Below are 114,985 nucleotides of genomic sequence, written 5' to 3' on the forward strand. Positions count from 1 at the left end.
GATGCGCCTGGCGCTGAACATGGCGTCGACGCGGCTGATCCTCTCCGAAGGGCACGACGGCACCGATGCCGCCGGCAAGGTGATCGAGGCCTTCGGCAACTTCGTGATGAGCGGCAGCTTCGTCATCGGCATGATCATCTTCGGCATCCTGGTGATCGTGAATTTCATCGTGATCACCAAGGGCTCCGGGCGCATCGCCGAAGTGTCGGCGCGCTTCAGCCTGGATGCCATGCCCGGCAAACAGATGGCCATCGACGCCGATCTGTCGGCCGGCCTGATCGACGAGGCAACGGCCCGGACAAGGCGCAAGGAGTTGGAGGACGAGAGTAACTTCTTCGGTTCCATGGACGGCGCCGCCAAGTTCGTCCGTGGCGACGCCATTGCCGGTTTGATGATCACCTTCATCAACGTCATCGGCGGCATGATCATCGGCGTCGCGCAGAAAGACCTCAGCTTCGGGGAAGCTGCAGAAACCTACACACTGCTGACCGTCGGCGATGGCCTGGTAAGCCAGATACCGGCCCTCATCGTGTCCACTGCGGCCGGCCTCCTGATCACCAAGTCGGCCGGCACCGGCTCAATGGACAAGGCGCTGATCGGACAGCTCAGCGGCTATCCGCTGGCGCTCGGCCTCTCGTCCTTCCTGATGATGGCGCTTGCTATGCTCCCCGGCATTCCGGCCCTGCCCTTCCTCGCGCTCTCGGGAATCGCCGGCGCGGGCGCCTGGTTTGCCAGCAGACGAAACGCAAGGGTCGTCGCGGAACAGGCGCAACTGGTCGCCTCGGACGCCGCCGTTCCGGTGGCTGAGGAGCCGATCGCCAGCGCCCTGCAGATCGATCACGTCCGCCTGGAGCTTGGTTACGGCCTCCTGCCGATGATCAACGGCCAGGGCGGGCAGCGCCTGACCGATCAAATCAAATCTCTGCGACGCCAGTTGGCGCAGGAAATCGGCTTCGTCATGCCTTCCGTGCGCATCCAGGACAATCTGCAGTTACCGGCCAACACCTATGTTATCCGGGTAAAGGAGATTGAGGCGGGACGCGGAGAACTGCGCCCCAACATGATGCTGGTCATGGACCCGAGGGGCGAGAAGATACCGCTGCCGGGCGAGGAAACCGTGGAGCCGACCTTTGGCCTGCCGGCGCTCTGGTGCGATGAGAGCAGCCGCGAGGAAGCGCTCTTCCGTGGTTACACGGTGGTCGACCCGCCGACCGTGGTGACGACCCACCTGACCGAGATGATCAAGGACAATATGGCCGAACTACTGTCCTATGCGGAGACCCAGAAGCTTCTGGACGAGCAGGACAGCGAGCAGCAAAAGCTGATCGGCGACCTGATCCCCAGTCAGATCACCGTGGGCGGTCTGCAGCGCGTTCTCCAGAACCTGCTGTCGGAGCGGGTCTCCGTACGCGACCTCCCGACCATTCTGGAAGGCGTGTCGGAGGCTTGCGGCTATACCCGCAACGTCACGGCCATCACCGAGCATGTCCGCGCCCGGCTTGCGCGGCAGATCTCCAACGAGCAGCTGAATCAGCAAGGCTTCATTCCCATGATTACGCTGTCGCCACAGTGGGAACAGTCCTTTGCCGAAGCTATCGTCGGCGACGGCGAGGAACGGCAGCTGTCGATGGCGCCCAGCCGCCTGCAGGAGTTCATCGCCGCCGTCCGCCAGACGTTCGAACGCCACGCCATGCTGGGTGAAAGCCCGGTTTTGCTGACCAGCCCGCCGGTACGCCCTTTCGTCCGCTCGATTGTCGAGCGCTTCCGGCCGGCCACGGTTGTGCTCTCCCAGAATGAGGTCCACGCCAAGGCGAAGATCAAGACGCTGGGTCAGATCTGATGTTGCTGCGTAGCTTTACCGCCAAAACCCTACCCGAGGCGATGGATCAGGTGCGCAGCCTGCTTGGTGACGAGGCAATCATCCTCTCGACCCAGGATGACGGCTTGAAGGGTGTCAAAGTCACCGCGGCCTTGGAAGCAGAAGACGGCACCGGTTTCGAGCCTGAGGTGCTGGAAGGCGGGCTTGAAGTCGCTGACCGTATTTCCACCGTCCTGGATCATCACCGGGTGCCGCAAGGTCTGGCGGATCGCCTGCTCAATGCCGCGAGCAACCTGCTGTCCGACGACTGGATGATGGCAATGGCCGCCGCCCTGGATCATGAGCTTGGCTTCCTGCCGCTTTCCGAAATCGGTCCGGAGCGGCCGATTATGCTGATCGGCCCTTCCGGCGCCGGTAAATCGGTGACCTCCGCCAAGCTTTGCGCCTGCGCCCGCCTCGCCGGTGCGCGCAGTCTGCTAATCACCATGGACTCTGACAAGGCAGGCGGGCGAGCCCAGGCAGAGACCTTTGCCGAGGTCCTCGGCGCCAGACTGGTATGCGCCAACGATCCCGAGTCGGTTGCGGTCGCCGTGCAGCAGCGCGAAGCCGACGAAATGGCCGTGATCGACACGATCGGCAGCAACCCCTTCGATGAATTCGAACTGCGGCGCCTGAGCGAGACCGCAGAGGCCGCCGAGGCCACCCTGGCGCTCGTCCTGCCGGCCGGCGGTGATCCGGCCGAGGCCGCCGATGCAGCCCTCGCCTACGCCAGCACCGGCGCCAGGACAATGATTCCGACGCGCCTGGATGCAGCCCGCCGGTTCGGTGGCCTGCTTGCCGCGGCCCATGTCAGCAGCATGAGTTTTCTTGCCGCCGGCGTCTCACGGCACATCGGCGCCGGTTTGGTGGCCGTCAATCCCGTTTCTCTCGCTCGCCTGCTCAGCACCTGCGAGCCTTTTGAGCCTTCTTCACTTCTCGCGGCGGACTAACAGCATGATTGAATCAACCTTGATCGCCTCAGAAAAGCTGCCGCAGAGCTGTTTGAATATGCTGGCCGTTGCATCCGGCAAGGGCGGCGTCGGCAAAACCTGGCTCTCGGTGACGCTGTCGCAGGCTTTGGCGCGGCAAGGCAAGCGCGTGCTGCTCTTCGACGGCGACCTGGGCCTCGCCAACGTCGACATTCAACTGGGCCTGCAGCCCAGCCGCGACCTTGGGGGCGCCCTGGCCGGCCAGTATGCCCTCGCCAAGGCGGCGACCCGCCACCCCGATGCGGGTTTCGAGGTCATTGCCGGGCGCTCCGGCACCGGCGGCCTGGCCAGTCTGCCGGGGCCGCGCCTGGCGGGCCTGCTGCACGACCTCGCCGACCTCTCCACCGGCTATGACCGCGTCGTTCTGGACCTGGGGGCCGGCTTGGAGCGAACAGTGCGCCAGCTCGCCGCCCTGGCCCAGACGAACCTGATTGTCGCCACGGATGAACCAACATCCCTGACCGACGCCTATGCCTTCATCAAGCTGGCGCACCAGCTGAACCCGAAGAGCGACATCCGCGTCGTGATCAACATGGCCGGCTCCCCGGCAGAAGGGGAACGGACCTACGCTACCCTGTTGAAGGCCTGCGAATCGTTTCTGAAGATCTCACCGCCTCTGGCCGGCGTTATCAGGCGCGACCCCAAGGTCAAGGATGCCATCCGCCATCAGGTTCCGCTCCTGACCCGCCACCCGGCCTGCGAAGCGGCCGACGATGTGGAAAAGCTGGCGGGCCGGCTGATCCAACGGAACTGACCGGATCACCCCGATGCGTGACCTCTTCACCAGTTCAACGGCAGGCTCCGCCAGAACCCCGGGGATCACGACAACCGATTTCACCGCCCGGCTGGTTGACCCGCCGCCCGAAGTCGCCCGCCTTTCCAGCGGTCAATTCCTGCGCGGACAGGTACTTGGTCAGGACGAGGCCGGACTGATGATCGTGCAGACCCGGCTGGCGATCGTAAAGCTGGCCGTCGCGCGCAACCTGGCCGTCGGCAGCGAGGTGATCCTGCAGATCCGTCCCGGTGGCCCGCAATCCGGCGTGACCCTGCTGCCGTTGGACGCTGCCCCGCCACAACAGCCGGCACCGCCCGCGGGCGGCGAAGTCGGCGGACCCAGAGGTGCCGGCCATACGCCGGCCCTGCCCCTGCCACAGGTGAACCTGGCCCAGGCGGTTCAATCAACGGCCCTCTCTGCCGACTTCATCACCCGGGCATCGCTTATCAGGGCAACCCTGCAAACCGCACCGCCCCTGCCACTGCTTGCCGGGCTGCCGTCCGCAGACCGGGGGACCGAGCTGCTTCTGCGCGTTCTCTCGATCGGATCGCCGGGCCAGAGCACCGGGCCCAACGTCGCCAGTGGAAGCCCGGGCGCGCGCGCCTCCGCACCAGGGACAGGCCCTGCCGCCCCGCCGGCAGGCGCCACACCGACAGGCGCCCCGCCGGCAGGCGTCGCGTCGCCGCCGGGCAGCGCGGCGGGCATCGGAAAACCCGCCGCCCAGGTCGCCACAGCCACCCTCAGCGGAACACCCCCCGCCACAACCACTGGCCGGGTCACCGCGTCGCCCGGCGGCCCATCGCTTCAAGGCCCCTCGCCTCAAACCCCGGGCGCCCCGGTTGCGCCGACCGCGGGACGGGCCACGCAAATCCCCACTGCGCCGCCAGTGGGCACCCCGGCGGGCACCCCAGAGGCAGGCCTGCGTCTGGCCCCTCAGGCAACGGTGATCTCCGCCGGGCGCAGCGCCGCGGCTGCACTGCAGAGCCTCACGCCGGCAGGGGTCGCCCAGGCAATTGGCAGCACTGCGGGGCAAAGCGGTGGCGGCGCAGTAGACAGCACCGCGGGCGATGGCAGCGCGGTGCGCCTGACCGGCCTGGTGACCGCCAAAAGCAGCGCCGGTCCGACGATCCTGCATACCCCTTTGGGCACCCTCACCTTAAAGGCTGCTGTCGATCTGCCCGCCGGCACCAGCCTGGCGCTCGAGGTCCTGCTGCCGAGCAGCAGCAAACCACCTCTTATCCCGGCTGGTTTTGCCACCGCCTGGCCCGGATCGCAGATGGTGGAGGAAACCCTTCTGGCCGGCCTTCCCGGCCCTCAAGCGGAGGCGCTGCAGCGCGCCTTGCCCCAGGTTGGCCCGCGCCTTGGCTCCGGCATACTCTTTTTTCTTTCGGCCATCACACAGGGAAATCCATTGGGATGGCTGGCAGGTCCTGCTGCCGCGCTTGAACGCGGTGAACGGGGTGAGTTCCTCGACCGTCTTGGGCGTGAACTCGCCGGTCTGAGCCGCAGCGTGGAAACCAGCAGCGGCGAATGGCGACTGCTTCAACTTCCGATCTGGAGCGATGAGGGTCTGCGGGAACTCCGCCTTTTCCTGCGCCAGCAGGACCAGCACAACGGCGCCGACGGCAACGAGACCGACGACAAGACGACACGTTTTGTCCTGGAACTGGAACTAAGGCAACACGGTGCGCTGCAGTTGGACGGCCTGGTGCGGCCTCAGCACTTCGATCTCATCCTGCGCAGCCGCCGACGCCTTCCGGCGGTAACCCGCGGCGACCTTCTGGCGCTCTTTGAGGAGACCAATGCGATCGCCGGCTATCGCGGACATTTGCTGTTCCAGACGTCACAGGACTGGATGCAGCTGCTGTCCGCTCAACCATCAAAGAAAGAGGCTGCCGGCCTGGAAGTCTGAGCGTCGGCGTCGGTCAGCTTCCGCTGGCCACCTGCCGGCGGTGCAGTTCCAAACCGATCTCGTCGGCAACCGCTTGCTCGCGCTTTGAATGCTTCTGCGCTTCGCGGCGCTGATGGTTGCCATGGGCGGTTTCGTACTTCTTGAACTCCTGAAAGGCGTCGGTGATCTCGTCACGCGCAGCAGCGATCGAGCGGTCGACTTCAGCGACTGATTCCTCGATCTTCTTCCGCCGCTCCAGAGTGGCCCGGATGAAAGCCGGCAAGGCAATGCTGGTCACGTCAGAAACTGCCGCGACCTCCTTCTCACGCTGCAGCTCAGCATCAAGCACGGAGATATTCCCCACCAGACGCTCGCGCAAGCGCTCAAGCTCAGCCAACTTCTGTCGTTTTTCGTCCAGATTCCAACGGTGCACGCGCACCAACTGATCAAGAGCCGTCACAGTTTCTCATCTCCCCGAAAGTACCGTTCACCGAGTCGTCCCTAGTCCGGCATCCGCCGGGGCTACATCAACCGATTGAGGCGGCGGATCCGCCGCCTGCTTCAACTGCCGTAAGCTAAGCGCCTCGGCCATGCGCTGACGCCGTTTTTGAAAGTCCTTTGAATTTTCACGTGGGCTCGGCGCAGCGGCCTCCGCATCAACCGCATTATCCTCTACAACGGAATCAGCTTCGCCGCCGGGCTCCGCTGCCGGCTGCGCGCCCACCTCTTCATCGTGACTTTCAGGAACCGGCAGGCCGAGCAGGTTTGCCAAGTCGGCATAACCCTCGGCCATATCGCTGCGCTCCTCTTTTTTCTGGCTGAGGAAAGCCTCGAGATCTTTGTAGTAGTGAATGGCTTCGTCGATCGCCGGGTCGCTGCCCTGCTTGTAGGCGCCGATGCGGATCAGCTCCGCCATATTCTCGTAGGTCGAGAGCAGCCGGCGCGCACGCTCAACCAGGGTGTTCTCGGCTTCATTGTTACAGGCCGGCAAGGTTCGCGAGACGCTGCGCAGAAGATTGATAGCCGGATAGCGGTTACGCTCGGCAACGGCGCGCTCAAGAACAATGTGACCGTCCAAAATGCCACGTACCGCATCCGCCACCGGTTCGTTGTGATCGTCGCCTTCCACCAGTACCGTAAAGAGCCCGGTAATCGATCCTTTCTCGACCCCCGGCCCGGCGCGTTCAAGAAGCCGCGGCAGTTCTGCGAAAACCGAGGGAGTATAACCCTTGCTGGCCGGCGGCTCACCGGCTGAGAGACCGATTTCGCGCAGCGCCATCGCAAAGCGGGTGACGGAGTCCATAAGACAGAGAACGTCGCTCCCCTGGTCCCGGAAGTATTCACTGAGGGTGGCTGTAAGGTGCGCGGCCTGACGGCGCATCAGCGGCGGCTCGTCAGATGTCGCAACTACCACGATGGAGCGGGCCAATCCTTCGGCGCCCAGGTCGTCTTCAAGCCACTCCTGAACTTCGCGGCCGCGCTCTCCGATCAAGCCGATCACGTTGACATCGGCCTCGGCGTAGCGCGCCAGCATCGACAACAGCACCGATTTACCGACGCCGGAGCCGGCGAAAATGCCCATCCGCTGTCCGCTGCAGCAGGAAAGGAAGGTGTTGATGGCGCGAACGCCCAGATCGATCTTGCCGCCAACCCTTTTGCGGCTGTGCGCCGGCGGCGGCGCCGCGCGCAGTGCATAAGCCAAAGGCCCGTTCGGCAAAGGTCCCTTCCCGTCAATCGGTTTGCCCAAAGCATTCACCACGCGCCCCAGCCAGGCCGGCGACGGGCGAATCACCGGATCGCTTTCGAACACCTCGGCCTTGCAGCCCAGGCCGACCCCTTCAAGGGAACCAAAAGGTAGAAGCAGCGCCCGCTTGTCGCGGAACCCGATGACTTCGCAGGTCACCCGGCGGCCGCCCTGAGCAAGGATGACACAGCGTGAGCCGATCGACAGCGCCTGGTCCAAGCCGGCGACCTCCACCAGCATCCCCAGAACGCCGGCAACACGCCCGTAGAGGCGGTAGTCCGCCACTTGACCAATTTCCTTAACGAAAGCGGAAACCACCATCCCTGATCGACCTTAGAGGGGCCTTGACGCCCATTGATACCAACCTCGACAGACAGTGTCCGGCATCGGGCTTAAGGTTGAGTAAAGTCAGGGTGATCGTTGGCAGGCCGGCGAGGTTTAACGCCCAGGGGCGATCGTTTAGCGCCGCCTATACAAAACAGTGCCTTAGAAGTCACCCCCGGTAAGAATTTATTAACAAAGACTTGGGAAAATGGTTAATAATCAAATCCCAGGCGAATTATACAGGCATTAGGTCAAACATCATGCGAGTTCTGCTTGTCGAGGACGATACAGCTACGGCTCAAGGCATCGAAATGATGCTTCGGTCAGAAGGCTATGTTTGTGACACGACCGATATGGGCGAAGACGGCCTGGAAATCGGAAAACTTTACGACTACGACATCATCATTCTTGATTTGATGTTGCCGGATATGGACGGCTATGAGGTCTTGCGGCGCCTGCGGGCGGCGCGTGTGAAGACGCCGATCCTGATTCTTTCGGGCCTCTCGGGCCTGGACGACAAGATCAAGGGCCTTGGTGTGGGGGCTGACGATTACCTGACCAAGCCGTTCGACAAGCGAGAGCTTGTCGCACGCATCCAGGCTATCGTGCGGCGCTCCAAGGGGCATTCCGACTCAGTGATCTCGACCGGCAAGTTGACGGTCAACCTGGATACCCGCACCGTCGAGGTGGACAGCCAGCCGCTGCACCTGACAGGCAAGGAGTACGGAATCCTGGAGCTGCTGTCGCTGCGCAAGGGCACCACCCTGACCAAGGAGATGTTCCTCAATCATCTCTACGGCGGCATGGATGAGCCGGAGCTTAAGATCATCGACGTTTTCGTTTGCAAGCTGCGTAAGAAGCTGGCGAACGCTACCGGTGGCGACAATTACATTGAGACCGTTTGGGGCCGTGGTTATGTCCTGCGCGATCCGGTCAATACCGAAGGCGCGGAACCCGCCAAGCAAGCGGCCAACGCCTGATCTTACCAGAACCCTGCGGCCTTGATGGCCGCAGGATATGCTCCCCACGATACAAGAAAAATGGCCGGCCTCCTATTGGAAGCCGGCCATTTTTCTTGTGTGTTCCACGGCCGTAGCCGCCTTGGTGTGATCTGTATCTTAGTCGACCGTCAGGCGAAATGCTGCCGGATCGGTCTCGGCACCTTCAAATACTCTAACAAATCCCGCGGTGGTCAACCGACCTTGAGTTCCAAGGCGGCGTCGCTGCCGGTCAGGCGGTAAACACCGCGCTGGCCCGGAATGACCTCAAAAGAATCAGAGATCCCGAGGACGGTTTCGGCACCGCCGAGATAGAGAAACCCGTCACCGGGCATGATCTTGGCAATCCGGTCAAGCACCTGGCCCTTGGTCTCCTGATCAAAGTAGATCAGAACATTGCGGCAGAAAATCACGTCGAAGGTTCCCAGGCCCGCCGGGCTATCCAGCAGATTAAAAGGCCGGTAGGTCACCATCTTCTTGATCTCGTCGTTGATCCGCCATCTGTCGCCGTCCTGGGTGAAGTACTTCATCAACAAGGTAATCGGCAGACCGCGCTGCACTTCGAACTGTGAGTAGAGACCTTCCTGCGCCTTGCTGAGGATCTCCTTGGAGAGATCGGTCGCGAGGATGTCGATGGTCCAGCCCGGCATCTGCGCGGCCAATTCCTTCAGAATCATCGCGATGGTATAAGGCTCCTGGCCACTGGAGCTTGCCGCGCTCCATATACGGAGCTTTTTCTGCGCCTTGCGGGCTTCCAGCAGATGCGGCAGCACAATGTCCCTGAACTGATCGAAGGGCCGGGTATCACGAAAGAAGAAAGACTCGTTCGTCGTCATCGCCTCAGTGACGTCGACGATCATCTGTTCATCTTTCTTGGTCCGCATCGCCGTGATCAGCGCCTCGAACCCATCCAGGTCCCACTTGCGGGCTACCGGGTTGAGGCGACTTTCCAGCAGATAGGCCTTTTCCTGCGTAATGACCAAGCCAGAGCGCTGATACAGCAGTTGGGCAATGTATTCAAAATCATTCACATTCATGCCGCTGACCTCATGACCATCTTGCGGACGCTGGGCCCAATTTCTTTAAGCGGAAGAACCGCCGAACAAAGGCCGCTCGTCGCGACAGCCCCCGGCATCCCCCAGACAACACTGGTCGCTTCGTCCTGCGCTATCACAGAACCTCCAGCTTCGACAACAACAGATGCCCCCTTCTGACCGTCGCTGCCCATTCCGGTCAGGATGACAGTCAGCAGGCCCGCCCCATAAACCGCGGCCATTGACCGCAGCATGGGATCGACCGCAGGTCGGCAAAAATTCTCCTGCGGGTTCTGATTGAGGCGTATGCGTGAAGACGCGCCACTCGCCTCGACAACCATGTGGTAGTTGCCCGGCGCGAGGTAAATATGCCCGGCCTCGACCTGATCGCCGTCGACCGCTTCTCTGGTCGGCACCCCGGACGCGCGGCCGATATGCTCGGCCAGTAGCGTCGTAAAGGTCGCCGGCATATGTTGGGTAATGAGGATCGGCAGCTTTACGGTTGCGGTCATGTCCACAAGGACCTCCAGCAACGCCTGCGGACCGCCGGTCGAACTGCCGATCGCAATCACCCGAGGGCTGATGATCGGCGCCTTACGCAATACGATATCGCGGCCGCCATAAAGGCTGCCGGATTGCCGGGCAACTGCCTTTCCAGTTCCGGTTCCCGCCACCGGCTTGACGGCCGGTTTCGCCTTGGGAGCACTACGGGTGGCCGCCGCAAGGGCCTTGACCTTCTCCGTCAGCTCGCGCTGGAAATTATCGGCGGAAGTCAGCTCGCTTGTCGAACTCGGCTTGGTGACATAATCGGCCGCACCGGCTTGCAGAGCGCGCAGACTGACCTCAGCGTTTTTGCGGGTCAAGGCGGAAGCCATCACGACTTTCACACCCGGTTGCGCAGCCAGCAGCTTGGGCAATGCGGTCAGGCCATCCATAACCGGCATCTCGATATCCAGGATGATGACTTCGATATCGTGGCGCCCCAGAGTCTTGAGAGCAACCTCCCCGTTCCCAACGGAAGCGATCACCTTGATACTATGATCGGCTTCGAGCGAACGGGTCAGAAGGCCGCGGATGACGGCGGAGTCGTCCACCACCATGACCCTGTAGCGGTCATCACTACCTGTATCGCCGCTGCCGGAAGCGGGACTTTCGTCTTGCATTAGATAAGGCCTACCTGGACGAATTTTGATTCGATGATGTCACTGTCGAAGGGCTTCATGATGTACTCATTCGCACCGGCTTCCATGGCCTGGCGAATGTGGCTCATATCGTTCTCCGTTGTGCAGAACACAACGATCGGCTGGGCGTCACCACCCAGCGCCCTTAATTCATGGAGGAACTCCAACCCGTTTTTCACGGGCATGTTCCAATCGAGCAGCACCGCGTCGGGCATCTGACGCTGGCAAGCCTCAATGGCTTTCTGGCCGTCTTCGGCCTCTTCAGTGCTGAAGCTCAGGCCCTCAAGGATCTTACGCGCAACCATGCGTACGACCTTTGAGTCATCTACGATCAAGCAGGATTTCATTTCATAGCTCCAACTTACTCTCCGGTTGCAGGCTACGTCGGACCACCCCAGTGCCAAGCATTCCGGTTTCCCAATCTGCGACTGCCGCCTTAAGCGGCCTGCTCCCGGCTGTAGTCCAGCAAGCGGTTCACATCCAGGACAACCAAAAGCTTGGCGTCCAGGCGATAGATGCCTACGGAGTAGTCACGGAATTTTGGATCCAGGGTCGGAGGGTTACGCTCGTAGTCGCCTGATTTGAGCGCCAGAACTTCACCCACGGAATCGACCATCAGGCTGTAAAGCTCGCCGTCATGCTCGGCCACGATGCTCATCGAATCGCGACCTTCCTTCGGCGGCAGGCCCAGACGCAGCCGCACGTCCATCGCGGTCACGATACGACCGCGCAGGTTCAACGACCCGGCAATCTCCGGCGGCGCCAGCGGAATGCGGGTGATGTTGTAGGCACTGAGGACATCCTGCACCTTCAGGACCGGGATACCGAAAAGCTGATCGGCAATTACAAATGTAACGAAGTCCTCGGCGTCCGAGAAGGCGTTCGCCAGCACACTATGTTCGTCGTGCTCGCCTGAATCCTGGCTCTCATTGCTCATGCCGCACCTCTCAGGTCAGAAAGCGTCTCATGCAAAGTATTCAACAAGGCGTCGCGATCCGTCTTGGCCACATAGTCCGTGAAGCCGGCGTCCCGTCCCCGCTGAAGATCGGCGGGATTTGAGAAGCTGGACAGAGCGACGATCGGCGTATCCGACCAACGCGAATCGGTGGTCACCTTCTTGGCAAACTCGAAGCCGTTCATGCCCGGCATCTCGATATCGGAAATAATGACATCGAAGGCTTCCCCTGCTTCGCAGAGTTCCATCGCAGCATCGGCCGAGTCCACGCAGATCACTTCGTAGCCGGATGCGGAAAGAAGCGGCTGCAGCATGTTTCGGAAGAACGGGCTGTCATCGACCAGCAGAAGGCGGCGACTGGTCGCGTCGTCTACCGTCGAGTTGCGCTCGGCGGCGAACCAGTCATGGAAAGCCTGGGTCAGATAGTAACTTGCGTCAACAACATCCGTCGCCTTCTCGCCGATCACTGCAGTGCCGATATAGCCCGGCCGGTCGGTCGAGAGTTCGATGTTCATGCGGTCCTCGACAATGTCGACGATTTCCTTGACCACCAAACCCATGGTCCGGTTGCGGTCGGAGAAGACCAGCACCGGCTGCCTGCCCTCCTCAGCCAGCTTCTCGCCTTCTTCCATGAGAACCAAGGGCATCAATTGGCCGCGGTACTGAACCACATACTGGCCGTTGGACGATTCGACCCGCGACAGATCAATCTCCTCAAGCCGCGCAACCAGCGCCAGAGGTACTGACTTGGGTGTGTCATCAACCGCATGGAATACCAGCATGGCAACACTGTCGCCGGCGCCGATGCTGGCGTGGTCCTTGACACCATCTTCGTTACCCTCGGCCACCGCGATCTCACCTGTCGTCGCGGCAATACCGTTAGGATCGAGGATCATCACCACGCTACCGTCACCCAGAATGGTGTTGCCTGAGAACAGATGGATATCGCGCAGGATCGGCGCAACCGGCTTGACCACGATTTCCTCGGTATCGAAGACGCGATCGACGATGATGCCCATCGAATAGGTGCCGATCTGGGCAACAACGATGAAAAATTCCTCTTCGTCGGCCTTGTCAACTGCGCTGGCCTCGGTCACAGCAGCTTCGACAGCTTCCTGTTCGGCTTCTGCTGCTTCCGGGGCCGCTGCCTCGGCACTGGTCTCTTCAGACGCCGCAGTCTGGGCCACCGTGCTTTCGATGACCGGGGCGGCCTCAACAACAGGCTCAAGTTTCAGCAGATCGCGCAGATTTACCAGGGGCAGCAACCGGTTGCGCAGGCGCAGCACCGGCGTGCCATTGATCCGCTCGATCGTGTGCTCAGTGTGGGCTGAGGCACGCACCAGCTCAACGACTGAAAGCTGCGGAATGGCAAAGCGCTCGTTGGCGCACTCAACAATAAGGGCCGAGACGATGGCCAGGGTCAGCGGGATCTTGATCACGAACTTTGTACCGCGGCCTTCGACCGAAGTAAGCTCGATCGTGCCGCCGATCTTCTCGATGTTGGTCCGAACAACGTCCATGCCAACGCCGCGACCGGAGACCGAGGTCACTGCAGCGGCGGTCGAGAAGCCGGCCTTGAAGATGAACTGCTGTATCTGCTGTTCAGTCATGGCTTCAAGGTCGGCTTCGCTTGCCAGGCCGTTATCGATGCACTTCTCTTTGATCTTTTCGCTCGACAGTCCCTTACCGTCATCGGCAATCTCGATGATGATATGGCCGCCTTCGTGGTAGGCGTTGAGGATCACGCTACCGGTCTCGGGCTTGCCGGCGGCAAGTCTGTCCGCAGGGATTTCGAGACCATGGTCCGCCGAGTTGCGGACCATGTGGGTCAGCGGGTCCTTGATCAGTTCAAGAACCTGCCGGTCAAGCTCAGTCTCAGCGCCCTTCATCACCAGGTCGATCTTTTTATCGAGCTCGTGGGCCAGATCGCGGATGATGCGGGGCAGCTTGGCCCAGGCATTGCCGATCGGCTGCATTCGGGTGGCCATCACACCTTCCTGCAGCTCCGAAACCACATGGTTCAGACGCTGCAACGGTGCAGCAAACTCACTCTCACTCTGACTTCGCAGGATCTGCAGCAGCTGGTTGCGGGTGAGCACCAGTTCCGAGACCATGGTCATCAGATTCTCAAGCACGTCGACGTTGACACGCAGGGATTGATTGGCGACCGACCCCTCCTTCTTGGGCTCCCCGGCCTTGGCATCCGCAGAAGCTTTCGGTGAAGCTTTCGGCTTGGCCGGCGCGGGGGCCGCGGCAGCTTTGGGCTCTGCCGGAGCGGGAGCGACCTCTACCTCAGCAGCCGGCTCGTCATCAACAGGTTCTGCAGCAGCGGACTCGGCTTCGACGGCCTCTTCTGCCACCGGCTCATCGGGCTTAGCTTCCGCTTCCTTCGCGGCCGCTTCGGCGGCCAGCTCCGCCGGGCCCTTGGCATTGGCGAAGGCCGCCTCCAGTGCGTCGATCTCGGGATTGCCGCTGCCACCCTCGTCCGCAGCTTCTTCAGCCGCCGCTTCCGCCGCTGGCGCTGCGGGTGCGCTGCCACCGTCGGCAAAGGCGTTCAAACGCGCAATAAGATCTGAATCGTCTCCTTCGGGCTCAGCCTCCGTGGCCTCGAGCTGCTCGAGCAGCAAGCGGATCTGATCGATCGATTCCAGAATAACCGTGACCGATTCCGGTGTGACTTCCATTTCGCCGTCACGCACCTTGCCGAGCACGTTCTCTCCGGCGTGCGCCACGCTTTCAAGCCGCGGCAAACCCAGAAAGCCACAGGTGCCCTTGATGGTGTGCATCAGGCGGAAGATGTTCCCAAGAAGCTCCTGGTCGTTTGGATTCTGCTCAAGCTGAACCAGCTCGACATCCAACTCAGCCAGGCTTTCATTGGTTTCGGTCAGAAATTCACTAAGAAGATCGTCCATGCGCCTCTGTCCTACTCTTTGCCCGGCCACCGGGCATCCAACAGGGGCTGATACGGCTGTTAACCTTTGCCCCCAAAATGACGCCGAACTGTGGCAAACAGAAATTAAGATCCTCTTACTTAGGCCGCAGCTAACCGACGAGAACCTTAGGGAAAATCTCTGATAGCCAGCATTTGTGCCAAGACAGAGCGATTATCCAAGATGACGTCAGCCGCACGTTTTGATGAGAAAAGACCTCCGCAGATCGCTCAGAAGCATCCCCAATCATGAGATTGCTTCTCATTGTCAGATTTGTTCGTTAGTCTTCTGACTGCCGGGTGCCCCCCGGGTCCGCCCGCAAGGTCCGGCTTGCCGGACCGCCGCGTTCGGGCTAACAGACCGGCAAACAGTAGCAATCGCGTTTCCCTCGCGCTCTCGTCCGGGCCACAGGGTTGAGTCTGCACATACAGTGAGCAATCTGCCGCCCCCGGCCTCTCCAATCGGTCAACCAGAACAGTCGCTGGGCCCGCTGCGCTTCCTGCCCGCCGTTTCCAGGGCGGCGCGCTCGGTTCTTCGCGGCGGCCCTTTGACCTGGTTATCGGTGGCCGTCGCCGGGCTCTTTCTCATTCCTATTATCGGCGTGCTCATGAGCCTCGCCCAACCGAGCAGCGCAACCTGGACCCATCTGGCATCGACCGTTTTGCCGCGCTATCTGGTCAACACCGCCGTTCTGGTCCTGGGCGTCGGCCTGGGCGTGCCGATCATCGGCACCGGTACCGCCTGGCTGGTGACAATGTGCCGGTTCCCCGGCCGACGCTTCTTTGAGTGGGCGCTCATCCTGCCGCTGGCGGTACCCGCTTACGTCATCGCCTATGCCTACACCGATTTTCTGCAACCCGCAGGATCGGTACAAACGCTGCTGCGCGATATGACCGGGCTTTCCTATCGGGAATACTGGTTCCCGGAGGTGAGATCGCTGGGCGGAGCCGTCGCCATGCTTGTCCTGGTCCTCTATCCCTATGCCTACATGCTCTCGCGCACCGCATTTCTCGACCAGTCGGTCTGCGCCCTGGATGTCAGCCGAACCCTGGGATGCGGGCCCTGGCGCAGCTTCTTTCGCATCGCCCTGCCTTTGGCGCGGCCCGCCATCGTTGCCGGCACCGCCTTGGCGCTCATGGAGACGCTGGCGGATTTCGGGACCGTATCGTTCTTTGGCGTTCCGAACTTCACCACCGGGATCGTCCGCGCCTGGATTGCCTTCGGCGACCGTACGACCGCCGCACAACTTGCCTCCGTGCTTCTGATCTTCGTGTTTCTTGTCCTTCTTCTGGAAGCGCAGAGCCGCGGCAAAGCCCAGTTTCACCAGGCAACCAACCGCTACCAGCAGCTCCCCGGGCACCCGCTCAGGGGGCTGGCGGCGACAGCGGCCTTTACCGCCTGTTTCCTGCCGCTGTTTCTCGGTTTCATCCTGCCGGCGGCCGTTCTCTTCTCGATGGCCCTGGAAGCCGGCGACCAACAGTTCGGCGCCCGTTACTTCGAACTGATGGCCAACAGCATCACCCTGGCATTGGTTGCTGCCGTCCTGGCAGTCGTTCTCGCCACCCTTATGGCTTATGGCCGCCGCCTCCAGAAGAGCGTGCTGGTGCAGGCAGCAAACCGTCTTGCCTCGATGGGCTATGCCCTTCCCGGAACGATCATAGCCGTCGGTGTCCTGATCCCCTTCGCCGCTTTCGACAATGCGCTGGACGGCTGGCTGCGTAACATCCTGGGTGTTTCCAGCGGCTTGCTCCTGACCGGCGGTATCGCCGCCCTGGTCTTTGCCTATCTCGTCCGCTTCCTGGCAGTGTCCCTGAACACCATTGACAGCGGCCTGTCGAAAATCCGGCCATCAATGGACGATGCCGCCCGTACCCTGGGGGCAAGACCTCTGGCCGCTCTGCTGCGCGTGCATGCGCCGATTATGTGGCCGAGCCTGCTGACGGCGGGGCTGATCGTCTTCGTCGATGTCATGAAGGAACTGCCGGCGACTTTGGTCATGCGTCCCTTCAACTTCGATACCCTGGCGGTCCAGGCGCACAACTTCGCGGCCGACGAGCGCCTGACCGAAGCGGCCACCCCGGCGCTGACCATCGTTATGGTCGGTATCCCGCCGGTGATCCTGCTGAGCCGCGCCATTGCCCGAGGACGCCCCGGCGACCGAAACGACGCCCGATAGCCACAGCGGATTAGCCATACGGGAATACCGACACCAGGGTGGTGCCGGCGACGGGCATCGCGCCTCAGGGCATCAAGCCCCCCACTCGGCCCCAACAAAAAGGCCCCCACCGATGGTGGGGGCCCGTTGTCGATCCGCTTTGATGCGGACTAAACCCTCTGCCGGAATCAGTTCCAACCGATGCTGTCGAAGATTCTCTGCGCCTTCGGCTGGTTCTCACCGTAGACCGCCACATTCAGCGAGTCCGACTTGAAGTCTCCCAGCGACTTCAGGGCCGGGGTCGGCTCTACATCGGAGACGACCGGATACTCGTTGTTGCCGTCGGCGAAGTAGCGTTGCGCCGCGGGGCTGGCCAGATACTCCAGGAACTTGACGGCCGCTTCCTTGTGCGGCGCGTGCTTCAGCACACCCGCGCCGGAAACGTTCACATGGGTGCCGCGGTCGCCCTGGTTCGGGAATACCCAGCCAATTTTATCGGCCAGGCCTTTGTCCTTGTCCGACGGGTTGATCATCAGGCGCACGAAGTAGTAGGTGTTGGCGACAGCGACATCGCACTCACCGGCGCCGATGGCGCGGATCTGATCCGTGTCGCCACCGACCGGATTACGCGCGAGATTGCCGACAATCGCCTCCGCCCAATCCTGCGCGGCCTCTTCGCCGTGGGCTGCAATAATCGAACTCATCAGCGACTGGTTATAGATGTTGGAACTGCTACGAATGCAAATGCGCCCCTTCCACTTCGGGTCCGCGAGATCTTCGTAAGACGTGATCTCGCCGGCCTGGACCTTTGCTTTGTCATAGTAGATAACCCGTGCGCGGGTTGAGAATCCGAACCAGTGCCCCTCGGGATGGCGCAGACTTGCCGGAACGTTTGCCACCAATGCGGCGCTATCGATGGGCTGGAACAGGCCGGCCTGGTCGGCCCGCCAAAGCCGCCCGGCATCGACCGTCAGGAAAACGTCGGCGGGGCTGTTGGCGCCCTCGCTCTTGATCCGCTCGATCAAGGCATCGCCCTTGCCTTCGATGCGGTTGACCTCAATACCGGTTTCCTTGGTGAAGTTCTCGTAGAGCGCTTCATCAGTCTGATAGTGACGCGACGAATAGAGGTTCAAGACCTCCTGCGCCTGGGCCGACAAGCCAACACCCATAACCGCAACGCAGACCGCGGCCCCCAGGACCGTACGCCGACGAGCTTTCATCTTATTCCTCCGTGCTGTCCGTCCCGGTTCCAACAGGAAACGAGTACGAAATGAAATTAATTCTCAGTTGCGAAGTAAATGCAAATCACTCGCATCTGTCAAGCATTCTCATATCTATGGAATTGCCGCTGAACGCGATTTCCGCAGAAGCCATTTCCCAAAACTCATCATTATGATTATATAAAAATCAACTACTTAAACAGACGATATAACTATTAGGCGAACTGGAAGGCTCTTCTGCACGCTAACGTAAATTTAAGTCAATGCTACTAACTCTGGCGCAATTGAATGTAGGCGTGAGCAGTCGCGAGCGTCTGACTTGGGGAAATCAATTGGAGCCAAGATGATGTCTAAGACCAACCTTTTGCGGGGAATCCTTACCGGTGCCACGGCATCGCTGCTCGCTTCTACCGCCTTTGCCGCGGAACCGCATGTTGCCCCGATGACCGACTTTGCCAACAGCACGGTAAAGCAGTGGATCGCCGATAACATTGTTATCGAGGCCATAAAAGCCCAGAACGCCAAGCACGCCGGTCTGAGCCAGGGCGACATCGATAAGCTGGATCAGGACTGGCGCGCCCAGACTGATGCCGGCAGCAAGCCGATGATCGATGCCGTGCTGGGCAACGCCCTCTCCGCCTATCTGGTGAATCAGAAGAACGGCGCTCAGGGTCTGGTGACGGAAGTCTTCGTCATGGACAACCGCGGCCTGAACGTCGGGCAAAGCGATGTCACCTCGGACTTCTGGCAGGGTGACGAGGCCAAGTGGCAGAAGACCTACTCTGCCGGCCCTGGTGCCATTTTCGTTGATGAAGTGGAAATGGACGAGTCGACCCAGACTTTCCAGTCCCAGCTCAGCATGTCGATCATCGACCCCGCCAGCGGTGATGTGATCGGCGCCATTACCGTCGGCATCAACGTCGACGCGCTGTAACACAAACCGAAACCGAAAAAACCCGACCAAGCAGTTAGTGCTGTAGAGGAACGTGTCCTATGAGTAACGTTGACGCGCCGGCAACGAAGACGCCTAAATCGAAGTCAGCAGGCGGCTTTCCCTTGGTCGGGTTTTCGAGGCTCTCTGTGGTCCGCAAGGTCATTCTGACTGCAGCGGCCATGGCATCCCTGATCCTGATCACCCTCGTGGTGATCGGGATCAGTGAGACAAGACAGGTTCTGCTGCAAACCGGCGAAACCGGCTTCAGCACCATGACGCGCTTGATTGCGAACAACGCCGCCGGCGGTATCCGTTGGAAAAAACCGGAATCGATTGAGACGGCTTACATTGACTTCGCCAATGCCGCGGACACCGCGATCGCCAACGTGGTCGCCCTCGACAAGGAAGGCAACGAACTGATCCGCTTTGATTCAAAAACCCTGCCGCAAACCGACCTGACTGCTTTCATCGGCAAGGCCAAGGGTTTCGAAGAGCGGATGATCGAGAACTCCGCCTCGCATATCCTGATTTCAAGCCCTGCCCTCTCGCCCAAGGACGGTTCCTTCATCGGATCGGTCATCATCGCCTGGTCGATCGAAGAACTGAATTCAGAGATCCAGGCCGCCATGGTGCAGCAAAGCGTCATCGCCCTGGTTGCCCTCGCGCTGCTGGTGGTTCTGCTGAGCTTTGTGACCACGCGGCTTGTCGGCAAACCTTTGAAGGTGATGACCGACACCATGGAGCGGCTCGCGGACGGCGACACCTCCGTCGAGGTGCCGGCCATGAACCGCAAAGACGATATCGGCGACATCGCCCGTATGGTGCAGACCTTCAAGACCAACGCCATTGAGCTCGATCGCTCCACCGCGGCGCGCGAGGCCGAAAAGGCCAAAGCCGAGGAAGAGAAGCGCCGCGCCATGCACAAACTGGCGGACGACTTTGAATCCAGCGTCAAGGCCGTGGTGAGCGGCGTTACCACTGCCTCCGACGAGGTTCAGAACACCGCCCAGTCCATGTCTGAGACCGCAAAGCGTGCAAGCAATCTGACCTCTTCCGCCGCCTCGGCAACTCAGCAGGCGGCCAGCAACGTCCAGACCGTCGCCAGCGCGGCGGAGGAGCTCAGTGCCTCGATTCAGGAAATCAGCCGGCAGGTGACCCAGTCGACGACGATTTCCAATGCCGCCGCCGAACAGGCGCGCACGACCAACAGCGAAGTCGAGGCCCTGGCCGATGCCGCCCAGAAAATCGGCGATGTTGTCACCATGATTCAGGATATCGCCGAGCAGACCAACCTGCTGGCGCTGAACGCGACGATCGAGGCGGCGCGGGCCGGCGAAGCCGGCAAGGGCTTCGCGGTGGTCGCTTCCGAGGTCAAGCAGCTGGCCACCCAGACCGCCAAGGCGACGGAGCAGATCCGTCAGCAGATCAATGACATCCAGGGCGCCACCGGCGGCGCCGTCAGTTCGATCGCCGAAATCACCACGACGATTGAGCAGGTGAACGGGATCGCCGCCAGCATCGCCTCTGCGGTCGAGGAGCAGAGCGCCGCAACGCAAGAGATCTCCCGCAACGTCCAGTCGGCCTCGGCCAGCACGAACGAAGTATCGTCCAACATCGGCGAGGTAACGACCGCCGCCCAGGAATCCGGAAACTCAGCCGCTACGATGCTGGGCGCGGCCAACGATCTGGCCAGTCAGTCATCGAGCCTGAGCAGTCAGGTGGACAGCTTCCTGGCCAGCATCCGCGCCAGCTAGCCGGCCGACGACAGCGTCGCCTATTCAGCCGCCGCGACCACCCTGAGTCGCAGGCTGTCTTCGCCCGGCGTATCGATTTCCAGGTCGCTTCCAAGACGCTTGGCAACCATTCTTGTGAAGTAACTGTGGACCCCACGGGGACTCAATGCGCCGACGTCGACCTCGCTGTCCAGACCGGCCAGGGTCTCCGGGCGTAGATGGGCATCCTGGCCGGCAGCGGTGACAACCATCTCGCATTTGCCCTGCCCGCCGGAAACGGCAACCGAAAGCTTGCCGCCGCGTGGCAGGGCTTCATGGGCCAGGGCGACCATGTTCAAGATCATCTTGCCGGCGCCGTCAGGGGTCCCCTCGGGGGCCTGCACCGTCGGCCAATCAAGCTCCGACTTCGAACTGGTCAGCAGGGCCGCGGTCAGGTTGCGGAGCTCGCTGAGGTCCGATCCCACCCGAGCGCCCGCCATGCCATAAGCCAGGCGAAAGAACTGCAGAATTGCGGAGGCCTGGCGCGCCGAGTTTTCGGTAAGTTGCATGGCGTCGTCGGCCATGCCGAACTCGTCGTCAGCCAACAGTTCCAACCCGTTGCCGACAGCGCCGATCGGTCCGACCAGATCGTGGCAAAGACGCGACGCGAGCAGCTCGGCAACGCGCAGATCGATCGATATTTCCATACTCTCTAACCCTCAGTAGCTGGCCTCTGATTTCACTTCCTTATACACTATGCACGAAGGGAAAACAGCGAGGCGGAGCATGGCCTTAGATCTTAGCACCGGACATCTCAGCCCCGGCATGCGTGTGCGCCATCCCGAGCGGCCGGATTGGGGGATCGGACAGATCCAGTCCGTGGTGTCGACGCGGGTCACCGTGAACTTCGAGAACGCCGGCAAGCTTTTGATCATCGCAACAGAGGTCGATCTGGAAGTGGTGGGCGACGATCGTGCCTGACAACCATAATGCCCGGTCTTGGGCGCTGCGGCTGATTGCAGCCTGTTGGATGGTGCTTTTCATGACCTCGGCGGCCCCGGCCCAGACCGTGGCGGACCAGGCCCTCCATCAGGCGGCACGCAGCGACGACGCTGCCCTGGCCGCCTTCGCGCTTGAGCAGGGCGCCGATCCTGAAACCCGGGATCAATTGGGTAACACCGCGCTGCATGTCGCGGCCACGTTCGCCAGCGCAGAGGTTACCGCCTTGCTGCTGGCAGAGGGCGCCAACCCGGCCAGCGCAACGCCCGACGACGGCTGGACCGCCCTCCATTATGCCGCTTACGAAGGCCATGACCGAGTGGCCCGCCTGCTGGTTGAAGCCGCCGCCCCCCTGGAGGCGCGTGAAGGCGACTACGGCAACACCCCCCTGCTGTTGGCGGCCAGACGCAACAAGCGCGCCGTCGTGGCGGTCCTGCTGTCCGCCGGCGCCGACCTCTCGGCCAGGGATCGGCGGGACGGAAACACCGCCCTGATCAACGCCGCCTTCGATCCGCTGGGAACCCCTGTCGTGGCCGAACTGCTGGCCGCGGGTGCCGACCCCAAAGCCGCAGCCGACGACGGAACCACCGCGCTCATGGCGGCCGCACGCTCCGATGCCGAAGGCAGCCTGCAACTGTTGTTATCCAGTGGCGGCGACGCAACGGCGGCCCGGCGCGACGGCTGGACCGCTTTGCACCTGGCCGCCGCCTACGGGCGAACCCGGCTTTTCGCCGTTCTACAACAGGCGGGTGCCGCCATCGACCAACGCGCAGCCCGGGGTGAAACGGCACTCGGCCAGGCTATCCAGACCGGACAGGTTGATAGCGTGATCGCTTTGCTGAAGGCGGGTGCCGATCCGGGTCAACCCGGCCTCAACGGCCGCCCGCCGGTAGCCCTGGCGGCTATGAGCGGCCAGGCCGGGGCCCTTTACGTTCTATTGAACGCCGGCGCCGATGCCGATGCGCGTGAAGCGGAAAGCGGCAATACCGCGCTGATGCTGGCGGCCAACCGTGCCCGCCTGGAGGAAGTGCGCCTGTTGCTGAACGCCGGCGCCGACGTAAACCTGAAAGCCAGGGACGGCTGGACCGCCCTGCAGGCGGCTACCATGATCGGCGATGACGAAATCGCCGCCGCCCTGCGCGCAGCCGGGGCGAAGGAATAACTCCCTGGCGGCTGGAGCCTCCAGTCGCTCTAAGCGTCGCGTCAGAGGCGCACGTTCGACGTCGAGAAGACGTCAGCCGAGTCCAGCCCATACATGCTGAGAATGACGGCGCTCAAGATAGCGATCAGAACAGCGGCAACGCTGCCGATGATAACGGATTTCATGGCTCAAACGATCCTTGCAAAGGCGCGGCCCAAGAGGGCCGGTTTCATAACTGTGAATCTAGGTTGCAACAGGCTCAGCGTCCAGCCCCCTCACCGGCTGTGATCTCCCGCAGATAGGCGATGAGGTCCGCGCGGTCCTGCGCCGAGGGCATTCGTTGCAGCGGCATCTTGCTGCCGGGCGTATAGCGGTCCGGGCCTTCGGCGAACAACCGGTCGATGGTCTCCGCGCTCCAGATCAGGGGGTTGCCGCGCAAAGCCGCCGAATAATTGTATCCCTCAACGGTACCGGCACGCCGGCCAAAAACCCCAAACAGCGTTGGTCCCGCGCGGTTGCCGCCGTCAGCCGTAACCGTATGACAGGCAACGCATGTTCGGAACAGTTTCGCACCGCGGCTGTGGGTTCCCGCTACGGCTGCCTGCTGCTCTTCGGGTGCCGCGCTGTCGCCACCCACTTCGCTGCGGGCTTCGAGATCCCACAGGCGCGTGACGGAATCCGCCCCGCCGGAGAGAAGCTGCTGCCCATCGGGTGTGAAGGCCAGAGCCCAGACGGGCTTTCTATGGCCATTGAGGGAGGTCACGATGCGGCGTCCCTCGATATTCCAGAGGTTCACGGTTCCATCAACCCCTGCCGAGGCGGCAAAGCGGCCATCAGGGGAGACCGTTACCGCAAAGACAGGGCCGTCATGGCCGCGCAGAACGGCAACCTCCTGTCCCGTCGTAAGGTCCCAAAGCCGAACCGTCTCGTCGACCGAGGCCGAAACCGCAAAGCCACCGCCGGGCAGGAAGGCCAGGGCGTTGACGCCAAAGTCATGGCCGTCCATGACCTGCAGCAGCCGCGGCCGGCTGCCGTCGGCCTGCAACGCCCAAAGGCGGATGGAAGAGTCGTAGCTGCCGGTCAGCAGGTATCGCCCGTCCTGGGAAAAGGCGACAGAATTGACGTTGCTGCGATGCTCGTCGAGCACATGGGTCGCCTCACGGCCCTCCAGGTCCCAAAGCCGCACGGTCTGATCCCAGCCGGCTGATGCCGCAAGACGATCGTCGGGCGAGATTGCCACGGCGGCCACCTTGCCGCTGTGGCCCTCAAAAACATGCTCGAGACTTCCGGAGGCCAGATCCCACAAGCGCAGAGTCCCGTCATCGCTCGCCGAGATCGCCTGGCGTCCCTGACCTGTCAACGCAACGGCGTTCACCGCCCCCTCATGGTCGTCAAGCACCTGCAGCGCCCGCTGGCTCTCCAAATCCCAAACGATCAGGCTGTAGTCGAAACTGGCCGTGATCGCCCGGGTCCCGTCGGGCAGCACCGCCACGCCCTTCACAAAGCCACCATGGCCGCGCAGTTCCGCGACAGCCGTCGTGGCAACCATCATCAGGGCCAGGAAGATCGTCGGGCCGCGCAGCAGCAGCGCTGCAACGCGGTACCGGAGCGGCGGAGCGAAACGCCGGTTACTGAGCTTCGAAGGGTTCATTCGCCGCGGATTTGCCCAGATTGTCGACCAGCAACGGCACCATGGACCGGGCGATCCTTTCGGTATCCGGCGTCTGCAGCTCGTAATAGGCGTCGCCCTGCCACAAAACTTCGCCGTTCGACTGATCCCGCAACACGGCGTTCATGTGAAAGACGCTGGCCCCCAGCGCCTGCGCCTCCTGGCGTCCGCCGAGAACGCTGTCCTGGGTGTTGGACCAGACATTCACATTCGCCTCGACCTCAACACTGTCTTCGCTTTCCCGCGTCAGATCCCTCTCGTTGCCGGAACTGGCCCGCACGCTGCCCAGACTGGGTCGGCGCGGTGCCTGTTCAGCCGGAATGACCTTGGTCTCGAACAGCAGCAGCAGACCGGTCTTGGCCTCCGTCACAGTTCGCTCCTGCGCTGCCAAAGCCGACTCGAAGTCCGCTTTCAGCTGAAGATTGAGATCGTTGTCGTCATAGGGTGTGACCGTCACCGTGGCACTGTCGGAGACTTTCTTGAAGGCGCGGGTCGTCAGCATGCCCGGCGCCTGTACCGCGTTCGCCGGGCTCTTTCCCGGCTCGCCGTTGATCGATTGGCCGCCTTGCGGCTGGACCGCCTCCGACTGGGCCAGTTGGGTGACCGCCGGCCCAGCGGCAAAGCTCAGGCCTTCAGGCGAAACGATTGATTTCCCAATCGCCGGCCCCCCTCCGAACAGGGCCAACCCGGCCGTCATCACCAAGGCTGTCGCTTTCATTCCAAAGGCTCCATCTGATCCGGTTCAGCCGAAAGACCGGCGTAACAAGGTATGAAAGTCAAGAATCCTATTTTGGCCAAAGACCCGTTTTCACTCTGTGACCGGGCTTCGGCCTACTCCTCGTCGCAGCCGAGAAACCACCGCCCGCATCAGGGACGCCCGCCACCCGCCGCAGGGGGCGGGCTCTCATAGCCGCTGGAGCGATGCCGGAAGGATGGCAGCAGCCTGCCGCTTTCCTGGTCGACGGCCAGAATGTGCACCTGGAAGGTCGCGTTACTGGAACCCTCAGGCTGCATTACGGTCACAAACCAAACCGGGCGACCGTCCAGATCGCCCGCTCTGATCCGCAAGACCTCCACACCAAACTGCTCGGTGATGAGCTTGGCCGCGGCTTCCTCGCTGACAGCCGCCTGCGAGGGGGTTGCGGCAAAACCCAACGCGAGGGCGCAGAGCCCCGCAAGCCAGAAACTGCGAAACCGGCTGGAGCGCGGCATATCAGGGATTCCTTTCCGGGTGGCTACTCAGCCGCCTGTGATGTGCCACCGCCGGACACCTTGGCGGCCCAGACCGAATGATGCTCGCGTGCCCAGTTGGTGTCGACCTGACCTGTGCCCATCGCATCGAAGGCGCCCTCCATACCCACGGAGCCGATATAGATGTGCCCGACAATGATGGCGATCAGAACCAAGGCAACGATGGTATGCCAGAGCACCGAAAGCTGTGTTTCCTGCAACATCGAAAGTTCGGTCGGAAGGTTGAAGCCAATCAGGTTGAGGGCCGCGAAGGTCTTGCCGAAGAACGCGAACTCGAAGGGGAACAACATCGCCAAGCCGGAAAGGCTGATGGAGATGCCGCCGAGGATGACGGACCAGAAAATCAGCTTCTGGCCGGCGTTGAACTTGGCCGCCGGCGGGTGGACGCCCTTGACGAAAAGGCCGCCTCCCTTGGCCAGCCATATCAGGTCCAGACGGTTCGGGATGTTGTCCTTGATCCAGAGGACAAGCATCATCACCACGCCGACCATGAAGGCGAAGGACAGGAAGTTATGCGCATACTTGCCGGCAATGGTGATCGCCGTGAAAATCTCCGGCCCCAGGATGGGCAGAAGTACGTGGCGGCCGTAAAGCAGGTTCAGGCCGGTCACGGCCAGCACGATGAAGGAGGTTGCTGTGATCCAGTGCGCGACCCGCTCCACCAGGTTGAAGCGCTCAATGGTCGTTCCACTGGGCCCGGCATCGATCTTGATGCGCCCCCGCACGGCAAAGAATAAAGCAACGATCGCAACGATGCCAAGCATCGCCCAGGCGCCGTAGACCGTTATCGGCCCGTTGCGCCAGGCACGCCAGTTGTCGCCCTCTGACTGAATGAGCTGTGCGGCGCGCGGATCGGGAATCGTTACCCTGCCCTGCACACCCTGGCGCACCGCCCGCCACATTTCACTATCTGCCTGGTTTCCCAAGACATTCCCAGGAACCTGACCACCGGTCGGGCTTTCGCTGACCACGGGCTCGCCGGACTGGCCCCAGGCCGTGCCGGCCAGGCTGCTGCCCAGCAGCGCTGCGGCGAGCAGCAGGACGGCCAGTAGAAGCGGGTTGGGCAGGTGTTGGAAGCGCGACACATGGGCTCGCATGGTTGTTCCTTTGAAAGCGGGGTCTCGCATCACAAATACTCGTTTCTATCGGTTTTCCGAAAGCGGCTGATGACGATCTGCTCAGCTACCACCCTGCAGCGTCGCACGGGCGCGCAGCGCATCGCGCGTTTCTTGAGAAAGCTGCGTATCGGTCGGACCGAGATAGGTCCCTTTCTCATAGCGAAGGATGCGCCCCTGTTCGTCTTGGTCGCAAGCAGCAAGACCAAGAACAAGAACCGCACCGGCGGTCAGGTAGATGAATTTCTGCAACACCATGGGATTTCTCAAACCTCCAATCGAGGCGAAAAGCACAACCGGATATGGTTAATTTTTCCTTACCCGGCGATTTGCGGCCGACTCATGCAACCGGATCGGAAGGGGGGCGACGCAAAGCGCCGCCCCCTACCCTAGACAGGATCTCCGGCAAGGAGATCACGCCCTTCTGCCAAAAGCCGGATCAGGATCCTGACTTCTGGTCATAGGCCGTGCCCCAACCCCAGGCACCGGACCCGAAACCACGGGCGACGACGCGCTCGCGATAGATGTCGGACACCATGTCGCCGTCACCGGCGAGCAGAGCCTTGGTCGAACACATCTCCGCACAGAGCGGCAGTTTGCCTTCGGCCAGACGGTTGCGTCCGTACTTGGAGAACTCGTCGGAGGACATGTCCTCCTCCGGTCCGCCAGCACAGAAGGTGCACTTGTCCATCTTACCGCGGCTGCCGAAGTTACCTGCCTGCGGATACTGCGGCGCGCCGAAGGGGCAGGCATAGAAGCAGTAACCACAACCGATGCAAAGATCCTTGGAATGCAACACCACACCGTCTTCGGTCTCGTAGAAGCAATCCACCGGGCAGACCGCCATGCAAGGCGCATCCGAACAATGCATGCAGGCCACGGAGATCGACCGCTCACCGGGTTGGCCATCATTGATGGTCACCACCCGGCGCCGGTTGACGCCCCAAGGAACCTCATGCTCGTTTTTACAAGCTGTGACGCAGGCGTTGCACTCGATACAGCGCTCAGCGTCGCAGAGGAATTTCATACGTGCCATGTTTCAACTCCTCCCTTAAGCCGGCTCGATACGGCAGAGCGTGGCTTTGGTTTCCTGCATATTGGTCACCGAATCGTAGCCATACGTCTGTGCCGTATTACTCGCTTCACCGAGTACATAGGGATCAGCGCCCTTTGGATACTTGTGACGTTGATCCTCACCCTGCCAATGGCCGCCGAAGTGGAAGGGCATGAAGGCCACGCCCTGCCCGACTCTTTCGGTGACCAAGGCCTTCACCTTCACCTTCGCGCCTTCAGGGCCATGCAGCCAGACCATCGCCCCGTCACGCACGCCGGTGTTGTTGGCGTCCACGGGATTGATCTCGACGAACATGTCCTGCTGCAGCTCGGCCAGCCAGGGGTTGGACCTGGTCTCGTCCCCGCCGCCCTCGTATTCGACCAGACGGCCGGAGGTGAGGATGATCGGGAAGTCTACTGAGAAGTCCTTCTCCTGGATCGACTTAAAGAGGATCGGCAAGCGATACATCTTGCGGTCCTCGTAGGTCGGATAGTCGGCCACAAGATCGCGCCTGGAGGTGTAGAGCGGCTCGCGGTGCGTCGGCACCGGATCCGGGAAGTTCCACACCACCGTGCGGGCCTTGGCATTGCCGAAGGGCGCGCAACCGTGCTTGATCGCAACCCGCTGGATGCCACCGGAAAGGTCGGTCTTCCAGTTGGTCTTGTCGCCGGCCACCTTCTCGATAGCCGCTTTTTCGTCGGCGGTCAGGTCCTTGTCCCAGCCCAGCTTCTTCAGCATGGCCATGGTGAACTCGGGATAACCGTCCTTGATTTCCGAGCCAACGGGATAGGAGCCCTCGGCCAGCAGGTTGTCGCCTTCCCGCTCCACGCCGAAACGGGCTCGGAAACAGAGGCCGCCTTCGGCCACCGGCTTGGAGGTATCGTAGAGCACCGGCGTGCCGGGATGCCCCATCTCCGCCGTGCCCCAGGATGGCCAGGGCAGACCGTAGTAGTCACCATCGGCCGGACCGCCGCGTGCCTGCAGCGTGGTCTTGTCGAAGGTATGCTGGTTGGCCATGTGGGTCTTCAGGCGTTCCGGCGACTGGCCGGTGTAGCCGATGGTCCACATGCCGCGATTGAATTCGCGGGTCACATCCTCGATCAGCGGGATGTCGTTCTCAACCTTGATGTTCTTGAACATCTCGTCGGCGAAACCAAGCTTCTTGGCCAGGAGATACATGATCTCGTGGTCGGTCTTGGATTCGAACAGCGGGTCGAAAATCTTGTCACGCCACTGCAGCGAACGGTTGGAGGCCGTCACCGAGCCGTGGGTCTCGAACTGAGTCGCGGCCGGCAGCAGATAGGTGCCGTCCTTGCGGTCGTTCATCACCGCTGCCATCGTCGGATAAGGATCGACGATGACCAGCATGTCGAGCTTTTCCATCGCCTTCTTCATGTCGGGCAGGCGGGTCTGAGAGTTCGCCGCATGTCCCCAGAAGACCATGGCCCGGAGATTATCGTTCTGGTCGATATTCTCCTTGGCTTCCAGCGCCAGATCGAACCAACGCGAGACCGGCACGCCGCTCTTCTCCATGAAGTCCTTGCTGGCGAAGCGGCCTTTCAGCCACTCGTAGTCGACATCCCAGACGCGCGACCAATGCTTCCAGGACCCTGCCTTGAGGCCGTAGTAGCCCGGCAACGTGTGGCAGAGCACGCCCAGATCGGTCGCTCCCTGCACGTTGTCGTGGCCGCGGAAGATGTTGGTGCCGCCACCCTGGGTGCCGACAACACCGAGGGCAAGACCCAGCACGCAGTAGGCGCGGGTGTTGTTGTTACCGTTGGTGTGCTGGGTACCGCCCATGCACCAGATGATGGTGAAGGGACGGTTGTTGGCCAGCGTCCGCGCCACGCGCTTCAGCTGAGAGCCCGGCACGCCGGTGACCCGCTCGGTCTCTTCCGGCGTCCACTTGGCAACCTCGGCCTTGATCTGATCCATGCCCCAGACGCGCTGGCGGATGAATTCCTTGTCTTCCCAGCCGTTCTCGAAAACGTGCCAGAGGATGCCCCAGATCAGCCCGACATCGGTGCCCGGGCGGAACCGCACGTATTCATCGGCATGGGCGGCCGTGCGTGTGAAGCGCGGATCGCAGACGATGAAGGGCGCGTTGTTCTGTTCCTTGGCCTTCAGCATGTGCTGCATGGCTACCGGATGGGCTTCCGCCGGATTGCCGCCGATCTGGAAGATCGCGCGGGAGTTATGGATGTCGTTGTAGCTGTTCGTCATCGCACCGTAGCCCCAGGTGTTGGCAACACCCGCGACCGTGGTGGAGTGACAGATACGCGCCTGGTGATCCCCGTTGTTGGACCCCCAGAAGGCGTAGAACTTGCGGAAGAGATAAGCCTGTTCGTTATTGTGCTTCGCAGAGCCAAGCCAATAAGCGGAGTCAGGGCCGGAGGTCTCGTAGATCTCCAGCAGCTTGTCGCCGATCTCGTTGATCGCCTGATCCCAGGAGATCTTGGTCCACTTACCATCGACCATCTTTGTCGGATGCTTCAGGCGGCGCTCACCGTGGGCATGTTCGCGCACCGATGCGCCCTTGGCGCAGTGAGCGCCCAGGTTAAAGGGGCTGTCCCAACCGGGCTCCTGCCCGACCCAGACCCCGTTCTGCACCTCGGCTATCACCGTGCAGCCGACCGAGCAGTGCGTGCACACGGATTTAACGAGCTTGATATCGCCTGTCGCCGCAGAGGCCGCTTCGGCCTTTTTCACCATTCCGAACGGAACCGCAGCCGCGGCAACACCGCCGGCGGCAAGCCCGGATCGTCTCAGAAATGTGCGACGGTCAATAGCGCTTCCGGTAGAACCGGCTAACGCCTTTGACAAACGGGGGCCATTCGCAACCCCATTCGTCCTTTTGGTAAGCATTGACCTCTCCCTAATCTATCGGTCAGTACGGACGGGCCATCGATGAACCGAGACCCGACTTTCAATACAGGCCTTGGTCCTAAAACCGGGCCAGATCGTAGAATTTCCGCACGTGGTCGGTTTCGCTGTAGCCGGCAGACTTCTTCTGCGGCGCCACCGCCTCGACAGCCCCTGCTTGCGAGGCTGTCACGGCAATCGTCGCCGCACCGGCACCGAGGCCGGCTTTTTTGAAGAAGTCACGGCGACCAACGTCGATCTCTTCCTTTTTGCTCAACGGTTCACCCTCCTTTTTGCGTGGTGACCAAAACTACCTGCAACGAAGATGCCTAGTGGGTCGTCGCCTTCCCCGGAGTGACGGCCTTGCGGCCGCCGGCGCTAGGCCGCCATCTCGAATGCCTGGCTTTCGATCTCCATAAACAAACGGCCGATCGTGCCGACAGGCATGTAAAGCACCGCTGCCTGGGCTGCCTGCAGATCCTCAAAGAACCGCGGCGCCCAGCAGCCGATATGGGTGTCGAAAAATTTGCGCTGTTCGGCCAGCCCCGCCGGATCGCCGAAACTGCCGGTAATGAGGCCCGCCATCATCTCGCAGAGGGCTGCGACATGATCTTCCGGCTCGCTCACGTCGTCGGCGCGCGCGATCTGCAGCCGCGCCATGTCGCCGCGCAGCCGCGCCAGAGGCTTTTCGTTCAGAAAGCCCGTCAGGTAGTAGGAAGCGTAGGGAAGGAGCTCGCCCTGGCCGAGCCCGACGAAGAGATCGAAGTACTCCTGCCTCGCGGCATCGACGGTTGTGCCCTTCGCCGCCGCGGCCAGGGCCTTGATCGCCTGGCCAAGCTCGGAGTCATCGCCACTGAGCCCACGCATCATGCGCAGCGCCGGCTCTCCCGGTTCACCCGAAAGCAGCTGCGCCAGCAACGCGTACCATCCGGCGCGAAGCTGGTCTTCTTCAGCAATGGGTATCTGCGCAGCCATACTGCCCAAGCGCGCGACTCTCCCAACCTAAAGTAGAACCCTTAAACCACCAAACCCAAAGGCCCACGGACTGCTGCCGCTTGGTAAGCCTTCGGTGAGGTATTCTACCGATGTTATATCCCTGATTTTACCAGGGTTTTTGCCAATTAGAGCGAGAATTAGACCGCCTTTTTCGCTCCCGGTCAACTAAATCAATTGTTGCAGCGCACAAGTCAGAGAAGGCTCATGAGCCGCAGAAATCCACGACTCTGATAGCCGTCCCGAGCACTTTCATGATCGGAACTAAACAACCAGTGGGCGCAATTAGCTGGTTTGATCACCCCAGCGCCGCTTGAGCGCGCTTCCCGACCGCCTGCGAATCGTTTCAGAGGGGGCCCCGTCCACCGCCGCAGCGCCTTCATCATTCTCGGAGCGGGCGAGCGAGTCGGTCTTGTCGGACAGCTTTTCAGAGGGTTGAGCCGCCATGTCCGCAGGACGGAATGCGTCTTGCCCCTGTTCGGACGACACAACTTCAGGCGGCGGCCCGGCATCCGGCATCGCTTCCTCATCGCCCTGCGCCAGTTGCGGCTGTTCCGCCTCGCTTCCCGCCTCTCCCGCATCCTTCCCGGCAGCGGCTTCCCCGGCTTCGTTCTCGGCGGCTTCATTCTCGGCGGCCTCGTCCTCGGCCGTCCACATGCCCTTGCCGACCTTGTAGAGGGTCTTCATTCCCTCCACCACCATGGCCGCATCGGTGTAGTCCTCGTCATAGTCGTTCATGCCGTCGCGAAAGCCGAACAAAGGGTCAACCTGCCAAAGCCGGCGCAAGGCCCGCCGCCTCAAGGCTTCCGGCACCTTGTCGTTCATGAAGATCGAAAAATCGGAGTCCTTGTCCAGGGTCTCAATGTCCGGCAGGTCCTTGGGGTCGAAGGCCTCTTGGTCAGTCGGCGGCGGCGCCTCGCCCGGCTGCAGCGCGGCAACCGTATCGCCATCATCGCGCATCTTTGCGGCAGCCGTCTCTTCGGCAGGTGGCTCATCGACATTCTCGGGCCGCCGAGCCGCCTGCTTACGCTCGGCCCAGCGCGACAGAAAACCATCATCGTCTCTGGATCGCCCGGCCATCGCGTCAGTCCGACGTCCGGCGGCCGGCCCGCGCAGTGTCGATCGGCGGCCGGCGGCTGAAAGCGTCATCGCCGCTGCGCGCCTTCTGGCGGCGACGCTTGTGGAAGACCTCGTCAACATGGTGGGTGTCGATGAAGGCCTGGACAAAGGCGATCAGGTCGGCGGGCATGGTGACCCCCTCGACAATCTCCTCGCCACTGTCGAGGTAGTCCTGGGCCTCGTAGGGACTGGCGGTCACGAGGAAAGGCAGGAAATCGTGCCGGCTGTCAGGATCGTCATCGCTGCGCAACAGCACGAAGATTTGCGGCGGGTCCTGCGTGAGGTTGACCTTGTATCCCTCGGTTTCGCGCCGGAACAGCTCGAGCGGCAGGGTGCCACAATGATAGTGGATCCAATCCTCTCCCTCGCGCAGAACCTTCCACGCCGCTTCCGGGTCGAGAGGCGGTGCACCGGGGATGACGGCCACCGGACGCCAGGCAAAGTCCTTCCAGGGGTTGTCGATACGCCGTCGCTCGACCACAACCCCCAGCGGCAGGACTTCACTCGTATCCATAAGGTTTCTGTCCCGAGTTCTCTCTGCGCCCGCTGCCTAATTCCCCGCTACAAAACTCAAGGTGAAGCAAGGCGGCGCCTGAGGGCGGCACCGCGCCGCCCTCCAGAAACTCGAAACTAAGCCGTTGCCGGCGCCTTGGCGAGTCCCACGCAGCCAGCCGACCTCATTCGTGGGGTTTTTCTCCCATTCACCACGCAAAGCGGTCCCTACAGCATACCAATACGGGAAAACATCCTCAGTCGAGGGTAGCGGCGAACAGCCGTGCAAAAGTCTCCGCCGAATTGCCCCTGGCCAGACGGACATAGTAAGCGACTTCGTCAGTCTTCGCTTCGCATTCTTCCATCGTATTGAACACCGCTATCTGCAAAAGACCGCCAAGCGTTTCGCCATCGATGTGGCGGCGGCCCGCTTCCTGCAGGGGTGCGCAGGCTTCGTTCAATTGCTCTTCCACCGCATAGAGCGCATCCAGGACCGCAAGCTCATCCGCTTCCGCCTCCACAATGCTTTGTGCCAGCGCCGCGGAGACCTGGTTCTGATACGTAAAGATCGTCGCCACACGATCTTCGATCTTGCCGTCCATCAGCATCGGCCAGACCAGAGAGTTGGCGCCGCTGACCGTTGTGACCAAAGCAGCCAGGGCAACCACCCCGGCCAGCATCCGCTTCTTTGTCTTACCCATCATCTGCTCCTCACCTGAAACCTCTGCATCGCATCGCCGCCTGCCCCCTTTGTGGCCTTCGTTCATTCTTGCGATGACGAACGCCGGGGGCTTCGCGTCGGAGACCTGCCGTTGTTGCAGGGGGAGTGTGGCTTGATCAGGCTTTCGCAAGTGTTACCGGGGCCCGAAGGCTCCGGCTTTGTCACAGACCCCGGGGATTTGATGTAAAATCAGAAGTAGAAAACAAGGGAAAACCAATGCCGCGCAGCGGCAGGGAAAATCTGCCAGGAATTCGTCCTAAATGCCGAACCAAATGCGGGGCCAGACACCTGCCTGCGACAGGCAGGAGATGTCATGTATTGCGGGGTGGGGACGGCACCGGGAAGCGGCGCTGCACTGCTTGAGACACCCAGGTCAGTTTGAGTGGCCCTGGCGCAATTTCAGCTTCAAGCCGACGATCTGATAGATGTTCAAACCGGTGATGCTGGCGATCTCGTTGAAAGACAGCGAGGTCTCGCGCAGCAGCATCGTCGCATGCCGATTGGGGTTCATCCGGCGCGACTTGGCCCGCCATTTAACCGTTGTACCGGCAATCGACCGGCGCAGTTCGTCGGCGTCCAGCCCGCGGGCCTGGGCGGCGCGTATCGCCGCCTCGCGTCGGGCTTTGTCATCATAGATGAAGGTGTCCATCAGATGGGCCGCCCGGGCAAAGCGGTCGAGTGATTCCGGGCGGAAGCCGATGTCGTCCGCCATATGGGCATCGCCGCGCTCAAAGTCCGGCGGTGGTTCATGCTGCGAACCACCCGCCGCCGCCTCGTCCAACGTCAGACCGAAACGCGCAGCCAGACGCGTTGCCGCCGCCAGGGCGTTGACGCGCTCGCCCTCAAAAGGACTGTCGGCGGCCAGTTGCAGCAGGTTGTGAAAGCGCTGCCGCTCGGCATCTGAAAACCCGGCTGAAATCTCCAGCCTCCTCATTACAAAAACAGTACCCGGCGGCCATTGAATTGTGCCGTCGGGCTGTCGCCGCCGGCAAATCCCAGCCAAACGCCGAGTATACCATTAAGGGTTAGCAAAACCCAAAGGGATGGAGAGACAACTGTATGAAACTTGAATGGAGGCGAATCAACGCAGCAAGCCTGCAACCGCGCCGCCTCACTTCCGGCGATTCACCTCGCGGACCCGGTCTTTCAGGCGCCTGGCGAAACCACCCGGATCTTCCAGCGGGTTTACCTCCCCGGTCAGTTCGCGCAGCTCTTCGCGCGCCGCCGACAGCCTTGGCTTCACACCACGCTCATAAGCATCGACCGCCTTCGCCTGAACCTCCGGGTCCTGGGCAATGCGCCGCGCCGCGGAAAACAGCAAACGTCGCAAGAACAACTTCTTAGACCTCCTTCATCGCCGACAGGCCGGGCCGCATGATCATTCCCCGGCGTTGGCGCCGGTAGCCGCCATCGGCTGACGCCGTTCGTAGCGCCGGATCGCCCGGCTTACGCTGCTATAGTGTACACCAAAATAAGACGCAATGGCGGCCTGACTATAGGCGCCGGACAGGTAAGCAAGCGCCATGGCCTCGTCGCGGCTTGCCGCACCCTGCGCAAAGCTTTCCAAAGCCGGCGGCGGAGGCTGCCACTGGGCCCGCGGAATCTCCCGGAGATCGCCGCGCCCGGCGGCGGCCAGGCGGGCCTCTTCGCGCATGGCTTCGACAAAGCCCTCGGAACCGAGAAAGACCTGATGGCGCAGATGCTCCCACACCGACTGCGAGGGTTCCTGCGCCACCGCGGCAGCGAGTTGCGCTCTCGCCTGCTGGCGATCCGTGCCATAGGCAGCGAGCAAGGGACCGGAATCCAGCCAGTCCGGTGCCATCTGGCCGTGGGTCAGGCGCCCCATCGTGGCGCGATAGCTGGACCAGCGCCAGGCCCCGGCCTCCGGCGCAACGCCCCGCCTGACCGGCTGGCGCAGCACATCGCAGCAGACAAAGGCCAGATAGCCCGCCTGCTCCACCATCACAGCGCGGTAGCGCCCCTGAAAGAGGTGACCCGCACTGCCATGACGCCGATGGAATGCCTGGGTATAGGGCCCGTTGATCTGGCGCATCCCGCGCGAAAGCGTCGCCGCATCGGTGACCACGACCAGCGTATAGCGGTCCGGCAGCAGGCAATAAGCCAGACAGCGCCAGTGGAAGCGCCGGCAGGCTTCGCCCAGTACATCGAGAAAAAGCTGGGAATCGTCAGGACCGCGAAACACCGCCTGTCCCGCATTGCCGAGCGTGGAGATGTGGTAGACGGCACCAGGCCGCTCCAATCGCAAAGGACGCGCCATGGCCAAAGCATAATCAAGGTAAGTCAAGACTGCAAGACCTGACCCTGATCAACAGAAATCAACCGACTGGCTTTTGCGCGCAATTGGGCGCTTTAGCCTGAGGCTTCCGACTGCGTCGGGTCCTCGCGCGCCTTTCAACGAAATGTGACGGGATCTTGAGCACCGGAAGCACGATTTGCCTGCTCGACCACACAGTATCACCTGGCGACAAAACGTCCCTGGACAGCGGGCCCGTTCCTATGCCCAAAAGACATTTCCATCCAAAGGATCTTATTGATGAAAAAACTCATTCTTGTGGCGTTCATCGCCGGTGCCGTCGGATTTGTGGCGGGCAATGCCTTCTGGTATCTCGCCAGCCCGCTGTGGATCGATCAGGTGGTTGCCGAAAGCATCGGCGAATCGGAAACCGCCATGGTTCTGGCGAGCGGCACCTTCTCCGACGCCGACACCGCTCACAAAGGACGGGGCACCGTGACCGTCTTTCAGGGACAGGATGGCCGCCGGACCCTGCGCTTCACAGACTTTGAAGTCACCAACGGACCGGATCTCAAGGTCTGGCTGGTGGCAGCCGATACCGTTGCCCAGTCCTCTGACGTCTCCAACAGCGCGTGGCTGGCGCTGGGCCGGCTGAAAGGCAACATCGGCGATCAGAACTACGACATTCCCGCCGAGGCCGATCTGTCGAAATACAAATCCGTGGTGATCTGGTGTGAGCGCTTCGGCGTGCTCTTCTCCCCCGCCTCGCTAACCCCATAAAAGAAAAAGCCTCCTCTATGAAAGGAGGAGGCCGATAGGTATGAAAATAGGGCCCATCAAGAAAAGGTGGTGGGGTGCCGCTAGCATGTGGCACCCCACCAACCCAGGGACTGGGTAATCCCTGGTATCCTGAAGAGCTGGGAGATGGGGTTAGCCCTTCAGGATGGGGCAGGTCAATGACCGGGAAACTAGGCCCGGCTTGTTTCTGCACTATGTCGTCCCTTCGGTTTTTTTGTTTCTTTCGCTTCAGCCGTCATCAAGCACCAGCCCCTGCACCTGCATTTCAAGAAGCTCCTTGAAATGACCGTCACGCAGGGCCGCCAGTTCCTTCTGGGTTCCCTGCTCAACAATGGCGCCTTCACGGAAAACCAGAATCCGATCGACGCTGCGCACCGTGGAGAGGCGATGAGCAATGACGATCGTCGTCCGCCCCTCCATCAGTTCCTCGATGGCTTCTTGAATCTGGGCTTCGGTAATCGAGTCCAGACTGCTGGTCGCCTCATCGAGGATCAGGATCGGTGCATCGGCCAGAAAGGCACGGGCCAAAGCAACCCGCTGACGCTCACCGCCTGAGAGCTTCACCCCCCGTTCCCCGACAAGGGTTTCGTAACCCTGGGGTAGCCGGGAAATGAAATCATGGGCGTGGGCACGGCGGGCCGCCACTTCGATCTCCTCCTGGCGTGCGTCGGGGCGGCCGTAGGCGATGTTTTCCGACAGGCTGCGGTGAAACAGCGCCGGGTCCTGAGGCACCAGGGCGATGGCACGGCGCAGGCTCTCCTGCGTCGCCTCGGCGATGTTCTGGCCGTCGATCATGATCCTTCCCTCATCGACGTCATAGAGCCGCTGAACAAGCTTCACGAAAGTCGACTTGCCGCTGCCCGAAGGACCGACGAGAGCGACCCTTTCGCCGGCACCGACCCGCAGATTGAAGTCGGCGTAGATCGGTGCTTCCTGATTGCCGTAGCGAAAGGTGACGCCGTCAAAGTCGATCGCCCCGCCCCGCGCGGCAAGAGGCTGTGCTGACTCCCGATCGGCAACTTCGATGACCTGCTTTTCGAAACCCACCAGGTCCTCGATCTCATTGATCGCCTTTTGCATGTTGCGCACATGCTGGCCGATCTCACGCAGATACCCGTGGATGACAAAATAACTGGTCATGACAAAGGTCACGTCGCCGGCAGTCGCCTGCCCACGCGACCAATACCAAAGGGCCAGGGACAGCAGTCCGCCCTGCAGCAGCAACGTCATCACCGACAGCACCGTGCCGCTGTTGATTTCCCGCGACCAGGCCTTGCGCGCCCGCCGCTGCCAGAGGTCGGAAACATCGAAGAACCGGCGGTCCTCACGCAGCTCTGCACCGAACGACTTCACCGTGGCATTGCATGAAACCGCATCGGCCATGGCTGCGCCCACGGCGGAGTCGGACTTGTTCATGATCGCATTGGACGGTGCCACATAGAGCGCCACCAGCAACACACTCACAAGCAGATAGATAACCACCGCAACCAGGACGAAAACCCCCATCAACAGCCAATGGACCATCAGGTTCGCCGTGATGCCGACCAGCACGATACCCGCCGGCAGAAAGCCGATATAGATCGTGTCTGCGAACTCGTCGTAGGCCCACATGCCGCGCGAAACCTTGCGCACCGTCGCACCGGCAAAGGCATTGGCCTGCCAGTCGGCGGAAAAGCGCTGGACGCGATAAAAGGCGTCGCAGACGATGCGCCGCATTGTGACCGTGGCAAGCGGTATCCAGAAACGGTAAGACGCCTCCCGAAACACATGGAAGGCCGCCGAGATGCCGACAAAGGCTGCCAACGCCCAATAGGCGTCGTCGATCCGCACTGCCCGTTCTGCAAAGGCCGCATCCGCCAGGGAATCGATCAGACGGCCGGCAAAGACCGGCAGGAAAACATCGCAGAGCGTTGCCAGTGCCATGGTCACAAAGGCGCCACTCAGCAGCCAGGGCACCTGTTTCCAATACTGCCAGACGAAGACGGACGCTTGGCGAAAACCAAACTTTTGTTTCATGGTTCTTTTGCGCCACCGCGGTCATTCGACCCCTGCGGCGGCACCCTCCTCTATACGCGTAACTTCAGGCGGTGCAGCGGCACCGCGTCGACGAACGAGCGACCGAAGGCTCAGGCGGAGGGAAACAGGGGGCGCGCGTGCAAGAAAGCGATGCCACGCGAGCCAAACAAAATCTGAACTTGGAATTCCGCAGGCCCGGTCGGTATCCCGGGCCCAGCAGCCACCATTCTAGCAGGGTGGCGCAAAGACGCGGGACGCGAAGCTGTCGAACATGATGATGTGCATTTGCGATCCCTCTTTTAGATGTCTTTGCATACGGCACCCGAACGGCGCCCTGCGGTAACGACGTTTGTGCCACAGAGCGCCGAAAGAAAAAAGTGATAAAAATGTTTAGGCGCACGACTGCTGTCATCCGGCTGCCATCCTGGTCACCGATGGCAACCGAACAACAACAGTCGGATTGCAGTGTTTCGACTTGCGCCACCTCACTTCTTTAAATCAAGCATGACATGGCGTAGCGTCTTGGCTGTTCAGTGATGGGAGCATCGAGTCATGGCACTTGCAGAGACAAATATCGATAAAATCGCCTTTCTTCCGCTCAACCCGTCAACAGAACCGATCCTCCACATCCGTTGCGGCAGCGACATCTATGAAGACCTGCGCGAAGCGGGCATCCCGGGAAGTTTCCTGGAGGTTTCGGACCCGGTCTGCCAGGGACCGCTGGACCCGTCGCTTTCGGAAGAGGTGCTGCGCCGGCAGCGCGCCGATTTCATCGCCGCCACCTATCACGAGATCGGCGATGCGGCAGCCGTTTTGGCAAAGCTCGAAGCCGAGGATGCGGGGCTGACGCAACTGGGCCGCTTTGGGAAAATCGTTCTCTGGTTCGAGCACGACCTCTATGACCAGGCGATCCTGATCCGCTTGCTGGCCCTGCTGCGGACCGCGCCGCAGTTCCACGACAGACTCTTCCTGATCAACATCGGCGCCGTCCCCGGCGTCGACCGCTTCGTTGGACTTGGCCAACTTTCACCACAGCAATTGGCCAATCTCTGGGGCCAGGAAAAGCCCGTGAGCCCGGCCCAGTTCGACGAGGCCGACAGGCTTTGGCGCGCCTACACCACCGGCGATCCGCTGCACCTGCAGGAGGTGCTTCAGAAAACCGACGGCGCCCTGCCGTTCCTGGTGCCGGCGATGAAACGCCACCTTCAGGAACTGCCTTGGCGCGATACCGGCCTTGGCCTGACCGAGCAACTGGCGCTCAAGGCTCTGGCGGAAGGCGCCGAAACCCCCGGGCGCGTCTTCGCCCTGATAATGGAAAATCTGGAGCCCCTGCCCTATCTCGGCGATGCCATGTTCTGGCCGCTGCTGGCCGGTCTCGCAACCGCACCGCAACCGGCCGTCACCGCCTTCTCGGACTGGCGCGCGCCTCTGTCGCTGACCGACTTCGGGCGCGAACTACTCGGCGGCCGGGCCTGCTGGACCGACCACAACCCGCTGGACCGCTGGATCGGCGGCCTTCACCTCAAGGGAAATCACCCGCCCTACCTCTGGGACCCGGGGGCCGGGCAAGCGGTTACCAATACCTAGAACGAGCGAGAAAAACTCTCGCGTGAAACTGCACGGCAACAAAGCCAGAACAGGATACACCTGTTGTTCTTTGCCCCATAGGACGGCACCCTGACGGCCGAGGCTTCGAAGCAGTCAAAGGACCAGGCACCGCCATGGGCAAAAAACCCGTTTCCTATAAACCGGTCTCCGGCTTCGTTCTGCCGCGCTTCGCCGGCATTCCGACTTTCATGCGCCTGCCGCATGTGCCGCTCGACGAGGTAGAGGACGTTCACGTCGGCCTGATCGGGATTCCCTGGGACGGCGGCACCACCAACCGGGCCGGCGCCCGCCACGGGCCACGGCAGATCCGCGACCTTTCGACCCTGATGCGTAACGTCCACCATGTCACCGGCGTGAAGCCGTTCGACCTCGCCAACTGCGCCGACCTGGGCGACACGCCGGTCAACCCGATCGACCTGCACGACACCATCGCCCGCATCGAAGCTTTTTTCCGTGACGTTCATGCCGCCGGCATCGTCCCACTGTCGGCCGGCGGCGACCATCTGGTCACCCTGCCCATCATGCGCGCCATCGCGCGCGCCCAACCCGTCGGCATGGTGCATTTCGATGCGCATACCGATACCAACGACCGCTATTTCGGTGAGCACAAACTGACCCACGGGACACCCTTCCGCCGCGCCATCGAAGAGGGCCTGCTGGACCCGAAGCGCACGGTGCAGATCGGCATCCGCGGCTCGCTCTACACCAGCCACGATATGGACTGGGGCTACGAACAGGGTATCCGTGTCATCCAGATCGAAGAGTTCTTCGATCTCGGCGTGGAAGCTGTCATTGCCGAGGCGCGGCGGGTTGTCGGCGACGGGCCGACCTATATCTCCTTCGACGTCGACGGGCTCGACCCGGTTTATGCGCCCGGCACCGGCACGCCGGAGATCGGCGGCTTCTCGACCCACGACGCCCAACGCATGATCCGTGGGCTGCGCGGCGTTAACCTTGTTGGCGGCGATGTGGTGGAAGTGGCGCCCCCCTTTGATCCCAGCGGGGCAACGGCCCTGGTGGGGGCCACCATAATGTATGAGATTCTCTGCCTGCTCACCGAAGTGGTCGCAAAGCGGTAAAAAAACCGTTAAAATATCTCGCAAATTCAGCATGTTGGTTAACGGCCATGACGGCCGCGGCATAACTGCAGGAGGCGACGATGAGGCAACGGGGAAACAACAGGCAGCGGGCGAAGGCCCGCGCCATCACGGCAGAGGCACAGCGGCAGAGACTGCTGCTTGGCGTTGTTGTGACGATATTGGCGATACTTGCATTGTTCATGTGGTCCCATCAGGCTCGCGCAGCCCTGGGCGATGCGACGGCAGCAACCGCCGGTACCATCCAGGCCGTCGAGCGGTCCACGAACCCCCGCGAGGTTCTGGTCGGCCGCTGGTACGGCGAACAGCAGCGTGCCGGCGGCACGATGAAACGTTGGGTGGTGGAAGCCTTTCCCGACGGTGTTTTTCGCATCACCTTTCGCTTCTATGAAGCGGATGGAAACTACAGCGATCAGATTGAAGTCGGCGAGTGGGCGATCTCCGGTCCGGTGTACTTTCTGTCGACCAAGGGATGGATCGAAGGCGAGACCTTCCTGAAGGCCGACACCTCAAGCGCTGATCTCTATGACGCCTATCGCATCATCAAGCTGGGGCCGAAGCTTTTTGAATACGAGCACTTCGTCAACGGCAGCCGCTATCAGGTCCGCCGGGTGAACGCCAGCTTCACGCTGCCGGAGTAGTGCCGTCCTGCACACCGCTAGGTCGCATAGTCGACCGGCAAGGCCGTGGTGTACTTGATCGCCTCCATGGCGAATGAGGAGCTGACGTCGAACAGCGGGACCGCCGCGATCAGCCGTTTGTAGACGGCGTCGTAGGCTTTGATGTCGGGCACCACGATGCGCAGCATGTAGTCGATCTCGCCGGACATGCGGTAGAGCTCCACCACCTCCGGAATCTGCGTCACCTTGGCGGCAAAATCGCGCAGCCAGTCTTCATCGTGACGCGATGTCCTGATGGCGACGAAGACCGTGACACCGACATTCATCTTCTCCGGATTCAGCAGCGCCACCCGCCGCTCGATGATGCCCTCGGCCTCCAGCTTCTGGATCCGCCGCCAGCAGGGCGAAGCGGAAAGCCCGACCTGCTCGGCAACCTCCGCAACCGGAAGGTCCGCGTTGGTTTGGAGAACCTTAAGGATTCTTCGATCTATGTCATCCAAGGCATGAAATTCCATGTTTTTGAGAAATTAGAAGAAATATTTCTCCATTTACCCCATTTAGCCGTAGATTTGCAAGCTCCTGCCTTCGAATCCTCGCTACACTCCTCCCGGTCGTCTGCACAGGGGGCCGCCTACACGAGAGTCGGCGGACCGCAGCGGAAGCCGCACAACTTTTGCCCGGTGGAGTTTATTGTGACCTTGCGTTCCCTTTTTGAAGAGCATCCGGCCTCGGTCGGAGAGACCTACTGGCAGCACCTGGCTTCCGCCTGGGGTTTTTCCTGGCGTATGGCCGTCGCCAGCCTTGCCTGTCTGGTCCATGCTCTGCTGCCTTTCCTTTTCGAAAAATACGGCAGCCAGGCGATTACGCGGCTTCACGACCGTATGGTCACCAATCGCCATCGCAACCCACAGAGCGAAACCCAGACCTCAAAGGCCAACCTGCAGAGTGAACGCTCAGCCGCTTGAGCCTTATCGACCCAGTGTAACGACCGCAGCGATCTCCAACTGACGCAGATTCAGCGCACCCGATAGTCCGGAAGGCTTTTCCCGGCCTTTCTTACGACCGTGCGGGCTCCCAGCACGCGTTGTCGCCTCCTCCTTCACGCGGTCGCTTTTGCGAAAATCGAGAAATCCGCACCCAAAGGTGTTATCCTCTGCGTATGCGTTGTTGGCGCAAGGCGGAGCCGAGTTCTGCAAGGCCGCCATCCCCGACAACCACAGCAACAATAAAAGAGGCGGCGGCGAGTCTTTGAATGCCCGGCCAATCCGACCTCGCAAGCGGGAGGAGATGTCATGAGTTCTACGCTGTTTACCAACGTCCAGGTCATAGACGGGTCCGGCGAGGCGCCCTTCGCCGCCGAAGTGCTGGTTGAAGGCAACAAAATCAAGAAGATCGCCCGCGACGGTGAGACCCTGCCCCGCGACGGCACGGTACAGGTCGAAGGCGGCGGGCAGACCCTGATGCCCGGTCTGATCGAATCCCACGCCCATATCAGTTTCTGCGATACGCCCGATCTGGAAGGGCTCGGCGACATTCCGCCGGAAGAACACACCCTGAAGACCATGAAATACGCCAGGAAGATGCTCGACCAGGGCTTCACGGCACTGTTCAGTGCCGCCGCCGCAAAAGCGCGGCTGGACGTGGTGATCCGTAACGCCATCGATGCGGGCGACATCCCCGGCCCGCGCATGCGCGCTGCCAGCCCGGAGCTGACGGTCACCGGCGGCCTGGGTGACGTGCGCCGATCCCACATCTACCGCGAAACCTTTGCCATCTGCTGCGACGGCGCCGACGAGTTCCTGCGCACCGCGCGGGAGATGTGCCGCGAAGGCGTGGACACGCTGAAAATCAATCCCTCAGGCGACGAGTTCGTGCCCTTCGCCCGCGCCCACGAGACAGTCATGAACGAGGCCGAGGTGGCTGCGGTCTGCGAAGTCGGGCGTTCCCGCGGCAAAATGGTGGCCGCCCACGCGCGATCCGCGGAGAGCGTGAAGATGTGCCTGCGCAACGGCGTCGACGTGATCTATCACGCCACCCTCAGCGACGCGGAAGCTCTGGACATGCTGGAAGCGCACAAGGACAGGATCTTTGTCGGCCCGGCCATGGGCATCATGTACGCGACGTCCCAGGGCGAAGGGTCGAAGTGGGGCATCGGCAAGGATCATCCGGTTGCCGTCTACTTCGCACGCGAGTTGGAGATGTGCATCGAGAACATGAAAGACCTGAAGAAGCGCGGCCTTAGAATCCTGCCCGGCGGCGACTACGGCTTTGCCTGGAATCCCATCGGCACCAATGCCCGCGATCTCGAGCACTTCGTCAAACTGCTGGACTATACGCCGCTGGAGGCGATCACCGCGGCCACCAAGCTCTGCGGCGAACTGATGGCCATGGACATCGGTCAAGTGAAAGAAGGTTATCTGGCCGACCTGCTGCTGGTCGACGGCGACCCGTCGAAAGACGTCACGCTGCTGCAAAAAGCAGAGCACCTGAGCGGCATTATGAAAGACGGCGTCTTCCACAAGGACCCGGCAACGGCCGATAACCTCGCCCGCGTCGCCGCGGAATAGGCCCGGCGCGAAATGCCGCAGTGGTAATCCGTCTTGCGCGGGCTAATGTAGGGCCCCTGCGTGATGGAGAGTTAGCTTTGTGATCTGCGGTATTGGAGCAGTGCTTCGCCGGACGGTCAGCGTCGGTTTCGGCGCTCTGGTGTTTGCATTCGTTTCCGCCCTGGCCGTTGGCCCGGCGCGGAGCGAAACGGCTGGCCTGCTGTTACGGGACCACCCTCTCGTTGGCAGCATCTGGGAGACCGCCAGCGGCCGCCAGCTCGATGAAGCGGCGTTGTTCGCCGCCGCCCGCGACGCCAACTGGGTCCTGCTGGGCGAGCAGCACACCAACGCGGACCATCATCGGCTGCAGGCCCGCGTGGTGGCCGCCGTCGCAGCGGCAGGCCGCCGTCCGGCCGTGGTGTGGGAAATGGCCGGGCCCGCCCAGGCAGAGGCCCTGGCTGCCGCGAAGCTCGATGATGTTGAGACCCTGGGCAAGGCGCTGGATTGGGAAAAGCGGGGGTGGCCTTCCTGGTCGATCTACCAGCCGATCGCCGAAGCAGCCCTGACCCATGGCCTGAAGATGCACCCGGGCAACCCCTCACCGGAGACGACACGCGACGTCAGCCGCGGAGCCCCCCTTTCCAAAGAACTCAAAGAGCGCCTGGATTGGAGCCTTGAGTACGATGGCGATCAACTGACCGCGCTGACCGCCCTGCTCGCCACCTCTCACTGCAACGCGTTGCCGGAAAGCGCCCTGAAGCCGATGGCCGATGTGCAGCGGCTGCGCGATGCCTGGATGGCCGCCAGCCTGCGCCAGGCGGATGGGGGATCAGGGGCCATTCTGATCGCCGGCAGCGAGCATGTACGCGAAGATCGCGGCGTTCCCTGGCGCCTGGGCGAGCCGGTTTTCAGCCTGGCACTGGTGGAAGTGGCACAAGGCCAGGATGTCGCCAAAGACTATCCCGCCTTCGACGCCCGGCTGTTCGACTTCGTCTGGTTCACGGCCAAGGTCGAAGAAGAAGACCACTGCGCAAAGTTCTTCGGCAAGTCCAACGGCTAGAATGACCTGCCAGATCGGATTCACCTGGTCAATGGATCGTCTCTGGCGCTTCCATCCGACCAGGATCTGCTCTAGGCACTTTCACCCAGGGTGAAACGCAGGATCATGTTGCCGCCCGCGTCGAGCAACAGCAGGTCCTGCTGCTCAAGGCGATAGCCGCGGGTGCTGTCCAGGGCCCGCAGCATGCGGTCCTCCTGGCTCATGGCCGGTTCCGGGCAGGCCCTGCGGGTGGTGCCCAGATTGCCGAAGGCGATGGCGCTGTCGTCGACGATCGCCGAGCCGAAATAGCCGTTGCAGCCGGCATTCCCACTGACCTTGCCGTCACTGGCGATCATGAGTGTCGAGGTTACCCCCGCCGCCGGGACGCCCTCTATCTGGCTGGCAATCCAGTTGCGGTCATAGAGCTGTTCGGCCATCTCATCGCGCTCGTCGGTCGTCAACGAACAGGCGGCAAGGCCGGCCAGAACCGTTACGGCGATACAGCCTGTCCAGAGCGCTTTGCCCATAAGCCTGTTCCTCGATCTGTCCCAGAGCCGGCCCAGTCATTTTCGGCCCACTCCCCGAATCACAGGCTACCGCCAAACGTCACCCCTTTTCCAGTATTCCGAGCCCGCGCGGGCCGAAATCCCTCACCCCTGGCCCACATCAAACCGAATAGGCGTAGAGCGGCCTTCCCGTCTCGCCCTAGCGCACGCCTTTCACCTTGCCGATCAGGCCGGCGGCAGGGTCCGCTCTAGAATTACACCGCTGTCAGCATGACCGACACCCGAACCGTAGGTGTGCCGAAAGGCACCCTGCAGGCAGCCCAGGAAATACACATCAGGGGTTCTTCCATCCGTTTGTACAAAAATTGGTAGAGAAGCGCTATGGTGTAGTGTCGCGAATTCAATACGGAGATTATCGAATGAAATCTCTGAACAAAGTAATCGAGGGGATCTACGAAGCTTCCGCTGACGATGATCTCTGGCCTTGCACGATGGGGGAAATCCGAAACTTGCTGCATGGAGCGCGATGCCTGCTATTTACGCCTCACATAGATCCAGCGGAAACGCACTGCTTATGGGCAAGCCCAGACCTCCCCACAGAAGACCTGCAAGAGTATGTTGACTACTATCATCAACATGATCTCTGGACCATAAACGCTGAAGCCCAGGCACTCATCCGATCCGGCAAAATTTTCGTCGGACAAGATGTCGTAAGTGATGAGCAGTTCGAAAAGTCCGAGTGGTTTAATGACTTTGTACAGCGGTTGGAAATTCGACACCTGATAGCCGCAACCGTTAGTGACGGTAAAAGCAAAACCGGCGTTCCAAGGACAATGATAAGTGTTTACGGAGGCCTAAAATCCAATTTCTTTAACGAAAAGGACATACAACTCTATCAGATACTTGTCCCCCACATTCAGAACAGCCTTTTCCTACGTCACAAGTTTATCTCTCTAAAAGCTGAGTCTCGCACAATCGAGCGATTGTTGAACAGTCAGCTCCACCCTGTCTTGCTTCTCAACGAGGAAGGGCTCGTGATGGGGATGAACGAAGTCGCTGACGACTTCTTTGTCAATCAGGCAACACTCCATCTCCGTCGAGGCAAACTGTATACAGACAATACAAATGAACAAAATGGGTTAGACCGCGCAATAGCAGATGCCGTACGCACCCACCAATCACCGGAATACAGGCCAGTGTCTACGTTTGTGCAGGTAACCAACCTGCAATCCTGCCGTCCCTACAGCTTACGAGTCTGCCCCCTGCCGCCAAGTCAAGTTAGTCCCATCGGAGGTGCCCGAGCCATTATCGAAGTGACCGATCCAAGCAGTGTCGCCATAAGTGGTGCTTCGACCGTGGCCGCGTACTATGAGCTTACAAGAGCCGAAAGGGCTCTCTGCGAAAGCTTGTTGGAAGGACACCCTCTTGCAAAATCTGCGACTCTACTTGGAATAACTTACGGCACAGCGCGGCAGCGCCTAAAGGCGATTTTCAGGAAAACAGACTCCAATAGCCAGCCAGAGTTAATGCGTCTCCTAATGACCTACCGCTCTCGCTGACAGCCGTAGCTCCCAAATGGGAGGTGACCGTACTTTTCTCCTCTCCTGACTTTGAGGCGTCTTTTGCCTAACGCTTTTTCTATGGATTACTTATCTGGAGAAGCACAATGTCGTCGAAAAAATATGGTGCACTAGCAATTTTCTTTTTATTGTTTCTACCAACGCAAATCGCACAGGCCGACATCAATAAATTTTGCCAAGAAATCATCCCTGAAACGCAAGCATTTTACTCATCCGATAGCCGAATTCGGATCAATCAGTCATTCTTGTGTTTGAACCACGATGCGAAGATTGCACTTTTTGTTGGCGAAGCAGCCGCCATGGAAATGCGGTTTCATGTTGGTGTGAATAACGCGCCTTGGCTATACCTTAGCATATTAGACAAGGATCTTAATGTGGCTTGGCATTAGGGCACCGACCTTGGAACGCCGGACATCCCAAGTTGCGGTGGCTATGAGGCAGTTGTGCGTCGAATTCCCTATGAAAAAGCTTTGAATGCATATTCCTACAAGATCGATATGGGCGGAGCGGGCGGCGAAGCATGCAAAACCAAGTCACTCGGCACACAGATCAAAGCAACCCTCGCAAAAGCCGTCAGAATCGCTCAGTCGGGTGGAGAGTGCTCGGACTGCACCAACGACGAACAAGTGTTGATCGATGCGTTTCTCCGCATCCCAAAGGGAACAAATTAGGATATCCGACGGATAAATGGCTGGCGATCCGGATTGTTCAGAGACTGCGGCTGGTGGCGACACGATGAGGCAAGATCATCGAAATCAACCGCATAGAATCAATTCCCACCGCAAGTATACTGACAAGTTATCCGCATTGAAGTTTTAGCCACTGCCAACTAGGTTGTTCTTTCGTCCAGATCAACCTGTTCAGCCAGGATATACCTCTAGTCAGAACTCGGGCTGACGAGAGATTCACACACCGAACGGCCCCTTCCAGATTTGCTGTTAACTGGTGATAAAGAGCACAATTAGAGTGCCGGCTGCGGGTATTGATGTCGGAGAAGTGTACCTTGACCAGTTTCTAGTCCGTGCCAGCAGCCGACCTTATGAGTTTCTTCCTTAGGGCATCAACCTGCTCCTACTCGCTGGCCTCAACCCACCGGCAAGCCCTCTGGGTGTTCTGACGCTACACTCTCTCGTTTTTCAGGTTATGCCCGGGGGCAGCACCCGCTCGAGCAACGCCCGACAGTCAGCATGACCAACACCCGAACCGTAGGTGTGCCGAAAGGCAGCCTGCAGGCGGCTGGCGATGAAGGCATCGGCAACCGCCGGCGGCGCGTGCCGGCGCAACAGCACCGCCGCTGCGGTCCGGGCGAGCAACTCGACAAACTGCCGGGCGCTGCCTTCGAGGCCGGACGGATCGGAAAGCATCGCCCGGATTTCCCGCAGCGATGCCTTGATCGGCGGGTCGTCCCCCGCTGCCTCGTCCAGCGCGCCGATGACGCTGTCCAGCGTTGCCGCATCCTGTCCAACCACGCGCAACGCGTCCAGGCACATGACGTTGCCCGAACCCTCCCAGATAGCGTTGAGTGGCAGTTCCCGATAGAGCCGGGCGGCAAGACCTTCTTCGACATAGCCGTTTCCGCCAAGGCACTCCATGGCCTCGTACCCCAGGGCCGGGGCCATCTTGCAGATCCAGTACTTGGTTACCGGCGTCATCAGCCGCCGCCAGGCCGCCTCGCCTTCGTCATCGCCCGCCCCGTCGAAGGCGCGCGCCAGACGGAAGGCGAGTGCCGTCGCCGCCTCGACATCCAGCGCCATATCGGCCAGGACCTGGGTCATCAAAGGTTGATCGACCAGATGTTTCTGAAAGACCCGGCGATGCCGGCAATGATGAACGGCCTGCGCGAGCGCCAGACGCATCTGCCCTGCCGACGCTACGGCACAGTCGAGGCGCGTCATCGTCACCATATCGATGATACCGGCGATACCGCGGCCTTCCTCGCCGATGAGCCAGCCGTGGACATCCTGAAGCTCAACCTCCGAAGAGGCATTCGACCGATTGCCGAGCTTGTCTTTTAGCCGCTGCAGGCGCAGCGGATTCACCGAGCGATCCGGCAGAAAGCGTGGAACGAAGAAACAGGAAAGGCCGCCCGGCGCCTGCGCCAGCATGAGGAAGGCATCGCACATCGGCGCGGAGAGAAACCATTTATGACCGACGAGGGTATACTCCCGCCCGCTGCCGCCCTTGCCGAGCGGCCGCGCCGTGGTGGTGTTCGCACGAACGTCGGTGCCGCCCTGCTTCTCGGTCATGCCCATGCCAAGGGTAACGGAGGCCTTCTCCCCATGCGGCTTGAAGTCCGCGTCGTAGCGGCGCGACAGGATCTTCGGCAGCAGCGCGGCGGCGATCTCCGGCTGCTTCAGCAGTGTCGGCACCGCGGCATTTGTCATGGTGACCGGGCAGAGGTGGCCCGGTTCCATCTGGGTCATCATATAAAGGTGCGCCAGGCGCGCCACATGCGCACCCGCGGCAGGCCGCGCGCCGGGTTCAGCCAGGTGCTGCCAGACACTGTTGTGCAGGCCGGCCTGGAAACTCATCGTCATGGCCTGGTGATAGGCCGGGTGGAACTCCACCAGATCGGCCGGGAACCCCTTCTGGTCGAAACGGCGCAGCTTTGGCGGATTCTCATTCGCCAGGCGCCCGATCTCGAAGCCTCTGGCGCTGCCCACCTCGGCGCCAAAGGCAGCCAGTTCCTCCGCGGCCGCGCCTGCCCCTTCCCGCGCCACTGCGTCCTGCAGGGCGGCATCGCTCAGAAACAGGTTCAGGCCTTCGAAAGACGGTGACTGATTGGTGATCTCATGAGTCGCAAAAGCCGGTCCGGACATCGCATCCTTTTCCTTCCCGCACAGAGTGGCGCCCCTACGCGTCATCTTAACACAGAAAAGAAGGGAACCTCGGCTGGCAGACTGTCCAGCGGTTCAGCAAGTCTTATTCAGCCGGACTTTCGACCGCCTTTGCCATGGTGGCGACGATGAGGGCCGTCGAGGCGGCGCCGGGGTCGATGTGCCCGAGGGAGCGTTCGCCCAGGTTGGCGGAGCGTCCCTTTGTGGCCACCATCTGCCTGGTCGACTCCGCCCCTTCGGCCGCTGCCACCGCCGCAGCCTGCAACACCGTGGCGAGGGAACCGGAACCGGCAGCCGCCTGGGCTGCTGTCGCGGCCGGCAGCCAGGCGTCGACCATGGTCTTTTCGCCGCTTTCGGCCTTGCCGCGGTCCTGGACACCCTTGGCCATGGCGGCGATCACGTCGGCCATCGCCGCCGCATCGATAGAGGCCTTGTCCTTCACCGCTGCACCCGCGCGCATGAAGGCTGTCGCGTAGAGCGGCCCGGCGGAGGCCCCGACGGCGCCCAGGAACGATTTCGCCGCTGTATTGAAAACCGCCGTCGGCGCTTCGCCTGCCGCATCGAGGCCGTCCAGAGCCTTGCGCACGGCAAGGAAACCGATCGACATGGTGACGCCGTGGTCGCCATCGCCGATGACGCCGTCGAGTTCGGAAAGACGTCCCTTATCGTCCTCGATGGCCTCTGCAACCGCGACAAAAAGGGCAACAAGGTCCGCGGAGTTAAGACTGATCATGATTTCATCCTGTTGCTGCGCCCTACGAGACCGTTACTGCCGTGACCTTGCCGACAGCGACTGCGTGACAATGTCGAGAAAGCCCTCGGCCTGCCAGGCCGCCCGCCCGATGAACAGGCCGTCAACATCCGGCAGAGCGGCAAGAGCGGCGCAATTCTCCGCCGACACGCTGCCGCCATAGAGCAGCGGACACTCGGGAAACGCGGTTTTCAATCCATGGTGCACCTCGGCCACCGCCGCGGGTGTCGCCGGCCGGCCGCCTTCGCCGATCGCCCAGACCGGTTCGTAGGCCAGCAGGCAGGCCTGTCTTTGCGCATTTGGAATCCCGGCCAGCGCCAATTCAGCCTGACGCAGGACCGTCTGGTGGGCGGCGCCCCGGTCACGTTCCTCTGCGGTTTCGCCGATACAGATCAAGGGGCGCAGGCCTTTGTCGAGGATCGCCTTGGCCTTGGCATTGACCGCGGCATCGGTCTCACCGAAAAGCGCGCGCCGTTCAGAGTGACCGATCTCCACGAGATCACAACCCAGCTCCGCCAGCATCGCTACCGAAATCTCGCCGGTGTAGGCGCCGGACGCCGCCGCGTGCACGTTCTGCGCGCCGATCAGCAACGGCAGGCCGGCGGCACGCTCCTTTACCGTCTCGATCGCGGTGAAGGGCGGCACGACAAAAAGCTGCGCCTCCGGCGGCTGCGGCAGGGCCGCCGAAAACAGGGTCTCGACGAAGGCTGCGGCCTCGGGCCGGGTCTTGTTCATCTTCCAGGAGGTGCCGATCCAGAACATTGTCGCCCCCTTCAGCCGGCCCGGAACATCGCACAGTCGCAAGGGTGCTCGAGCATCTCCGTCAACTCACCATCGAGATGATGGAGAGTGATCGACATGCCGGCCATCTCCATGGAGGTGCAGTAGTTGCCGACCCAGGTGCGATGGATTGCAATGCCGAGATCGTCCAGGCGCTGCTTGACCCGCCGATTGATCAGGTAGAGCTCCATCAGCGGGGTCGCCCCCAGGGAATTCACCAGGACCGCGACCTTATCGCCTCTGGCAGGCTGCATCTCCGCCAGAATGCGGTCAAGCAGTTGATCGGTGACCGCATCCGCCGTCTGCATCGGGCCGCGAAAGACCCCGGGTTCGCCGTGGATGCCCATGCCGACCTCCATCTCATCCGGGCCCAGCTCGAAGTTGGGCTTCAGAGTCTGCGGCAGGGAACAGGGCGCCAGGGCAACCCCCATGGTGAAGGTATGATCGTTGGCCTTGCGGGCAATCCGTTCGCAGTCGTCGAACGACAGCATCTTGTCGCAGGCCGCCCCCGCCGCCTTGAAGATAAAGAAGTTACCGGCGACGCCGCGCCGCCGCGCCTTGTCCTCGATCGCCACGTCGTCGGTGCTCAGCACGGTGCGGACATCGATGTCATCCATCGCCGCCATCTCGGCCGCCATGTCGAAATTCATCACGTCACCGGCATAGTTGCCGTACATGAAGAGGACACCGGTGCCGCCGCTCGCCGCTTTGGCGCATTCCAGAATCGGATCCGGCGGCGGCGAAGCAAAGACATTGCCGATGGCGGCGGCATCGGCCAGACCCTTGCCGACAAAACCCAGAAACGTGGGTTCATGGCCCGAGCCGCCGCCGATCACCAGCCCGACCTTGCCGGGCCGCGGGCCGTCGACCGCGACGATTGAGCGTCGTGACTCCGGTAGCTGTTTCAGATGGTTCGGGTGGGCTGCCAGGATGCCTTCCAGCATCTCCTCAATGACATCGGCCGGATCGTTGATCAGTTTCTTCGTCGGCACGGTTTCGCCTCCCTCATGCTTTCATTTTCTTGGCTCGCCGGTCACTTGCCGCGCCGGTCGTACATCAGTCCTGAACCAGGGCCTCCGCCGTGGCGGCATCGGTCACCAGCACACTGGCGTAACCACCCAGAAGGCAGGCGCGGATCGCCTCGATCTTGTCCGGCCCGCCCGCTACGGCGATGCGGACATCGATCGCCACCAGTTCGGACAGCGACAGCCCGATGATCCGCTCATCATAGGCATCGTGGATCGGCTTTCCCTCCGCGGTCACGAAACGGCAGGCGACGACGGCCGCTGCTTCGACGCCGTTCTGGCTGGGTGTCGACTTGCGGTCAATCAGGCCAGAGGTATAGATCAGGCTGTCCGGTTTTGTGGAACCAACGCCGAAGACCACCTTGGTGGCTTTGCGCAGAATCGCAAGCTGATCGCGCAGGATCGGCTCCTGCAGCAGGATGCTTCTTACCCTTTTCGACGACACGATGCCGGGCGCGGTCAGATAGATACAACGGGCGCCGAGCCGTTCCGCCAGCAGGGACGCACAGACCTCCGGCGACAGGTCCATCGTGCCGGTCGTGCCGCCCATGATCTGTGCCACCGAGAGATCCTTGACGAGGCCGCGGTTGGTGCTGCTGACACTCTGGGTCATGGCCATCACCGTGCGGCCCCAGGCAACGCCCAGAACATCGCCCGGTTCAAGAAGCGTGACAAGCAATTCGGCCGCCGCCGATCCGATGCGCTGCTCCAGGCCTTCGGTTCCGGCATCAGGAATGACCACTGCGTCGGCAAGGCCGTACTTTTCGCTCAGGCTTTTTGCGAGGGCGATAGAGGTGAGCCAGCGCGGGTCCATGCGCACGGTCACCACGCCCCTTGCCCGCGCCTCCGCCACATAAGCGTTCACCGTGGCACGGGATACGCCCATGACCTCGGCCACCTCGTGCTGAGTCAGGCCGTCATGAAAATAGAGCCATCCGGCCCAGATAACGGGGTCGCTGCGAAAACGCAGAGGCACGGCAACACCACTGCCCGCGACCAGGCTGCGCGATCGTTGCCGGACTTTGATTCCCGCTTTGCTGTTGACATTTGTCGCCATCACTTCGAAGAATGTAACAAAAATCACTGGATGACCAGACCATTGCGAAGCTGATCTGCATTCTCAGACGCGTTCAATAGGGCTGGTGACAGGGTGTAAGCAACGAAACGGGAGGAACACCAGATGACGCAGAGTAATCATCCTGAAGGCCGTAACCGATTCAGCCTGCCACGCCGTAAACTGTTGAAAGGTGCCGGCGCCATGACAGCCGCCGCCGCACTGAACATGCCCATCGCATCCAGGGTTTTCGGCAAGGAGCCGCATCCCCTCGCCGGCAAGAAAATCGACATGAGCATTCTGGGCATCGCCGGCTGGCTGCCTTCTTCGCTCGGCGTGAAAATGTCACCACTGTTCAACGAGTACGTGAAGGAAAAGTACGGCTACGAGGTCGAGTTCGCCTTCGCCGAAGCGCCCTTCTCCGATCTTTTCCAGAAAGCGGCGACCTCTCTGGCCACACGCAGCCAGGAATACAACATCATTATTTCCGATTCCCAATGGATCGGCGCGCTGGCCGAGCCGGGCTGGATCCTTCAGCTGAACGACATCATCGCCCAGAACCAGTCGCTGCAGCTCGACTGGTACTCGCAGACCGTCGTCGATACCTACATGATCTACCCCGACGGCACGAAAAACATCTGGGGCCTGCCGCAGGAAGGCGACACCATCGCGCTGTTCCTGCGCAAGGACATGTTGCAGGACCCGGCCGAGGCCGCCGCCTTCGAGAAGAAATACGGCGCCAAACTGCCGCAGACCTTCGAGGACTTCGAAGACCTGACCATGGCGGAGTTCGAGAAGGTCGCCGACCACTTCAACCGGCCTGACGACCAGATCTGGGGCACGGCGATGCAATACAGCCGGGTCTACGACTTCGTCACCTGTTACCTCTATCCCTTCATGTTCAGCCAGGGCGGCGAAGTCTGGGACGCCGCGACCGCGCAGGTCGAAGGCATCCTGAATTCCGACATCAACGCCAAGGCCATGGAGCAGATGAAATCCTGGCTGAAGTACCAGCCGCCGGGTGCGGTCAACTACGGCATCGCCGAACAGATCGACGTCTTCACCCAGGGCAAGGTCTTCTCCTGCTTCCAATGGGCGGCCGTCGGCCTCGCCATGATCACCGAAGAGATGAAAGACAAGGTGATGGTGGTGGCGCCGCCGAAGCACGGCACCGGCGCCGATGCGCGCCGCGTCTACACCATGGGCGGTCAGCCCTGGGTGATCAACGCCTACAATGACCAGGAAAAGATGCGCGTCGCCATCGACTTTATGAACTGGTGGTACCAGCCGGAAACCACGCTGGAGTTCGCCAGGCGCGGCGGCAATCCCTGCGACAAGCCGACCCTGACGCGGTCCGACTTCGACAGCATCAACCCCTGGAACCAGGCCTACAAGTTCATGCTGGAGCCGGGCCGCTCACGCGACTTCTGGCATCATCCCAAGTATGCCGAGATGCTGGCGGTGCAGCAGGAGGCCTTTACCTCCTATATGACCGGCCAGACCAGCGATCCGATGCAGGCGCTGACCTACGCCGCCTGCCAGCAGCAGCAGATCCTGGTGGATGCCGGCTCGGCGACGATCGATCCAACGCGGGCCTGCATCACGGCCAACCTGTAGTAACCTGACGTTCTCTCGTGTGGCGGCGCGCGGCCCCGGCGGGCCCGCGTCGCCACGCTTCAAGCAGGAGGCCCGATGGCCGCAGTCTCCCAGTCCGGCGGTTCAAAGGTGGCAAGCCCCCGGAAGAGCCTCTTCGATGACCGGCGCATTCTGGTTCTCTTTCTGCTCGCCCCGGTGCTCTGCTTTTTCATCGTCTTCAACACCATCCCGACGCTCTGGCTGCTCGGGCTGTCGTTCCATAACTTCTCACTGACCAGCGGCATGCCGCCGGAGTTCATCGGCTTTCGCAATTTCGTCCAGATCTTCTATAACAAGAACAACATCTGGGCCGACCTCTCGCGCACTTTCATCTTCGTCGGCTCGGCGGTCTCGATCCAGACCGCCCTGGGCATTCTGCTGGGCTTCCTGTTCTGGGGCTCGAAGAATATGCCCGGCCGGCGCATCGCCCTGACAATGCTCTTTACGCCCATGGTGCTGACGCCGGTCGCCACCGGTACCTTCTGGCGCTTTATCTACGACCCGACTTTCGGGGTATTGAACGCGATCCTGCGGGGCCTCGGCGCCGATCACCCCATCGACTTTCTGGGCGACCCGACCTTTGCCTACTGGGCCGTGGTCGCGGTCGACTGCTGGATGTGGACGCCTTTCATGACCCTGATGACGCTGGCCGCCCTCGGCTCGGTGCCCAAGGCGGAGCTGGAGGCGGCGGAGGTCGACCGCCTGCCCTGGTGGCAAAGGGTGCGCCTGGTGATCTGGCACCACGGCAAGTTCATCATCATGCTGGGCGTGCTGCTGCGTACCATCGATTCCTTCAAGACCCTCGATCTCATCATCCCGATGACAAAGGGCGGACCGGGGCAGCAGACCCGCCTGGTCGCGGTGGAGCTGAACAAGCAGGCCTTCGAGAGTTTCAACATGGGCTTTTCCTCGGCCTATGCGGTGCTGCTGCTTCTGATATCCATCGCCATGACCTCGGTCTTCATCTACGTGCTCAACCTGCGCCGCCGGAAAGACAGCGCGGCGGGAGGCGAGACATGAACGCGGAGTCGCTGAAAAGAAAGGGCTACTACGCGGTCCTGTGGCTGACCTCGCTGCTGTTCTTCGCGCCGGTCGCCTGGATCGTCATGTCTTCCTTCAAGACGCGCAACGACATCCTGGCGGTACCGCCCAAGCTGATCTTCAGCCCGACCTTCGACAACTACCTCGACCTGCTGGACCGCAACACCTCCTTCGTGTTGCAGTTCGCCAACTCCGTCGTCCTTTCCCTCTCGGCGGTGGTGATCGCCGTGGTGGTTTCTTTCCTGGCGGCCTTCTGCTTCTCGCGCTTCAAGCCGAAGGGCACCAACTTCCTGATGTTCATCCTGCTGTCGATCCGCATGCTGCCGGCGCCGGCGGTCATCCTGCCGGTTTACCTGATGTATGCGAACTTCGGCTGGAAGGACTCGCACATCGCCCTGATCCTCTTCTACGCCATGTTCTCGATCCCCTTTTCGGTCTGGATCCTCAAAGGCTTTCTTGACGGCGTTTCGGTGCGCTTCGACGAGACCGGCCTGGTGAACGGCGGGTCGTGGCTGCATGTCATCTTCAGGGTCGTGCTGCCGCAGCTGAAACCCGGCCTGATCGCGGCTTTCATCTTCAACATGATCTTCGTGTGGAACGAGTTCCTGTTCAATTTCATCGTCGGCGGCGTGTCGACCCAGAACATTCCCTATGCCCTGGCGGTCGGCACCTATTCCGACGGCGGCCTGAACTGGACCTTCATCGCCACCTTGACGACCATCTACATCATCCCACCGATCGTTTTCATCTACCTGTTCCAGAAATACCTTCTGGCCGGCATGACCTTCGGTACCGTCCGGGGTGAGGTCTGATGCGCCGCGGCCTGTCGTTCCAGGAAAAAGCCGAGCGGGTTCTCATCCTCTCGATGATTACCGGCATCCTGCTGATCACCTTCGCGCCGCGCGCGGTCTTTGAGCTGATCCAGCTCGGTCTGGTGATCCTGGTGGTTTCGACTCTGCTGCAGATCGCCGTCGGCAACATTCCCAAGGACGCTTCCGTCGGGAAGAGCCTGCGGATGATCGTGATTATTCTGGGGATCGTCGTAATGGTCTTCGGCGTCGGTATCCTGCTGGTACCCATTCTCAGTCAGTTGGGGCGCTGATGTCGGTTTCCTTTCAATCCCTGACAAAACGCTTCGGTGCTGATCTGGCGATCGACAGTCTGGATCTCGACATCGAGCCGGAGAGCTTCACGGTTTTCTGCGGCCCGCCCAAGTGCGGCAAGTCTGTTCTCTTCCGCCTGCTCGTCGGGCTGGAGACGCCGGACAGCGGATCGATCATCCTCAATGGTACGGATATCACCCGGATCGGGCCCGCCAATCGGCAGGTCGGCTACGTTCCGCAAAGCTTCGCGCTCTATCCGCACCTCACGGTCTATCAGAACATCGCCTACCCCCTCACCCTGGCGCGCCGTCCAAAGGACGAGATCGCCAGGCGGGTCGACAGGGCGGCGGGCATCCTCTCGATCACCCATCTTCTGGAGAAGACGCCGGACCTGCTCTCCGGCGGCGAAAAACAGCGCACCGCCGTCGCCCGCGGGCTGCTGCACGATGCCAGCGTCTTCGTTCTGGACGACCCGCTGGTCGGCCTGGATTACAAGCTGCGCGAGCGCCTGATGGACGAATTGAAGTCGCTGCAGACGGAACTGAAGGCGACCTTCCTCTACGCCACCTCGGACTCGATGGAGGCCTTGACCATGGCCGAGCGGCTCATCGTCCTCGACAAGGGTCGCAAGGTTCAGGACGGCAGCGTCGAAACCGTTTACCGCGAGCCAGACCATCTGAGGGCCATGGAGTTGATCGGCTTTCCCCGCGCAAACCTGATCGGCGGCCGGCACAGCAGCGGGCTTCTCGAGGCCGGCCCCTTCCGCATTCCTCTACACCGCGACACCCCGGGAGAGGTCGTCATCGGCATCCGGCCCGAAGCGATCAAGCTGGGCGGCAACCAGGGCATCGCCGCTTCGGCTGAGGTCCGGCTGGTCGAGGATCTGGGCAGCGAGTATGTCGTCTACCTGGACTCGAACGGTCAGGCGCTGACCGCCGCCTACCCCGTCGGCGACAGCCCGGCACCCGCCTTTCAGTCTTCGCAGGGCTTTGCCGTGGAGCCGCGAGACATCGTGATCTTCGATGCCGGGAGCGGCGCGCGGATCGGCCGGGGAGCCGCCTGATGGCCGACATCATCATCGATCACGTGACCAAGAGATTCGGTACCTTCACGGCCGTCGACGACCTCGACATCCGCTTCTCCGACGGTGATGTCACCTGCCTGCTCGGCCCCTCCGGCTGCGGCAAGACGACGCTGATGCGCATGATCGCGGGCCTGGAGACGCCGAGCAGCGGCCGCATCCTTTTCGGCGAGCGCGACGTCACCCAGCTGCCGCCGCGCAAACGCAACATCGGCATGGTCTTCCAGTACCCGGTGATGTACCCGACCCTGAGCGTCGCCGAGAATATCGCCCAGCCGCTAAAGCACGACCGCAGCCTTTCGCGCGGCGAACGCGAGCGGCGGGTAGAGGAAGTTCTAGACCTTCTCGACATGCGCAAGCAGGCCCGGGCCTTTATCGACGACCTGGACGCCGGTAGCCGGCAAAAGGTCGCCGTCGGCCGTTCGGTCGCACGCCAGACCGATATCGTGCTGTTCGACGAGCCGACCACCAATGTAGAGGTCAACGCCAAGCTTCAGCTGATCAGAACCTTCAAGGCGGTTACCCAGCGCCTGAAGCAGACCATCGTCTATGTCACCCACGACCAGACCGAGGCGATGACCCTGGCTGACCGGATCGCCCTGATGAAAGACGGCAGCATCGTTCAGTATGACGCGCCGCGGCGCCTCTACAACGATCCCTCGACCGAGTTCGGCGGCTGGTTCCTGGGCAATCCCGGCATGAATTTCATCGCCGCGGAGCGGCGTGGCAACCAGCTTCACGCAACGATCCTGGACTCACCGCTGGATGTCGCCTCGGATCTCGGCGGCGGTGAGATCGTCCTTGGCATCAGACCGGAAAACGTTCTGATGCACAGCGAGCCAGGGCCCGGATCGGTCGAGGGGCGGGTGACGGAACAGACCATCGGCATCGCCGGGCGCAACCTCGCCAGGATCGCCGTCGGATCGGCAGTCATCAAGGTGAAGGCTGACGGGCCGGCACCGGTTGCAGCGGACGGAACCGTTCAGCTGAGCTTTCCACGCGACAGGATACTGGTCTTCAGGAACGGTGCACGTGTGACGCTTTGAAGGGGGTGAACAGGCATGGCACATGATGTATCGGTCATCGGGCTCTACATACTGGACGTGCTGGGGCGGCCGGTCAGCAAGATACCGGAGCGCGGCAACGTCGACTTCATCGAGGAGATCCGCCTGACGGTTGCCGGCACGGCGGGCGGCACCGTGGTCGATACAGCAAAGCTGGGATTGAAAAGCCTGGCCGTCGGCGCCGTCGGCAACGATGAAAAGGCCGACTGGGTTCTGGCGACCCTCGCCAAGCACGGGATCGACGTCTCCGCCATGCAGCGCCTCGATGGCGTGCCGACGTCGGCAACGATCCTCAACATCAGGCCCAACGGCGAACGCCCGGCCCTGCATGTGCGCGGCGCCTCCGACCACTTCGATCTCCTGCCCGCCTTCTACGACCAGGTCTTTGCCGCACCCATCGTGCACCTTGGCGGCACCGGGCTTCTGAAGAAGCTCGACGGCGAGCCCAGCCGGCGGCTTCTGGAGGAAGCCAAGAAGCGCGGCTGCACCACGACCTTCGATCTCATCGCCGCCACGGCGGAAACCAAGGCCATCGTGGAGCCGATGCTGCCCTTCATCGACTACTTCATGCCGTCGATCGAAGAGGCGCAGGACATGTCCGGGCAAAGCGGCCCGGCGGACTGCGCCGCCTACTATCTCGACCGCGGGGCCGCCTGCTGCATCTTTACCCTGGGCGGCGACGGCGCCTTCTACGCACACAAAGACGGCATCCGTCTGCAGGTGCCCGCCTACGAAATCGACATCGTCGATACCACCGGCTGCGGCGACGCCTTCGACGCCGGCTTCATCTGCGCGCTGCACCACAAGATGGACCCGGAAGAAGGTCTTCGCTTCGCCCAGGCCGCCGCCGGCCTTGTGGCAACCGGCCTCGGCTCCGACGCCGGTATCGTCTCCTTCGACGATACCCGCGCAACCATGGATCGCTGGTCCGTGAAGCCCGGAACATAGCGGGCGCACTTCCGTTCGCCCACTCCAGGCGAAAGGAAGGGGTCAGATAGATTACAGGAGTCTCGCTAGCTTTTCTTACGCGCGCAGAAAACATGCCAGTGATACGCAAGCCCAAACCAATTCATATCAATATCTGCGTGGCAGAAGCCTTCGAATTCCTGGCAAAAAGATTCCTCCAAATCGACCTGATTTTCTAAGCAGCGCATCACTTCGCCGTTCCGCGCCCCAAAATAGTCGTCACGAATAACGCGATAGCCTGGTGAATTCGCAGGTTCGCTGCCGTTGAAAATAAAGCTCATCTTTTTAGGTATCGAAGCAATTATCCAACCTCCTGGTTTGATAACACGCGCCATTTCCTTCACGTGATCTTGGAAATTCTCCTCACCCGCTGACATGTAATAGCAACTGTTCCAAGTTAGCAGTCGATCAAAGCTGCCGTTATCAAACGGTATATTACCGGCGTGCCCACATCGGATATCTACAGGAACGCTGATGCTGGACATTTTCTGTTGAAGCGATTCACATAAATTGTCACTGATTTCTACCGCCGAGACTTCGAATCCCAAGCTGGCAAAAAAGGGGAGATGCCGACCATCACCGCAGCCTAAATCCAAGATTGAAAGGCCTTTGTGCTCTGTAGGCAGATTGAGTTTTGGGAAGCGCCCTTTGAAGATTCGGATTACGCCCTCAGCTGGATAGGCAATCTCCGTCTGGGAACGATAGGCGCTCTCCCATGCAGTTCTCGGGTCGTAAGACAAAATCACTCCTCAGCGAGTTCGAGTTATCAAAATAGCCGCCCATTTTTTTCCAAGCGAGCAATAGAACGTTACTAGTAGTTAACACATTTTCACTACTAGGTACGTTGCGGAATGACGACTATTCCAATAACATTTTAACGAATCAACATTTCTTATTGGACAACCAGGTCAATGAAAATTCTGGATACGACGCTACGCGACGGCTCTTACTTGATCAACTTTGGCTTTGATCGGCAACAAACTGCCATCATCGCCGCCGAGCTTGATGACGCTGGGATCGACTTGATCGAGGTTGGCCATGGTGTCGGGCTCAATGCATCAAAGAGCGGGCAGGGCGAAGCCCGTGAGTCCGACGAGATTTACATGCAGGCTGCTGCAGAGGCGGTGCAGAATGGGCAATGGGGCATGTTTGCGATACCCGGCATTTGCGACCTGTCCCACCTTGACGCCTGTATCGAACACAAAATTGGATTTCTGCGTTTTGGAGCCAGCATAGATTCTTACGATAGCGTGCGCCCTTTTATCGAGAAGGCCAAATCGGCTGGAATTATGGTGTGCGTGAATTTCATGAAGTCTTACGCCAAGCCACCAATTGAGTTCGAGAAAGCCGCGCGTTGCGCTGTGCAATGGGGAGCCGACTACGTTTATGTCGTTGATTCGGCCGGTAACATGACCCCAGACCAGGCGCGCCAATATTGCGAACGTGTACAGGATCTACCCTTCGGTTTTCATGCTCACAACAACCTGGGCTTGGCGGTAGCCAACGCGCTTGAGGCTGAAAAAAATGGCGCGGCCATCATTGATTGTTCTTTGCAAGGCATGGGCCGTTGCACCGGCAACACCATGACCGAACACTTCGTGGCCATTCTGAAGCGCGAAGGCAAGCTACAACACATTGATTTGTTCAGACTTCTCGACACGTCCGAAGCCTTGATTCGACCTCTGCTCAAGCAAGTCGGCCACGATAGTGTCGATTTGATCTGTGGATATGCCGGCTTCCATTCAAGCTATATGGGTGTCATCGAAGACGCTGCGGTAAAGTATGACGTGGACCCACGATCTTTGATCTGCGAAGTCTGCAATGACAGCCAGTCAGAAGCTCCGCAAGATTTGGTGGAGCGTAAAGCAAAGGCACTCCGTTCGTCGAGCGATGCAACCGGCTTTCGTCATCGTTTTCCCTTGAAAGAATACTTTGGTCACGAACAGGAAAATCTCTAAGACAAGGGTATGCATGACGGATCAGATCGACAAATTCTTTGCTCAGCTGGCGGAGATACATACTCCCGTGCTGACGGATTTTTCACAGGGAACCAAGCGTCAGATTGTCGGCCGGGATTTAACTGACTGGCTTGACCGTACGGCAGGATGGCTCGCAAACTCAGGTGTTAAGCCGGGCAGCTGTTTCGTGGCGCGCTTCGACAACACGTTGGAGTCGGCCCTGATCCTATTGGCCGCGATGCGCCATGGAATGACTGTGACCATACAACATGCCGACGCCAGCGATTCCGACATCGGCCCGTTGGCTCAGAGTTGCGGCGCCACCGTCATAGTCGACGCGACGAGTAGGAACATTCCGGAGAACCAAGCAGGGTTTCGTGCCGAATGTTTAATGGAGTTCGAACCACTCATGCCTGAACCGGTTCCACCTCGGACTCCGTTTACTATCACTTTTACGAGCGGTTCGACGGGGACACCAAAAGGCATAGTTCATGCTGCTGAGAGTTATCTCAAATGTTCCAAGGCTTTTAACGCCCAAGCCGGTATTGGTGCCGACGACACATTCTTGAACGTAATGCCGATGTACTACATGGCTGGGATCTTCAACGGGATTATTGCTCCACTTCAAGCGGGAGCCTCGGTTGTCATCTATCCAGCCTTCGATACCCGGATTGCACTGACATTTTGGAATATTATAAACGACAATGCAGTGTCGTGTTTATGGGTATCCCCGACCATGCTGTCTTTGATAACCCGACTTGATAGAACTGAAAAAAGAGTACCCAAGAGCCTGAGGCGTATTTTCGTTGGGACCGGCGCTCTGGAAAAAGCTCACGCTGAAGCGTTCCACGCGACTTACGGCCTCCCCCCACTTCAGTCTTATGGGCTGTCCGAACTGTTGTATATAAGCGTAGACGATGCTGAGAGGCCTCAATTCGGCACAGTCGGCCGCCCATTGGCGGAAGTGGAACTGAGTTTCGATTCCTCAGGCATCTTATCAATTGCCACCCCTTATGCCTTCCTGGGATATCTGCAGGAAGGTGAGATAGGCCATCCTGATAGCCTTTTCCGCACCAGCGACTTGGCGCGCACTACAGATTCCGGCGCTCTTACGATATTAGGTCGTAGCGACGACATCATTCTTCGGGGGGGCGTCAACGTCAATCCGCTTGACCTGGAATCGGTAATGGTCGAAGCCTTGGCCGGACGGCGCTACTGCGTCACAGGCTTGCCGGATGTTGCGCTGGGACAAAAGGTCGTTCTGGCTTTGGAGGGACCGCCTTGCGAAGGCGACGAAGCATTGTTTGCCACTTTGCAGAAACTTGTCCGGAGCCGATTTGGACGCGTCCAGCTTGACATGTTGAACTATGTAGCTGCAATGCCTCAAGGCCCCACCGGCAAGGTCCGCAGGGCGGAATTACATCAGGTTTTGGCACATAGTTAGTATGATCCTAGGGCTTAGCCATATTGCTTTGAACACTCGGGACACTGATGTGGCTTCGAGCCGGCTTTCGTTGTTCGGATATGCGACGCGATTTGACGAACAAGCGCTACCGAACCACCCAAGTAAAAAAGCATTTCTAGAGCATTATCAACCGCTTCATCATATTCGTGCCTTGGCTGCCCCGGGCGCAGCAGCTGTGGAGCTTATAGATCATGGGGCGCTTTCGGGCTCGCAAGCATCCGGTTTGATACCGGTTTTCACGAGTGATGCGCCACTGAAGGATTGGACGCCGGTCCCCGCCAATGAACTTCCCTTTGCCCAAAGTGGATTAGCGGTATTGGACAAGGCACATGAAGGATCTGTGCGATGCTTCTTTGATCCGGTCCTTGATATGCGCCTTCTCTGGACCAAACAGCGCACAGGCCTGCCGTCCGGCATCATCTCAGCTGTGCTTCCTGTTCCAAATGTACAAGAAATGGCTGCAATACTGACGTCACTGCGCTTCGTACAGTCACCTGAAAGTGGTATCTGGTCCTGTTTGACGCCGATGCCTTCGCTCAAGGTCGATCTGGTGCTGGTTGAGGCTTGTACCGCTGAAGGGTGGCAAGATACAGCGACACTCGACGCGCCTGGGTGTCCTTGCCTAGCTTTGATGGCGCGTGATACTGCATGTTATGGAATGCAAGAAAGCACGTTCTCGTCATGTGAAAGAGTCTCTTTCAGTTTGATGGTAAACAACACATCCTGCCTTATCACACTGCTCCGGCTGTCGAATGGGCTGGTACTGGAATTGGTGGAAGCACAGAAATGATTATTGATCTGACAATGGAACTTCGGGAGGGGATCATCACCTTTCCAGTGCACTGGCACCCGACAGTAGAGATTTCGCAGTTGGGCCGTTTTGAAGTGGAGGGGCGCGAGACGCGCAAAGTCACTCTGGGCACGCATACCGGAACTCATGTGGATGCTCCGCGGCATTTCGTTCCAGGCGGCATGACAGTTGAAAACGTGCCGCTAGATTCCTGTTACGGGCCTGCCAGGGTTCTGGATTTCTCGGATCTGGCGGACTTTTCTGAAATCTCGGTTGAGTTGTTGAAAGAGCGCCTTGGCGACGCTCATCCGCCACGGCTGGTTTTCCGATATGGCTGGGATAATCGGCTCGATAGCCTCGAATACTACTCACACCATCCGTACCTGTCTGAAGCGGCTTGCCACTACCTGGTGGAACGCGGTGTCGTGTTGGTGGGCTTTGATGCACCTATGCCCGATAATCCAAAGAATGGGCGTGGCTGTGAATTGGATTCGCCCAACCATAACATCCTTCTGGGTAACGGAGTGATAATCCTGGAGTACTTGATCAACCTTTCGCAGATCCCGAAACAGGATTTCATTCTGTCTGCATTACCGCTGAAAATTAAAAATGGTGACGGTGCGCCGGTTCGGGCTGTCGCCATTTTGAACGAGGATTAATCCGTGACCGAAATCGAGATCTGGGCTTGCAACTACGTTTCGCAAAAAGATCCCGAATTCGCCGCCCTTCCTGACGATAAGAAGTTGACGGAAAACCTGTTTACGTCCGGACGTCTTGACTCAATAGGGTTGATGAATTTCCTGCTTGATGCAGAAACTGAGTTTGGGTTCCAGTTTACACCTGAGTCATTCCAAGACCGGCGCCTGCAGACCATCTCGGGGCTCGATCAAGTCGTTGTAGAAATAAGAAAAGTCGCATGATCACGCGCACTGACATTGCCCATGCACTACGCCAGGCCGGAATTCGCCCGGGAATGACCGTGTTTTCCCATTCAAATATCGCCTTTTTCGGACCGGTCGAAGGGGCGGGAAACATGGATGAACTAATACAAGTGATGCTGACGGCATTCGACAGTGTTCTCGGAGATGATGGTACGCTGGTCTTGCCAGTGTTTACCTATTCATTTGGCTCAGACAAGGCGGACAGAACCTTTGATGTTCAAAATTCCTTATCTACAACATCGGCTTTGGGCAATTGGCTGATTACTTCCGGTGAAGGCGTCCGATCTGTCGATCCCATGCTGTCGGTTGTGGCCCGCGGCGCGAAAGCTGAAGTACTGGTTTCCGGTATCGATCGCTGTTGCTTTGGGACTGACAGCATCTGGGCACGGCTTTACAAGGAAAATGCGATGATCTGTAATCTCAATCTTGATAGCGGATCTACGTTCTTGCATTGGGTCGAAAGAGAATTGGGCGTGCCCTATCGTTCAGATGTGAAAATGACCGGCAAAATTATCGATCATGGAGAAACCTGTCCGGCAACCATTACCTATACGGGGCGAAACTTGAATGACCCTCAAGCCAGTCCGAGGTTTGAGGCCTATCACGCAGCCTGCCTTGAGCGCGGCGCCAGCAAAAAAGTAAGCCTTGGACGCGGCCAAATTATCTCGCAGTCCTGCAAAATTGCACGGCAAACGCTAGAGAATCTTCTTGGTGAATATCCTTTCTTACTGACCGCCCGCCACTTGACGGGATCGACCTAATCCGGGGAAATCATGGCTGACAGTAACGAAACGGCTTTCCTCGAAGGCCGGAAAATGCACAGCTGGATTTGCGATCTTATGCCAATGAGGCGCAGCCTATCCGGCCCCGGCGTCAGAGAAACGTTAACTTACTTGAAGGCCCTGCTTCCGGACCTTCAAATTCATGAGGTCGCTTCCGGCGTACAAGCGTTCGACTGGGTTGTGCCTGACGAATGGACGCTCCGCGACGCCTATGTGGCGGACGAAAGCGGGACCCGCGTGATAGACCTGTCTCGGCATGGGCTGCACATCATGGGGTATTCTGAGCCCGTAGATTCATGGATGGATCTCGACGAACTTCAGAAGCACCTTTATTCCTTGCCAGAACAGCCAGACGCCATCCCTTACGTAACCTCATACTATAAAAAGCGTTGGGGATTCTGCCTCACACAGCGGCAACGGGACGGCTTGCGGCCGGGTCGGTATCACGCAGTCGTCGATGCCGACCTGCAGCCTGGGGTGCTCAACTATGCCGATCTGGTTCTTCCGGGGCGGGAAACAAACGAGATATTACTTTCCACGTATATTTGCCATCCGGAAATGGCCAACAACGAGCTCTCAGGCCCGGCCCTGGCCACTGCTTTGGCGCACTGGTTATCAACAAGGGATCGCCGCTTTACATACCGGCTGGTTTTCGCACCTGAAACAATCGGCTCAATAATCTACCTCAGCCAACACATGAATCATTTGAAGCGCCGCACCCAGGCTGGTTTCGTTTTAACCTGTGTCGGAGACGAACGGACTTACTCCTTCATGCCATCGCGCAAGGGGGAAACTCTCGCGGATCGTGCAGCACTCCATGTGCTCCGGAATTACGCAAATAAGCACAGAGTTCATAGTTTTCTAGAACGCGGCAGTGACGAAAGACAGTATTGCAGCCCCCTCGTAGACCTTCCTGTCGTCTCAATAATGCGCTCGAAATACGGAACATATCCCGAGTATCACACCTCGCTGGACAACTTGTCTCTGGTAACGCCCGCGGGACTTCAGGGGGGGTTCGATATGATGCGCCGTTGCCTGGAAGTCCTGGAAGGAAACCACCGCTATCGCGCGACCGTTCCCTGCGAACCTCAACTAGGTAAACGCGGCCTTTATCCGACACTGAGCACAGTCGGTTCTGCAGACAAGGTTCGAAGCCTCACAAACTTGCTTGCCTACGCAGATGGCGAGATGGACCTGATTGAACTAGCCGAGAGAACGAACACTGATGCGCTAAGCTGCATTGAGACAGCGCTGACACTTTGCGAACATGGTCTTTTGGAGATCGTATCGTAGGTCCAATGGCGTTGCCCGACCCAAAGTTGCCTCTCCCCTTCCCCATCCCATTCAATGCGCGTTCTTTCCGGAAGCAGTTGGCCATCCTCACAAGTTTGATCTTCTTCAAAGCAACCGGATAGATCGGGGGCTCGGCGCCGTCGTTGCCGATCTCGACACGGCCGTTGGTCAAGAACAGGCCGATACCATCCCAGTGTTTGGTGATGTTGAACTGCTGCCGGTTCGGTGGACAATGGATTAAGCGCTTATCTCACGCCCTACAAATACCGTGCCGCCTCTTCCAGGTCTTCCGGGCGGTTGGTGTTGAAGAAGGGATCCAGGGGGCCGGCGGCGGTTTCGATATCGGGGAAATCCACCGCGACCAGTTTGTAGCGGGCGGTCCAGCGGTCGACCTTGCGGATCTCTTCCTCCAGCATCGCCCGGCGCAGGTCATCGCGCAGGCTGACACGCCAGAGCCCGAAAACCGGATGGGTCCTGCCATGGGTGATCGCGCAGGCGAGATCCGCCCCGGCGGCCTCGACAGCTTCGGCCATCTGCTCCACCATGTCCGTCGGAAAAAACGGCGCGTCGCTGGCAAAACTCGCCAGCCAGTCGGCGCCGGGGGCGTTAACCGCCGCCCAGTCCAGGCCGGTCAGAATGCCCGCCAGGGGCCCGGCAAACCCTTCCACCACGTCGGCGGCCACCGGCAGGCCGAAGGCATCGAAGCGTGCCGCCTCGCCGTTGGCGTTCAACACCAGCGCAGCGACCTGGGGTTCCGCCCGCTCTATGATATGGGCCAGGATCGGCCGCCCGCCGAGATCGCGCAGGCACTTGTCGCCGCCGCCCATGCGCCGCGAGAGGCCACCGGCCAGCAGCACGCCGGCTACGTTCTTGTTATCGATGGTCATAGGAGCCGCTCCGCCTCAGGCGGCATCGTCGGTACGGCCGGACTTGCGCTGGTGGCGCGGGTTTTCGTCTTCCAGGCCGTCGGGATCGTGGTCAAAGACCAGGCGTTCCTGCCCCGCCAGGGCGACGAAGCGCTTGCCCTTGGCGCGGCCCACCAGGGTCAGCCCGGCCTGGCGCGCCAGGTCCACGCCCCAGGCGGTGAAGCCGGAGCGCGATACCAGGATCGGGATACCCATCTGCACCGTCTTGATCACCATCTCCGAAGTCAGGCGCCCGGTGGTGTAAAAGATCTTGTCGTCGGGCGCGATGCCGTGGCGCAGCATGTAGCCGGCAATCTTGTCGACCGCGTTGTGACGCCCGACGTCCTCCATATAAAGCAGCGGCCGGTCGCCCTGGCAAAGCACGCAGCCATGGATCGCCCCGGCCTCCAGATAAAGGCTGGGCACCGCGTTGATCTTCTTCGACAGTCTGACCAGCCAGGATGTCTTCAGCATCGTGTCTTTCGGCAGGGCGACGGTCTCGAACTTCTCCATCAGGTCGCCGAAGACGGTGCCCTGGGCGCAGCCGGAGGTGCGCACTTTCTTCTTCAGCTTTTCCTCGTAGTTCGTCTCCCGCTGCGTGCGCACGACAACGACATCCAGTTCCGCGTCGAAGTCGACACCCTCGATCACGTCGTCCGGACGCAGCATGTTCTGGTTCAGCAGATAGCCAAGCGCCAGGTAGTCCGGGTAATCGCCGATGGTCATCATGGTGACGATTTCCTGTCCGTTCAGGAACAGGGTCAGGGGCCGCTCGACCACCACGGCGGTCTCAATCGGGGTTCCATCCTGATCGATACCGCCGATACGCTCGGTCAGGCGCGGATCGGCCGGGTCCGGGCGCAACGTGAATTCGTCCAGGACAGCCGGGTCGGCCGCTTTTGCGCGCCCCTTGCGCAACCGCTTCACCGCCACGTTTGATCCTTCTTCTCCGGCCATGGGCCCCTCTCCTCATATCTCACTGAACTATGGGGCCGGGGACCGCCGACGGCAAGCGGGAGGCTGCGGCACTGGGTGCGAAAGTCCGGTTTCTGCCAACAATATTAATGCTTAAGAGAGAAACAGGGTGGTTTACTGCAGAGAGCCGATAAGAGACCCTTGGTGGCCGTAATCAGCCTCGTTATAAGGTCGCATGAAACCGAGTACAGCCCTTCTTGCCGTCGCAATCCTGGCCCTGGTTTCTCTTGGCCGGGTACCGGCATTTGCCCAAGGGGCGCCAGGGCAGGCGCCGGGCGAGCCGCCGGTGCTGCGATTCAATCTGGCAACCGGCGCTCTGCCGCCGCTGGCCGAGCGGCTGCCCGAGGAACCCCGCAGGGATCTGCCAGCCCTTGAAGGCTGGCGCGAAGGCCGCTACGGTGGCAGCCTGCGGCTGCTGTCCCGCGCCGGGCGCGACGCCCGCGACCTGATGCTGCTGGGCTACGCCCGCCTTGTGGTCTGGAACGAAAACTTCGAACTGGTTCCCGACATCCTGAAGACTGTCTCCGTCGAAGACGGCCGCATCTTCACCCTCACCCTGCGGGCCGGGCACCGCTGGTCCGACGGCACCCCCTTCACCACTGCGGACTTCCGCTTCTGGTGGGAAGATGTCGCCAACAACGCGGAACTTTCGCCCAGTGGCCTGCCGCCGGAGATGCTGGCGGACGGCCGTCCGCCGGTCTTCGAAGTGCTGGACGACACCACGGTCCGTTTCACCTGGGCGACGGCAAACCCCCTGTTCCTGCCGGCCCTGGCCGGCGCCTCGCCGCTGCTCATCTACCGGCCCCGGCACTACCTGGAGCGGTTCCACGCCGGCTATGCCGATTCCAAGGCGCTGGCGGCGCAGGCTGAAACCATGGGCCTGCAGTCCTGGGCCGAACTCTTTCAGCGGCGCGACCGCCTGTTCCGCTTCGACAATCCGGATCTGCCGAGCCTGCAGCCCTGGGTGAACACGGTGGCGCCGCCCGCCGAGCGCTTCGTTGCCCGGCGCAACCCCTACTTCCACCGCGTCGACGGTGCCGGGCGGCAACTGCCCTACATCGACGAAGTGATCCTGACGCCGACACAACCGGGCCTGATCGCCGCCAAGGCCGCAGCCGGCGAAGCCGACCTGCTGGCCCGCGGCCTCTCCTACATCGATGCGCCGGTACTGAAGGCGGCGGAAGAACGGGGAAAGATCAAACTGCGGCTCTGGCCCATCGGGCGGGGCGCCCAACTGGCGCTCTATCCCAACCTCAACGTGGTGTCGCCCGGCTGGCGCAAGGCGCTGCGCGATGTCCGCTTCCGCCGGGCGCTTTCCCTGGCCGTTGACCGCGACGAGTTGAACCAGGTGCTCTACCAGGGCACAGCCCTGCCGGGCGCGAACACCCTGCTGCCCGCCTCGCCGCTCTATGCCGAAGCGGATCGAAAGGCCTGGGCCGTCTACGACCCCGACCAGGCCAACGCGCTGCTGGACGAGATGGGCATGCTGTGGCGCGACAAGGACGGCATCCGTCATCTGCCGGACGGCCGCCGCGCCGACCTGGTGATCGAGACCGCCGATACCGATCCGGCGGAGGTCGACGCGCTGGAGGTGATTACCGAACAGTGGCGCAAGGTCGGCATTGCCGTGCTGATCCGCAGCCAGGGCCGTCAGGCGGCGCGCCAACGGATACGCGCCGGCGCCACCAACATGAGCATCTTCTACGGCCTCACCAATGGTCTGGCGACCGCTGCCATGAGCCCGGCCGAACTGGCCCCCACCAGCGACCGCCAGAACAACTGGCCGCTCTGGGGCCTCCATTTTCAAAGCAACGGAGAGGCCGGCGAGGCCCCGGACCTGCCGGCCGCGCAGGAGCTATTGGCGCTTTATGAAGCCTGGGCCAGCGGCCCCGAAGAGGCGGCCCAGGCGAAAATCTGGCAGCGCATGCTGCAGATCCATGCCGATCAGGTCTTCACCATCGGCCTGCTGGGCGCCGTGCGCCAGCCGGTCGTGGTCAACGCGGACCTGCGCAACCTGCCTGCCGAAGCCGTCTATCTCTATGACCCCGGCGCCTACTTCGGGCGCTACCGCCCGGATACCTTCTGGTTCGCACAGCGTTTGAAGTAGCCGCGCAATCCCCGCAGGAAAATTAGGGTCGTCTTTGATGGCGCCGGGCCGCTACTATGCCGGCGAATGGTCATACCAATTGGTCCAAAGATCAGGCCAACCCTGGTAGGCGCAAAACAACAAACAAGCGGTCCTCAGGGCAGCCGGCGCGTCGGGGCGCGGCACCCGCAAAAGCCGGAACCGCCTGATGGAGAGAAAATCTATGGAGATGGGCGGCAAGCGCGTCCTCGTCTGCAATTGCGAATCCAGCATGCCGCTGGACGAAAAGGCCCTGACCAGGGCCTGTCAGGCGGCGGGGGCCACCGGGGACGCCGATCTCAACAGCCAGCTTTGCCGGGCGCAATTGGGTAATTTCCAGCGGGCGATCCTGGGCGAACAGCCGGTGGTGGTCGCCTGCACCCAGGAGGCGCCACTGTTCGGCGAGGTCGCGGCAGAGGACAACCCGCAGGCCGAGATCAGCTTCGTCAACATCCGCGAGAACGGCGGCTGGTCGGATGAGGCCGGCGCCGCCATGCCGAAGATTGCCGCCCTGCTGGCCGCCGCGGCGGTGGAGGCCGAGCCGACCCCGCAGGTCGCGCTCTCATCGCAAGGCGTCTGCCTGATCTACGGAAACGACGGGCGCGCCATCGAGGCGGCCAAGCAACTGGCCGGCCGTCTGGAAGTGACGGTGCTGCTGCGCCAGCCCGGCGACATCCTGCCGCCCGGCGACATGGATGTGCCGATCTTCAAGGGCAGCATCGTCCAGGCCAAAGGCCATCTCGGCGGCTTCGGGATCACGGTGAACGACTATGCTCCCGCCTCGCCCTCCGGCCGGGCGCAGTTGGCCTTTGAACCGCCGCGCGACAACGCCTTTTCCGAATGCGACCTGATCCTCGACCTCACCGGCGGCACACCGCTGTTCCCGGCGCACGAGAAGCGCGACGGCTATCTGCGGCCCGATCCGGGCGACCCCGTCGCCGTGCAGCGCGCGCTCTTTGAACTGGCCGATATGGTGGGCGAGTACGACAAGCCCCGCTATGTCAGTTACAATGGCGACATCTGCGCCCATTCGCGCAGCCGCAAAACAGGCTGCACGCGCTGTCTGGATATCTGCCCGACCTCGGCCATCACCTCCGCCGGTGACACGGTGGAGATTGATCCGCTGGTCTGCGCCGGCTGCGGCGCCTGCGCCTCGGTCTGCCCGACCGGCGCCGCAACCTACCAACTGCCGGCCGGCGACAGCCTCTTCATGCGGTTGCGGAGCCTGCTCGAAGCCTATGGCAAGGCGGGCGGGCAAGCCCCTCTCCTCCTGTTGCACGACGACAAGCACGGCGCAGAGGTCATCGCACTTTCAGCGCGCCTGGGCCGCGGCCTGCCGGCGCGCGCCCTGCCCTTCCCGCTGAACGAGGTGACCCAGGTCGGAATCGATTTCCTGGCCGCCGCCTTTGCCTATGGTGCAGAGCAGGTCGTCATCCTGGCGGATCCGAAAAAACGCGACGAACTTTCCGGGCTGGCCGGGCAGATCGGGCTGGTGGAAACGGTGCTGAACGGCCTTGGTTACGGCGCGGGACGGGTGCATGTGATCGACGCCGCCGACCCCGATCAGGTCGAGGGGCAGCTCTACGATCTCGCCACGCCGGCGCTTGGCATGACCGGCGGCAACTTCCTGCCGCTCGGCGGCAAACGCAGCCGCGCCTTCCTGGCGCTGCGTCACCTGCACGACAAGGCACCGCAACCGGTCGATCACCTGCCGCTGCCGCCCGCCGCCCCTTTCGGCGCGGTGAAAGTGGATACCGAGGGCTGTACCCTCTGCCTGGCCTGCGTCGGTGCCTGCCCGACCGGCGCCATGCTGGACGACGAGAGCCGTCCGTGGCTCGGCTTCAAGGAGGATGCCTGCGTGCAGTGCGGGCTCTGCCGGAACACCTGTCCCGAACAGGTCATCACCCTGGAGCCGCGGCTGAACTTCACCACCGAGGCCATGGGCGCAATCGCCCTGAACGAGGCCGAGCCCTTCGAGTGTATCCGATGCGGCACGCCCTTCGGCGTGCGCCAATCGATCGAGCGGATCGCCGACCAACTGGCCGGCAAGCATCACATGTTCCAGGACAGCGACCAGATCGAGCGCATCAAGATGTGCGAGAACTGCCGCGTGACCGTGCAGTTCGAAAGCCCCGACAACCCCTTCCAGGGCGGCGCCCGGCCGACGCCGCGCACCACCGACGACTATCTGCGCGAGCGGGAGATCGAAGAAGCCCGGCAGAAGGTTCTGGCAGAGCGGGCCAACGGGAAAACGGACAACGACGGCGGTGAGGTGTAAGGCCTTCCTGCCGGTTAATCGCCTTTTCATCAGCGGCGCGCTAGTCTTGGCAGCATGACCGAATCCGACGACAAGCCCGACCCTTTTCTCAATGCCTATCGCCCTGACCTGGCGGCAGCGGAATTGTCCGGCCGGGTTTCCGCAGCCCGTTTCACCGAAGGACGACCGGCCGGCATCATAAGCAGCCTGGCGGACCTGCGGCGCGAACCGCAGGCCGCTGCGCGCCTGGACACCCAGCTTCTGTTTGGCGAAGCGGTGACCGTCTACGACGAGCGCGACGGCTGGGCCTGGGTGCAGAACGAAACCGACCGCTATGTCGGTTATGTCGAAAGCGCCACCTTGGGCGGCACACCAAAGCCGCCGACCCATCAGGTATCGGCGTTGCGCAGCTATCTGTTTCCGGAACCGGACCTGAAGGCGCCGCCGCTGGGCTGCCTCAGCATCGCCTCCCCGCTCCGCGTTGTCGGCGAGGAAGGAGACTATGCGGCCTTAGGCGACGGCAGGTTCGTCTATCGCAAACACACCGCCTCTCTGCTTGAGGGGATCGAGCGCGACTATGTGGCCACCGCGCTCAGGTTCCTGGGCACGCCCTACTATTGGGGCGGGCGCAGCAGCATCGGCCTGGACTGCGCCGCGCTGATCCAGCTTTGCCTGGCGCGCGCCGGCATGCCGGTGCTGCGCGATTCCTATATGCAAGGCAACTCCGTCGGTCGGGCCGTCGACTGGCAGCCGGGTGAGACAAAGCTGCAACGCGGCGACCTGGTCTATTTCCCCGGACACTGCGTCATCATGCTGGACGACAGAGAGGTGGTGCACGCCAATGCCTTCACCATGTCGGTCGCCATTGAAACGCTTGAAGCGGTGGAGCAGCGGGTCATTGCCGAGAGCGGCGGTACCGGTATCACCGGCATCAGGCGGGTTTTGTCAGGCAGCTGAGATGCTTTGCCATAGAGCAGAATCACACCTGCTGTCATCCCGGACTTGATCCGGGATCCATAGTCCCGCCCGCACGGCCTCTTCCGGTGAAGATTAAAACTGTCCCCGCCATGGATCCCGGATCAAGTCCGGGATGACGAACAAGGGAAACGACTGCCGCTTTTGTGATCAGCCGGCACGCCTAAGCAGCCTATTGCGGCGGCGGCCCGCTGCCACCGCCCTGCTGCGCCTGGCAGAGCGCTTCCGCCCGGCCCTTGAAGAGTTGCGCCTGCTCGGCAGTGATGGTGCCTTCGGCAACCATCCTGTCGATATCCCCCGACCGTTCCGCCAGGCAACGGGCCACCGGATCATCGGCGGCCGGCGCGGCGCCCTCGGGCGATGGCAGAATGTCGTCGCGATGCATCCAGCCCAGTACCGCAACCATCAGCAGGGCGATGCCGACGGCACAGACCCGGGCAAGCGGCCGGTCTAGAAATGAGACCTTTTCAGGCGAATCGACCATAGCTGGAAGGCTAAAGCGCCAGGAATGCTGCCGCAAGCAGGCACAAGCCGGCCCAAACCCCTTGCCTCACGGAAAAATGCTTGTCCGCACAAAAGTTAGGGGCGAATTACCCGCCGCCTGCTATTATTTTTGACAAGGATCAAGAACGTCGGCCCCCTACCCCTGTAGGCTGGGCCGGAACAAAAGAGGGTTGGGAGAGAGCGGATGGCCGAGATGATCGATCCCTTTGGCAGGGCGATCACTTATCTGCGTGTATCGGTGACGGACCGTTGTGATTTCCGCTGTGTGTACTGCATGGCGGAGAATATGACCTTCCTGCCGAAGGCGGATATTCTGAGTCTGGAAGAGCTCGACCGCGTCTGCAGCGCCTTTGTGCGCCAGGGCGTGAAGAAGCTGCGGATGACCGGTGGCGAGCCCCTGGTGCGCCGCGACATCATGAAGCTGTTTCGCAGCCTGTCGCGCCATCTGGAAAGCGGTGCACTGGAAGAGTTGACACTCACCACCAACGGCAGCCAGCTCGGCCGCTTCTCCCATGAACTGGCAGACATCGGCGTGAAGCGGGTCAACGTCTCGCTCGATACCCTCGACCCCGACAAATTCGCCGCCATCACCCGCTGGGGCAAACTCGATCAGGTGATGGAAGGGCTTGCCGCCGCCAAGGCCGCCGGCCTGCAGGTGAAGATCAATGCGGTGGCGCTGAAGGGCGTCAACGACGACGAAGTCGACCGCCTGGTTTCATGGTGCGGCGACGAAGGCTACGACCTGACGTTCATCGAGGTCATGCCGATGGGCGACATCGGCGGCGAGGACAGGGTCGAACAGTATTGGCCGCTTTCCATGCTGCGCGCGCAGCTGGCCGAGAAATGGACCCTGGACGAGATCGACTACCAGACCGGCGGCCCGGCGCGTTATGTCAGGGTGAAGGAGACCGGCGGGCGCATTGGTTTCATCACGCCGATGACCCACAATTTCTGCGAAAGCTGCAACCGGGTGCGCCTGACCTGTACCGGCACGCTCTACATGTGCCTGGGCCAGGAAGATGCCGCCGACCTGCGTGCGCCCCTGCGGGCCAGCGAGAGCGACGGTCTGCTCGACGATGCGATCATGGAGGCCATCGGCCGTAAGCCCAAGGGCCATGACTTCATCATCGACCGCCGCCGTAAACAACCGGCCGTGTCACGTCACATGAGCGTAACCGGCGGCTAATCCTTCCACCACGACTGATCGACTTAGTCGATCAGCACCTGATGGGCGAAGTCGCGGCCGTTGGAAATGGTGATCTGCTCAAAGCCCAGCATCTTGGCCAAGTCGAAGAAAGTGAAGTAATCCTCCACGCCCAGTTCTGAAAAAACCGGCAGCAAACGCGCCACCGCCGTCATCTGGGCAAAGATCGCCCGGGCGCGGAAGACCGTGTCGATGCGCCCGTCGTCCAGCGCCACGATAATCAGTTTCTCAGCCTCCGAGCCCTTGGCGAAGATCGCCGCCGTCGGCGCATAGGGCGCCTTGTTCTGCTCGCTGGTGATACCGGTGACAAAGGCGATGCGGGACTTGCGGGAGGTGTCCGGCAAGGTAAAGGCACGGGCCTTATAGGTTTCAGACGAGGTCGGCTCCGGGTAGTAGTAGCCGGAATGACGATCCTGCGCCTGCGCGGCTCCGCTCACTATCGCCGTGGCCACCAAGGCCGCAACGGCAAAAACGCCCATCGCCAAGATGAACTGCCATCCTGTCCGGAACCCAGCCTGCATGAACTCTCTCCCCGTTTACCCAGTCGCTGATGTTGGCCGCAGCCTGCGCGAGCCCCCCGGATTTGGCAAGAGGGGGTTTGCCCCGGTTCTTTGCCATGCCGGTTAGGTGGACTGGCGCCGCTCCGGCTGATCGCTATACTCGGGCCTGTAGCGGCCGGGCCGCCCAATCGCTTTTCCTTGAAGCGATTCGCTCGGACCGGACCTGATGAGACTGGCTATTCCCCAAAGAGGACCTATTGGCCGTGACAGATCCTAAGTTTGCGCTCGTCGCCAGCGATACGCCCGAGGCCTCGGCGGCGCTTCAGCGCCTGGAAAAGCTCTACGGCACCACGGACACCGATGCGGCCGAAATCATCGTCGCCCTCGGCGGCGACGGATTCATGCTGGAAACCCTGCACCGCTTCATGGAGCAAGGCCTGCCGATCTACGGCATGAATTGCGGCACCGTCGGCTTCCTGATGAACCAGTACCACGAGGACGACCTGCCCCAACGCCTGGCCAAGGCCGAGCAGGCCACCCTGCATCCCCTGCGCATGGCGGTCGAGCGCGCCGACGGCGAAACCTGCGACGCCATTGCGATCAATGAGGTATCGCTGCTGCGCGAAGGCCGCCAGGCGGCCAAGATCGGCATCGCCATCGATGGCATCCAGCGCATGGAGGAATTGATCTGCGACGGCATCCTGGTCGCCACCGCGGCGGGCAGCACGGCCTACAACCTCTCCGCCCATGGCCCCATCATCCCGATCGGCGGGCAGCTTCTGGCGCTGACCCCGATCAGCGCCTTCCGCCCCCGGCGCTGGCGCGGTGCGCTACTGCCGGCCGCCGCCGAAGTGGTCTTCGAAGTTCACGAGGCCGCCAAGCGGCCGGTTTCGGCGACAGCGGATTTCACCGAGGTGCGCGACGTCAAGAGAGTGCGGGTGCGCGAAGACCAGAGCCTGGACCTGCATCTGCTGTTCGACCCGGAACACGACCTGGAGGAGCGGATCATCAAGGAACAGTTCCAGCCCTAGAGCGCGCTATCTCTTCGAACCGGCAGCCGTCAGGCGTTCTTCACAGATCTCTTTCAGGCACTCCACGAAGGGCAGCAGCGCATCATGGCTGCGCGATGTGCTGGATACGAAGAACCCGAACTCGACCTTCATAACGGGCCGCCAGGGAACCACGGCAACCGCGTCGAGAAATTCGGGATCGAGGGCGACGGGGTCCGCGAAGGTGAAACCAAGCCCGTAATTCACCAAGCGATAGGCAGCCGCCCCGGCCGAGACTTCATGCGTCACCTCCAGACGCTCCCCCACTTTAGCGAGTTCCTGGTCCACAATTCTGCGAATCACCGTGTGTTGATCCAGCGCCACATAGGGCTGATCGGCGACATCCTTCGGCGTCAGGAAACGCTTGCGTGCCAGTTTGTGGCGCTTGGGCAGGACGACGTGCAGCTCGGCCGATCGAAGGATCTGCGGCGAAAGGTTCTCCACCGGCAAAGGCAGGGTCGAGACGCCGATGTCGAACAGATCATGCATAATCCGGCGCCCAAGGTCCCGCCTGGGGTGGATTTCCAGTTTCGTTCTCAAGCCCGGCTGGGCGGCGTTGAGTTTGGCCATGGCCGGCAGAACAAGGCCATTCACAATACGCGGATGGCAGATGATGCGAAGGGGCACGACGGCATCCGTCTTCATCTGCTTAAAAAAGCCGGGAACATCGTCGATCGACGAAAGAATGCGAACGGCCTCAGGATAGAAAAGCTCACCCTCCGGCGTTGGCACCAGCCGTTTCCTGTCACGGTAAAAGAGCGCGCAGCCGAATTCCTGCTCAAGAATCTGCAGAAGGCGGCTGGCGGCCGGCTGACTCAGATTGAGTTTGCCTGCTGCCCGGACCAGGGTGCCCTCTTCCATCACATGGACGAAAACGCGGAGGCTCTTCAGATTCATATCATCGACTTTTTCGAAGAGTAATTTCGATAATTATAATTTTTCGATGAAATATAATCTACTACGATGATCCATGCTTAGAACCGGCCAAAACAAGCCGGGGGCCTACTCTGGGAGGAAACCATGGACCGCAGAAACTTTCTGCGGGTTTCAGCTGCCGCATCGGCGCTGACGCTCGCACCCTTGAACGCCGCTTTCGCCGACTGGAAGCCGCGACGCCCCATCAACGTTATCCTGCCCTACAAGGCCGGCGGCGGCACCGACAGCTTCGGCCGCGCGATCACCGCGGTATCGGACAAAGTCCTGTCGGTCCCTCTGGTCATCGTGAACAAGCCGGGCTCGTCGGGCATTACCGGAGCGACCGAGGCTGCCGGTGCGCGCCCCGACGGCAACACCATTATGCTGACCTCGGCGGGCTCCTTCCTGCTGACCTCTATGCTGCGCGAGACCAAGGTAAATCCCTTCGACAGCTTCCGTATCGTGGCGCAGATCGGCAATCTCAGCAGCTCGCTGATGGTCCCTGCCGACAGCCCCTATCAGAGCATCGACGATCTGGTTGCCGATGCGAAAGCCAACCCCGGAAAGCTGCGCTGGGGCCATACCGGGCGTGGCGGCGTTCACCATGTGTCCGGTCAGGGTTTCCTCAATGCCAATGGCCTGAAAGCGCAGGACGTTCCGTTCAAGGGCGGCTCCGCCATCCGCGCCGCCGTGATCGGCGCGCAGGTCGATTTCGGTTTCACCGGCGTGCAGCAGGCCGCAGGCTTCGAGAATGAACTGCGGGTCCTGGGCCTGAACGCCGGCAGCCGCGACAAGGTGATGAGCGATGTTCCGACCTTCACCGAACAGGGTCATGCCTTCGTCGACATCAGCTCGCCCATCGTTCTCTTTGCACCCAAGACGATGGACGACGAGATCGCGGTGGGCATGGAGGCCGCGATCAAAGAGATCGCGGCCCTGCCGGAGTTCGCGGAAATCATGGCAAAGCGCGGTAACTCTCCGGCCTTTCTCAGTGGCGCCGAGGCTGAAGCACGCCTGAAAGCCATGCAGGAACAAGCCGCACCGATCATTGATCAGCTGAAGTCAGAAAGCTGAGGCCATGATCTCGGCGCGCGTCAACAGCGCCACGGTCGTCGGCGGCGCGCTCGCCCTCTTCGGGGCGACCGCCATCGCCGCCAGCTTTGGCATCAATCCCGACCCGGACGGCGGATGGGGCGCGCGCACCTTCCCCTTGGTCGGCTCCGGAGCTTTGCTGCTGCTTGGGCTCTTGGAAGCCCGAAAAGGACTTGGGGCTGGCGCGGCCACCACGCGACAAACAACAAACAGCCTGCCTAGCGTTCTTGCCCTGCTGCTGCTTTCGCTCGCCTATGTCTGGGTGATCTCGAAGCTGGGATATCTGATCGGTACCGGCCTGGCGGCCCCTCTTGCGCTCTGGCTCTTCAGCATCCGAAACCCCTTCGGTATGGTTGCAGCAGCCATCGTCTGCCCGGCGGTCTACCACGCCGTCTTCTTCATCGGCCTCGGCGTTTTCCCGCCTCTGGGGGAATGGTTCGATCTGCTCGATGTTATTCAGGGGTACTGAAGCATGGAGATCTTTGCCGGTCTCGCTGCGGTACTGACCGATCCAATCCTGATCTTCTACGTCCTGCTGGCCGCAGTCGTCGGCATGGTGGTAGGGGCCATCCCCGGCCTGACGGCCTCGGCGGCCATCGCCATGCTGCTGCCGATCACCTTTTACATGGAGCCCCTGGCCGCCCTGGCCTTTCTCTATGTCATCGGAAAATCGGGGCGCTATGGCGGCTCCATCGCCGCGATCCTGTTCAACACGCCGGGCACCGCCGCCTCGGCCGCGACACAGCTGGACGGCTATCCGCTTTCCAGGCGCGGCCTGTCGTCCAAAGCCATGAAGGTTGCCACGATCTCCTCGGTCATCGGGGATTTCACCGGCGAGGTTTTGCTCATCGTCGGTGTTGGTCTCATCGCGGCCATCGCACTGAAGCTCGGCCCGCCTGAGTTATTCGCCGTCTACTTCGCGGCCTTTGTGGTAATCGGTTCGGTCATCGGCAAGTCGATCCTCAAAGGCCTTGCCAGCGCCGCACTCGGTGTGTTGATCCAGATGATCGGCCTCGACCCGATCTCCTCGGAGGAACGTTTCACCTTCGGCAACTTCGACCTCACCAACGGAATTTCCCTGGTGCCCCTGATGATCGGCATCTTCGTTCTCGGGGAGGTTTTTGCCCAACTGGAGGTGCGGGGCAAAAAAACCGAGATCGTCGACGAACCCGGTACCGCGGATTCACGGGCCAGAAACCGCCTGACCTGGGCCGAATACAAACCCTGCCTGCCGCACGTCGTCCGCTCGTCCTTCATCGGTGCCTTCATCGGCATGCTGCCGGGCCTCGGCTCCGCCATTGCCGCCTTCGTGGCCTATGGCGAGGGCAAGCGGCGAGCGAAGAACCCCGAAGAATGGGGCAAAGGGGCGTTGGAAGGCGTGGCCGCGCCCGAAGCGGCAAACAATGCCGTCTCCGGCCCTTCCATGGCGCCTCTCCTGACCCTGGGTATCCCCGGTTCGACGATCGGCGCGATCCTGGTCGGTGTCTTCCTGATCCACGGTATCCAGATCGGTCCGACCCTGTTCCTGACGTCGAAGGAGTTGGTCTACAGCCTCTTCGCTGCCGGTTTGCTGGGCATCGTCTTTTACGGGTTGATCGGTTACTACGGCGCCTCCTTCGTCGGGCGCTTCATTCTCAAGATCCCCACGGACGTTCTCTATCCGGTCATTTTCCTGACCGCCTTCGTCGCGGCCTATTCCTCCCGCGGGAACCTCTTCGACGTCTATGTCATGGTGGCCGCCGGCTTCGGCGGATGGGTGATGCGCAAGCTCGACTTCAATCCGGCCGCCTTCGTCATCTCCTTCGTGCTCGCCGGCGGTGCCGAGGAGGCCTTCCGTCAGTCGCTCCTTCTATCGGACGACGGCGCCCTGATCTTCATCACCCGGCCCGTCGCCCTGGGCTTCATCCTGCTGGGTATCGGCGCCGTCTTCTTCCGGGCCCGCAGCCTCAACCGCTAGGCCCGCAACGCCGCCCTGGAGGATGCTTAGAGATGGCAAGAATGAGTGAAGGCTCCGCCCAAACGCAGTCCCCTCCTCTTTCCGGCCTGCGGGTGATCGACTTCACCCACGTGCTGGCCGGCCCGGCCTGCGCTTACTTTCTCGGGCTGTTGGGTGCCGAGGTCATCAAGGTCGAATCGCTGGACCGCGGCGATGCCATGCGGTACCGGGGCGGCACCGATTCCGAACGTGCCGAAGCGGGCATGAGCACCGCCTACCTCACCCAGGCCGCAGGCAAAAAATCGATCGCCCTGGATCTCGAGTCTTCCGGCGGCAAAGCGGTTATGCGGCGCTTGATCGAGACGGCCGACATCCTGGTTGAAAATCATCGTCCCGAAACCATGACGGCGCTTGGCTTCGACGAGGCCAAATTACAAGAGATGAACCCACTGTTGATCCACTGCGCCATGACCGGCTATGGACGCAAGGGCAACATGGAAAACGCCCCGGCCTATGATGTGAATATCCAGGCCGCTTGCGGGTTGATGGCTTTGACGGGAACCGCCGAGACCGGTCCGCTGCGCACCGGCGCCCCGGTCATGGACTACGCAACCGCGCTGGCCGCCGGCTTCGCCATCACCGCGGCCCTGCATCAACGCAATCGGACCGGACAAGGCAGCTTTGTCGATGTCTCTATGCTGGAAACCGCCTTCACCCTGATGAGCTCCACGATCACCGACTTCCTTGTGACCGGGCACAGCCCCCAGCCCAGGGGCAACGCCGCCAACAGCCGCAGCCCGGGCGCGGGCAATTTCACCTGCAAAGAAGGCACCCTCAGCCTGGGTGTCAATGAAGAGCATCAGTTTCGGGCCCTGGCAAAGGTGCTCGGCCGGAGCCATTGGCTTACCGATGCTCGATTTGCCGACCGCCGCAGCCGCAAGCTCAATTCTACAGCCCTGGAAGCGCTGATCGCCGAAGCACTGCTGAGCCGCACGGCGGACGATTGGGAGACTGCGATGATCGAAAACGGCGTTCCCGCCGCCCGCCTGCGGTCGCTACCTGAGAGTCTGGCGCTCGAACAAACGGCTGCCCGGCGCTATCTCCATCGAGACGTTAAAAGCGGGTTGCAGCTGCCGACTTTACCCTTTCGTATTGGTGAGATCGCGGCACATGTTCCGGCGTTCTCACCGCCCCGCCTGGGCGAGCATTCAGCCGAGGTTCTTGCGATGCTTGGCTACAGCGCGGCTGAAATCCGCGCGCTGGAGGCCTTAGGGGTGGTGAACGAACCCCTAGCGAACCGCAGCAGCACGGCTACCTCCGGCGCGTAACCGGCTCAAGCGCCCGCCTCCCGGCACCTTAGACACCGTCAACCGATGGCACGCCGGATGATCTTTGACAGGGCGGAAAGCAGGCGCGGCCTGGAGGAAGCGACAAGCTTCCATGACAGAACGGCCCGGGCCATCCGCCGCGGCAGCACGCCTACGGATAAGAACCACGCGGCCAGAAATGCCCGCCGCCTGAAAGACGCGTTCATTTCCAGGCTCGCCGCCGCCCCTGCCCGGCCCAGAGCCAGCTTGGAGTCATCCGCGACGGGATGCCGGGCCTTGTCTACACAGACGGACGCCAGCCTTTCCTGCAGGTGTGCCGGATCGCGCAGGCATACATCCTCCCGCAGGATCACACCCAGTTCCGCTGTCTGCCGGCAGAGCGCCGCAAGACGGTGGAAATCGTGCTGTATGCGCCAACGCGCCCGCTCGGCAAGCTTGTCATCAAAGGCCGAGTGATTGGCGCCGTGCTGACGATAGGCGCCGAGGCAGGCGTCGATTGACGTCACCTTTCCGTGCATCGGTGCGACCGTCGCAAGATAGCCGTCGGCGCCCTGGCGGAACTCGGACTCCGGGATCGGCAGGATGGATTCCAATGTGGTGCGGTCGAAGGCGAGACCGCTTGTGACCGTCGTCTGGTAACGGCCGCGCCGCAGCAACTCAGGCATGACATTCCCGTCATCGAAGGGCAGCTCCGGCGGCGGATAGGTGTCCGTGATCCCGCGGTCCTCATCGACGACATGCAGCCTGAACTGTGCCTGGGTCGTCGACCTGTCACAGGCATCAATGACCTCAGATACCGCATTGGGGTAGAGGTAGTCGTCGGCATCCAGGAAAAAGACGATCACGCCGGAACAGGCTGCAAAGCCGGTGTTGAAAGCGGCCGCATGGCCGCCGTTGCTTGCCTTCAGGCAGGCGATGACCCTGGAGCCATAGGACCGGATGACATCGGAAGACTCGTCGCTTGAGGCGTCGTCAACGACAATCACCTCAACGTCAGCGTGATTTTGATTGAGGGCGCTATCGATACAGCGTTCGAGAAAGCGCGCGTAGTTGTAGTTCGCAATGATGATCGATGCCGGAACGCGCTCTTTCGGGGGCTGCATCACGCCTCACCTCGCAATCTGTCACCTCATAATCACGTTGACGGAATCCGGAACCGCGGCGCGCATCGCCCTTCTTCAGGCATCGCTTCTCTTCGGACCGTCCTGGAAGATAGCGCCCAATACCCATGACCGGCGCTAGGCGGAGTTATTCCGTACCGGTCCGCGAGACCGCGCGGTCAACGTCGCTTGTCGAGCAGCACCAGCGGGTACTGCCAGAGCCGTACGGCAAGCCCCGGCGCACTGCGTTCGATCCAGCCGGCCGCAGCGTAGAAGCCGGCGGCCAGCCTGTCGCTGGGGATAAGCCGGCTCTCCTCGTAGCTGCCGATTGCGTCCCAGGGCTGGAAGGACAGGCTGCAGCGATCCTCAAAGCGGCGCCACCAGGTAAGCGGTTGCCGCGCGAAGTAAAGCTCCGGCCGACGACCGCCCCCCAAGTCGGAACCTGTGCGGCCCAGCAGCCTGCCGATCCGCGCGGATCCGGCGGCCAGGTAGCGCAGCGGAGAATGCGGATTGGAATAGATCACGACAACCCGGCCACCGGGACGCGTCATTCGGATCAGTTCGTCGACCGCGCGCTCCTGCTTATCGATATCGATGTGGTAGATGACATGCGCACAGAACACCGCGTCGAAGGAATCATCCGCAAGGGGGGCATTGAGGATTGAGGCTTCGGTGAAGCGGCCCCCATGACCGAGTTTCCCACGCGCGATATCGAGCGCACGACGGGAGATGTCAAGGCAGGAAACCTCATCGAAACCTTGAGCGATTCGCACATGACTGTCGGGCAGGTCGCCGCAGCCGGCGATAAGCAGCTTGCCTCTGAGCGCCCCCAGCACCGCTTCTGTGCGCCGTTCGACCTCTGCGTGATAAGGGCCGTAGGCAGGCCGGAACATGCGAAAAGAGATGTCCTCCCCCAGAACACCGCTCTTCTCGACCCAGCCGAAATTGTCGTAGAAATCCCGAACATTATCCTCGACAGCAGGCTTGGCGCCCTGTTCCGGCGCTGCGCGGCTCCTGCTGCCCTCGTTCTTCTTCACACCGGGTTCTTCGTCACACTGGGTCCTGCGTCACTCCAGGCTTCGCAATCTCGGGGCCTCGGATCCTATCGTCAGCAGCCGAAGGCATCCCTCTTCGAAATCAAATCAGAAGATGGATCTCAAGACTCAGGACTGACGTCATGCGGAAGTATTCCACTTGAAGACGCAGCCGCTACAGCGGTCAGTCTCCATGTGTCGCCAGCAGCATCCGTGGCAACGACAGGTTCAGCCCTGTCACGTGGCCGGCGAGGTACCGGGGAACACCGCCGACAATTCGGCGCGGCGGGTTATGCCAAGCTTCGCATAAATCCTTTTACGGTGGGTCTTCACCGTGTTCACGCTGATGCCCAACGCCTCAGCGGCTTCTCTTTCACTGCGGCCGGCCAATAGAACAGTCACAACCCGCAACTCGCTGCGGGTCAGCCCGACGGCCAGAGCCCAGCTTTCAGAGGCCCGCAGCCGTTGCGCATCGGGGTTGTCGATGGTGACCAAAGCCGTTGCGGTAATTGCGGTGCTCCAATACATCTCAAATGCAAAGGGCGTTACCTCGGCAAGGTAGGGCCTGCTCCCCGAAGGTCGCTCAATGGTAATGGTCAGCGGTCCCTTTGGCGCCTCCGGCAGCCCTTCGCCGAGCTGCGCTGACAGCGCTTCCCGGAGCTGCTTTTGCTCGCGCAGGCCATGAGGCAGCAAACGCCGGTTGCGGATCGTCATGCCGTCGTTCAACGAACAGATCGCTTCCGCCGAAGCGTTCATCCGGCAGACCTTGCCGTTGCGATCAACAAGAAAGGCGGCACGCCCGGTGCGCCCCAAGGCGCCCAGAGCCGCGTCGAGAGTCACGCCCATCTGGGTCACCTGCCGCTGAATCTTCAGTGCCCGTGCGGTATGTGCGCCCAAGGCCCCAAAGAGCGCCAGGTCCCCTTCATCCAGCGGCTCGAACTTCTCACTTCGGTTCAGTGGAAACTGCAGTTGCAAAGCCGCATCCACGCGCGCTGTGTAGCGGCCGAGATGAAAGCTGTCCACCAATCGGCAGAGATCCTGGTAGTACTCGCTATCCGTGAACTCAGTGGCGTCGCAAATGTCGTGCATGCGCAGGATCGAAGGAGAGAGCGCAACCCCGACCTTCGACCGGAAAGGATCCAGCCGATGATAGTAGGCGTAATAGCGTTCTATGAGCTCGGAAACCTGGATGTTTGAGTAGAGAACCTCGGGCATCGGGACGACCGCCGGGGGCGCCAGTCGGACCTGGGATATGTCGCAGCGTTCCACCGCCAAGGCAGCGAAAGACGCATCAAAAACCGAGGCGACTTTCCCCAACGCCGCATCCCAGGTTACCTCGCCAGTTGTCGTACGATAAACCTGCTCTAAAACCGCATCGAAGCTGTCGGGGCTAACGGCCAATACTCAAAGGCCCTTTTCTTCAGTCCATGGGCGCGCCAGTGCAACACCACGCAAAAACTCATCCAACAAATCCGATACGACGCAGGGCGATTTTCCCGATTCACGGGTATAGGGACTTATCCTCCACTCCTTCACCCAAATGGGGTTGCCGGGCCAAGGCGAAGAGGGGCAAAACCCGTTCCTACCCAGGGACAGCTTTCACAGCTGCCGAGACCGACTACTCGTCCAGATATGCGTCATTTTGGATGGCGTTCTATGCGATCCCGAGTGGAAGTCCCAGTGTCATGATCGCGTGTCATAATATTGATCGATGATTGCCTCAGATGGCTGATCGCGCCGCGATTTTCGACACAACAACACTGCGCAGCGAGGCAAAAAGGGATTCCGGGCGGGTCAAAGGGATGGGAGAGTGCCCCGCCCGGAGCCAGTGTCGGAGGGGGAATAAGTCGGGTAACCCCAGCCGACCGAAGTGTTAACACGGGGTTCTTGAATTCGTGTCCCGCTACTGCGTTCTATAGGCTTATGCAATGCGGCGGATCACCCCTGGAGGTGATATAACGAGCTGTTCGCCGGAAGAACCGGACCGTCATCGCATCACAGACGACGTTGAGGCTCTAAAGCCCCAGCCCGGCCTTTTGCTTTTTGGTCAGCTTGGCGGCGACGATCCTGTGGGCTTCCTCGACATAAGCCTTGATGTCCTTCACCTTCATGGCCCGCTTGTTCTGCAACTGCACCCACTTGGCCCGTGCGAGATAGGGCGCGGGGGCGATCCCCTCCTGCTCGCACAGCAGGGTGTAGGAAAGATCGCTGCACTTGAAGCTGATCTTCTGCTGCTCGCCCGCCCCCCAATGAGAGCAGATGGCAAAGATCTTGCCGCCGACCTTCCATACTGAGGCATTGCCCCATTGAATGACGTTGGTGGTGGCTGCAAGAGAACCGCAGAATCGATCGAAATCATCCCGGGTCATCGCCCGCCCCTTTTCGCATCAAAAAATGCCGGCATCCAGACCGGTCGCCATGGCCGCGCCCAGGTCGCGACAGTCGTCGACAAAACCCTCCTGCCAGGCGCCCTTGAAAATCAACGGCGGCTGCACGGCCCGCCAGCGTAGACCGGTGGCGATGCTCTCCACCGCACGGCGCGTGCCGGTGCCGTCATGCCCGGCCCTGATATAGAGACAGTAGGGCAGGCCCTGGGTTTCTTCCAGGCAGGGGTAGTAACTACGGTCGAAGAAGTCCTTAAGGGCGCCGCTCATGTAGCCGAGATTCTCGGTGGTCCCGAGGATGACGGCCTGGGCGGCCAGAACGTCGTCCGGCCCCGCTTCCAAAGGCGGAAGGGCCACGACGTCCAGGTTCTCGGTGTCGCAGCCCTCGGCTGCCGCCACCACCGCATCGCGCAGCCGCCTGGTGTTCGCCGAAGGCGCATGCGCAACGATGAGCAGGCGTCTATGGCTCATGATGCCCTTAGGGCTTCACGGGCCGGCTCACTTCGCCAGACGGGCCAGGAGCGCGCGGAGGTAACGATGGTCCGCCGCCGTAAACTCGCCCTCGGCAATATCGGTCTTGTAACCCTCAAGCTCCTCGCGCAGAGCCGATGAGGTATCCGGCCGGGCCATCAGCTTCTGGATCAGGCCGAGGGCCTCGGTATTCTGCGCCGTTTGCTGTTCCGGCGACAGTTCTTCTTCCTCTACCGCCTCGGCGCTCTCCTCCTCTGCGTCGTCCGGCTCATCATCCAGATCGCCGCCGATATCGTCGCCGAACTCCGGTTCAAAATCTTCGGGCAGAATCAGCGCATCCCAGGACGTCTCCGCCGCCTCCACCTTGCTGTGGAGCTGGCGGGCGGCCGCCAGAACCTCTTCATCCTCGGCGCTACCCAGTTTCGAGAGCAGCGCGATCATTTCGTCGCGCTGTAGCGGCTCCGTCATACCCGACCTCTTGCAAAAAAGAATCCCAAAGCTGGGCAGACTGTAACGACTTTTCAGCAGAAGCTACAGACCCGTCAAGAAGGCGGGCGGCTGGCTGGGGCGGCAAGCAGGCATGGGAGACGCCTTGGGGGGCGGCCAAGGCCGCCCCCCAAGGCAAATGGGTTGGTTTAGTTGTGGCGCGACCAGTGCGACTTGCCGGCCATGGTCATCAGCTCTTCGCGGGTGAGGCCGATGTCATGCATCTGGTCGTCGCTCAGGCGGGTCATCGTGGCCCGATCCTCAGAACGCTGCTGCCAATCGATCATCAGATCGAGAAGCATGAGCGGCAGACGCAGCAAGACGTTGAACAGCCCGCCAAGGGTTTGGCCATGGCCGGTCGAACCGACATCAGATCTCTGCAGTATGGCATTTGACATCATAGTGTTCCTTATGTGACGGAATGCCTGCGTCTTTCTCTAGGCATCAGGGGTTTTGCGCTCTCAGGCAATCTCTTAACCCTTAAAGTATTGACGATTGCTGAATCCGACAAACGATGATATCTCATAAGGATCATCAGTAAATCTAATGCGAAACCATGGCCCGGAAACTCCCACCTTTAAAGGCCTTGCGGGCTTTCGAAGCGGCGGCGCGGCATCTCTCCTTCACCCAGGCTGCTGCCGAATTGCACGTGACCCAGGCCGCCATCAGCCACCAGGTCAAGATTCTGGAGGAAAACCTCGGCCTGCCCCTGTTCCGACGGCTGAATCGGCGCCTGGTGCTGACCGCGGCGGGGCAAATCTATCTTCCGGTCCTGCGCGAGGCCTTCGACCGGATCGCCGCCGGCACCAAGCAGCTCTATAAGGACGATGACAGCGGGCCCCTTCAGATCAGCGTGCTGCCTTCCCTCGCCGCCAAGTGGCTGCTGCCGCGGATGTCGCGCTTCCGCGACCGCCATCCTGACATCGACGTGATGATCTCCGCCAACAACAAGCTGGTGGACTTCTCGGACGATTCGGTGGAAATGGGGGTCCGCTACGGTCGCGGCGAGTATCCGGGCCTGCAGGTCGATCTCCTGCTGAGCGACGAGGTCTTCCCGGTCTGCAGCCCCAGCCTGATGAAGGGGCCGCATCCGCTGCGGACGCCGGACGACCTGCGTCACCACACCTTGCTGCACGATGAAATTTCGCGCGAAGACGAGAGCCCGGACTGGCGCAGCTGGTTGCGGGCGGCGGGGGTGACCGGAGTCGACTGGAGTCGCGGGCCCGGTTTCAGCGACTCTTCCATGGTGATAGAGGCCGCGGCCGCCGTTCAGGGCGTCGCCCTGGGCCACCGCTGGCTGGCCGCCGCCGACCTGGACAGCGGCCGCCTGGTGCAGCCCTTCGGGCCCAGCATTCCCTCGAAACATGCCTACTACATCGTCTGCCCGCCGGCCCTGGCCGAACGGCGGCGTGTCCGTCTGTTCCGTGAATGGCTGCTGGAAGAAGCCGAGAGGACTAGCGCCGAAACCGCCGCTCTGGCATCCTGTTGATCCCTCTCGAAGTACCCTGTCTATCGCCAGGAGTGATGTTTTCTTGTCTGACACCCTGAACGCCGCGAGCCCGGCCATCAGGCCGGAATCCCGTGCCATGATCGAACGGCTGATCGCCTTCGACACGACCAGCCGCAACTCGAACCTTGAGCTGATACACTTCGTTCGCGACTACTTGGCAGACCTCGGCATCGCCTCAAATCTGGTGCACGATGCCGATGGCCGCAAGGCCAATCTCTACGCGACCCTGGGGCCGAGCGACCGCGGCGGCATTGCGCTTTCCGGACATACCGACGTGGTGCCCATCGACGATCAGGACTGGATGTGCGATCCCTGGCTGGTCAGCGAAGCGGACGGCAGGCTCTACGGCCGCGGCACCTGCGACATGAAGTCTTTTGTCGCGGTCGCCCTGGCCCATGCGCCGCGTTTCCTGGCCGGCGAACTCGAAACCCCTGTCCATCTTTGCTTTTCCTATGACGAAGAGGTCGGCTGCCGCGGCGTGCCGAGCCTGTTGTCCTTCCTGGCCGAACAGCCGGTGCGGCCACGGCTCTGCATTGTCGGCGAGCCCACCGACATGAAGGTCATCACGGCACACAAGGGCAAGCTTTCGATGAGTTGCCATGTCCGCGGCAAGGAAGCGCACTCCTCCCTCGCCCCCCACGGCGTGAACGCCATCCAGGCTGCCGCCCGGGTCATCGGGCACCTGACCGACATGGCCGCCGACAAGGCCGCGAACGGACCTTTCGACGAAGATTATGACGTACCCCATACCACCGTTCACACCGGCGTCATCGAGGGCGGCACCCAACTGAACATCGTCCCGGGCCACTGCCGCTTCGAGTTCGAGTTCCGCTACCTGCCGGAAGACTCGCCGGACGAACTCCTGGCCCAGGTACAGCGTTTCGCCGAGGAGGAAGTGGCACCGGCCATGAAAGCGATCGATCCGGCCAGCGGCTTCTCCTGGGAGGAAATGGCCGGCTTTCCCGGCCTGAACCTGCCGCCGGACGCCGAGGTGGTGGCCCTGGCAAAGACGCTGTCCGGCGGCAATGCCACCGGCAAGGTCGCCTTCGGAACCGAGGCGGGTCTGTTCGACAGTAGCGGTATTCCGGCCGTTGTCTGCGGCCCGGGGTCCATCGACCAGGCCCACAAACCAGACGAGTTCGTGACCTTGGAGCAGATCGCCCTTTGCGAACGCTTCATGGACCGGCTTGAGGAAAGCCTGCGCCCGAAGGAAACCGGTCATGCCTGAGGAGACACCCCCCGAAGGCGAGCCCACCAAAGCCCAACCTATCGAAGCTGTCGTCTTCGATGTCGGCGGCGTTCTGATCGATTGGAATCCGCGCCATCTCTATCGCAAGGTATTCGATGATGAAGCGGAGATGGAACATTTCCTCACCGAAGTCTGCTCCAAAGACTGGAACGACCAAGCCGACGCCGGCCGGCCAATTGCCGAGATAACAGCCGAGCTCTGTGCCCAGCATCCCGACAAGCAACCGATGATCGAGAGCTACTACGCGCGCTTTCCGGAGATGATGAGCGGCGCGATCGACGGCACGGTCACCCTGCTGGAACAGTTGCACAACAGCGGCATGCCGCTCTTTGTGCTGTCGAACTTCTCGGCTGAAACCTTTCCTCATGCCCAGCGGCGTTTCGACTTTTTCGAACGCTTCTCCGGCCTGCTGATCTCCGGCGAGGAGGGCATGAAAAAACCCGACCCCCGGATCTACGACCTTGTGGTGGAACGCTTCGACCTGCGGCCGGCGCACACGCTTTTCATCGACGACCTGGCGGACAATACCCAGGCAGCAGTCGATGCCGGCTGGCAGGCGCGGCGCTTTATCTCGCCCAGGCAGCTCGAAGAGGATCTCCGTAACCTCGGGCTGCTGGGTTAAGGGTGGGCATGACCACGGCGGTACTCTATCCACTCGAAGTCACACCACCGGGCATCGCGGTCTGGCGCAGGGGCAATCACGCGCAGGACTACGTCCATAGCCCCGATGATGACTGCATCCTGATCATGCCGGCCGACCAACCGCCGCGGGGTACCACCGCGGTGCGGCTGGGGCGGGTCTGCGTCTGATGCCGGCTGCGCCGACGCAGAGCCAGGTAAAATCCTGGCAGAAGATACTTCTGGCCCTGGCCATCGGCACCGCCGGCGGCTGGCTGGCGAACAGTCTTCAGATTCCGCTGGCCTGGATGATCGGCGCCATGCTGGCCACCACGGTCGCCGCCATGGCTGGCCTGCCGATTGCCCTGCCGATGGTCTATCGCACGGCCATGGTGGCGGTTCTCGGCGTCATGCTGGGTAGCGGCTTTGCACCGGAAATCCTGGACCGGGTCGGCGACTGGGGCCTCTCGCTGCTCGGTCTCATCGCTTATACAATCGTCTCTGCCGCCGTGGTGACCGTCTTTCTGCGCAAGGTCGCCGGTTACGATCCGGTCACCGCCTACTTCTCCGCCTCGCCCGGCGGCCTGTCGGAGATGGTCATCATCGGCACTGCCAAGGGCGGCGACGAGCGGATCATCTCCCTCACCCATACCTCCCGCATCCTCCTGGTGGTTCTCGCCCTGCCCTTCGTCATGCAGTGGGTTTTCGGTTTCAGTCCCGGCCCGCGCCCGGCCGGCGGCATCCCCCTGGCCCAGGCTTTGCCTTTCGATATGGCGGTGCTGACGCTCTGCGGCCTGGTCGGTTTCTTCGCCGCAAAGCTCGCGCGTCTGCCGGCGGCGGCGATCCTCGGGCCCATGGTCGCCTCGGCAGCGGTTCACCTGGCCGGCTGGAGCGACGCCAAACCGCCGACCGAGCTGGTCGCGGCGGCCCAGGTGGTGGTCGGCACCGCGATCGGCTGCCGCTTTGCCGGTGTGGGCCTGCGGTTTGTCGGGCGCACGCTGCTGGCGTCTCTCGGCAGCACCATCATCCTCGTCGCCGGCTGCCTGCTCTTTGCCCTGATGCTTCACCCCCTTACCGGGCTGCCCACCATCGCCCTCTTCCTGGCCTACGCCCCCGGCGGCGTCGCGGAGATGAGCCTGATCGCCCTGGCCCTTTCCGTCGATGCGGCACTGGTCGCCAGCCACCACATCGTCAGGATATTCTTCATCGTGGTCTGCACGCCGATGCTGTTCCAGTTCCTGCCGGCCGCGGTGGTCGGACGCAAGCCCGCCGCCGCGAGGAAGCCGCCCGACAAAGACTGACGGCGCTTTATTTGCCGGGCCTTATTCGCCGGCGACTTGACACACACCTGTCACGCTGGCGGCGGCAGGCTCAGAGGGTTCCTTGACGGAGTCTCTGGGCCCCCGCCATGTCCGACCGCTTCCTAGCCGTTTCATTGGCACTCTGCCTTGCCTTGCCGCTCTGCCTGAGCCTCGACGAGGATCTCTTCGGGTCAGGCAGTGAGCCACACCAGAATGCGCAACGCGCGTTCGCGCCCCCGGAAGCCGATCGAGACGGCCGCCCGATCGTGTTCGAAGTTCCCAACCGACCCACGGTGTTGGCCACATCGCCACAGCTGGAAAACGTCTTCACACCGGTCATGAATTCAGGGGATCCATCCGCCGGGGTTTGGGAGAACACGATCCTTCTACCCTCCGGCGGCCGGGAATCAGAAAACCACGGCGCGACCGCCCGATAGTTTCCCATCCGGTCGACTGCATCTACCGGTCCGCCGGCCCTTTCCGATACATCGACGCCGTTTGATCGAGGCCGCTTCGACCGGCGCGCTGCCGTGGGTGCTTGCCACGCCGTCAAACAAAAGCCCCAGGGCAAAGGTCCCTATACCTCCTACGGCCTCATCACTCCGTAAACGCAAAAGTTGATTAACCTAACCATTTATTAGGGTATGCCGTAGATTATCTCACTACTAGAAGTAGAATACATTCGTAATCGTTGTGATTCTACTCTCAAGATACTGAAATTAATAGATTTCCAAGTCCTCCGTGGTGCGCCAGGCGGGCTTCAGGAAAACATCACCAAAAACTGTAGAATATGATGAAAGGCCAAAAAATGAAGACCCTCAGCAACGCCGACAGGGGTGTCCTTGAGCAGCCTCCTCACAGCAAGCCGCCTTCCCGGATCGGCGGCCTGCTTGGTTTCATGAACAACATCAGGATCTCGACTCGCGTCTTCGGCGGTTTCGGCCTGGTGCTGCTGCTGCTGGCGGTTATCAGCAGCCTTGCCATTTTATCGCTCAAGCAGGCGGACAGCACCTTCACCGAGTACCGCACCCTGGCACGTCAGGCGAACGCGGTGGGCGAAGTACAGGCCAACCTGTTGATGACCCGGATGAATGTGAAGGACTTCATCATCACCAAGTCCGAAAAGGACAGCGACGAGGTCTATCAGTTCGGACAAAAAACCGAACGGCATATCGACGAAACACTGGATCTGGTCACCGATCCGGCACGCCGTGACCTGCTGAACGCCATGAACCAGCGCATGACAGAGTATCGCGGGCACTTCGATACGGTCATCGAAATGAACGACACGCGTAATGAGATCGTCAACGACACCCTCAATACGGTCGGCCCACAGATCGAGAAGGATCTCACGGCCATCATGCAGAGCGCCTACGACGACGGTGACGCCGAGGCGGCCTTCACAGCGGGCATGGTGCTGCGCAACCTCTTGCTGGCGCGGGTCTATGCCACCAGATTCCTGGTCGACAACAAAGTCGAGTCCTATGACCGGGTGATGAAGGAATTCGACGAACTCGCCAACCTTACCGACGATCTGCTGGCCAGCCTGCAGAACCCGCAGCGGCGTCAGCTTGCCCAGGCCGTGGTCGGCAACGTCGCCAGCTATCGGGAAGCCTTCGACAAGGCGAACGAAGTCATCAACCAGCGCAACGGCGTGATCCGCGAGAACCTGGACAAGATCGGCCCGACGGTGGCAAAGGCCATCGAGGAGTACAAGCTCTCGGTAAAAGGGCGTCAGGACGAGATCGGCCCCAAGGCTTCCAAGGCCATGCATGAGGCCGTGATCACCGGCACCATCTTCTCCGTCATTGGCGTGGCGCTGGGCATCGTGGTCGCCTGGGTGATTGGGATGGGGTTCTCTCGCCCGATCAACCGCATGACCTCTGCCATGACCGACCTGGCCAAGGGCAATAAGACCGTGAAAATCCCGGCCTTGGGACAGAAGGACGAACTTGGCGCCATGGCCGAAGCCGTCCAGGTCTTCAAGGAAAATGCCCTGGAGATGGATCGTCTCGACGCACAGCGCGTGGAACAGGAGAAGAAGGCTGAAGAGGAAAAACGGCGAACCATGAACCAGCTCGCCGACGACTTCGAAGCCGAGGTTAAGGCAGTGGTCGATGCCGTCTCTACTGCCTCCACAGAAATCAAAAACTCCGCCCAAAACCTGACGGGCGCTGCCGAAGACGCAACGGGCAAGTCAACGGCGGTTGCCGCAGCAGCCGAGCAGGCCACAGCCAGCGTCCAGACGGTGGCTGCCTCCTCAGAGGAGATGTCGAGTTCGATCAACGAGATCGCCCGGCAAGTCAGTGAGTCCACCAACAGTACGGGCGAAGCCAAGACCGAGGTCGAGGAGACCGACAACGTCGTCCGCGAACTGGCTGCAGCCGCCCAGAAGATCGGTGAGGTCGTCACCCTGATTTCGGACATTGCCGAGCAGACCAACCTTCTGGCCCTCAACGCCACCATCGAGGCCGCGCGCGCCGGTGAGGCCGGCAAGGGTTTTGCGGTGGTCGCCTCCGAGGTCAAGAGTCTGGCCCAGCAGACGGCAAAGGCGACCGAGGAAATCGCCCAGCAGATCGACGGGGTTCAAACGACGACCGGATCAGCGGTAGAGGCGATAGGCCGCATCAAGGAGACCATTGTCAGGGTCGACGAAATCGCCGGGTCGATTTCGGCGGCCATCGAGGAGCAGGCCGCCGCCGTCTCGGAGATTACGTCCAGCACCCAGCAGGCCGCCTCCGGCACTCAGGAAGTCTCGTCGAACATCAGTGACGTTCAAAAGGGCGCTGAAGAAACCGGAACCGCTGCGCGCTCGGCTCTCGAAGCGGCGACGGGCCTGGCACAGCAGTCCGTCGAGCTGAACAAGAAGGTCGAGGAGTTCCTTAACCGCGTTCGCGCCGCCTGAGGCCTGGACGCTCCAATTGAGTCGAGACGGACCGAGAATCGGTCTCCGCCCCAATAGGCTGTGGGGCAGCTTACCGGCATCTCCAGAAGGCGTTCGGCAACCCCGCCGGGCGCCCTTCTGCCTTCCATCCAAGCCTAGCTGAAACCGATGGCGGCTTGCCGGCAACCCCGGGATGCCGCGGCCCCGGCAATTCACCGAATTGACGGCGCACGCAGGGCGAGGGCGGCATTCCCCCCGACCCCTCATTGGAGAGGCAAGGGCCCCCACTTCACAGATCACCCGACGTCACAGCCAGTGAAATCACACACCCAATTCTGAGAAGCACACCAGCTGCCGCCGTTTGCGGTCCGATTGAATACAATTAGAGGCAAACTAACCGAACGTTAAGTATCTCAGCCTATACAGCTAGATATATTCACTAATATGAACAGTCAATACGGCGAGCCTTCATAGTCATATCGATAATCTAGCGCGAAATAAAATGCACTTCATCAATCTTTTGGTGCAGAAAAACCGCGCTTCGATGCGATACGAATGGCGAGTAAGCTATTGAAAAAGATGGGAAAAAATGATGAGTAGCGTGGCAAAGCCGGGAAGCCCCGGAGGTCAAAAAGGCAAGGGTATCTCCGCGACGCGATCGGCGACGGGTGGGGCACTCTCAAAAGCCGGCGGCCTGCTCGGCTTCATGAATAACATCAAAATCTCGTCGCGCGTGTTCGGCGGTTTCGGGTTGATTTTGGTAATGCTGACTACGGTCGCTGGGCTGTCGATCTACTCCCTGGATGTGGCAAACTCGACCTTCACCGAATACCGCACGCTGGCGCGCCAGGCCAACGCGGTTGGCCGGGTGCAGGCCAACCTGCTGATGACCCGGATGAACGTGAAGAACTTCATCATCTCGAAGTCCAAGGAAAACGCTGATGCGGTCTTCCACTTCGAAAAGAAGACCGTCGACTTGATCGAAGAAGCCGAGGAACTGGTCTCAGATCCCGACCGTCTCGCGCTGCTTGAGGGCATGAAGGGCCGCATGGAAGAGTATCGCGTGCACTTCGAAAACGTGATCGCGCTGAACGACAAACGCAACCAGATCGTGAACGAGGTGCTCAACCAGATCGGTCCGCAGATCGAAAAGGACCTGACGGCGGTCATGCAAAGCGCATACGCCGACGGCGATGCCGAAGCGGCTTTCACCGCCGGCATGGTACTGCGCAATCTGCTGCTGGCCCGGCTCTACGCAACCAAGTTCCTGGTCGACAACAAGCAAGAATCCTATGACCGGGTGATGAAGGAGTTCAGCGAACTCGGCGAGCTGTCGGGGGATCTGCTGGCCAGCCTGCAGAATCCGCGCCGCCGCCAGCTTGCCACCGCGGTGGTCGAAAACGTGAAGATCTATCGCGACTCCTTCGACGAGGTGAACCGGGTGATCAATGAGCGCAACGGCGTGATCAAGGGAGAGCTGGACCAGATCGGTCCGGAAGTGGCCAAGGGCATCGAGGATTACAAGCTGTCGGTCAAGGGGCGCCAGGACCAGATTGGCCCCGAAGCCTCCGCTGCCATGCAGCAGGCCGAGATCGTTGACGCCATCATCTCCCTCATCAGCCTGGTCTTGGGTGTGTTGATCGCCTGGGTGATCGGCATGGGCATTTCCCGCCCCATCAACCGCATGACTTCTTCCATGACCGAACTGGCCAAGGGCAACAAGGCGATCGAGATTCCCTCGCTGGGTCAGAAAGATGAACTCGGCGCCATGGCCGAAGCGGTCCAGGTGTTCAAGGAAAACGCCATGGAGGTGGATCGCCTAGCCGCCGAACGGGTCGAGCAGGAGAAAAAGGCCGAAGCGGAGAAGCGCCAGGCCATGAACGATCTGGCCAACGATTTCGAAGCCTCGGTCAAGGAAGTGGTGGACACCGTATCTTCGGCCTCGACCGAGATCAAGAACTCCGCTCAGAACCTCACGGGTGCCGCCGAGGATGCGACATCCAAGTCGACGGCGGTTGCCGCGGCGGCCGAACAGGCCACGGCGAACGTGCAGACGGTGGCGGCGTCCTCTGAGGAGATGTCGAGTTCGATCAGTGAGATCGCGCGGCAGGTCACCGAATCGACCCGCAGCACCGGCGAAGCGAAGAACGAGGTCGAGGAAACAGACAACGTCGTGCGCGAGCTGGCTTCGGCCGCTCAGAAGATCGGCGAAGTCGTAACCCTGATCTCGGACATCGCCGAGCAGACCAACCTGCTGGCCCTGAACGCGACCATCGAGGCAGCCCGCGCCGGTGAAGCCGGTAAGGGCTTTGCCGTGGTTGCCTCCGAGGTCAAGAGCCTGGCCCAGCAGACCGCCAAGGCGACGGAGGAGATCGCTCAGCAGATCGACAGTGTTCAGTCGACGACCGAATCCGCCGTTCAGGCAATCGGCCGGATCAAGGACACCATCGTGAAGGTCGACGAGATTGCCGGCTCGATCTCAGCGGCCATCGAAGAGCAGACGGCGGCCGTGTCCGAGATCTCCACCAGCACGCAGCAGGCGGCGACCGGCACCCAGGAAGTCTCTTCGAACATCGGTGACGTTCAGAAGGGTGCCGAGGAAACCGGCACCGCGGCCCGGGCCGCTCTCGAGGCGGCGACGGGGCTGTCTCAGCAGTCCGTGGAGCTGAACAAGAAGGTCGAGGAGTTCCTCACCCGCATTCGCGCTGCCTAAAACCGCAGCCCGAAAGAAATCTTGGGAAAGGGCGTCCGGCGGATATCGCCGGGCGCCCTCTTCTTTTATGCAAACTTTGACCAGGCGTTATGAAAACTTCGCGGTCAGCCCGCCGTCCACGATCAGTTCCGTCCCGGTGATGTAGCGCGCCTCATCGCTGGCCAGAAAAAGCGCCGCATGGGCAACATCCCAGGCGTCGCCCATTTTACCGGTCGGGCACTGCGCGTCGCGCAGGCGGATCATCTCGCCGACATCGCCATCGGCATAGCTGTCCTTCAGCGGCTCCACGATCATCGGCGTGTTCATCAGGCCGGGCAGAATTGCGTTGGCGCGAATGCCTTTCTTTGCGTACTGCAGCGCCACCGAACGGGTGAAAGGCAGCACCGCCCCCTTGCTGGTGGAATAAGAGATGTAGGGCACGCCGGTATCGCGGATGCCGGCGATGGAGGCAATGTTGACGATGACACCGCCGCCCTGGCGCTCCATCACCGGCAGCACGTGCTTGCAGGTCAGGAACATGGACTTGAGGTTGACGTCCAGTACCCGGTCCCAGCTTTCCTCGCTGGCCTCCACGGGCCCGCCGACCTCCAGGATACCGACGTTGTTCTCCAGCGCATCGACCCGGCCATAGGTCTCCAGGCAACGCGCCACCATGGCCGCCACCTCGCCGGCCTTCGAGGCATCGGCCTGCTGTGCCTCTGCCTCCCCGCCTTCCTTGCGAATGATGGCCACCGTCTCTTCCGCGGCGGCGGGATTGATATCCACGCAAAACAGCCTGGCGCCTTCGCGGGCGAAGAGTACCGCCGCCGCCTTTCCGTTGCCCCAACCGGGACCGGAAGAGCCGGCCCCCACCACCATCGCCACCTTGCCGTCGAGACGCCCAGCCATCGCAAATCCCCCTGCTCGTGTTCACTCTTCATAGAAGATGGCCGCAGCAAGCGCCAGCCTCCGCAGCGGACGGCAAATCCGGCAGGATCGCGCAGATGAAAAAGACCGGGCGGGAAAGGGGTGCCCCACAAGCCGCCTCCGGGGGTGGAGTTGGCTGCGGCCAGTGGGGCATTCGGCAGGCTGGGTGGAGAAATGGGAGAGCCCAATCAGCCCGCTGGAAAACTCGATATAATCAAAGACGCTAGATTGCCGGAATCTTTCGATAGCTGTAGGCGCTGTTGATCATCGTCTCCGAAAGATCGTCATAGGCCTTTGTCCAGGCAGCCTTCATCTCGGGCGTGAAGTCATCCCCCAGGACTTCGGCCAGCATCTGCAGCAAGGCAGTGCTGACCAGCTGATAGTCCTCCGGCTTTACCCCGTAGGCCACGTGACGCAGCGCCAGATCCTCCAACACCGGAATCAGGCCTTCCAGGTTCTGGATTTCCGCAACGACAAGGCCGAGCTTGCTCATCAGCATCGCGCCCTGACGTTCCATATCGTTTAGAAACAGCGAACGCGTCTCAGGGGCCAGTTCGAAGAGAATCTGATAGAAACGCGCTGCCGCCTGCCCGCTTTCCTGCGAGACAATCCGGAAACTGCTTCGGACCAGTTCTGCTTCCTCACTTGTCAACGCCACGGAACAAACCCTGGTTAAATGAAAACGTGTGACGCCCCACAGATTTGAAAATTTAATGGGGCATCACTCACCAGTATTGAGGTATAGGGAAACGGCCCGGACTTGAACCCGAGAAATCGCACAAGGAGAATGCAGGTTTGCATGATCCTGCCAGGAGACCATGAATGGACTGGGACAACCTTAAGGTGGCGCTTGCGATCAGCCGCCTGGGTTCGCTGACGCAGGCAGCCCAGGCGCTGGGCATCGACCAATCGACCGCCGGACGGCGCCTCTCCGCACTGGAGGGCGACCTGGGGGTAATCCTGTTCGTACGGTCAAAAACCGGCTTTGCCCTGACCGACGCCGGTGAGACCGCCATCAAGCAGGCTGTCGAGGTGGAGCGCCGGATCGAGCGGCTGATGGACGAAGTAACCCCCTCTGACGAAGGGCCTGTCGGCTTCGTCCGCCTTCTCGGCAACGCTTGGACGATGGATCGCCTGGCCCGAACCGTGATGGCCCCCTTCATGGCGGCCCATCCGCGTTTGGATCTGCGGATCATGACCTTGACCCCGCGCAGCCGCGTTCGGGGTGAAGCCTCCTTGTCGCTATGGTTTGAGGTCGAGCCCAGAGACGGCGAGTTCGCCGTCAAACTCGGCGAGGTGCCCTATGCCGTCTACCGGTCGCGGGACTCAGAAGCCGCTGATCTTGGCTGGATAACCTTCTATGACGAGGATGCTCTGCGCCCCTCCATTGCCAGCGTGCACAGACGCCTGCGCACAAGGGGCGATCGCCAGCGCGTCACCGCGACGGACGCCGGCATCATGCTGTCGGCGATACGCTCGGGCGTGGGCAAGGGTTTGCTGCCCATGTGCATTGCCGAAGAGGACGAACAGCTGGTGCGGACCAAAGAGGGGGAGCCCGAGTTCGTACGCACTCTTCACCTTCACGCCCATCCCGATACCATCGAGGCCGCACGGGTCCAGGCGACCATCCGCTGGCTGCGCGAGTCCTTCCCAGCGGTGTTTCAGCCAGCCCAGTAAGAGCCTGCCCCAGTAGCGGCCCGGCGCAACACTGCCCCACCAAACGAAGAGCCCGCCGGACCAAAGGTCAGGCGGGCTCCGCATTAGGGTGCCCCACGAACCGCTTCCAGGGGTGGAGAAGGCCGCGGCCCGTGGGGCGTACCGACAGACTGGGTGGAGGGGTGGGAGAGCCCTATCAGCCTGCCGATTTCTTGTTGCTTGGTGGCAGGCGTCAGTCGGCTGGCTTGAGGTACCCGTAGCGACACTGAACCCGGAAGCGGCCCTGATTGGCATTCGGCGCCATCAGAATCGGAAGAACGCGCTTCATTTTTCGATCTCCTTAACCAACAAAAGGGCGCGAAGATCGCGCAACTATCTCTTCAGTCGGTAGCGGAGGCGCTGTGGTTCAAATTTTTTCGCGGCCGCGGAATTTACCCAAAACACCCGGAAATCCAGCCGTTTTGATGCCATAATCCAGTCAAAAGGAGATCCATCGACGCGCTTGCATGGCCCCGGGGCCTGAGGCACAAGAAAGGCCCTACCGCCTATCGGCTCTGCCCGCTTGATGGAATTGGTAGACATACGAGACTTAAAATCTCGGGACCGTTCAGGTCGTGCCGGTTCGAGTCCGGCAGCGGGCACCATCACCCCAATCCCATCCCTCGGCAGGGGCAGCCTCGCCCGCTGTCACACGCCCCTCACCAAGCTGTGTTTGGACTCTGTGCTTGCCCCGATCCATCTGCTCTCCAGCGCGCCGCCGCTGCGCGGGACCTCCAAGGGAAACAATCATGGCTGAGCAAGTGGTGGAAGCCGCTGGCCAGGGGGCGTTCGAGCCCGCCGGTGGCTTCCGCGATGATGCCGGCCGGCGCCTCGCTGACCAAGTGACAGGCCAGTTGGTCGAGCCCTTCGCCCTGGTTCGTCAAGCGCAAGCTCTGCGATTGTCCTGAGCGAGCAACTGTTCGAGGTGGATGATCTAAGCAAAGTCAGCCGGAGGCCATGCTGAGGACGGCGTCACAAGCGCCAAGGATGAGGTATTCAACAGTGACAATTAATCACCTCATGCTGAGGAGGTGCGAAGCGGCGTCTCGAAGCATATGCGCAGCGAGTTCCTGATCCTTTCAGCAACCTGCTAGGACCGGGCCGCGAAGACCACGACGTGACCCACCACCAGACAGGCCAGCAGACTGCCGCCCATGATCAGCGGATAGATGATGAGACCCCAGGTGTTGTCGAAGCTGACGGCGAAGAACGGGATCGCGACAGCCGCCAGGGCAACCAGAAAATGCAGCCAGAGAACCGCCATACCGGGTTGCTGATGCCAGATCACCGTGCCGTAGACCACGGCTGTGACCACCAGCGTCAGAACGATGCCGCCGTAAACCGCATAGTAGGCCGGATGATAGACCGAAGCCGGGATAAGGCCAAAGAGCAGGCCGGCAACAAGGTGCAGCGGCGCGACGATGTAGCCGGCATAGGATGGCAGCGTCATGGCCGTGTGTTTCCTCTGTCGGGCGGCAGGCGATCCGCCGCCTAGTTGCCAAGGCCGGGCACAATGAACGCCTTTGTTCCCTGCGGCGTCCCGGGCGTTGACGTCCTGCCCGTGGCTTTCGCCACCGGCAGCCGGAAGTCGGAGGTCTTGCAAGCCTTCTTGTCTTTCCGGCCAGCCGGGCAAACCGCCAAACGCCAGTCGCGGCCACCGGTCAGGGCGCTGAGTTTAAAGCGCGCCGTCGTGCCCTTCATCTTGTTCGGCAAGAGGGCTGAACGAACCCGCTTATAACCGCCATCGCCCTTGCGGAAGAAGCGCAGAACATAACTGGCGTTCGGCTGGCCGCCGGAAAGACGGATCTCGCCGCGGCGCAGCTGCCCCTTGGGCGCTTGAATGGCAAAGCCCGGCAGCGGCTGCAGCGCCAACTGCCCGGCAACCGCCGCCTGACCGCCTTGCTGCGCAGCCGATGCCGGATTGCGGGGCGCCACCGTCAGGCCGCCCTGGGGCGTCACCGCCGGATTCAGCCGCGGTGCTCTGCACTGCAGAAAGTGCGACTTCGGGGGAATAGAAGCGATAGAGACATTGTTCCCGTTCGTCACGCTCATCCCGAACTTGCGCCACTGGCCCATGGGGCCGTGGGGACTGGGTGGCGGCGTATCGCTCCAGTCCAACTCTACGTCCGCCCCGAAGGGAAGCTTTTGATCGTGGGTGATGGTGTAGTTTTGCGGCGGCGAAAGATAGCCAGGTCCGAAGAACGCCACCTGGCCCGAGAAATTGCCGCGGCCTTCCAGCAAGCCGACCAGTTTCAGGCGCTCCGGGCAGAGCCGGCCGTGCACCATCACCTTACCCTGTTCCACTACCTGCATGGTCAACTTCGGCGGATTGTTCGCTACCAGCGTATCGGGGCCACCCTCGACACACTCCATGGTGTACTCGGCCCAGTCGCTCCTGAAGTCGTGGCTGACACCGATCATGCGAATGAAACCAGTCTCCGCCAGCCTGATTCCGGACTCGCTGAAGCCGTTGTCCTTGATGTCGTACCAATGACTGAAGGTTGCGGTTCTGTTGTCCCCGGTGTTGACGGTCCAGACCTCGCTGGTCTTGCCCTCCTGGTTGCGGTAGCGAAAGCTGACCTCGGTGTTCTTCCGGTCGGTGGTGATCCAGCCGTCGAGGCGGATCTTACAGAGACCGCCGGCGCCGTATTGTTCGTAAATTGAAAGCCCCTTGTTCACCACCTTCGCCGGCGTGACGCTAAGGGAGTCGCTGGCCTGCGGGATGGACGCACCGGACCACTTCTTGCAGACCAACTCTGTCTTCTTGTGGAGGCTCCAGGGCGTACCCTCAACGAAGTAGTTACTGCCGGCACCGCTGGTGTCGGCGTCGAACCGCGGCACGACGGCAAGCGGCAGCTTGCGATCCTGGTTGAAAATGGCGGTGTTGCCGAGGCCTTGGGCCCGCAGATCGTCGGCCAGTTCGTTACAGCGCGCCAGCACGAAGCTTTTCCACATCGTGGAGGGGACGATCAGTCGTTCGGTACGGTCAACCCGGCGCGGCCGGTCGAGAACATCATAGGATTTGCTCTTGCCGAAGGTCGGATAGTCTTCGGAACCGCTTTCCTCGCCGGCAAGGGCAAGCCAGATCTTCCAGCTCTTCACGCGGCCCACCGCCTCCGTATCCACCTGGATGCGAACATCGGCGACCAGATTGGCCAGATGGGAGACATTGTGATAGCTGCTGCCGTTACTCTGGACGACGATCTGCTTGGTCACCAGATTGGTGACGGTCGCGTCCACGGTATCGGCAAAAGCCACGGTGGGCAGCAGCGCCGCCAGCGCGGCGGCGGCCGACACCAGATGGTGACACCGGACAAATTTCCCCCGATGGCAGGTTAGTTGGCTGGTATGACGACGCGCAGCGCCGGCGGCAATTCGACTGAACATCACTTCTTCCCCACATCCATGAAGCGGACACTCAGCCAAGGGCGGAGCGGTCTTAGATCAGTCGCAGGAGAAGGAGCTAAGGTTCAAAGCACGACGAAGCGCGCAGTATCCCCATTTCAACCGTCCCACAACGGCAGAGCATTTGAGAATTACAGGCAAAACAACCGGGTTTGAACCCGCGAAACCGCACAAGGAACATGCAGCTTTATAGGATCAGATCGGTAATCTATTGATAGTAAACGATAAAAATGGATGCCCTGTCCCTCCCGCGTGCTCATTGCTTGAAAAAGCCGGGCAGGGCAGCGAAAAGAGAGAACGGCGGTGGTTGCTGACCAACGCCGCCCCTCCTCTGTTTAACCTATCCGTTCGATGGTTTAGCCACCCATCCCGGGCAGGATGAAAACCTTGGCCGGCGTCGGTTGCTTGGGTGTCTTCTTCGCTCCGGCCGATGCTTTCGACAGCGGCAGGTTGAAGTCTGATGTCCTGCAGGCCTTCTTGCCCTTCTGACCGGCAGCGCAGACCTCCAGGCGCCAGTTACGGCCGCCGGTCAGGGCTTTCATGTCAAAGCCGGCATTGGGGCCTGTCATCGCCCTGGGCAGCTTCGCCGACCTGACAAGCTTAAAGCCGCTCTCGGTCTTGCGATAGAAGTGCAGGGCATACTTGGCATTCGGCTTGCCACCGGAAAGCTTGATCTTGCCCTGGCGTACCCGGCCCTTGGGTGCCTGGATCGCGAAACCCGCAGCCGGCAGCAAGGTAGCCTTACCAACTGCGACAGGATTGCCGGCCTGCTGCGAATGGGTCGGTTTCGGCTCGCCGGCCGATTTGCCACCGGGAACAGCCTCCGAGGTGCCGATCCTTCTGCAAGCAAAACGCTCCGTCTTTTCGACCGTCTTCACAACATGGCCGTGCTGATTGGCGAACTTCACCGTGATCAGCATGGTCTGTTCGGGCAGCGTTGCCCCACTCCAGGACAGATCGTGGTTGACGTCGTAGACGTTGTTCGTATTCGCCGGCTGGTCGACGGCGAGCTCCTTTCGCAGGGAGCCCCCGGCAAACAGAGCCACGGTCCCCTTCAGCGCTTTATTACCGCTGCGCACCGAACTGCGGATCCATACGCGCTCCGGGCAGATGTAGCCAGGGAACCTCTTTTGCCCCAAACCGAAGGTGGCAAGAACCACAGACTTGGGCGCGGGTGCCCCGGAGGCAAGGCCGTCGGCCCCGCCTTGGGCCGCTTCGGAAATCTGCGGCTTCCGGCAGGAAAAGCTCTGTGTCTTGAGCAGGCGGCCGACCTCGGCGCCTGAGGGGCCGGTCAGGTAAAGGGCAAGATTGATATCCTGCCTGAACGGCCCCCGGACCCCTTCCCAGGAGAGATCGTATTCGGCTTCGACGATCTTGGTCTGGCCGTCTTCCACGTCAAACGGCAGTTGGGCTTCCGGCTTGCCATTAACCGCCAGCCAGACATTGCCCGAAGACGTTCCCCGGCCTTTGAAAACCCCAAAGACCTTCACCTTCGCCGGGCAGACATGCCCCTGGTAGCGAATCTCGTCGCCGGTGGTGTGGGCTTCCAGGTGCGTCGCCTTGGGCGGCAGCAGAGTCAAAAGATCGTTCGGTGTACCGCAGTCCAGGTCATAGTTCTTCCAGGCCGAAACAAAGTTCGAGCTGACGCCCTCGATGCGGATCTTACCGGTATAGTCGCTATCCGACGGCAGGTCGTAGTCGTGCTGAAGGATGGCCGTCGTGCCGCCACCGGTGTTTACCGTCTTGATATCGCTCTCGTGACCCTTGTCGCTGACATAGCGGAACTTGAGCTCCTCATTGGTCCGGTTGGTGGTGATGCGGGCATCGATTTCCATCCCGCAGGAACCCACATAGCCGCCCTTGTCATCCACCGACAAAATTTCGGCTTTCTTCACCTCCGGCACCTCGGGCGTGGGCTCCTCCACAACCGGCGGCACCCGCGACGGTTTCTTCTGACAGATAATGCGGACCTTATCGCGCTCCGGGTCAGAGGCGGCACCACCGATCACCGGAACTGGGTCTTGGCTACCGGCGGCCCCGGTCATTTCCCAGGTATGACCGGTGCCTGCCCGAACCCTGACCGTGCGGTTTCGGGAGAAGATTTCCTGATCGCCCATCCCCGCCTCATCGCGCAGACGATGAGCAAGGGCATTGCAGGCGGAGACCGCGAAAGTATCGTAAGCATTCCGCGGCAGACGGAGCACTTTGGTGTGGTCGACGCTCTTGGGCCGGTCACCGACCGGATAGCTTTCCGAGTAGCCGTAACCCCGATACTCGATCCAAGGTATCAGCGGTTCCCGATTGTGGATCTGCTCAGCAGCGTCTTCAGCTTTCAACTCCGGCCAAACGGCCCAGAACTTCACGCGGCCCAAGGTTTCGGCGTCGAAGTTGAGCTCGATCTCCCCGGTGATGGCGAGCGGCGCCTCGGCCAGCGAGGTATAGCTCTCGCCGTCGCTCCTCACGATGATGGTGGCGGGATCCAGTTTCTTGACCCAGGAATATCCAAAGTCCGCTAAAGCAGGTCCGGCGAACGCCACCATAGACGCGCATGCGGCAGCACCTATCAGGCTGTGCCGAAAAACGCCGCGCCCTGCGGAACGGGTTGAACAGTTGATATCGTGGCGTCTGGCGCCGGGGTCAGTCCGACTGAGCATATTTCATCTCCACATATTCGAGACCTGAAACCCGACCAAAGATCAGAGCGGTCCTGTGTTGGTCACTGGAGGAGGCGCTTGGGTTCAAGCCCTGCAGGAAATGCAGGATCCCGTTCGAACGCCGCCGCCCCTCCTCCGTTCAACCTGTCCCTTCGCTGGTTCAGCCACCCATCCCCGGCAGGATGAAGACCTTGGTTTTCGCAGGCTTCTTGGGTGTCTTCTTCACCCCGGCCGGCGCCTTGGACAGCGGCAGTTGGAAGTCGGTCGTCTTGCAGGCCTTCTTGCCTTTCTGGCCGGCAGCGCAGACCTCCAGGCGCCAGTTACGCCCGCCGGTCAGGGCTTTCACATCGAAGCTGGCGTTGGGGCCGGTCATCGCCCTGGGAAGCTTCGCCGAGCGGATAAGCTTAAAGCCGTTCCCGGCCTTGCGGTAAAAGCGCAGCACATACTTGGCGCCCGCCTTGCCGCCGGAAAGCTGAATCTGGCCGGACTTGATGTTGCCCTTGGGCGCCTGGATCGCGAAAGCCGGTGCCTGCGGCAACATCAGCCCGCCAACGGCAGCAGGCTTGCCCGCCTGTTGCGAATTGGTCGGTTTCGGCTTGGCAGACGAATACCCGCCAGCGCCCTGACCGATACCGACGACCCCCGGCTTACGGCACTCAAGATTAATAGTCTTGTAGACCGAGTCGACCTTATCGTCGTTGGCGTTGGCAAGGTCGATCCCAAACTCGAGGAGCTGCGTCTCGCTGTCCTTCCAGGTCAGATCGAAGACCCCCGCCACGTTGACGGTCTCTTTGTCGTCGATGCTGACGCCCTTGGTCAGCACCGTGGCCGTGTTCATGACCAGCCCCGCGCTGCCGGCGAAGGCGCCGCGCCCCTTCAAGGTGCCGTAGATCTGAATCCGGGCCGGGCAGAAATTGCCGTTGTGCTGGATTTCCCCGACCGGCACCGAGAAGACATTCGGCTTCGGCGGCAAGGCGGTCGCCAGCCCGCCGGGCGCACCGTCATCAAGACCGGCAGTAGCGATCTTCTTGCAGGCGAAGGTCTTCATCTGCTGTGCGGCGCCGATCTCAAAACCCAGCTGGTTCAAAACCTTCACCTTGAAGTTCAGCTTCTGCTCAGGCGGCGAATCACCGTCTCCGGCAGGAGAATCACCGTTTCCGGCATCGGCCTTCGCCAAAAGACCGTTACCACCACCACTCCAATCAAGCGGGTGCTCGACTATGACACCCTGTTGCTGGCTCGCTCCCAGGCTGAAGTCTTTCTCGTCGTTCAGCAAAGCGTCGACAAAGTAGACGACCTTGCCGGAGAGCGGGTCCTTGCCGCTCACGACACCGGCGATCATGCGGACCTCGGCGGGGCAGACATAATCGCCCTGCACCACCGTGCCCTGCGGCACGACCACTAACTTCACCGTCTTCGGTAGCGGAATATCTCCGGCAAGGCCGTCGGGAACGCCCTGGCTGCACTCGAAGGTCTCGCTCACCTCGAGTTGGCCGATGAGATCGCCCGCGTTGTTGGCGACGTTCATCGAAAACTTCACGCTCTGCTGAGACGCCCCGGCATTCTGCCAATCGAGGTCGTAGTCACCCTCGATAACGGTCGTCTCCTTGTCTTCGAGGTCATATTGCTTCAATGCCTTCAGCTTGCCGTCGGCAAAGAGCGAGGCCGCACCGGCGATATCGCCACGGCCCTTGACCACGCCGTAGATCTTGGCGCTGGCCGGGCAGGTTTCGCCCTGATGCATCACCTTTTCGGTGGTGGCGAGGACTTCCAGTTGAACAGCCGGCGAACGGCAGTCCACCTTGTAATTCTTCCAATCGGAACTGAATTCCTCGCTGACGCCGATCACCCGCACCTCGCCCGTATTCAGGTCGCCGGACGGCAGGGTCTGGATATGGCCGTACTTCACCCAGGCATTCGGCCCGGTGACGACCGTTTTCACGCCGCTTTCCTTACCGTCTTGGTCGCGGAAGCGGAACTTCACCTGGGTGTTGGGCAGATTCGTCGTCACGATGCCGGAGAGGATGAGGCGGCATTCGCCCACCGGAGTACCCTGCCCGTCGACCACCAGGTTCACCGACTGCACCTGCGGCACCGGATCGTTCGCCGTCGGCGGAGCCTGCGGCAACGGGGTTTTTTGGCAGACAATCGTGACCGGCTTGACCTTCGAGTTTCCTCCTGGGTTTCCCGCGCCAGATGGCACCGGCGCCGGAGGAGGATCATCATTGGCAAGACCCGACATCTCCCAGGTGAGCTCACCGCGGACCACAACAGGAATTTCACGGTCGACCGCGAAAATCTCCTCATCGGTCTTGCCATGCTTACTACGCAGTCGAGAGGCCAGTTGGTTGCAGGCATCCTTGGCGTAGGCTTTATAAGCCTGCAACGGAATGGAGAAGGGCAGGTCGCGCCCTACAGTCTTGGGCCTGTCGCCGATCGAATAGCTTTCCGAGTATTTAAACTCCGGGAACTGCTTCTTCTGGATGGCCATGTCCTGGATACTCGGCCAAGCAGCCCAGGACTTCACCTTTCCGTATTTGTGCGCGTCCAAACTCAGTCTCATCATGCCGTTAATGGCGGGGGACGAACCTGATACGGTCGTATAGCCCTGGCCATCGCTGGCGACCTCGATGACAGCAAGATCCAGCTCGGTCACGAGCGCGGATCCATAGTCCGCCAGCGCCTGCCCGGGGGCGGCCATGGCCAGAGCAGCACTGAAGATTGACGCCGCTTGAAGCGCGCGCGACCGAATTGTTGAACAGTTGATATCGCGGCACCTGGCGCCGGGGTCAGTCCGACGGAACATGGCTTCTTCTCCACAAATTCGAGAACCTGAAGCTCAGCCAAAGGCGGAGCAGTGTTGTTAGGTCAGTCGCTGGAGGAGGCGCTTGGGTTCAAAATATCACGGAGACTGCGAGACCCGTTCGACCGCCCCACAACGGTAAGGGGCCTGGAAATACAGGCAAAATCGCCGTACTTGAACCCGTGAAACCGCACGAAGGCCATGCAGCTTTACGGGATCAAACAGCCAGTCCATTGATAACAGTAAATAAATAGTCAGAAGGGACGGCCGCGCCATCGGCTGCCGCCGCCCCTTCTCTGTGTAGCCGCCCGGCCGTAGGCTTTATCCGCCGATGTTCGGGATGACGGAGTTGGTTTGCGGCTGCGTGCCGCCACCGGGGGCCTGGAACGTACCGGCCGCCTGCACCGTGAAGTCCGAAGCCTTGCAGTCTTTGAGCCTAGGGATCGCGGCGCCGGCCTTCACAGGACAAGCCCGCAGGCGCCAGGCACCGGCTTTCAAGGCCCCCAGATTGAAACTGGCCGTCCCCCCGGTCATCTGCTTGGGCAACTGGGGCGAGTTGTAGATCTTGAAACCACTGCTGCTGGTCTTGTACAGGAAGCGCAGCTTGAAGGCCTGGTCCGGCTTGGCACCGGACAGACGGATCTGGCCGTTGCGAACCTGGTTCCGCGGCGCAAGGATACCAAAAGTCGAAATGGCCGGCATGGCTTCCTGGCTGGTCGTCGGTCGCGATCCCGGGATATCGCTGATGGCTGCCTGAACCACCTCCAGGCATTTGAACGCTTTCTTTTTAGTGTACGTGTCGACCAGCTTTCCGAGGTTGTCCTTGATCACAATCCGGAAGGCGATCTCCTGGCCTTTTTTGGCATCGCTCTTTTTCCATATAAACTCATGGACAGCAGCGATCTGGATCGTTTGCCCGTTTTGGATCTGATAGGGCTCTTCCAGAATCAGCTTGGCATCGGCGTGCATTCTGGCTTCCCCGGACATTCTGCCAAGGCCCTTAACAGCAGCCACAACCCTCACGGTTTCAGGGCAGAGATACTCGCCCGCAGCAGACCCGCCGCCATTATTGGCGTGGCCCAGCGTTGTGGTTTGCGTGTTCGCAACATTACTCATCTTGATCTGACCCTGGGGCTGCGCGAACTGCATCCCAGCGATCTCCGGCGGCTGTTCAATCTGATAGCCGCCCGGCGCTTGGGAACAGTCTTCCATGTCGTATTTTGCCCAGTCGGACTGGAAATCGGCATTCTCGCCCACTATGCGGATCTTGCCCTTCTTCTTATCATCAACATGATCAAGGGGGTAGCCGTGCGTGAACACCCACTGCACCTGCCCGGTCATCGGCGCAACGGTTTTAACGTCGCTTTGCTTGCCCGTATCATCGACATAGCGGAATTTAACCGGCACATGCGGAAGCGTCGGCGTGACCGTACCGGCAAGCTTCAATCCACATTGACCATTCGGTGTATTGATAGCCTCCGCTGAAAGCTTCGAAGCAACCACTTCCAGCTTAGGGGCGGGGGTCGGGACGGGGACGGGTGGATTGCGTTTGCAGGTTACGTTGAACAGCGTGTGTTCGTTCCAGTTTTCCGGAACCCTCGGCTTATAGTTGGATTCGGTGGCCGCGGATATGTCCGCGATAAGTTCCGCGCCAAATGCTACTTCAATCGAATGATCTTTGCTGTAGATGTCCTTATCAAGATGACCCGTTTGTCGCAGGTGGTCGGCGTGTTCTCTACAGGCCTGTACCAGAATCCCTTCATAGCTGGCCGGTGCAATGGTAAAATCGAATTCCTCGTCCACTTCTTTGGGACGTGGGAAGTCATAGCTCCTGTTCATCCCTTCATCGATGAACAAACTCCAGTATCGAACACCATTGCTGCTTGAATTGGTATGGTCCCGCGTTCCGATTTTCGGCCAGGCGCCCCAATTCCTCACTCTGCCGATCAGCCCGGTTCTGATTTTCACCTTTATGGTGCCCTTAACCGTGCCGCCGGATTCAAGCCTGGTGTAGTCAGCCCCTTCGGATTCAACGATCATGGTGGGATTGTTGACTTCATAGATTGCGCTTTGGTAATCGGCCGCTGCCGGGCCGGCCGCCGTTATGGTCAGAGCAAGCGCGCTGACAGACAACACGCCAGAGCACCAGGCGGCGCTTGCGCGGTGACGGGCGGCGCTTGCGCGGTGACGGGCGGACAGGATTTGATCAGGGCACTCGACGCCCGGTTTGGTTCGGCTGAACACGGTTGCTCTCCTAATAACTCATACATTGAACACGCGGCGAAAGCGCGACCGGAAGCCGGGCCCGTAACTGTTGGTCGTCTGCCGCCGCGCCAAGGTTCAATGACCCGGCCCGGAGATCCGGCAAGCTGCCCCTATGGATGACATCGGGGAATGAGGCGTTGGGGCAAAGACGGGCGGCCGGGCCCGACTGACGGGCCCGGCCTTGGGGATCCTGCCGCGGGATCTATCCGCCGATATTCGGGATGACGGAGTTGGTCTGCGGCTGCGGAGCCGCGCCGGGGATCGCTTTTGGGAAGCTGTTCGTCCCCTTGCCCAGCACCTCGAAGTCCGACTTTTTGCAATCCTTGGGCTTCGAGATAGCAGAGCCGCCCTTCACCAGGCAGACCCGCAGGCGCCAGAGGCCCGGGTCCAGCGCGGCCATGTTGAAGCTGGCCGTCCCTCCGGTCATCTGCTTGGGCAGCTGGGCCGAGTTGACGATCTTGTAACCGCCGCTGTTCGACTTGCGCAGGAAACGCAGCTTGAAGGCCTGGTCCGGCTTGGCACCGGTCAGACGGATCTGGCCGTTGCGGACCCGGTTCTTCGGCGTAACGATATTGAAATTCAGACCGGCCTGCGCCGTGGCATTGTCGTTAGTTGGCTGCGATGCGGGAAGTTCAACGCCCTTTCCACCGATCACCGTATCGCATTTAAAGGTCTTGCTGGCAGTGGAAACATCGACCACGTCTTTATTGTCATTGAGGACGGCCAGCCGATACCAGACCGTCTGGCCCGACACATTCTGATTGTTCCAAATGAGCTCCTGATCGCCTTCGAAACCCCGCACCTGGCCGTCATCGACATTGAAGGACGTCTCGGACACCGGCTGATTGTTGACGGCGATCAAGGCCGTACCGGAGAACGGGCCTTGGCCCTGGATGCCGCCGCGAACCCTCACCCGCGCCGGGCAGGTGTAATTCTGGACGGAGACCCTTTCCGCCTGGGCACTGGCTTGGATGATGGTGACCTTCGGCGGCGTCA

The 114,985-nt window shown here is 61.2% G+C and carries 106 protein-coding genes and 1 tRNA gene (2 of these 107 only partly in view); 53 read left to right on the plus strand and 54 right to left on the minus strand.

What is annotated here, in order from left to right; translation table 11 throughout:
* The 4 genes in view from flhA to HBA54_RS12895 are tightly spaced (at most 13 nt apart) and all read left to right on the plus strand, a layout consistent with a single transcriptional unit that may run on beyond the window.
* Positions 1 to 1,840, plus strand: partial view of a flagellar biosynthesis protein FlhA gene (flhA, locus tag HBA54_RS12880; RefSeq protein ID WP_167225157.1) — the 3' portion only. 266 nt of this gene lie to the left of the window's left edge; 1,840 of the gene's 2,106 nt are visible here — the last part of the coding sequence; its start codon lies off the left edge, out of view; it ends in the stop codon at positions 1,838 to 1,840.
* Positions 1,840 to 2,808, plus strand: coding sequence for a flagellar biosynthesis protein FlhF (locus HBA54_RS12885; protein ID WP_167225159.1), 969 nt, complete (start codon positions 1,840 to 1,842; stop codon positions 2,806 to 2,808). The genes flhA and HBA54_RS12885 overlap by 1 nt, the downstream gene beginning before the upstream one ends.
* A gap of 4 nt (positions 2,809 to 2,812) precedes the next feature.
* On the plus strand, positions 2,813 to 3,601 hold the full coding sequence (locus tag HBA54_RS12890) for a MinD/ParA family protein (protein ID WP_167225161.1): 789 nt from the start codon (positions 2,813 to 2,815) through the stop codon (positions 3,599 to 3,601).
* Between the two features lie 13 nt (positions 3,602 to 3,614).
* Positions 3,615 to 5,534, plus strand: a complete 1,920-nt coding sequence (locus HBA54_RS12895; protein ID WP_167225162.1) for a hypothetical protein — start codon at positions 3,615 to 3,617, stop codon at positions 5,532 to 5,534.
* A gap of 13 nt (positions 5,535 to 5,547) precedes the next feature.
* On the opposite strand, the gene HBA54_RS12900 is transcribed toward HBA54_RS12895, so the two are convergent.
* Together HBA54_RS12900 and fliI are read right to left on the minus strand one after the other, a co-directional pair.
* The gene (locus HBA54_RS12900) at positions 5,548 to 5,973 is read right to left on the minus strand and encodes a flagellar export protein FliJ (RefSeq protein ID WP_167225164.1); all 426 of its coding nucleotides are present in this window, start codon (positions 5,971 to 5,973) and stop codon (positions 5,548 to 5,550) included.
* Positions 5,974 to 6,000: 27 nt separating this feature from the next.
* Positions 6,001 to 7,578 (minus strand): flagellar protein export ATPase FliI, encoded by a 1,578-nt coding sequence (gene fliI, locus HBA54_RS12905; protein WP_167225166.1) that lies wholly within the window; start codon positions 7,576 to 7,578, stop codon positions 6,001 to 6,003.
* Positions 7,579 to 7,841: 263 nt separating this feature from the next.
* Between fliI and ctrA the strand changes: the two genes are divergently transcribed.
* Entirely contained in the window at positions 7,842 to 8,561 is a 720-nt protein-coding gene (gene ctrA / locus HBA54_RS12910; RefSeq protein ID WP_167225168.1) for a response regulator transcription factor CtrA, read from the plus strand.
* 212 nt (positions 8,562 to 8,773) lie between these two features.
* Here ctrA and HBA54_RS12915 read toward each other — a convergent pair whose 3' ends face one another.
* The 5 genes from HBA54_RS12915 to HBA54_RS12935 form a co-directional block, all read right to left on the minus strand.
* Positions 8,774 to 9,616: a CheR family methyltransferase gene (locus HBA54_RS12915; RefSeq protein ID WP_167225170.1), complete on the minus strand. Its 843-nt coding sequence runs from the start codon at positions 9,614 to 9,616 to the stop codon at positions 8,774 to 8,776.
* Positions 9,613 to 10,776 (minus strand): protein-glutamate methylesterase/protein-glutamine glutaminase, encoded by a 1,164-nt coding sequence (locus HBA54_RS12920; protein ID WP_322096036.1) that lies wholly within the window; start codon positions 10,774 to 10,776, stop codon positions 9,613 to 9,615. The genes HBA54_RS12915 and HBA54_RS12920 overlap by 4 nt, the downstream gene beginning before the upstream one ends.
* Entirely contained in the window at positions 10,776 to 11,141 is a 366-nt protein-coding gene (locus HBA54_RS12925) for a response regulator (protein ID WP_167225174.1), read from the minus strand. The genes HBA54_RS12920 and HBA54_RS12925 overlap by 1 nt, the downstream gene beginning before the upstream one ends.
* 89 nt (positions 11,142 to 11,230) lie before the next feature.
* Positions 11,231 to 11,731: a chemotaxis protein CheW gene (locus HBA54_RS12930; RefSeq protein WP_167225176.1), complete on the minus strand. Its 501-nt coding sequence runs from the start codon at positions 11,729 to 11,731 to the stop codon at positions 11,231 to 11,233.
* Positions 11,728 to 14,661, minus strand: a complete 2,934-nt coding sequence (locus tag HBA54_RS12935) for a hybrid sensor histidine kinase/response regulator (protein ID WP_167225178.1) — start codon at positions 14,659 to 14,661, stop codon at positions 11,728 to 11,730. The genes HBA54_RS12930 and HBA54_RS12935 overlap by 4 nt, the downstream gene beginning before the upstream one ends.
* 565 nt (positions 14,662 to 15,226) lie before the next feature.
* Here HBA54_RS12935 and HBA54_RS12940 point away from each other — a divergent pair.
* A complete protein-coding gene (locus tag HBA54_RS12940) occupies positions 15,227 to 16,855 on the plus strand; it encodes an ABC transporter permease (protein WP_240932664.1) in 1,629 nt (542 codons plus the stop codon).
* A gap of 167 nt (positions 16,856 to 17,022) precedes the next feature.
* Here the strand turns inward: HBA54_RS12940 and HBA54_RS12945 are convergent, their stop codons facing one another.
* The gene (locus HBA54_RS12945; RefSeq protein WP_167225179.1) at positions 17,023 to 18,054 is read right to left on the minus strand and encodes a Fe(3+) ABC transporter substrate-binding protein; all 1,032 of its coding nucleotides are present in this window, start codon (positions 18,052 to 18,054) and stop codon (positions 17,023 to 17,025) included.
* 343 nt (positions 18,055 to 18,397) lie between these two features.
* Here HBA54_RS12945 and HBA54_RS12950 point away from each other — a divergent pair, with 343 nt between their 5' ends.
* Positions 18,398 to 18,988 (plus strand): hypothetical protein, encoded by a 591-nt coding sequence (locus HBA54_RS12950; protein WP_205944624.1) that lies wholly within the window; start codon positions 18,398 to 18,400, stop codon positions 18,986 to 18,988.
* 59 nt (positions 18,989 to 19,047) lie between these two features.
* A complete protein-coding gene (locus HBA54_RS12955; protein ID WP_167225181.1) occupies positions 19,048 to 20,742 on the plus strand; it encodes a methyl-accepting chemotaxis protein in 1,695 nt (564 codons plus the stop codon).
* A 20-nt stretch (positions 20,743 to 20,762) separates the two neighbouring features.
* Here HBA54_RS12955 and HBA54_RS12960 read toward each other — a convergent pair whose 3' ends face one another.
* Positions 20,763 to 21,407 carry a histidine phosphotransferase family protein gene (locus HBA54_RS12960; RefSeq protein ID WP_167225183.1) on the minus strand — a complete coding sequence of 215 codons (645 nt, stop codon included), beginning with the start codon at positions 21,405 to 21,407 and terminating at the stop codon, positions 20,763 to 20,765.
* 79 nt (positions 21,408 to 21,486) lie between these two features.
* On the opposite strand from HBA54_RS12960, the gene HBA54_RS12965 reads away from it, so the two are divergent.
* Both HBA54_RS12965 and HBA54_RS12970 read left to right on the plus strand, forming a co-directional pair.
* Positions 21,487 to 21,681 (plus strand): DUF3553 domain-containing protein, encoded by a 195-nt coding sequence (locus HBA54_RS12965; RefSeq protein ID WP_167225185.1) that lies wholly within the window; start codon positions 21,487 to 21,489, stop codon positions 21,679 to 21,681.
* Entirely contained in the window at positions 21,674 to 22,861 is a 1,188-nt protein-coding gene (locus HBA54_RS12970; RefSeq protein WP_167225187.1) for an ankyrin repeat domain-containing protein, read from the plus strand. The genes HBA54_RS12965 and HBA54_RS12970 overlap by 8 nt, the downstream gene beginning before the upstream one ends.
* 41 nt (positions 22,862 to 22,902) lie before the next feature.
* Here HBA54_RS12970 and HBA54_RS29450 read toward each other — a convergent pair whose 3' ends face one another.
* The 16 genes from HBA54_RS29450 to HBA54_RS13045 form a co-directional block, all read right to left on the minus strand.
* The gene (locus HBA54_RS29450; protein ID WP_277345370.1) at positions 22,903 to 23,025 is read right to left on the minus strand and encodes a hypothetical protein; all 123 of its coding nucleotides are present in this window, start codon (positions 23,023 to 23,025) and stop codon (positions 22,903 to 22,905) included.
* Between the two features lie 74 nt (positions 23,026 to 23,099).
* On the minus strand, positions 23,100 to 24,491 hold the full coding sequence (locus HBA54_RS12975; protein WP_167225189.1) for a c-type cytochrome: 1,392 nt from the start codon (positions 24,489 to 24,491) through the stop codon (positions 23,100 to 23,102).
* Complete coding sequence (locus HBA54_RS12980; RefSeq protein ID WP_167225191.1) at positions 24,469 to 25,227, minus strand: hypothetical protein; 759 nt, start codon at positions 25,225 to 25,227, stop codon at positions 24,469 to 24,471. Before HBA54_RS12980 ends, HBA54_RS12975 begins: the two co-directional genes overlap by 23 nt.
* 149 nt (positions 25,228 to 25,376) lie before the next feature.
* The gene (locus HBA54_RS12985) at positions 25,377 to 25,721 is read right to left on the minus strand and encodes a hypothetical protein (protein WP_167225193.1); all 345 of its coding nucleotides are present in this window, start codon (positions 25,719 to 25,721) and stop codon (positions 25,377 to 25,379) included.
* Positions 25,722 to 25,744: 23 nt separating this feature from the next.
* Complete coding sequence (locus tag HBA54_RS12990) at positions 25,745 to 26,857, minus strand: formate dehydrogenase subunit gamma (RefSeq protein WP_167225195.1); 1,113 nt, start codon at positions 26,855 to 26,857, stop codon at positions 25,745 to 25,747.
* A gap of 81 nt (positions 26,858 to 26,938) precedes the next feature.
* Positions 26,939 to 27,133, minus strand: coding sequence for a hypothetical protein (locus tag HBA54_RS12995; RefSeq protein WP_167225197.1), 195 nt, complete (start codon positions 27,131 to 27,133; stop codon positions 26,939 to 26,941).
* Between the two features lie 181 nt (positions 27,134 to 27,314).
* Positions 27,315 to 27,911, minus strand: coding sequence for a formate dehydrogenase FDH3 subunit beta (fdh3B, locus tag HBA54_RS13000; protein ID WP_167225199.1), 597 nt, complete (start codon positions 27,909 to 27,911; stop codon positions 27,315 to 27,317).
* Between the two features lie 15 nt (positions 27,912 to 27,926).
* Positions 27,927 to 30,794, minus strand: a complete 2,868-nt coding sequence (locus tag HBA54_RS13005; RefSeq protein WP_167225201.1) for a formate dehydrogenase subunit alpha — start codon at positions 30,792 to 30,794, stop codon at positions 27,927 to 27,929.
* 79 nt (positions 30,795 to 30,873) lie between these two features.
* The gene (locus HBA54_RS13010) at positions 30,874 to 31,068 is read right to left on the minus strand and encodes a twin-arginine translocation signal domain-containing protein (RefSeq protein WP_167225203.1); all 195 of its coding nucleotides are present in this window, start codon (positions 31,066 to 31,068) and stop codon (positions 30,874 to 30,876) included.
* Between the two features lie 101 nt (positions 31,069 to 31,169).
* The gene (locus HBA54_RS13015) at positions 31,170 to 31,766 is read right to left on the minus strand and encodes a TorD/DmsD family molecular chaperone (protein WP_167225468.1); all 597 of its coding nucleotides are present in this window, start codon (positions 31,764 to 31,766) and stop codon (positions 31,170 to 31,172) included.
* Positions 31,767 to 32,069: 303 nt separating this feature from the next.
* Entirely contained in the window at positions 32,070 to 32,864 is a 795-nt protein-coding gene (locus tag HBA54_RS13020) for a DUF3306 domain-containing protein (protein WP_167225205.1), read from the minus strand.
* Positions 32,865 to 32,868: 4 nt separating this feature from the next.
* On the minus strand, positions 32,869 to 33,417 hold the full coding sequence (locus HBA54_RS13025; protein WP_167225206.1) for a DUF3305 domain-containing protein: 549 nt from the start codon (positions 33,415 to 33,417) through the stop codon (positions 32,869 to 32,871).
* Positions 33,418 to 33,652: 235 nt separating this feature from the next.
* A complete protein-coding gene (locus tag HBA54_RS13030; RefSeq protein WP_167225208.1) occupies positions 33,653 to 34,099 on the minus strand; it encodes a hypothetical protein in 447 nt (148 codons plus the stop codon).
* A 390-nt stretch (positions 34,100 to 34,489) separates the two neighbouring features.
* The gene (locus tag HBA54_RS13035; protein WP_167225210.1) at positions 34,490 to 35,050 is read right to left on the minus strand and encodes a DUF2786 domain-containing protein; all 561 of its coding nucleotides are present in this window, start codon (positions 35,048 to 35,050) and stop codon (positions 34,490 to 34,492) included.
* Positions 35,051 to 35,227: 177 nt separating this feature from the next.
* A complete protein-coding gene (locus HBA54_RS13040) occupies positions 35,228 to 35,446 on the minus strand; it encodes a hypothetical protein (protein ID WP_167225212.1) in 219 nt (72 codons plus the stop codon).
* A 48-nt stretch (positions 35,447 to 35,494) separates the two neighbouring features.
* Entirely contained in the window at positions 35,495 to 36,421 is a 927-nt protein-coding gene (locus HBA54_RS13045) for a transposase (RefSeq protein ID WP_167225214.1), read from the minus strand.
* 249 nt (positions 36,422 to 36,670) lie between these two features.
* Here HBA54_RS13045 and HBA54_RS13050 point away from each other — a divergent pair, with 249 nt between their 5' ends.
* Complete coding sequence (locus HBA54_RS13050) at positions 36,671 to 37,150, plus strand: DM13 domain-containing protein (RefSeq protein ID WP_167225216.1); 480 nt, start codon at positions 36,671 to 36,673, stop codon at positions 37,148 to 37,150.
* Positions 37,151 to 37,396: 246 nt separating this feature from the next.
* Here HBA54_RS13050 and HBA54_RS13055 read toward each other — a convergent pair whose 3' ends face one another.
* Complete coding sequence (locus HBA54_RS13055; RefSeq protein WP_167225218.1) at positions 37,397 to 39,184, minus strand: ABC transporter ATP-binding protein; 1,788 nt, start codon at positions 39,182 to 39,184, stop codon at positions 37,397 to 37,399.
* 552 nt (positions 39,185 to 39,736) lie between these two features.
* Here HBA54_RS13055 and HBA54_RS13060 point away from each other — a divergent pair.
* The 3 genes from HBA54_RS13060 to HBA54_RS13070 all read left to right on the plus strand — a co-directional run bounded on the left by HBA54_RS13060 (position 39,737) and on the right by HBA54_RS13070 (position 42,530).
* Positions 39,737 to 40,771 carry a DUF1835 domain-containing protein gene (locus HBA54_RS13060; RefSeq protein ID WP_167225220.1) on the plus strand — a complete coding sequence of 345 codons (1,035 nt, stop codon included), beginning with the start codon at positions 39,737 to 39,739 and terminating at the stop codon, positions 40,769 to 40,771.
* Positions 40,772 to 40,905: 134 nt separating this feature from the next.
* Positions 40,906 to 41,871 carry an agmatinase gene (speB, locus tag HBA54_RS13065; RefSeq protein WP_205944625.1) on the plus strand — a complete coding sequence of 322 codons (966 nt, stop codon included), beginning with the start codon at positions 40,906 to 40,908 and terminating at the stop codon, positions 41,869 to 41,871.
* 80 nt (positions 41,872 to 41,951) lie between these two features.
* Complete coding sequence (locus tag HBA54_RS13070) at positions 41,952 to 42,530, plus strand: hypothetical protein (RefSeq protein ID WP_167225222.1); 579 nt, start codon at positions 41,952 to 41,954, stop codon at positions 42,528 to 42,530.
* Between the two features lie 17 nt (positions 42,531 to 42,547).
* Here the strand turns inward: HBA54_RS13070 and HBA54_RS13075 are convergent, their stop codons facing one another.
* Entirely contained in the window at positions 42,548 to 43,009 is a 462-nt protein-coding gene (locus HBA54_RS13075; RefSeq protein WP_167225224.1) for an Lrp/AsnC family transcriptional regulator, read from the minus strand.
* 192 nt (positions 43,010 to 43,201) lie between these two features.
* Between HBA54_RS13075 and HBA54_RS13080 the strand changes: the two genes are divergently transcribed.
* From HBA54_RS13080 to HBA54_RS13090, 3 genes are all read left to right on the plus strand, one after another.
* Positions 43,202 to 43,474, plus strand: coding sequence for a DUF6356 family protein (locus HBA54_RS13080; protein ID WP_205944627.1), 273 nt, complete (start codon positions 43,202 to 43,204; stop codon positions 43,472 to 43,474).
* 327 nt (positions 43,475 to 43,801) lie between these two features.
* The gene (locus tag HBA54_RS13085) at positions 43,802 to 45,076 is read left to right on the plus strand and encodes a metal-dependent hydrolase family protein (RefSeq protein WP_167225226.1); all 1,275 of its coding nucleotides are present in this window, start codon (positions 43,802 to 43,804) and stop codon (positions 45,074 to 45,076) included.
* Between the two features lie 100 nt (positions 45,077 to 45,176).
* Entirely contained in the window at positions 45,177 to 46,115 is a 939-nt protein-coding gene (locus tag HBA54_RS13090) for a ChaN family lipoprotein (RefSeq protein ID WP_167225228.1), read from the plus strand.
* A gap of 71 nt (positions 46,116 to 46,186) precedes the next feature.
* Here the strand turns inward: HBA54_RS13090 and HBA54_RS13095 are convergent, their stop codons facing one another.
* A complete protein-coding gene (locus HBA54_RS13095; protein WP_167225230.1) occupies positions 46,187 to 46,621 on the minus strand; it encodes an META domain-containing protein in 435 nt (144 codons plus the stop codon).
* 398 nt (positions 46,622 to 47,019) lie between these two features.
* On the opposite strand from HBA54_RS13095, the gene HBA54_RS13100 reads away from it, so the two are divergent.
* From HBA54_RS13100 to HBA54_RS13110, 3 genes are all read left to right on the plus strand, one after another.
* The gene (locus HBA54_RS13100) at positions 47,020 to 48,159 is read left to right on the plus strand and encodes a helix-turn-helix transcriptional regulator (RefSeq protein ID WP_167225232.1); all 1,140 of its coding nucleotides are present in this window, start codon (positions 47,020 to 47,022) and stop codon (positions 48,157 to 48,159) included.
* 107 nt (positions 48,160 to 48,266) lie between these two features.
* Complete coding sequence (locus tag HBA54_RS13105; RefSeq protein ID WP_167225234.1) at positions 48,267 to 48,569, plus strand: hypothetical protein; 303 nt, start codon at positions 48,267 to 48,269, stop codon at positions 48,567 to 48,569.
* Positions 48,570 to 48,623: 54 nt separating this feature from the next.
* Positions 48,624 to 48,851 carry a hypothetical protein gene (locus HBA54_RS13110; protein WP_167225235.1) on the plus strand — a complete coding sequence of 76 codons (228 nt, stop codon included), beginning with the start codon at positions 48,624 to 48,626 and terminating at the stop codon, positions 48,849 to 48,851.
* A 465-nt stretch (positions 48,852 to 49,316) separates the two neighbouring features.
* Here the strand turns inward: HBA54_RS13110 and HBA54_RS13115 are convergent, their stop codons facing one another.
* From HBA54_RS13115 to HBA54_RS13135, 5 genes are all read right to left on the minus strand, one after another.
* Positions 49,317 to 50,999 (minus strand): isovaleryl-CoA dehydrogenase, encoded by a 1,683-nt coding sequence (locus tag HBA54_RS13115; RefSeq protein WP_167225237.1) that lies wholly within the window; start codon positions 50,997 to 50,999, stop codon positions 49,317 to 49,319.
* 103 nt (positions 51,000 to 51,102) lie between these two features.
* On the minus strand, positions 51,103 to 51,750 hold the full coding sequence (dhaL, locus tag HBA54_RS13120; RefSeq protein ID WP_205944628.1) for a dihydroxyacetone kinase subunit DhaL: 648 nt from the start codon (positions 51,748 to 51,750) through the stop codon (positions 51,103 to 51,105).
* A 33-nt stretch (positions 51,751 to 51,783) separates the two neighbouring features.
* Complete coding sequence (locus tag HBA54_RS13125) at positions 51,784 to 52,530, minus strand: triose-phosphate isomerase (protein WP_167225239.1); 747 nt, start codon at positions 52,528 to 52,530, stop codon at positions 51,784 to 51,786.
* 11 nt (positions 52,531 to 52,541) lie between these two features.
* A complete protein-coding gene (locus HBA54_RS13130) occupies positions 52,542 to 53,540 on the minus strand; it encodes a dihydroxyacetone kinase subunit DhaK (RefSeq protein ID WP_167225241.1) in 999 nt (332 codons plus the stop codon).
* Between the two features lie 64 nt (positions 53,541 to 53,604).
* Positions 53,605 to 54,630, minus strand: coding sequence for a sugar-binding transcriptional regulator (locus HBA54_RS13135; RefSeq protein WP_167225243.1), 1,026 nt, complete (start codon positions 54,628 to 54,630; stop codon positions 53,605 to 53,607).
* 123 nt (positions 54,631 to 54,753) lie between these two features.
* On the opposite strand from HBA54_RS13135, the gene HBA54_RS13140 reads away from it, so the two are divergent.
* The 7 genes from HBA54_RS13140 to HBA54_RS13170 all read left to right on the plus strand — a co-directional run bounded on the left by HBA54_RS13140 (position 54,754) and on the right by HBA54_RS13170 (position 61,499).
* A complete protein-coding gene (locus HBA54_RS13140; protein WP_167225245.1) occupies positions 54,754 to 56,244 on the plus strand; it encodes an ABC transporter substrate-binding protein in 1,491 nt (496 codons plus the stop codon).
* A gap of 75 nt (positions 56,245 to 56,319) precedes the next feature.
* Positions 56,320 to 57,282 carry a carbohydrate ABC transporter permease gene (locus HBA54_RS13145; protein WP_167225247.1) on the plus strand — a complete coding sequence of 321 codons (963 nt, stop codon included), beginning with the start codon at positions 56,320 to 56,322 and terminating at the stop codon, positions 57,280 to 57,282.
* Complete coding sequence (locus HBA54_RS13150) at positions 57,279 to 58,115, plus strand: carbohydrate ABC transporter permease (RefSeq protein ID WP_167225249.1); 837 nt, start codon at positions 57,279 to 57,281, stop codon at positions 58,113 to 58,115. Before HBA54_RS13145 ends, HBA54_RS13150 begins: the two co-directional genes overlap by 4 nt.
* Complete coding sequence (locus HBA54_RS13155) at positions 58,115 to 58,405, plus strand: hypothetical protein (protein ID WP_167225251.1); 291 nt, start codon at positions 58,115 to 58,117, stop codon at positions 58,403 to 58,405. The genes HBA54_RS13150 and HBA54_RS13155 overlap by 1 nt, the downstream gene beginning before the upstream one ends.
* Entirely contained in the window at positions 58,405 to 59,469 is a 1,065-nt protein-coding gene (locus tag HBA54_RS13160; RefSeq protein ID WP_167225253.1) for an ABC transporter ATP-binding protein, read from the plus strand. Before HBA54_RS13155 ends, HBA54_RS13160 begins: the two co-directional genes overlap by 1 nt.
* Positions 59,469 to 60,533 (plus strand): ABC transporter ATP-binding protein, encoded by a 1,065-nt coding sequence (locus HBA54_RS13165; RefSeq protein WP_167225256.1) that lies wholly within the window; start codon positions 59,469 to 59,471, stop codon positions 60,531 to 60,533. The genes HBA54_RS13160 and HBA54_RS13165 overlap by 1 nt, the downstream gene beginning before the upstream one ends.
* Before the next feature lie 15 nt (positions 60,534 to 60,548).
* Positions 60,549 to 61,499: a carbohydrate kinase family protein gene (locus HBA54_RS13170; RefSeq protein WP_167225258.1), complete on the plus strand. Its 951-nt coding sequence runs from the start codon at positions 60,549 to 60,551 to the stop codon at positions 61,497 to 61,499.
* A gap of 65 nt (positions 61,500 to 61,564) precedes the next feature.
* Here HBA54_RS13170 and HBA54_RS13175 read toward each other — a convergent pair whose 3' ends face one another.
* On the minus strand, positions 61,565 to 62,257 hold the full coding sequence (locus HBA54_RS13175; RefSeq protein WP_167225260.1) for a class I SAM-dependent methyltransferase: 693 nt from the start codon (positions 62,255 to 62,257) through the stop codon (positions 61,565 to 61,567).
* Between the two features lie 171 nt (positions 62,258 to 62,428).
* Between HBA54_RS13175 and HBA54_RS13180 the strand changes: the two genes are divergently transcribed.
* The 7 genes from HBA54_RS13180 to HBA54_RS13210 are packed head-to-tail and all read left to right on the plus strand — an operon-like array spanning position 62,429 to position 68,746.
* Positions 62,429 to 63,475: a hydroxymethylglutaryl-CoA lyase-like TIM-barrel protein gene (locus HBA54_RS13180; protein WP_167225262.1), complete on the plus strand. Its 1,047-nt coding sequence runs from the start codon at positions 62,429 to 62,431 to the stop codon at positions 63,473 to 63,475.
* A gap of 13 nt (positions 63,476 to 63,488) precedes the next feature.
* Positions 63,489 to 64,919 (plus strand): class I adenylate-forming enzyme family protein, encoded by a 1,431-nt coding sequence (locus HBA54_RS13185; RefSeq protein WP_167225264.1) that lies wholly within the window; start codon positions 63,489 to 63,491, stop codon positions 64,917 to 64,919.
* A gap of 49 nt (positions 64,920 to 64,968) precedes the next feature.
* Positions 64,969 to 65,730: a hypothetical protein gene (locus HBA54_RS13190; protein WP_167225266.1), complete on the plus strand. Its 762-nt coding sequence runs from the start codon at positions 64,969 to 64,971 to the stop codon at positions 65,728 to 65,730.
* Positions 65,727 to 66,389 (plus strand): cyclase family protein, encoded by a 663-nt coding sequence (locus HBA54_RS13195; protein WP_167225268.1) that lies wholly within the window; start codon positions 65,727 to 65,729, stop codon positions 66,387 to 66,389. The genes HBA54_RS13190 and HBA54_RS13195 overlap by 4 nt, the downstream gene beginning before the upstream one ends.
* A gap of 3 nt (positions 66,390 to 66,392) precedes the next feature.
* The gene (locus tag HBA54_RS29060) at positions 66,393 to 66,650 is read left to right on the plus strand and encodes a phosphopantetheine-binding protein (RefSeq protein WP_167225270.1); all 258 of its coding nucleotides are present in this window, start codon (positions 66,393 to 66,395) and stop codon (positions 66,648 to 66,650) included.
* The gene (locus HBA54_RS13205; protein WP_167225272.1) at positions 66,647 to 67,432 is read left to right on the plus strand and encodes an AAC(3) family N-acetyltransferase; all 786 of its coding nucleotides are present in this window, start codon (positions 66,647 to 66,649) and stop codon (positions 67,430 to 67,432) included. Before HBA54_RS29060 ends, HBA54_RS13205 begins: the two co-directional genes overlap by 4 nt.
* A gap of 12 nt (positions 67,433 to 67,444) precedes the next feature.
* Positions 67,445 to 68,746: a DUF4910 domain-containing protein gene (locus tag HBA54_RS13210; protein WP_205944629.1), complete on the plus strand. Its 1,302-nt coding sequence runs from the start codon at positions 67,445 to 67,447 to the stop codon at positions 68,744 to 68,746.
* A gap of 257 nt (positions 68,747 to 69,003) precedes the next feature.
* Here HBA54_RS13210 and mobA read toward each other — a convergent pair whose 3' ends face one another.
* Together mobA and HBA54_RS13220 are read right to left on the minus strand one after the other, a co-directional pair.
* Positions 69,004 to 69,633, minus strand: coding sequence for a molybdenum cofactor guanylyltransferase MobA (gene mobA / locus HBA54_RS13215; protein ID WP_167225274.1), 630 nt, complete (start codon positions 69,631 to 69,633; stop codon positions 69,004 to 69,006).
* Between the two features lie 15 nt (positions 69,634 to 69,648).
* Positions 69,649 to 70,608: a formate dehydrogenase accessory sulfurtransferase FdhD gene (locus HBA54_RS13220; RefSeq protein ID WP_167225276.1), complete on the minus strand. Its 960-nt coding sequence runs from the start codon at positions 70,606 to 70,608 to the stop codon at positions 69,649 to 69,651.
* A gap of 193 nt (positions 70,609 to 70,801) precedes the next feature.
* Between HBA54_RS13220 and HBA54_RS13225 the strand changes: the two genes are divergently transcribed.
* The 3 genes from HBA54_RS13225 (at position 70,802) to HBA54_RS13235 (ending at position 75,965) form a co-directional block, all read left to right on the plus strand.
* The gene (locus HBA54_RS13225) at positions 70,802 to 72,733 is read left to right on the plus strand and encodes an ABC transporter substrate-binding protein (protein ID WP_167225278.1); all 1,932 of its coding nucleotides are present in this window, start codon (positions 70,802 to 70,804) and stop codon (positions 72,731 to 72,733) included.
* A 187-nt stretch (positions 72,734 to 72,920) separates the two neighbouring features.
* Positions 72,921 to 75,029 (plus strand): 4Fe-4S binding protein, encoded by a 2,109-nt coding sequence (locus tag HBA54_RS13230; RefSeq protein ID WP_240932665.1) that lies wholly within the window; start codon positions 72,921 to 72,923, stop codon positions 75,027 to 75,029.
* Positions 75,030 to 75,083: 54 nt separating this feature from the next.
* Complete coding sequence (locus HBA54_RS13235) at positions 75,084 to 75,965, plus strand: C40 family peptidase (RefSeq protein ID WP_167225280.1); 882 nt, start codon at positions 75,084 to 75,086, stop codon at positions 75,963 to 75,965.
* A gap of 190 nt (positions 75,966 to 76,155) precedes the next feature.
* Here the strand turns inward: HBA54_RS13235 and HBA54_RS13240 are convergent, their stop codons facing one another.
* Positions 76,156 to 76,467 carry a hypothetical protein gene (locus HBA54_RS13240; protein ID WP_167225282.1) on the minus strand — a complete coding sequence of 104 codons (312 nt, stop codon included), beginning with the start codon at positions 76,465 to 76,467 and terminating at the stop codon, positions 76,156 to 76,158.
* Between the two features lie 213 nt (positions 76,468 to 76,680).
* Between HBA54_RS13240 and moaA the strand changes: the two genes are divergently transcribed.
* Positions 76,681 to 77,673: a GTP 3',8-cyclase MoaA gene (moaA, locus tag HBA54_RS13245; protein ID WP_322096037.1), complete on the plus strand. Its 993-nt coding sequence runs from the start codon at positions 76,681 to 76,683 to the stop codon at positions 77,671 to 77,673.
* A gap of 23 nt (positions 77,674 to 77,696) precedes the next feature.
* Here the strand turns inward: moaA and HBA54_RS13250 are convergent, their stop codons facing one another.
* On the minus strand, positions 77,697 to 78,212 hold the full coding sequence (locus tag HBA54_RS13250; protein WP_167225286.1) for a molybdopterin-guanine dinucleotide biosynthesis protein A: 516 nt from the start codon (positions 78,210 to 78,212) through the stop codon (positions 77,697 to 77,699).
* A gap of 242 nt (positions 78,213 to 78,454) precedes the next feature.
* On the opposite strand from HBA54_RS13250, the gene HBA54_RS13255 reads away from it, so the two are divergent.
* Positions 78,455 to 79,222: an NAD kinase gene (locus HBA54_RS13255; protein WP_167225288.1), complete on the plus strand. Its 768-nt coding sequence runs from the start codon at positions 78,455 to 78,457 to the stop codon at positions 79,220 to 79,222.
* 6 nt (positions 79,223 to 79,228) lie between these two features.
* On the opposite strand, the gene HBA54_RS29875 is transcribed toward HBA54_RS13255, so the two are convergent.
* On the minus strand, positions 79,229 to 80,137 hold the full coding sequence (locus tag HBA54_RS29875) for a LysR family transcriptional regulator (RefSeq protein ID WP_167225290.1): 909 nt from the start codon (positions 80,135 to 80,137) through the stop codon (positions 79,229 to 79,231).
* 123 nt (positions 80,138 to 80,260) lie between these two features.
* Here HBA54_RS29875 and HBA54_RS13265 point away from each other — a divergent pair, with 123 nt between their 5' ends.
* The 4 genes from HBA54_RS13265 to HBA54_RS13280 are packed head-to-tail and all read left to right on the plus strand — an operon-like array spanning position 80,261 to position 84,511.
* The gene (locus HBA54_RS13265) at positions 80,261 to 81,229 is read left to right on the plus strand and encodes a tripartite tricarboxylate transporter substrate binding protein (protein ID WP_167225292.1); all 969 of its coding nucleotides are present in this window, start codon (positions 80,261 to 80,263) and stop codon (positions 81,227 to 81,229) included.
* A gap of 4 nt (positions 81,230 to 81,233) precedes the next feature.
* Positions 81,234 to 81,716: a tripartite tricarboxylate transporter TctB family protein gene (locus tag HBA54_RS13270; RefSeq protein ID WP_167225293.1), complete on the plus strand. Its 483-nt coding sequence runs from the start codon at positions 81,234 to 81,236 to the stop codon at positions 81,714 to 81,716.
* A 3-nt stretch (positions 81,717 to 81,719) separates the two neighbouring features.
* Positions 81,720 to 83,204: a tripartite tricarboxylate transporter permease gene (locus tag HBA54_RS13275; RefSeq protein WP_167225295.1), complete on the plus strand. Its 1,485-nt coding sequence runs from the start codon at positions 81,720 to 81,722 to the stop codon at positions 83,202 to 83,204.
* Positions 83,205 to 83,236: 32 nt separating this feature from the next.
* Positions 83,237 to 84,511, plus strand: coding sequence for a CaiB/BaiF CoA transferase family protein (locus HBA54_RS13280; protein WP_205944631.1), 1,275 nt, complete (start codon positions 83,237 to 83,239; stop codon positions 84,509 to 84,511).
* Positions 84,512 to 84,549: 38 nt separating this feature from the next.
* On the opposite strand, the gene HBA54_RS13285 is transcribed toward HBA54_RS13280, so the two are convergent.
* From HBA54_RS13285 to HBA54_RS13315, 7 genes are all read right to left on the minus strand, one after another.
* Positions 84,550 to 85,614, minus strand: a complete 1,065-nt coding sequence (locus tag HBA54_RS13285; protein WP_167225297.1) for a glycosyltransferase — start codon at positions 85,612 to 85,614, stop codon at positions 84,550 to 84,552.
* 176 nt (positions 85,615 to 85,790) lie between these two features.
* A complete protein-coding gene (locus HBA54_RS13290) occupies positions 85,791 to 86,648 on the minus strand; it encodes a class I SAM-dependent methyltransferase (RefSeq protein WP_167225299.1) in 858 nt (285 codons plus the stop codon).
* A 234-nt stretch (positions 86,649 to 86,882) separates the two neighbouring features.
* A complete protein-coding gene (locus tag HBA54_RS29075; protein ID WP_167225301.1) occupies positions 86,883 to 88,046 on the minus strand; it encodes a helix-turn-helix transcriptional regulator in 1,164 nt (387 codons plus the stop codon).
* Positions 88,047 to 88,660: 614 nt separating this feature from the next.
* A complete protein-coding gene (locus HBA54_RS13300; protein ID WP_167225303.1) occupies positions 88,661 to 89,014 on the minus strand; it encodes an MmcQ/YjbR family DNA-binding protein in 354 nt (117 codons plus the stop codon).
* An 18-nt stretch (positions 89,015 to 89,032) separates the two neighbouring features.
* On the minus strand, positions 89,033 to 89,500 hold the full coding sequence (locus tag HBA54_RS13305; protein ID WP_167225305.1) for a flavodoxin family protein: 468 nt from the start codon (positions 89,498 to 89,500) through the stop codon (positions 89,033 to 89,035).
* A 27-nt stretch (positions 89,501 to 89,527) separates the two neighbouring features.
* The gene (locus HBA54_RS13310) at positions 89,528 to 89,968 is read right to left on the minus strand and encodes a hypothetical protein (RefSeq protein ID WP_167225307.1); all 441 of its coding nucleotides are present in this window, start codon (positions 89,966 to 89,968) and stop codon (positions 89,528 to 89,530) included.
* A 167-nt stretch (positions 89,969 to 90,135) separates the two neighbouring features.
* A complete protein-coding gene (locus tag HBA54_RS13315; protein ID WP_167225309.1) occupies positions 90,136 to 90,384 on the minus strand; it encodes a DUF1127 domain-containing protein in 249 nt (82 codons plus the stop codon).
* 158 nt (positions 90,385 to 90,542) lie between these two features.
* Here HBA54_RS13315 and HBA54_RS13320 point away from each other — a divergent pair, with 158 nt between their 5' ends.
* The 7 genes from HBA54_RS13320 (at position 90,543) to HBA54_RS13350 (ending at position 100,261) form a co-directional block, all read left to right on the plus strand.
* Positions 90,543 to 91,475, plus strand: coding sequence for a transcriptional regulator GcvA (locus HBA54_RS13320; protein ID WP_167225311.1), 933 nt, complete (start codon positions 90,543 to 90,545; stop codon positions 91,473 to 91,475).
* Positions 91,476 to 91,518: 43 nt separating this feature from the next.
* Entirely contained in the window at positions 91,519 to 92,724 is a 1,206-nt protein-coding gene (gene argE / locus HBA54_RS13325) for an acetylornithine deacetylase (protein ID WP_167225039.1), read from the plus strand.
* Positions 92,717 to 93,367: an HAD family hydrolase gene (locus HBA54_RS13330; protein WP_167225313.1), complete on the plus strand. Its 651-nt coding sequence runs from the start codon at positions 92,717 to 92,719 to the stop codon at positions 93,365 to 93,367. The genes argE and HBA54_RS13330 overlap by 8 nt, the downstream gene beginning before the upstream one ends.
* 8 nt (positions 93,368 to 93,375) lie before the next feature.
* On the plus strand, positions 93,376 to 93,555 hold the full coding sequence (locus HBA54_RS13335) for a hypothetical protein (RefSeq protein WP_167225315.1): 180 nt from the start codon (positions 93,376 to 93,378) through the stop codon (positions 93,553 to 93,555).
* Positions 93,555 to 94,664, plus strand: coding sequence for an AbrB family transcriptional regulator (locus HBA54_RS13340; RefSeq protein ID WP_167225317.1), 1,110 nt, complete (start codon positions 93,555 to 93,557; stop codon positions 94,662 to 94,664). The genes HBA54_RS13335 and HBA54_RS13340 overlap by 1 nt, the downstream gene beginning before the upstream one ends.
* 808 nt (positions 94,665 to 95,472) lie before the next feature.
* Entirely contained in the window at positions 95,473 to 97,569 is a 2,097-nt protein-coding gene (locus HBA54_RS13345) for a methyl-accepting chemotaxis protein (RefSeq protein ID WP_167225319.1), read from the plus strand.
* A gap of 685 nt (positions 97,570 to 98,254) precedes the next feature.
* Positions 98,255 to 100,261, plus strand: coding sequence for a HAMP domain-containing methyl-accepting chemotaxis protein (locus HBA54_RS13350; protein ID WP_167225321.1), 2,007 nt, complete (start codon positions 98,255 to 98,257; stop codon positions 100,259 to 100,261).
* Between the two features lie 87 nt (positions 100,262 to 100,348).
* Here the strand turns inward: HBA54_RS13350 and HBA54_RS13355 are convergent, their stop codons facing one another.
* Both HBA54_RS13355 and HBA54_RS13360 read right to left on the minus strand, forming a co-directional pair.
* Positions 100,349 to 101,149 (minus strand): SDR family NAD(P)-dependent oxidoreductase, encoded by an 801-nt coding sequence (locus HBA54_RS13355; protein WP_167225323.1) that lies wholly within the window; start codon positions 101,147 to 101,149, stop codon positions 100,349 to 100,351.
* A 241-nt stretch (positions 101,150 to 101,390) separates the two neighbouring features.
* A complete protein-coding gene (locus HBA54_RS13360; RefSeq protein ID WP_205944632.1) occupies positions 101,391 to 101,825 on the minus strand; it encodes a globin family protein in 435 nt (144 codons plus the stop codon).
* A 164-nt stretch (positions 101,826 to 101,989) separates the two neighbouring features.
* On the opposite strand from HBA54_RS13360, the gene HBA54_RS13365 reads away from it, so the two are divergent.
* The 3 genes from HBA54_RS13365 (at position 101,990) to HBA54_RS13375 (ending at position 103,770) form a co-directional block, all read left to right on the plus strand.
* A complete protein-coding gene (locus tag HBA54_RS13365; protein WP_167225325.1) occupies positions 101,990 to 102,844 on the plus strand; it encodes a LysR family transcriptional regulator in 855 nt (284 codons plus the stop codon).
* 535 nt (positions 102,845 to 103,379) lie between these two features.
* Positions 103,380 to 103,467, plus strand: a tRNA-Leu gene (locus HBA54_RS13370).
* A gap of 144 nt (positions 103,468 to 103,611) precedes the next feature.
* The gene (locus tag HBA54_RS13375; RefSeq protein WP_167225327.1) at positions 103,612 to 103,770 is read left to right on the plus strand and encodes a hypothetical protein; all 159 of its coding nucleotides are present in this window, start codon (positions 103,612 to 103,614) and stop codon (positions 103,768 to 103,770) included.
* A 182-nt stretch (positions 103,771 to 103,952) separates the two neighbouring features.
* Here the strand turns inward: HBA54_RS13375 and HBA54_RS13380 are convergent, their stop codons facing one another.
* The 6 genes from HBA54_RS13380 to HBA54_RS13405 form a co-directional block, all read right to left on the minus strand.
* On the minus strand, positions 103,953 to 104,312 hold the full coding sequence (locus HBA54_RS13380; protein ID WP_167225329.1) for a hypothetical protein: 360 nt from the start codon (positions 104,310 to 104,312) through the stop codon (positions 103,953 to 103,955).
* Positions 104,313 to 104,353: 41 nt separating this feature from the next.
* Complete coding sequence (locus tag HBA54_RS13385; protein WP_167225331.1) at positions 104,354 to 106,159, minus strand: hypothetical protein; 1,806 nt, start codon at positions 106,157 to 106,159, stop codon at positions 104,354 to 104,356.
* A gap of 464 nt (positions 106,160 to 106,623) precedes the next feature.
* On the minus strand, positions 106,624 to 108,807 hold the full coding sequence (locus HBA54_RS13390; protein ID WP_167225333.1) for a hypothetical protein: 2,184 nt from the start codon (positions 108,805 to 108,807) through the stop codon (positions 106,624 to 106,626).
* A gap of 274 nt (positions 108,808 to 109,081) precedes the next feature.
* Positions 109,082 to 111,727, minus strand: coding sequence for a hypothetical protein (locus HBA54_RS13395; RefSeq protein WP_167225335.1), 2,646 nt, complete (start codon positions 111,725 to 111,727; stop codon positions 109,082 to 109,084).
* A gap of 318 nt (positions 111,728 to 112,045) precedes the next feature.
* Positions 112,046 to 113,968, minus strand: a complete 1,923-nt coding sequence (locus tag HBA54_RS13400) for a hypothetical protein (protein ID WP_167225337.1) — start codon at positions 113,966 to 113,968, stop codon at positions 112,046 to 112,048.
* 223 nt (positions 113,969 to 114,191) lie between these two features.
* A protein-coding gene (locus HBA54_RS13405; protein WP_167225338.1) for a hypothetical protein crosses the window boundary here: on the minus strand, positions 114,192 to 114,985 show its 3' end. Its footprint extends 1,453 nt past the window's final position; the window shows 794 of its 2,247 coding nt (coding positions 1,454–2,247); the start codon falls outside the window, past its right edge — the gene reads right to left on this strand; its stop codon occupies positions 114,192 to 114,194.

The sequence above is a fragment of the Pelagibius litoralis genome (assembly GCF_011683915.1).
Lineage (GTDB): Bacteria > Pseudomonadota > Alphaproteobacteria > Kiloniellales > Kiloniellaceae > Pelagibius > Pelagibius litoralis.

Coding starts and splice junctions, on each gene's coding strand:
- HBA54_RS13350 (WP_167225321.1), top strand. CDS start 98,255: ATGAATAACATCAAAATCTCGTCGCGCGTGTTCGGCGGTTTCGGGTTG.
- HBA54_RS12985 (WP_167225193.1), bottom strand. CDS start 25,721: ATGCCGCGCTCCAGCCGGTTTCGCAGTTTCTGGCTTGCGGGGCTCTGC.
- HBA54_RS13070 (WP_167225222.1), top strand. CDS start 41,952: ATGAGGCAACGGGGAAACAACAGGCAGCGGGCGAAGGCCCGCGCCATC.
- HBA54_RS13395 (WP_167225335.1), bottom strand. CDS start 111,727: ATGTTCCGTCGGACTGACCCCGGCGCCAGGTGCCGCGATATCAACTGT.
- HBA54_RS13050 (WP_167225216.1), top strand. CDS start 36,671: ATGAAAAAACTCATTCTTGTGGCGTTCATCGCCGGTGCCGTCGGATTT.
- HBA54_RS12960 (WP_167225183.1), bottom strand. CDS start 21,407: ATGGAAATATCGATCGATCTGCGCGTTGCCGAGCTGCTCGCGTCGCGT.
- HBA54_RS13345 (WP_167225319.1), top strand. CDS start 95,473: ATGAAGACCCTCAGCAACGCCGACAGGGGTGTCCTTGAGCAGCCTCCT.
- HBA54_RS13285 (WP_167225297.1), bottom strand. CDS start 85,614: ATGCAGCCCCCGAAAGAGCGCGTTCCGGCATCGATCATCATTGCGAAC.
- HBA54_RS12925 (WP_167225174.1), bottom strand. CDS start 11,141: ATGAAATCCTGCTTGATCGTAGATGACTCAAAGGTCGTACGCATGGTT.
- moaA (WP_322096037.1), top strand. CDS start 76,681: ATGATCGATCCCTTTGGCAGGGCGATCACTTATCTGCGTGTATCGGTG.
- ctrA (WP_167225168.1), top strand. CDS start 7,842: ATGCGAGTTCTGCTTGTCGAGGACGATACAGCTACGGCTCAAGGCATC.
- dhaL (WP_205944628.1), bottom strand. CDS start 51,750: ATGATCAGTCTTAACTCCGCGGACCTTGTTGCCCTTTTTGTCGCGGTT.
- HBA54_RS13140 (WP_167225245.1), top strand. CDS start 54,754: ATGACGCAGAGTAATCATCCTGAAGGCCGTAACCGATTCAGCCTGCCA.
- HBA54_RS13170 (WP_167225258.1), top strand. CDS start 60,549: ATGGCACATGATGTATCGGTCATCGGGCTCTACATACTGGACGTGCTG.
- HBA54_RS12920 (WP_322096036.1), bottom strand. CDS start 10,776: ATGCAAGACGAAAGTCCCGCTTCCGGCAGCGGCGATACAGGTAGTGAT.
- HBA54_RS13060 (WP_167225220.1), top strand. CDS start 39,737: ATGGCACTTGCAGAGACAAATATCGATAAAATCGCCTTTCTTCCGCTC.
- HBA54_RS13315 (WP_167225309.1), bottom strand. CDS start 90,384: ATGTCAAATGCCATACTGCAGAGATCTGATGTCGGTTCGACCGGCCAT.
- HBA54_RS13280 (WP_205944631.1), top strand. CDS start 83,237: ATGGCAAGAATGAGTGAAGGCTCCGCCCAAACGCAGTCCCCTCCTCTT.
- HBA54_RS13335 (WP_167225315.1), top strand. CDS start 93,376: ATGACCACGGCGGTACTCTATCCACTCGAAGTCACACCACCGGGCATC.
- HBA54_RS13220 (WP_167225276.1), bottom strand. CDS start 70,608: ATGGCCGGAGAAGAAGGATCAAACGTGGCGGTGAAGCGGTTGCGCAAG.
- HBA54_RS13185 (WP_167225264.1), top strand. CDS start 63,489: ATGACGGATCAGATCGACAAATTCTTTGCTCAGCTGGCGGAGATACAT.
- HBA54_RS13300 (WP_167225303.1), bottom strand. CDS start 89,014: ATGACCCGGGATGATTTCGATCGATTCTGCGGTTCTCTTGCAGCCACC.
- HBA54_RS13380 (WP_167225329.1), bottom strand. CDS start 104,312: ATGACGCTGCCATCCTATGCCGGCTACATCGTCGCGCCGCTGCACCTT.
- HBA54_RS13390 (WP_167225333.1), bottom strand. CDS start 108,807: ATGGTGGCGTTCGCCGGACCTGCTTTAGCGGACTTTGGATATTCCTGG.
- HBA54_RS12965 (WP_167225185.1), top strand. CDS start 21,487: ATGGCCTTAGATCTTAGCACCGGACATCTCAGCCCCGGCATGCGTGTG.
- HBA54_RS13035 (WP_167225210.1), bottom strand. CDS start 35,050: ATGAGGAGGCTGGAGATTTCAGCCGGGTTTTCAGATGCCGAGCGGCAG.
- HBA54_RS12955 (WP_167225181.1), top strand. CDS start 19,048: ATGAGTAACGTTGACGCGCCGGCAACGAAGACGCCTAAATCGAAGTCA.
- HBA54_RS13155 (WP_167225251.1), top strand. CDS start 58,115: ATGCGCCGCGGCCTGTCGTTCCAGGAAAAAGCCGAGCGGGTTCTCATC.
- HBA54_RS13030 (WP_167225208.1), bottom strand. CDS start 34,099: ATGATGGGTAAGACAAAGAAGCGGATGCTGGCCGGGGTGGTTGCCCTG.
- mobA (WP_167225274.1), bottom strand. CDS start 69,633: ATGACCATCGATAACAAGAACGTAGCCGGCGTGCTGCTGGCCGGTGGC.
- HBA54_RS13015 (WP_167225468.1), bottom strand. CDS start 31,766: ATGGCTGCGCAGATACCCATTGCTGAAGAAGACCAGCTTCGCGCCGGA.
- HBA54_RS13135 (WP_167225243.1), bottom strand. CDS start 54,630: ATGGCGACAAATGTCAACAGCAAAGCGGGAATCAAAGTCCGGCAACGA.
- HBA54_RS13100 (WP_167225232.1), top strand. CDS start 47,020: ATGAAATCTCTGAACAAAGTAATCGAGGGGATCTACGAAGCTTCCGCT.
- HBA54_RS12945 (WP_167225179.1), bottom strand. CDS start 18,054: ATGAAAGCTCGTCGGCGTACGGTCCTGGGGGCCGCGGTCTGCGTTGCG.
- HBA54_RS13375 (WP_167225327.1), top strand. CDS start 103,612: ATGGCTGAGCAAGTGGTGGAAGCCGCTGGCCAGGGGGCGTTCGAGCCC.
- HBA54_RS13310 (WP_167225307.1), bottom strand. CDS start 89,968: ATGACGGAGCCGCTACAGCGCGACGAAATGATCGCGCTGCTCTCGAAA.
- HBA54_RS13150 (WP_167225249.1), top strand. CDS start 57,279: ATGAACGCGGAGTCGCTGAAAAGAAAGGGCTACTACGCGGTCCTGTGG.
- HBA54_RS13160 (WP_167225253.1), top strand. CDS start 58,405: ATGTCGGTTTCCTTTCAATCCCTGACAAAACGCTTCGGTGCTGATCTG.
- HBA54_RS13020 (WP_167225205.1), bottom strand. CDS start 32,864: ATGGCCGGGCGATCCAGAGACGATGATGGTTTTCTGTCGCGCTGGGCC.
- HBA54_RS13105 (WP_167225234.1), top strand. CDS start 48,267: ATGTCGTCGAAAAAATATGGTGCACTAGCAATTTTCTTTTTATTGTTT.
- HBA54_RS13195 (WP_167225268.1), top strand. CDS start 65,727: ATGATTATTGATCTGACAATGGAACTTCGGGAGGGGATCATCACCTTT.
- HBA54_RS13355 (WP_167225323.1), bottom strand. CDS start 101,149: ATGGCTGGGCGTCTCGACGGCAAGGTGGCGATGGTGGTGGGGGCCGGC.
- HBA54_RS29450 (WP_277345370.1), bottom strand. CDS start 23,025: ATGAAATCCGTTATCATCGGCAGCGTTGCCGCTGTTCTGATCGCTATC.
- HBA54_RS13165 (WP_167225256.1), top strand. CDS start 59,469: ATGGCCGACATCATCATCGATCACGTGACCAAGAGATTCGGTACCTTC.
- HBA54_RS13230 (WP_240932665.1), top strand. CDS start 72,921: ATGGAGAGAAAATCTATGGAGATGGGCGGCAAGCGCGTCCTCGTCTGC.
- HBA54_RS12995 (WP_167225197.1), bottom strand. CDS start 27,133: ATGGTGTTGCAGAAATTCATCTACCTGACCGCCGGTGCGGTTCTTGTT.
- fdh3B (WP_167225199.1), bottom strand. CDS start 27,911: ATGGCACGTATGAAATTCCTCTGCGACGCTGAGCGCTGTATCGAGTGC.
- HBA54_RS13225 (WP_167225278.1), top strand. CDS start 70,802: ATGAAACCGAGTACAGCCCTTCTTGCCGTCGCAATCCTGGCCCTGGTT.
- fliI (WP_167225166.1), bottom strand. CDS start 7,578: ATGGTGGTTTCCGCTTTCGTTAAGGAAATTGGTCAAGTGGCGGACTAC.
- HBA54_RS12915 (WP_167225170.1), bottom strand. CDS start 9,616: ATGAATGTGAATGATTTTGAATACATTGCCCAACTGCTGTATCAGCGC.
- HBA54_RS12950 (WP_205944624.1), top strand. CDS start 18,398: ATGATGTCTAAGACCAACCTTTTGCGGGGAATCCTTACCGGTGCCACG.
- HBA54_RS13085 (WP_167225226.1), top strand. CDS start 43,802: ATGAGTTCTACGCTGTTTACCAACGTCCAGGTCATAGACGGGTCCGGC.
- HBA54_RS13275 (WP_167225295.1), top strand. CDS start 81,720: ATGGAGATCTTTGCCGGTCTCGCTGCGGTACTGACCGATCCAATCCTG.
- HBA54_RS13205 (WP_167225272.1), top strand. CDS start 66,647: ATGATCACGCGCACTGACATTGCCCATGCACTACGCCAGGCCGGAATT.
- HBA54_RS13270 (WP_167225293.1), top strand. CDS start 81,234: ATGATCTCGGCGCGCGTCAACAGCGCCACGGTCGTCGGCGGCGCGCTC.
- HBA54_RS12930 (WP_167225176.1), bottom strand. CDS start 11,731: ATGAGCAATGAGAGCCAGGATTCAGGCGAGCACGACGAACATAGTGTG.
- HBA54_RS12935 (WP_167225178.1), bottom strand. CDS start 14,661: ATGGACGATCTTCTTAGTGAATTTCTGACCGAAACCAATGAAAGCCTG.
- HBA54_RS13210 (WP_205944629.1), top strand. CDS start 67,445: ATGGCTGACAGTAACGAAACGGCTTTCCTCGAAGGCCGGAAAATGCAC.
- HBA54_RS12890 (WP_167225161.1), top strand. CDS start 2,813: ATGATTGAATCAACCTTGATCGCCTCAGAAAAGCTGCCGCAGAGCTGT.
- HBA54_RS13365 (WP_167225325.1), top strand. CDS start 101,990: ATGGACTGGGACAACCTTAAGGTGGCGCTTGCGATCAGCCGCCTGGGT.
- HBA54_RS13240 (WP_167225282.1), bottom strand. CDS start 76,467: ATGGTCGATTCGCCTGAAAAGGTCTCATTTCTAGACCGGCCGCTTGCC.
- HBA54_RS13265 (WP_167225292.1), top strand. CDS start 80,261: ATGGACCGCAGAAACTTTCTGCGGGTTTCAGCTGCCGCATCGGCGCTG.
- HBA54_RS13095 (WP_167225230.1), bottom strand. CDS start 46,621: ATGGGCAAAGCGCTCTGGACAGGCTGTATCGCCGTAACGGTTCTGGCC.
- HBA54_RS29875 (WP_167225290.1), bottom strand. CDS start 80,137: ATGAATCTGAAGAGCCTCCGCGTTTTCGTCCATGTGATGGAAGAGGGC.
- HBA54_RS13180 (WP_167225262.1), top strand. CDS start 62,429: ATGAAAATTCTGGATACGACGCTACGCGACGGCTCTTACTTGATCAAC.
- HBA54_RS13305 (WP_167225305.1), bottom strand. CDS start 89,500: ATGAGCCATAGACGCCTGCTCATCGTTGCGCATGCGCCTTCGGCGAAC.
- HBA54_RS13330 (WP_167225313.1), top strand. CDS start 92,717: ATGCCTGAGGAGACACCCCCCGAAGGCGAGCCCACCAAAGCCCAACCT.
- HBA54_RS12975 (WP_167225189.1), bottom strand. CDS start 24,491: ATGAACCCTTCGAAGCTCAGTAACCGGCGTTTCGCTCCGCCGCTCCGG.
- speB (WP_205944625.1), top strand. CDS start 40,906: ATGGGCAAAAAACCCGTTTCCTATAAACCGGTCTCCGGCTTCGTTCTG.
- HBA54_RS13115 (WP_167225237.1), bottom strand. CDS start 50,999: ATGTCCGGACCGGCTTTTGCGACTCATGAGATCACCAATCAGTCACCG.
- HBA54_RS12980 (WP_167225191.1), bottom strand. CDS start 25,227: ATGAAAGCGACAGCCTTGGTGATGACGGCCGGGTTGGCCCTGTTCGGA.
- HBA54_RS13250 (WP_167225286.1), bottom strand. CDS start 78,212: ATGCAGGCTGGGTTCCGGACAGGATGGCAGTTCATCTTGGCGATGGGC.
- HBA54_RS13055 (WP_167225218.1), bottom strand. CDS start 39,184: ATGAAACAAAAGTTTGGTTTTCGCCAAGCGTCCGTCTTCGTCTGGCAG.
- HBA54_RS12885 (WP_167225159.1), top strand. CDS start 1,840: ATGTTGCTGCGTAGCTTTACCGCCAAAACCCTACCCGAGGCGATGGAT.
- HBA54_RS12895 (WP_167225162.1), top strand. CDS start 3,615: ATGCGTGACCTCTTCACCAGTTCAACGGCAGGCTCCGCCAGAACCCCG.
- HBA54_RS13025 (WP_167225206.1), bottom strand. CDS start 33,417: ATGGATACGAGTGAAGTCCTGCCGCTGGGGGTTGTGGTCGAGCGACGG.
- HBA54_RS13125 (WP_167225239.1), bottom strand. CDS start 52,530: ATGTTCTGGATCGGCACCTCCTGGAAGATGAACAAGACCCGGCCCGAG.
- HBA54_RS12990 (WP_167225195.1), bottom strand. CDS start 26,857: ATGCGAGCCCATGTGTCGCGCTTCCAACACCTGCCCAACCCGCTTCTA.
- HBA54_RS13320 (WP_167225311.1), top strand. CDS start 90,543: ATGGCCCGGAAACTCCCACCTTTAAAGGCCTTGCGGGCTTTCGAAGCG.
- HBA54_RS13340 (WP_167225317.1), top strand. CDS start 93,555: ATGCCGGCTGCGCCGACGCAGAGCCAGGTAAAATCCTGGCAGAAGATA.
- HBA54_RS13145 (WP_167225247.1), top strand. CDS start 56,320: ATGGCCGCAGTCTCCCAGTCCGGCGGTTCAAAGGTGGCAAGCCCCCGG.
- HBA54_RS13005 (WP_167225201.1), bottom strand. CDS start 30,794: ATGCTTACCAAAAGGACGAATGGGGTTGCGAATGGCCCCCGTTTGTCA.
- HBA54_RS13235 (WP_167225280.1), top strand. CDS start 75,084: ATGACCGAATCCGACGACAAGCCCGACCCTTTTCTCAATGCCTATCGC.